This window comes from Mesoterricola sp. JemC181, from assembly GCF_055384585.1.
In genome coordinates this window covers 4,745,883-4,859,675 of the sequence record NZ_AP045076.1, presented here as the reverse complement: position 1 = coordinate 4,859,675, position 113,793 = coordinate 4,745,883, and the positions used below count along the sequence as shown (strand labels likewise).

The 113,793-nt window shown below is 69.7% G+C and carries 92 protein-coding genes and 1 tRNA gene (2 of these 93 running past the window's edge); 44 read left to right on the top strand and 49 right to left on the bottom strand.

Features of this window, described 5'->3' with window-relative positions; translation table 11 throughout:
- Positions 1-830, bottom strand: partial view of a threonine/serine exporter family protein gene (locus ACZ5MC_RS21110; protein ID WP_306597879.1) — the 5' portion only. The gene continues 421 nt to the left of window position 1, outside the view; 830 of the gene's 1,251 nt are visible here — the first part of the coding sequence; its start codon is at positions 828-830; its stop codon lies beyond the left edge, outside the window.
- Positions 831-895: 65 nt separating this feature from the next.
- On the opposite strand from ACZ5MC_RS21110, the gene ACZ5MC_RS21105 reads away from it, so the two are divergent.
- Together ACZ5MC_RS21105 and ACZ5MC_RS21100 are read left to right on the top strand one after the other, a co-directional pair.
- A complete protein-coding gene (locus ACZ5MC_RS21105) occupies positions 896-1,186 on the top strand; it encodes a hypothetical protein (RefSeq protein WP_464516719.1) in 291 nt (96 codons plus the stop codon).
- Positions 1,187-1,238: 52 nt separating this feature from the next.
- Positions 1,239-1,502 (top strand): hypothetical protein, encoded by a 264-nt coding sequence (locus tag ACZ5MC_RS21100; RefSeq protein WP_306597876.1) that lies wholly within the window; start codon positions 1,239-1,241, stop codon positions 1,500-1,502.
- A 68-nt stretch (positions 1,503-1,570) separates the two neighbouring features.
- On the opposite strand, the gene ACZ5MC_RS21095 is transcribed toward ACZ5MC_RS21100, so the two are convergent.
- The 9 genes from ACZ5MC_RS21095 to ACZ5MC_RS21055 form a co-directional block, all read right to left on the bottom strand.
- Positions 1,571-1,647: transfer RNA gene (locus ACZ5MC_RS21095), tRNA-Arg, on the bottom strand.
- A 55-nt stretch (positions 1,648-1,702) separates the two neighbouring features.
- Positions 1,703-3,037, bottom strand: a complete 1,335-nt coding sequence (locus ACZ5MC_RS21090) for an ATP-binding protein (RefSeq protein ID WP_464516718.1) — start codon at positions 3,035-3,037, stop codon at positions 1,703-1,705.
- 64 nt (positions 3,038-3,101) lie between these two features.
- Positions 3,102-4,283, bottom strand: a complete 1,182-nt coding sequence (locus ACZ5MC_RS21085; protein WP_306597874.1) for a SpoIIE family protein phosphatase — start codon at positions 4,281-4,283, stop codon at positions 3,102-3,104.
- Positions 4,280-5,989: a [Fe-Fe] hydrogenase large subunit C-terminal domain-containing protein gene (locus tag ACZ5MC_RS21080; RefSeq protein WP_306597873.1), complete on the bottom strand. Its 1,710-nt coding sequence runs from the start codon at positions 5,987-5,989 to the stop codon at positions 4,280-4,282. The genes ACZ5MC_RS21085 and ACZ5MC_RS21080 overlap by 4 nt, the downstream gene beginning before the upstream one ends.
- Positions 5,986-6,249: a (2Fe-2S) ferredoxin domain-containing protein gene (locus ACZ5MC_RS21075; protein ID WP_306597872.1), complete on the bottom strand. Its 264-nt coding sequence runs from the start codon at positions 6,247-6,249 to the stop codon at positions 5,986-5,988. Before ACZ5MC_RS21075 ends, ACZ5MC_RS21080 begins: the two co-directional genes overlap by 4 nt.
- Positions 6,236-8,260, bottom strand: a complete 2,025-nt coding sequence (locus ACZ5MC_RS21070) for a [FeFe] hydrogenase, group A (protein WP_306597871.1) — start codon at positions 8,258-8,260, stop codon at positions 6,236-6,238. Before ACZ5MC_RS21070 ends, ACZ5MC_RS21075 begins: the two co-directional genes overlap by 14 nt.
- 1 nt (position 8,261) lies before the next feature.
- Positions 8,262-10,148: an NADH-ubiquinone oxidoreductase-F iron-sulfur binding region domain-containing protein gene (locus ACZ5MC_RS21065; protein WP_464517796.1), complete on the bottom strand. Its 1,887-nt coding sequence runs from the start codon at positions 10,146-10,148 to the stop codon at positions 8,262-8,264.
- Between the two features lie 11 nt (positions 10,149-10,159).
- On the bottom strand, positions 10,160-10,666 hold the full coding sequence (gene nuoE / locus ACZ5MC_RS21060; protein WP_306597869.1) for an NADH-quinone oxidoreductase subunit NuoE: 507 nt from the start codon (positions 10,664-10,666) through the stop codon (positions 10,160-10,162).
- Positions 10,667-10,758: 92 nt separating this feature from the next.
- Positions 10,759-11,406: a redox-sensing transcriptional repressor Rex gene (locus ACZ5MC_RS21055; RefSeq protein ID WP_306597868.1), complete on the bottom strand. Its 648-nt coding sequence runs from the start codon at positions 11,404-11,406 to the stop codon at positions 10,759-10,761.
- Between the two features lie 926 nt (positions 11,407-12,332).
- Between ACZ5MC_RS21055 and ACZ5MC_RS21050 the strand changes: the two genes are divergently transcribed.
- From ACZ5MC_RS21050 to ACZ5MC_RS20960, 19 genes are all read left to right on the top strand, one after another.
- Positions 12,333-14,282, top strand: coding sequence for a polysaccharide biosynthesis protein (locus tag ACZ5MC_RS21050; RefSeq protein WP_464516717.1), 1,950 nt, complete (start codon positions 12,333-12,335; stop codon positions 14,280-14,282).
- Between the two features lie 2 nt (positions 14,283-14,284).
- A complete protein-coding gene (locus tag ACZ5MC_RS21045) occupies positions 14,285-15,226 on the top strand; it encodes a hypothetical protein (protein WP_464516716.1) in 942 nt (313 codons plus the stop codon).
- Positions 15,223-16,557: a nucleotide sugar dehydrogenase gene (locus ACZ5MC_RS21040; RefSeq protein ID WP_464516715.1), complete on the top strand. Its 1,335-nt coding sequence runs from the start codon at positions 15,223-15,225 to the stop codon at positions 16,555-16,557. Before ACZ5MC_RS21045 ends, ACZ5MC_RS21040 begins: the two co-directional genes overlap by 4 nt.
- Complete coding sequence (locus tag ACZ5MC_RS21035; RefSeq protein ID WP_464516714.1) at positions 16,554-17,552, top strand: Gfo/Idh/MocA family protein; 999 nt, start codon at positions 16,554-16,556, stop codon at positions 17,550-17,552. Before ACZ5MC_RS21040 ends, ACZ5MC_RS21035 begins: the two co-directional genes overlap by 4 nt.
- Positions 17,553-18,155 carry an acyltransferase gene (locus ACZ5MC_RS21030; protein ID WP_464516713.1) on the top strand — a complete coding sequence of 201 codons (603 nt, stop codon included), beginning with the start codon at positions 17,553-17,555 and terminating at the stop codon, positions 18,153-18,155.
- Entirely contained in the window at positions 18,152-19,276 is a 1,125-nt protein-coding gene (locus ACZ5MC_RS21025) for a DegT/DnrJ/EryC1/StrS family aminotransferase (RefSeq protein WP_464516712.1), read from the top strand. The genes ACZ5MC_RS21030 and ACZ5MC_RS21025 overlap by 4 nt, the downstream gene beginning before the upstream one ends.
- Before the next feature lie 3 nt (positions 19,277-19,279).
- Positions 19,280-20,551 (top strand): lipopolysaccharide biosynthesis protein, encoded by a 1,272-nt coding sequence (locus ACZ5MC_RS21020; RefSeq protein ID WP_306597861.1) that lies wholly within the window; start codon positions 19,280-19,282, stop codon positions 20,549-20,551.
- Positions 20,548-21,702 (top strand): O-antigen ligase family protein, encoded by a 1,155-nt coding sequence (locus ACZ5MC_RS21015; RefSeq protein WP_464516711.1) that lies wholly within the window; start codon positions 20,548-20,550, stop codon positions 21,700-21,702. The genes ACZ5MC_RS21020 and ACZ5MC_RS21015 overlap by 4 nt, the downstream gene beginning before the upstream one ends.
- On the top strand, positions 21,699-22,841 hold the full coding sequence (locus ACZ5MC_RS21010; RefSeq protein WP_306597859.1) for a glycosyltransferase: 1,143 nt from the start codon (positions 21,699-21,701) through the stop codon (positions 22,839-22,841). The genes ACZ5MC_RS21015 and ACZ5MC_RS21010 overlap by 4 nt, the downstream gene beginning before the upstream one ends.
- A complete protein-coding gene (locus ACZ5MC_RS21005) occupies positions 22,838-24,085 on the top strand; it encodes a glycosyltransferase family 4 protein (protein WP_464516710.1) in 1,248 nt (415 codons plus the stop codon). Before ACZ5MC_RS21010 ends, ACZ5MC_RS21005 begins: the two co-directional genes overlap by 4 nt.
- A complete protein-coding gene (locus ACZ5MC_RS21000) occupies positions 24,075-25,082 on the top strand; it encodes a GNAT family N-acetyltransferase (RefSeq protein ID WP_464516709.1) in 1,008 nt (335 codons plus the stop codon). Before ACZ5MC_RS21005 ends, ACZ5MC_RS21000 begins: the two co-directional genes overlap by 11 nt.
- Positions 25,083-25,089: 7 nt before the next feature.
- Positions 25,090-26,064, top strand: coding sequence for an ATP-grasp domain-containing protein (locus tag ACZ5MC_RS20995; RefSeq protein WP_464516708.1), 975 nt, complete (start codon positions 25,090-25,092; stop codon positions 26,062-26,064).
- A complete protein-coding gene (locus tag ACZ5MC_RS20990) occupies positions 26,061-26,741 on the top strand; it encodes an HAD family hydrolase (protein ID WP_464516707.1) in 681 nt (226 codons plus the stop codon). The genes ACZ5MC_RS20995 and ACZ5MC_RS20990 overlap by 4 nt, the downstream gene beginning before the upstream one ends.
- Entirely contained in the window at positions 26,738-27,349 is a 612-nt protein-coding gene (locus ACZ5MC_RS20985) for a sugar transferase (protein ID WP_306597854.1), read from the top strand. The genes ACZ5MC_RS20990 and ACZ5MC_RS20985 overlap by 4 nt, the downstream gene beginning before the upstream one ends.
- Complete coding sequence (locus ACZ5MC_RS20980; RefSeq protein WP_464516706.1) at positions 27,346-28,017, top strand: PIG-L deacetylase family protein; 672 nt, start codon at positions 27,346-27,348, stop codon at positions 28,015-28,017. Before ACZ5MC_RS20985 ends, ACZ5MC_RS20980 begins: the two co-directional genes overlap by 4 nt.
- A 14-nt stretch (positions 28,018-28,031) precedes the next feature.
- The gene (locus ACZ5MC_RS20975; RefSeq protein WP_464516705.1) at positions 28,032-29,153 is read left to right on the top strand and encodes a DegT/DnrJ/EryC1/StrS family aminotransferase; all 1,122 of its coding nucleotides are present in this window, start codon (positions 28,032-28,034) and stop codon (positions 29,151-29,153) included.
- 555 nt (positions 29,154-29,708) lie between these two features.
- Positions 29,709-31,157, top strand: coding sequence for a hypothetical protein (locus tag ACZ5MC_RS20970; RefSeq protein WP_464516704.1), 1,449 nt, complete (start codon positions 29,709-29,711; stop codon positions 31,155-31,157).
- A gap of 40 nt (positions 31,158-31,197) precedes the next feature.
- Positions 31,198-32,340: a hypothetical protein gene (locus ACZ5MC_RS20965; protein ID WP_464516703.1), complete on the top strand. Its 1,143-nt coding sequence runs from the start codon at positions 31,198-31,200 to the stop codon at positions 32,338-32,340.
- A gap of 117 nt (positions 32,341-32,457) precedes the next feature.
- Positions 32,458-33,720, top strand: coding sequence for a two-component system sensor histidine kinase NtrB (locus ACZ5MC_RS20960; RefSeq protein WP_464516702.1), 1,263 nt, complete (start codon positions 32,458-32,460; stop codon positions 33,718-33,720).
- Here the strand turns inward: ACZ5MC_RS20960 and ACZ5MC_RS20955 are convergent.
- The 9 genes from ACZ5MC_RS20955 to ACZ5MC_RS20915 form a co-directional block, all read right to left on the bottom strand.
- Positions 33,717-34,952 (bottom strand): thiolase C-terminal domain-containing protein, encoded by a 1,236-nt coding sequence (locus tag ACZ5MC_RS20955; protein ID WP_464516701.1) that lies wholly within the window; start codon positions 34,950-34,952, stop codon positions 33,717-33,719. The two genes, ACZ5MC_RS20960 and ACZ5MC_RS20955, sit on opposite strands and share 4 nt — an antisense overlap.
- Before the next feature lie 10 nt (positions 34,953-34,962).
- A complete protein-coding gene (locus ACZ5MC_RS20950; protein WP_464516700.1) occupies positions 34,963-36,294 on the bottom strand; it encodes a 3-hydroxyacyl-CoA dehydrogenase family protein in 1,332 nt (443 codons plus the stop codon).
- Positions 36,295-36,306: 12 nt separating this feature from the next.
- Positions 36,307-37,083 (bottom strand): enoyl-CoA hydratase/isomerase family protein, encoded by a 777-nt coding sequence (locus ACZ5MC_RS20945; protein ID WP_464516699.1) that lies wholly within the window; start codon positions 37,081-37,083, stop codon positions 36,307-36,309.
- Between the two features lie 15 nt (positions 37,084-37,098).
- On the bottom strand, positions 37,099-37,632 hold the full coding sequence (locus tag ACZ5MC_RS20940) for a biotin/lipoyl-containing protein (RefSeq protein WP_306597843.1): 534 nt from the start codon (positions 37,630-37,632) through the stop codon (positions 37,099-37,101).
- A 10-nt stretch (positions 37,633-37,642) separates the two neighbouring features.
- Entirely contained in the window at positions 37,643-39,163 is a 1,521-nt protein-coding gene (gene accC / locus ACZ5MC_RS20935) for an acetyl-CoA carboxylase biotin carboxylase subunit (protein WP_306597842.1), read from the bottom strand.
- A gap of 11 nt (positions 39,164-39,174) precedes the next feature.
- Positions 39,175-40,731 carry an acyl-CoA carboxylase subunit beta gene (locus tag ACZ5MC_RS20930; RefSeq protein ID WP_464516698.1) on the bottom strand — a complete coding sequence of 519 codons (1,557 nt, stop codon included), beginning with the start codon at positions 40,729-40,731 and terminating at the stop codon, positions 39,175-39,177.
- Positions 40,732-40,935: 204 nt separating this feature from the next.
- Positions 40,936-42,075: an acyl-CoA dehydrogenase family protein gene (locus ACZ5MC_RS20925; protein ID WP_306597840.1), complete on the bottom strand. Its 1,140-nt coding sequence runs from the start codon at positions 42,073-42,075 to the stop codon at positions 40,936-40,938.
- An 86-nt stretch (positions 42,076-42,161) separates the two neighbouring features.
- Positions 42,162-45,275: a fused isobutyryl-CoA mutase/GTPase IcmF gene (icmF, locus tag ACZ5MC_RS20920; protein WP_306597839.1), complete on the bottom strand. Its 3,114-nt coding sequence runs from the start codon at positions 45,273-45,275 to the stop codon at positions 42,162-42,164.
- Between the two features lie 104 nt (positions 45,276-45,379).
- Complete coding sequence (locus ACZ5MC_RS20915) at positions 45,380-48,274, bottom strand: immunoglobulin domain-containing protein (RefSeq protein WP_464516697.1); 2,895 nt, start codon at positions 48,272-48,274, stop codon at positions 45,380-45,382.
- Between the two features lie 205 nt (positions 48,275-48,479).
- On the opposite strand from ACZ5MC_RS20915, the gene ACZ5MC_RS20910 reads away from it, so the two are divergent.
- Positions 48,480-49,058: an HD domain-containing protein gene (locus tag ACZ5MC_RS20910; RefSeq protein ID WP_306597837.1), complete on the top strand. Its 579-nt coding sequence runs from the start codon at positions 48,480-48,482 to the stop codon at positions 49,056-49,058.
- On the opposite strand, the gene ACZ5MC_RS20905 is transcribed toward ACZ5MC_RS20910, so the two are convergent.
- The gene (locus ACZ5MC_RS20905) at positions 49,042-50,421 is read right to left on the bottom strand and encodes an MFS transporter (protein ID WP_464516696.1); all 1,380 of its coding nucleotides are present in this window, start codon (positions 50,419-50,421) and stop codon (positions 49,042-49,044) included. The genes ACZ5MC_RS20910 and ACZ5MC_RS20905 overlap by 17 nt on opposite strands.
- A 125-nt stretch (positions 50,422-50,546) precedes the next feature.
- Here ACZ5MC_RS20905 and ACZ5MC_RS20900 point away from each other — a divergent pair, with 125 nt between their 5' ends.
- Entirely contained in the window at positions 50,547-51,509 is a 963-nt protein-coding gene (locus ACZ5MC_RS20900; protein WP_306597835.1) for a 4Fe-4S binding protein, read from the top strand.
- Positions 51,510-51,756: 247 nt separating this feature from the next.
- On the opposite strand, the gene ACZ5MC_RS20895 is transcribed toward ACZ5MC_RS20900, so the two are convergent.
- The 9 genes from ACZ5MC_RS20895 to ACZ5MC_RS20855 form a co-directional block, all read right to left on the bottom strand.
- Positions 51,757-52,380, bottom strand: a complete 624-nt coding sequence (locus tag ACZ5MC_RS20895; protein WP_464516695.1) for an OmpW/AlkL family protein — start codon at positions 52,378-52,380, stop codon at positions 51,757-51,759.
- Positions 52,381-52,486: 106 nt separating this feature from the next.
- On the bottom strand, positions 52,487-52,960 hold the full coding sequence (locus ACZ5MC_RS20890; RefSeq protein WP_464516694.1) for an RrF2 family transcriptional regulator: 474 nt from the start codon (positions 52,958-52,960) through the stop codon (positions 52,487-52,489).
- A gap of 306 nt (positions 52,961-53,266) precedes the next feature.
- Positions 53,267-54,751 (bottom strand): malate dehydrogenase (quinone), encoded by a 1,485-nt coding sequence (gene mqo / locus ACZ5MC_RS20885; RefSeq protein ID WP_464516693.1) that lies wholly within the window; start codon positions 54,749-54,751, stop codon positions 53,267-53,269.
- Positions 54,752-54,847: 96 nt separating this feature from the next.
- Positions 54,848-56,905, bottom strand: coding sequence for a prolyl oligopeptidase family serine peptidase (locus ACZ5MC_RS20880; protein ID WP_464516692.1), 2,058 nt, complete (start codon positions 56,903-56,905; stop codon positions 54,848-54,850).
- A 70-nt stretch (positions 56,906-56,975) separates the two neighbouring features.
- Entirely contained in the window at positions 56,976-58,730 is a 1,755-nt protein-coding gene (locus ACZ5MC_RS20875) for a cytochrome c biogenesis protein (RefSeq protein ID WP_464516691.1), read from the bottom strand.
- Entirely contained in the window at positions 58,727-59,896 is a 1,170-nt protein-coding gene (locus tag ACZ5MC_RS20870) for a cytochrome c biogenesis ResB family protein (RefSeq protein WP_464516690.1), read from the bottom strand. The genes ACZ5MC_RS20875 and ACZ5MC_RS20870 overlap by 4 nt, the downstream gene beginning before the upstream one ends.
- Positions 59,889-60,506 carry a hypothetical protein gene (locus ACZ5MC_RS20865; RefSeq protein ID WP_464516689.1) on the bottom strand — a complete coding sequence of 206 codons (618 nt, stop codon included), beginning with the start codon at positions 60,504-60,506 and terminating at the stop codon, positions 59,889-59,891. Before ACZ5MC_RS20865 ends, ACZ5MC_RS20870 begins: the two co-directional genes overlap by 8 nt.
- A gap of 83 nt (positions 60,507-60,589) precedes the next feature.
- Entirely contained in the window at positions 60,590-61,000 is a 411-nt protein-coding gene (locus tag ACZ5MC_RS20860; RefSeq protein ID WP_464516688.1) for a hypothetical protein, read from the bottom strand.
- Between the two features lie 173 nt (positions 61,001-61,173).
- Complete coding sequence (locus tag ACZ5MC_RS20855) at positions 61,174-61,707, bottom strand: hypothetical protein (RefSeq protein WP_464516687.1); 534 nt, start codon at positions 61,705-61,707, stop codon at positions 61,174-61,176.
- Between the two features lie 176 nt (positions 61,708-61,883).
- Between ACZ5MC_RS20855 and ACZ5MC_RS20850 the strand changes: the two genes are divergently transcribed.
- From ACZ5MC_RS20850 to ACZ5MC_RS20790, 13 genes are all read left to right on the top strand, one after another.
- Entirely contained in the window at positions 61,884-62,351 is a 468-nt protein-coding gene (locus ACZ5MC_RS20850) for an RrF2 family transcriptional regulator (RefSeq protein ID WP_306597826.1), read from the top strand.
- Between the two features lie 470 nt (positions 62,352-62,821).
- Positions 62,822-63,019: a hypothetical protein gene (locus ACZ5MC_RS20845; RefSeq protein ID WP_306597825.1), complete on the top strand. Its 198-nt coding sequence runs from the start codon at positions 62,822-62,824 to the stop codon at positions 63,017-63,019.
- Between the two features lie 16 nt (positions 63,020-63,035).
- On the top strand, positions 63,036-63,482 hold the full coding sequence (locus ACZ5MC_RS20840; RefSeq protein ID WP_306597824.1) for a QcrA and Rieske domain-containing protein: 447 nt from the start codon (positions 63,036-63,038) through the stop codon (positions 63,480-63,482).
- Positions 63,479-64,768 (top strand): cytochrome b N-terminal domain-containing protein, encoded by a 1,290-nt coding sequence (locus ACZ5MC_RS20835; RefSeq protein ID WP_306597823.1) that lies wholly within the window; start codon positions 63,479-63,481, stop codon positions 64,766-64,768. The genes ACZ5MC_RS20840 and ACZ5MC_RS20835 overlap by 4 nt, the downstream gene beginning before the upstream one ends.
- 10 nt (positions 64,769-64,778) lie before the next feature.
- Entirely contained in the window at positions 64,779-66,593 is a 1,815-nt protein-coding gene (locus ACZ5MC_RS20830) for a c-type cytochrome (RefSeq protein ID WP_464516686.1), read from the top strand.
- Positions 66,577-67,971 (top strand): cbb3-type cytochrome c oxidase subunit I, encoded by a 1,395-nt coding sequence (locus ACZ5MC_RS20825; protein WP_306597821.1) that lies wholly within the window; start codon positions 66,577-66,579, stop codon positions 67,969-67,971. The genes ACZ5MC_RS20830 and ACZ5MC_RS20825 overlap by 17 nt, the downstream gene beginning before the upstream one ends.
- A 19-nt stretch (positions 67,972-67,990) precedes the next feature.
- Positions 67,991-68,560, top strand: coding sequence for a cbb3-type cytochrome c oxidase subunit II (locus tag ACZ5MC_RS20820; protein ID WP_306597820.1), 570 nt, complete (start codon positions 67,991-67,993; stop codon positions 68,558-68,560).
- A gap of 2 nt (positions 68,561-68,562) precedes the next feature.
- On the top strand, positions 68,563-68,736 hold the full coding sequence (locus ACZ5MC_RS20815) for a hypothetical protein (RefSeq protein WP_306597819.1): 174 nt from the start codon (positions 68,563-68,565) through the stop codon (positions 68,734-68,736).
- Complete coding sequence (locus tag ACZ5MC_RS20810) at positions 68,729-69,028, top strand: hypothetical protein (RefSeq protein ID WP_306597818.1); 300 nt, start codon at positions 68,729-68,731, stop codon at positions 69,026-69,028. The genes ACZ5MC_RS20815 and ACZ5MC_RS20810 overlap by 8 nt, the downstream gene beginning before the upstream one ends.
- Before the next feature lie 10 nt (positions 69,029-69,038).
- Positions 69,039-70,967 carry an FAD-dependent oxidoreductase gene (locus ACZ5MC_RS20805; protein WP_306602297.1) on the top strand — a complete coding sequence of 643 codons (1,929 nt, stop codon included), beginning with the start codon at positions 69,039-69,041 and terminating at the stop codon, positions 70,965-70,967.
- Positions 70,964-72,283, top strand: coding sequence for a 4Fe-4S dicluster domain-containing protein (locus tag ACZ5MC_RS20800; protein ID WP_464516685.1), 1,320 nt, complete (start codon positions 70,964-70,966; stop codon positions 72,281-72,283). The genes ACZ5MC_RS20805 and ACZ5MC_RS20800 overlap by 4 nt, the downstream gene beginning before the upstream one ends.
- 2 nt (positions 72,284-72,285) lie before the next feature.
- The gene (locus tag ACZ5MC_RS20795; RefSeq protein ID WP_306597816.1) at positions 72,286-72,441 is read left to right on the top strand and encodes a hypothetical protein; all 156 of its coding nucleotides are present in this window, start codon (positions 72,286-72,288) and stop codon (positions 72,439-72,441) included.
- A gap of 2 nt (positions 72,442-72,443) precedes the next feature.
- Entirely contained in the window at positions 72,444-74,825 is a 2,382-nt protein-coding gene (locus ACZ5MC_RS20790) for a heavy metal translocating P-type ATPase (RefSeq protein ID WP_464516684.1), read from the top strand.
- A gap of 21 nt (positions 74,826-74,846) precedes the next feature.
- Here ACZ5MC_RS20790 and ACZ5MC_RS20785 read toward each other — a convergent pair whose 3' ends face one another.
- The 4 genes from ACZ5MC_RS20785 to ACZ5MC_RS20770 all read right to left on the bottom strand — a co-directional run bounded on the left by ACZ5MC_RS20785 (position 74,847) and on the right by ACZ5MC_RS20770 (position 81,122).
- Positions 74,847-75,536 (bottom strand): SdpI family protein, encoded by a 690-nt coding sequence (locus tag ACZ5MC_RS20785; RefSeq protein WP_306597814.1) that lies wholly within the window; start codon positions 75,534-75,536, stop codon positions 74,847-74,849.
- The gene (locus tag ACZ5MC_RS20780; protein WP_306597813.1) at positions 75,512-75,775 is read right to left on the bottom strand and encodes an autorepressor SdpR family transcription factor; all 264 of its coding nucleotides are present in this window, start codon (positions 75,773-75,775) and stop codon (positions 75,512-75,514) included. Before ACZ5MC_RS20780 ends, ACZ5MC_RS20785 begins: the two co-directional genes overlap by 25 nt.
- Before the next feature lie 69 nt (positions 75,776-75,844).
- Positions 75,845-79,051 carry a S41 family peptidase gene (locus ACZ5MC_RS20775; RefSeq protein WP_464516683.1) on the bottom strand — a complete coding sequence of 1,069 codons (3,207 nt, stop codon included), beginning with the start codon at positions 79,049-79,051 and terminating at the stop codon, positions 75,845-75,847.
- A gap of 88 nt (positions 79,052-79,139) precedes the next feature.
- Positions 79,140-81,122, bottom strand: coding sequence for an NHL repeat-containing protein (locus ACZ5MC_RS20770; protein ID WP_464516682.1), 1,983 nt, complete (start codon positions 81,120-81,122; stop codon positions 79,140-79,142).
- A 152-nt stretch (positions 81,123-81,274) separates the two neighbouring features.
- Here ACZ5MC_RS20770 and ACZ5MC_RS20765 point away from each other — a divergent pair, with 152 nt between their 5' ends.
- The 4 genes from ACZ5MC_RS20765 (at position 81,275) to ACZ5MC_RS20750 (ending at position 87,284) form a co-directional block, all read left to right on the top strand.
- Positions 81,275-82,849, top strand: a complete 1,575-nt coding sequence (locus ACZ5MC_RS20765; RefSeq protein ID WP_464516681.1) for a M20/M25/M40 family metallo-hydrolase — start codon at positions 81,275-81,277, stop codon at positions 82,847-82,849.
- 84 nt (positions 82,850-82,933) lie between these two features.
- Positions 82,934-83,971, top strand: coding sequence for a hypothetical protein (locus ACZ5MC_RS20760; RefSeq protein WP_464516680.1), 1,038 nt, complete (start codon positions 82,934-82,936; stop codon positions 83,969-83,971).
- Positions 83,972-83,983: 12 nt separating this feature from the next.
- On the top strand, positions 83,984-85,825 hold the full coding sequence (locus ACZ5MC_RS20755; protein WP_464516679.1) for a DUF5666 domain-containing protein: 1,842 nt from the start codon (positions 83,984-83,986) through the stop codon (positions 85,823-85,825).
- A 28-nt stretch (positions 85,826-85,853) separates the two neighbouring features.
- Positions 85,854-87,284: an aminotransferase-like domain-containing protein gene (locus tag ACZ5MC_RS20750; RefSeq protein ID WP_306597807.1), complete on the top strand. Its 1,431-nt coding sequence runs from the start codon at positions 85,854-85,856 to the stop codon at positions 87,282-87,284.
- Here the strand turns inward: ACZ5MC_RS20750 and ACZ5MC_RS20745 are convergent.
- The 4 genes from ACZ5MC_RS20745 to ggt all read right to left on the bottom strand — a co-directional run bounded on the left by ACZ5MC_RS20745 (position 87,241) and on the right by ggt (position 94,093).
- Complete coding sequence (locus tag ACZ5MC_RS20745) at positions 87,241-88,791, bottom strand: serine/threonine-protein kinase (RefSeq protein ID WP_306597806.1); 1,551 nt, start codon at positions 88,789-88,791, stop codon at positions 87,241-87,243. The two genes, ACZ5MC_RS20750 and ACZ5MC_RS20745, sit on opposite strands and share 44 nt — an antisense overlap.
- Positions 88,788-90,194 carry an OmpP1/FadL family transporter gene (locus ACZ5MC_RS20740; RefSeq protein WP_464516678.1) on the bottom strand — a complete coding sequence of 469 codons (1,407 nt, stop codon included), beginning with the start codon at positions 90,192-90,194 and terminating at the stop codon, positions 88,788-88,790. Before ACZ5MC_RS20740 ends, ACZ5MC_RS20745 begins: the two co-directional genes overlap by 4 nt.
- A gap of 67 nt (positions 90,195-90,261) precedes the next feature.
- Entirely contained in the window at positions 90,262-92,292 is a 2,031-nt protein-coding gene (locus ACZ5MC_RS20735) for a M1 family metallopeptidase (RefSeq protein ID WP_306597804.1), read from the bottom strand.
- 100 nt (positions 92,293-92,392) lie between these two features.
- Positions 92,393-94,093, bottom strand: coding sequence for a gamma-glutamyltransferase (ggt, locus tag ACZ5MC_RS20730; RefSeq protein ID WP_373432528.1), 1,701 nt, complete (start codon positions 94,091-94,093; stop codon positions 92,393-92,395).
- 110 nt (positions 94,094-94,203) lie between these two features.
- On the opposite strand from ggt, the gene ACZ5MC_RS20725 reads away from it, so the two are divergent.
- Entirely contained in the window at positions 94,204-95,295 is a 1,092-nt protein-coding gene (locus ACZ5MC_RS20725) for a BMP family ABC transporter substrate-binding protein (RefSeq protein WP_306597802.1), read from the top strand.
- Between the two features lie 124 nt (positions 95,296-95,419).
- Positions 95,420-97,750, top strand: coding sequence for a PAS domain S-box protein (locus tag ACZ5MC_RS20720; protein WP_306597801.1), 2,331 nt, complete (start codon positions 95,420-95,422; stop codon positions 97,748-97,750).
- Here the strand turns inward: ACZ5MC_RS20720 and ACZ5MC_RS20715 are convergent.
- The 10 genes from ACZ5MC_RS20715 to ACZ5MC_RS20670 form a co-directional block, all read right to left on the bottom strand.
- A complete protein-coding gene (locus ACZ5MC_RS20715; protein ID WP_306597800.1) occupies positions 97,747-98,745 on the bottom strand; it encodes an adenosine deaminase in 999 nt (332 codons plus the stop codon). The genes ACZ5MC_RS20720 and ACZ5MC_RS20715 overlap by 4 nt on opposite strands.
- A gap of 51 nt (positions 98,746-98,796) precedes the next feature.
- Positions 98,797-99,687, bottom strand: coding sequence for a hypothetical protein (locus tag ACZ5MC_RS20710; RefSeq protein ID WP_306597799.1), 891 nt, complete (start codon positions 99,685-99,687; stop codon positions 98,797-98,799).
- A 3-nt stretch (positions 99,688-99,690) separates the two neighbouring features.
- Positions 99,691-100,473: a DUF5777 family beta-barrel protein gene (locus ACZ5MC_RS20705; RefSeq protein ID WP_306597798.1), complete on the bottom strand. Its 783-nt coding sequence runs from the start codon at positions 100,471-100,473 to the stop codon at positions 99,691-99,693.
- A gap of 10 nt (positions 100,474-100,483) precedes the next feature.
- Positions 100,484-100,837 (bottom strand): c-type cytochrome, encoded by a 354-nt coding sequence (locus tag ACZ5MC_RS20700; protein ID WP_306597797.1) that lies wholly within the window; start codon positions 100,835-100,837, stop codon positions 100,484-100,486.
- 21 nt (positions 100,838-100,858) lie between these two features.
- A complete protein-coding gene (locus tag ACZ5MC_RS20695) occupies positions 100,859-103,495 on the bottom strand; it encodes a hypothetical protein (RefSeq protein WP_306597796.1) in 2,637 nt (878 codons plus the stop codon).
- 210 nt (positions 103,496-103,705) lie between these two features.
- Positions 103,706-104,464 carry a methyltransferase domain-containing protein gene (locus ACZ5MC_RS20690; RefSeq protein ID WP_306597795.1) on the bottom strand — a complete coding sequence of 253 codons (759 nt, stop codon included), beginning with the start codon at positions 104,462-104,464 and terminating at the stop codon, positions 103,706-103,708.
- Positions 104,465-104,474: 10 nt separating this feature from the next.
- Positions 104,475-106,181 (bottom strand): FAD-binding oxidoreductase, encoded by a 1,707-nt coding sequence (locus ACZ5MC_RS20685; protein ID WP_306597794.1) that lies wholly within the window; start codon positions 106,179-106,181, stop codon positions 104,475-104,477.
- Positions 106,171-107,736 (bottom strand): FGGY-family carbohydrate kinase, encoded by a 1,566-nt coding sequence (locus ACZ5MC_RS20680; RefSeq protein ID WP_306597793.1) that lies wholly within the window; start codon positions 107,734-107,736, stop codon positions 106,171-106,173. The genes ACZ5MC_RS20685 and ACZ5MC_RS20680 overlap by 11 nt, the downstream gene beginning before the upstream one ends.
- Positions 107,729-109,429, bottom strand: a complete 1,701-nt coding sequence (locus ACZ5MC_RS20675; protein ID WP_306597792.1) for a glycerol-3-phosphate dehydrogenase/oxidase — start codon at positions 109,427-109,429, stop codon at positions 107,729-107,731. Before ACZ5MC_RS20675 ends, ACZ5MC_RS20680 begins: the two co-directional genes overlap by 8 nt.
- On the bottom strand, positions 109,426-110,160 hold the full coding sequence (locus ACZ5MC_RS20670; RefSeq protein WP_306597791.1) for a GntR family transcriptional regulator: 735 nt from the start codon (positions 110,158-110,160) through the stop codon (positions 109,426-109,428). Before ACZ5MC_RS20670 ends, ACZ5MC_RS20675 begins: the two co-directional genes overlap by 4 nt.
- Before the next feature lie 117 nt (positions 110,161-110,277).
- Between ACZ5MC_RS20670 and ACZ5MC_RS20665 the strand changes: the two genes are divergently transcribed.
- Positions 110,278-111,300, top strand: a complete 1,023-nt coding sequence (locus ACZ5MC_RS20665; protein WP_306597790.1) for a DUF2804 domain-containing protein — start codon at positions 110,278-110,280, stop codon at positions 111,298-111,300.
- A gap of 3 nt (positions 111,301-111,303) precedes the next feature.
- Here the strand turns inward: ACZ5MC_RS20665 and ACZ5MC_RS20660 are convergent, their stop codons facing one another.
- Together ACZ5MC_RS20660 and ACZ5MC_RS20655 are read right to left on the bottom strand one after the other, a co-directional pair.
- Positions 111,304-111,858, bottom strand: coding sequence for a YtfJ family protein (locus tag ACZ5MC_RS20660; RefSeq protein WP_306597789.1), 555 nt, complete (start codon positions 111,856-111,858; stop codon positions 111,304-111,306).
- Positions 111,855-112,619: an alpha/beta hydrolase gene (locus ACZ5MC_RS20655; protein WP_306597788.1), complete on the bottom strand. Its 765-nt coding sequence runs from the start codon at positions 112,617-112,619 to the stop codon at positions 111,855-111,857. Before ACZ5MC_RS20655 ends, ACZ5MC_RS20660 begins: the two co-directional genes overlap by 4 nt.
- 240 nt (positions 112,620-112,859) lie before the next feature.
- Here ACZ5MC_RS20655 and ACZ5MC_RS20650 point away from each other — a divergent pair, with 240 nt between their 5' ends.
- A protein-coding gene (locus ACZ5MC_RS20650; protein ID WP_306597787.1) for an OmpP1/FadL family transporter crosses the window boundary here: on the top strand, positions 112,860-113,793 show its 5' portion. 518 nt of this gene lie beyond the right edge of the window; the window shows 934 of its 1,452 coding nt (coding positions 1-934); it begins with the start codon at positions 112,860-112,862; its stop codon lies beyond the right edge, outside the window.

The window sequence follows — 113,793 nt, the reverse complement described above, 5'->3', positions numbered from 1 at the left end:
GGGACCGCGGTGGAGGGCACGCCCACCAGCCACGCGCCGCCCAGGTGCTGGCCCAGGCCCACCCCGAAGGCCAGGAGCAGGAACACCAGGAAGGTCCCCGCCAGCCGCGCGGTGCCGGCCACCAGGTTGCCGGTGCCCAGCTCCTGCATGGACACCAGGAGCCCCAGCCCAGGCACCAGCACGATGATGCCGCTGAGGACGAGGATGGGGTGGGAGGCCGAGGGCAGGAAGCGCCCCAGGAGCGCGCCGCCCAGGGAGCTGATGACGCCGCCCAGCAGCGGCGTGAGGCGGGCCAGCCCCGCCCGCCTTCCGGCGAGCTGCGCCGCGGCGCCCACCAGGAGCCCGATGAGGGTGCCCAGCAGGACTTCGCGCCAGCCCCCTCCGAAGATGACCGCCATGCCCATGGAGGCCATGCCGTAGGCCAGCACCTGCAGCCAGGGGGGGAAGCGCATGGGCCGCGCCGCCAGCCTCGCCAGGTGGTCGCGGGCCGTGGCCACGTCCAGGCGGTCCTGGAGCACCTGGTCCACCAGCCCCTCGGCGTCCGCGAGCTTCTCCAGGGAGGACTGCCCCGCGTCCACCCGGATGAGGTAGGTCTTCCCGTGGTGCCCCTCCTTGCGCAGGGAGGCCAGGAAGCCCGTGGGCGTGGCGTAGATGGCCCCCTCCAGGTCCAGATGCTGGGCGAGGCGGCCCAGGGCGTTCTCCAGGGTGGGGGCGCTGACGCCGCACTCCTGCAGGGTCCGCCCCAGCTCCAGGACGAGGGCCACCTCGGGGATCGAGCTGGGGCCCTGGTACGCCAGGGGCGGGAAGGGTGCTGCGCCTTGATCGCTCATGGACCTCCAGCATAGCGGCCGGACCCGCGCCCTGGGTCATAATGGGCCCGTCCCCCGGAGCCCGCATGGACCTTCTCTTCAAAGCCGGTGACCGCGTCCGCCTCGCCAGGGCCGCCTACGCCCTGTACGGCGGCGCGTGGCCGAACTTCTGCCCCCAGGGCCAGGGCGGAGGCCGGCCCGGCACGATCCTCTTCGCCGGGGACCGCCCCCACAAGCCGGGCGCCGCGCCCCGGCCCTACTATGTCCGGTGGGACAACGGCGTGGAGAACAGCTACCGGGTGGAGGATCTGGAGGCGGACGGGGAACGGCCGGAGGTGGAGGACAACATCATCCCGTTCTCGCCAAGGCGCACCTGACCCCATCCAGGGCATTGGATCTACAATGTTCCAACCCACCCCGGAGGCGCCCATGAAGACGGATCACGTCATTCTCGGCATCCATATCACCGATCGCCTGCGCAACGCCGGCGAGGTCCAGAAGGTCTTCACGGACTACGGCGGCAACATCAAGACCCGCCTGGGCCTGCACGAGGTCGCCGACAGCCTCTGCGCCTCGGAGGGCGTGGTCCTGCTGGAGGTCCTGGGCGGCGACGAAGTCCGCACGGGCATGGTCGCCAGGCTCGGGGCGATCCCGGGCATCGAGGTGAAGGAGATGGTCTTCTCGCACGCGTAGCGGGATCGGCGGCGCTCCGGGCGGATCGAGGAAACCCCCGAAACCGGGCGGTGACGGGGGTTCGTATCTGGTGCGCCCAGCGCGACTCGAACGCGCGACCTACGGCTTAGAAGGCCGTTGCTCTATCCGGCTGAGCTATGGGCACAGGCTGCCGGCGGGAGGCCGGCCGGATCCAGAATCCTAAGGATCCGGCTCCTGGGTCAAGGGGCATTTCGGGAGAGCATCCACTCATAGGCCGGCTGAACGGCGATTCCCGGGGGCACCGCGGAGGGGGCGCCGTCCCGGGTCAGTGTCAGAAGGCGCTGCCCTGCGCCGGGGAAGCGTCTTGCCGCTTCGGCCAGGGCCCTGAGTTCCCGGTCCGCCACGGCCGGGTCGGATGCGTCGGCGCAGACCTGGACCAGTTCCATCCCGCCCTCCGGGGTGCGGGCAAGGAAGTCGACCTCGTGGTCCTCCGGCGTGCGCACGTAGGTCACCTCGGCCCGCCGCCGCTGCAGTTCGATGAGCACAGCCGCTTCCAGGGCATGTCCAAGGTTGCTCCGGCCGCTGCGGTCGTAGATCGGGATCAGGCCGGGGTCCGCCGGGTAGGCCTTGCGCGGATTCACCATGCGCTGGCGCTCCGAGTTCGATTCCATCCAGACCGTGCGCACCAGGAAACAGTCCTCGAGGTGGGCCAGCAGGTCGTGGACGGTGTCACGCGCGATGGCCACGCCCTGGCTCTTCAGGGCTCCATGGAACTTCTCGACGCTGAAAAGGCCTCCCGCATTTCCCAGGAGATGGCGCACCAGCCACCTCAGGCCGGTCAGGTTGGTGACCCCGTGGCGCTCCATGACATCCCTCAGCATGGCCACGTCCACGTAGTCCTTCAGCAGCTGGCCCCGTGCGGCGGGGTCCAGCCCCTGGACTTCAGGGAAGCCGCCCACCGTGAGCCAGGCAAGGAAGGCCTTCTCCATTTCCACGCGCCCAGCGGCGGTGGCGAAGCCTGGCCTTTCCGGAACGGCCCGGCCCTGGTGACGGAGCGCCTCCGGGAAGCTGAACGGGTAGAGCGGGACCTCCCAGGCCCGCCCCCTGAGGGCCGTAGCGATCTCGTGCGACAGCAGGGCCGCCGAGGACCCCGTGAGGAGGACCTCTGCCTCCCCGCCATCCAGGAGGCGGCGCACGAACCGTTCCCAGCCGGGGACCACCTGGATCTCGTCGAAGCTCCAGGTGACCGGTTCCCCGGGCCGGGCCCCGGGAACCCGGCGGCCATATTCCTCCACGAGGAAGCCCAGCTGGGCACCCTCCAGCCCAGCCAGGCGCTCATCCTCGAAGTTCACGTAGGGAAGGCGGTCGCGTCCAACCCCCCTCGCCAGTCGTTCCAGCCTCATCTGGTGGATGAGGGTGGTCTTGCCGGACCGGCGCATGCCCACCACCACCGTAGCTTTTCCGGCAAACGCCTTCAGGCCGTGGACCTCGCGGGGCGTTCCCTCCGGGATCGGGGAAGCCAGGGAATCGGCCAGCTTCTCGAGCAGGACGTCCTTGAGGCGGGCATCAACCATGACCGAAATTCTCCTTTTCAGAAGGGGAATTTAGGCCAAGATTCTCCTTCTGACAAGGATAAATTCAGATGAACCGGATCCGCACTTCCTTGAGGAACTTCTCGGTCAGCACCTTCTTCAGCCCCCGGAGGATGTTCCTGCGGATGTCCAGGTCCTCGGGAAGGCTGGGATCCTGGAGGGCCTCGTTGATCTTGGTGCCGGCGACGATGTGGATGATGTCGCTGTCCAGGAGGATGCCGGCCAACTGGGTCGCGGCGTTGGGTTTGAGGAGGTCGGGGGACTCCTCGTCCTCCAGGAGGCGCACCATGCGGGCCAGGGTGATGGCGCCCTCGGTGACCAGGTCGAAGCCGTCCATGCGCGAGATGGGCGGCACGTCGGGGTCGAGGTTGCGCAGGTCCATGCTGAGGGTCCGGCCCAGCTCCCGGCCCAGGATGGCCGAGGTGGTGCCGCCGCAGATGACCTTGCGGCCGGTGAAGGCCTGGGCGATCTCGGCCATCTCCGGATCCCGGTCCCGGGAGACCGGGGCGCCGGTGAGGATGAGGACCTCCCGGGGCTCGCGGTAGTACATGACGGCGCAACTGATGTCGTCCTTGGCTTTGCCGCCGTCGATGGCCTTGGCCCGGAGGACGAGGGTGCGTGCAAGCTGACGAGCGGAAATGCGGGGGCGTTCCCGGATCACCTTTCCGAGGTAGGCCGTCACCGCCGTCTGGCCCCAGCCCAGGGGGGTGCCTTCGCTTCCCACCCCGGCCTGGGTGACGCCGTCGGAGAAGAAGATGATGCGGTCCCCGGGGCGCACCTCGAACCGGGCGTGGCGCAGTTCGGCCTGGCGCCCCTCGGTGTCGGGCAGGGGCAGGATCTCGGGGGTGATGGCCACGGGGTCCGCGCCGCGCATGAGGATGCTCGGGGGGTTGTCGTACTCCAGCACGCGGGTGGCGCCCCAGGGGTCCATCTCCACGATGGTGAAGGTGGAGTAGGCGATCTGGCGCTCCCGGCACACCGGGAGGGTGGCCATGATGGTGCGCGCGGCCTTGCGCACGTCCATGTCCGACTCCATGTACCGGATGGCCATGGTGGAGGTGAGGTTGGCCAGCACGTTGGCCTTGATGCCCGAGCCCAGGCCGTCGGCGAGGACCGAGATCACCCGGTGGTCCTCGGCGATCTTCTCGGAGAGGAACACGTCCCCGCAGGCGGCCTGGCCCTGCTTGCGCTCCTGGTAGTGGTCCACCTCCATGAAGTGGCGGGTCATTTTTCCGGCCTCTTCACGGGGGGCAGCTGGAAGGACTCGATGATCGAGCCCAGGATCAGCTCGGTCTCGGCCGCGTTCTCGCCCAGCAGGAAGGCGATCTGCTGCACGGTGGTGACGTTCTTGCGGATGACGTCCTGGGTCTTCTGGATGATCTGCTCCCGGACCACGGCGGGTTCGGTGATGTCCTGGAGGATGCCGCCCACCATGTGCCCGGACTCGATGGGGAAGACCATGAGCCGGATGACCCGGTCGCCCACGCGCAGGTCCTTGCGGATGGGCTCCCCGTGGGAGTCCAGGGCCTCGAGGAAGAGGCGGCTGAAGGGGGCCACCTTGGCCAGGGACGCGCCCTCCATGCCCGGGCGGGCCTCGTAGATCATGAGGCAGTCGGGGCCCATCATCTCCGCGAAGAGGCGGTTGCACTCCACGATGGTCAGGTTCTCGTCGGCGATGACCACGCCGCTGGGCATGGCGCGGATGAGCGCGTTGGCCTTGTTCATGGCCAGCTTGCGCATGTGCGAGACGCACATGCCGGGCTCGGCCCGGCCCTCCAGGAGGGCCAGGGCGAGGGATCTGCAGTCGTCGTAGCCGCAGCCGCCGCAGTTGAGCTGGTCCTCGGGCAGGGTCTTGCCCACCAGGCGCAGGGCCCGCTTGATGTCGGCGGAACTGTGGGCGGGGGGGAGGATGGGGGCCTCGTGCACGGGGGCCGCCAGGTCCACGGTGGGGGCCGGGGGCGGCCCCACCTCCCCGGGGAAGTGGTCCATGACGCGCAGCCACTTGAGGGCGGTGCCGCAGGCGCGCGAGGCCTGGGGCCCGTTGACGCAGCCCCCCTCGCAGGCCAGGAGCTCCAGGAAGAGGCCCCGCGCGTCCGCGTCCAGACCCTTGAGGGCCTCCTGGAGGCTGGGGATGCCTGAGAAGGCCATGAAGTTCGCGCCGGAGCCGCCGGCGCCCCGGATGCCCCGGATCATGCCGCCGTCCATGGGGTAGAGGGCGCCCTCCCGGGCCGGACCCGGGATGAATTCCTCCCCGGGGGCCTGGGCGGCCGGGTCGATGCCCCGGTCCTCGAACCAGCGCCGCAGGTCGGCGAAGGTCAGCGCCACGTCCAGGAGCAGGGGGTTGGCGTCGGCCTCCAGCTTCTTGGAGATGCAGGGGCCCAGGAAGACGATGCCCACCTCCTCCCCGTATTCGTGCTTGAGCAGCCTGCAGTGGGCCAGGAGCGGGGAGAGGTAGCGGGTGACGGCGCCCAGGTGCTCCGGGTGGTACTTCCGGATGAGCTCGACCGCCGTGGGGCAGGCCGAGGAGATGGAGAGCCCGGAGGGATCCCTCGCCAGGGCCGCGGCGCAGGCGCCCGACACCTGCTGGGCCCCCAGGGCCGTCTCGGAGACGCCCCAGAAGCCCAGGGCCTTGAGGGCCGCGACCATGGAGCCCGGGGCGACGCCGGGGAACTCGGAGACGAAGGACGGCGCCAGGGAGGCCACCACCTTCGGCCTGCGCTTGAGCAGGAGCCGGGCCCGGTACAGGTCGTCCCGCACCTTCTTGGCGCCCACGGGGCAGACGTTGACGCAGGTGCCGCAGTAGACGCATCTCTCGGGAATGACCTGGGCGCTGCCGTTCTGGACCTTGATGGCCTTGACCGGGCACTGCCGGACGCACTTGTAGCAGTCCTGGCACTGCGTCTTTTCCGTGAAGATGGGCATCTCGGTGTTCACCTGCTGCCTCCGGCGGCCTGCCCCAGGCGTTCTTCCAGGACCTGGAGGATGGCCTTGGGCTCCATCCCGCAGAAGCACTCGCCCTGGACCGTGACGTTGGGTCCCTGGCGGCAGCGGTCCTGGCAAAGGGTGCCGGTGACCTGGACGTCCTGCTCCAGGCCGTGCTCCCTCAGGTAGCCCTGGATGAGATCCAGGGCCTTGATGTTGCCCCGGGAGAAGCAGGCGCTGCCCATGCAGACTACCAGCTCAATGGCAGCCATGGCCCGCCTCGACGGGTTCCAGTTCGCCCTTGAGGGCCTTGCCGATCAGCGCCTTGACGTCCTCCAGGCCGGCCCGGTGCAGGACGTGCCCGGCCACGCGCACCGAGGGGCCCCGGTCGCAGGCCTCCATGCAGAAGGTGGCGCGGATCTCCACCGCCTCGCCCAGGTCCTGGTCCTCCACGTGGTGGAGCAGGGCCTGCAGCAGCTTCTGGGAGCCCCGGATGTGGCAGGAGGTGCCCACGCAGACGCTCACGGGGATCCGGGCCCCGCCCTCCTCGGTGAGGGCGATGCCCTCGCCCTGGATGCGGCGGCGGATCCGGTAGTGGGTGTGCAGGAGGCGGTGGGCCTCGGGCGAGTTGGGCTCGCCCAGGTGGTCCTTGTAGGCCTGGGTGACCAGGGAGTTGTCCCTGGAGACGCGCAGGTCCATGGACGCGTCCAGGCGGCGCAGGGAATCCGCCCGGCGCGCCCGGATGCGGGAATCCGTGGCCACGGGCTGGCCCGCGCCCCCCGAGCACCCTCCGGGGCAGGCCATGACTTCCACGAAGTCGTAGTGCTCGCGTCCGGCACGCACGTCCTCCATGAGCTCCCGGGCGTTGGCCAGGCCGTGGACCACCGCGATGCGCACCTCGCCCCCGGGGAGGTCCAGGACGGCCGTGCGCCGGCCCTTGGTGGAGCGCACCTGCTCGAGGATGGGGCCTTCGCCCAGGACGCCCACCACGTTGCGGAGGACCGCTTCGGTCACGCCGCCCGAGTTGCCGAAAATGATGCCGCCGCCGGTCTTGAAGCCGAAGGGCATGTCCATGCCCTCGGGCTCCAGCTCGCCCAGGGCCAGCCCGGCGTCCTGGATCATGCGGCCCAGCTCCTGGGTGGTGAGGACGAAGTCCACGTCGGGGTTGCCCTCCACGCCGAACTCGGGGCGCCTGGCTTCGGACTTCTTGGCGGTGCAGGGCATGATGGCCACCACCACGAGGTCCTTGCGGCCGATGCCCAGCTCCCCGGGCAGGGTGTCCTTGGCCAGGGAACCGAACATCTGCTGGGGGCTGCGGCAGCTGGAGAGGTGGGGCAGCTCGCCCGCGTACTCCTGCTCCATGAACTGCACCCAGGCCGGGCAGCAGGAGGTGAACAGGGGCAGCTTCTCCCCCTTGGCACGCCGGGCGAGGAACTCCGCGCCCTCCTCCATGATGGTGAGGTCGGCGGCGAAGGCGGTGTCGAAGACCTTGTGGAAGCCCAGGCGCCGCAGGGCGGCGACGGTGCGGCCCATGACGTGGCTGTCGTCGCCCAGGCCGAAGAGCTCGCCCAGGGCCACCCGCACCGCCGGGGCCACCTGCACCACCACGGTCTTCGAGGCGTCGTTGAGGGCCGCGTGGACCGCGTCCACGTCCTGCTTGACGGTGATGGCGCCCGTGGGGCAGACGGCGGCGCACTGGCCGCACTGCACGCATTCCACGTCGGCCATGGCCTTGTCGAAGGCCGGAGCCACGGTCACCTGGGAGCCGCGGCGGGTGAAGTCGAGCACCCCCAGGCCCTGGATCTCCTGGCACACCCGCACGCAGTCGCCGCAGAGGACGCACTTGTTGGGGTCGCGCACCAGGCCGTGGCTGGAGGTGTCCAGGGGCTTCGTCTCCCGGGGGGCGTTGAAGCGCACCTTGTCCACGCCCAGGCGCTGGGCCAGGGACTGGAGCTTGCAGGAGCCGCTCTTGCCGCAGGTGGGGCAGTCGTGGTCGCCGCTGGCCAGGAGGAGCTCGAGGTTGACCTTGCGCAGTTCCCGGACGGGGCCGGTCTGGGTGCGCACCCGCATGCCGGGCTCGGGCAGGGTGGAGCAGGCCGCGATCATCCCGCGGCCCTCCACCTCCACCACGCACAGGCGGCAGGCGCCGTAGATGCTCAGCTCGCTGTGGTAGCAGAAGGTGGGCAGCTCGATGTGGGCCTTGCGGATCACCTCCAGCAGGTTGCGCTCGCCCTGGATGGGGACCTTGAAGCCGTCGATGGTGAGGGTTTCGGAAGCGCTCATGTCAGGCTCCAGTGATCGCGTTGAATTTGCAGGCGTCCACGCAGGCTCCGCAGCGGATGCACTTGCCGGTGTCGATGGTGTGGGCCGTCTTGCGCTCGCCGATGATGGCGCCCACCGGGCACTTGCGGGCGCACAGCGTGCAGCCCTTGCAGAGCGCGGCCTCGATGGCCGGGGTCATGAGGGCCTTGCACACCCGGCTGGGGCAGACCTTGCGGTGCACGTGGGCCTCGTACTCGTGGCGGAAGTGCTTCAGGGTGCTCAGCACCGGGTTGGGCGCGGTCTTGCCCAGACCGCAGAGGGCCCCGACCTTGACGTTGCGGGCCAGCATCTCCAGGAGCGGGAGGGTCTCTTCGGTGGCCCGGCCCTCGGTGATGTCGTCGAGCAGGGCCAGCATCTGGCGCGTGCCCTCCCGGCAGGGGACGCACTTGCCGCAGCTCTCGTTCTGCGTGAACTGCATGAAGAACTTCGCCACCTGCACCATGCAGGTGTCCTGGTTCATCACCACCAGGCCGCCCGAGCCCACCATGGCGCCGATGCCCGTGAGGTTGTCGAAGTCCATGGGGAGGTCCAGGTGGTCCCGGGTGAGGCAGCCCCCGGAAGGCCCGCCGATCTGCACCGCCTTGAAGCCCTCCTCGGAGACCCGGCCGTCCTTGCCCGTGACGCCCCCGCCCACCGCGTAGACGATGTGGCGCAGGCTGGTGCCGAAGGGCACCTCGATCAGGCCGGTGTTGGCCACGTGGCCGGTGAGGGCGAAGGTCTTGGTGCCCGGGCTGGCCGGGGTGCCGGTGGCCTTGAAGGCCGCCGCGCCCTGGGCCAGGATGAGCGGCACCGAGGCGAGGGTCTCGACGTTGTTGATGATGGTTGGCTTGCCGAAGAGGCCGCACTGGGCGGGGAAGGGCGGCTTGGGCATGGGCATGCCCCGCTGGCCCTCGATGGAGGCCAGCAGCGCGGTCTCCTCGCCGCACACGAACGCGCCGGCGCCTTCCATGACGTGGACCCGGAAGCCCAGGCCCGTGCCGAACAGGTCGTCGCCCAGGAGCCCCAGCCTTTCGGCGTCGGCCACGGCCCGGCGCACCCGGGCCACGGCCAGGGGGTACTCGGCCCGCACGTAGACGTAGCCTTCGTCGGCGCCGATGGCGCGGGCCGCGATCATCATCCCCTCGAGGACGGCGTGGGGATTGCCCTCCATGACCGAGCGGTCCATGAAGGCTCCCGGATCGCCTTCGTCGCCGTTGCAAACGATGTACTTCTTGGGGCCGGGCTGCACCCGGGCCATCTCCCACTTCCGTCCCGTGGGGAAGCCCCCGCCGCCCCGGCCGCGGAGGCCCGAAGCCAGGATCTCGCCGCACACGCCTTCGGGCTGCATCCGGAGGTAGGCCTTGGCGGCCGATTCGTAGCCGCCCTGGGAGAGGTATTCGCGGATGTCCTCGGGGTCCAGGCTGCCGCAGCTCTTGAGCACGGTGCGCTGCTGGAGGGCGTAGAAGGGGATCTCGTTGCGGCCGCGGCAGGGCTTGCCCGTGACCGGGTGCGGATAGAGGAGGCGCTCCACGGGCTTGCCGTCCAGGAGCGTCTGGCCCACGATCTCGGCCACGTCGGAGGGGCGCACCTTGCAGTAGAGGATGCCGTCGGGCTCGATGCTGAGGAGGGGCCCCATCTGGCAGAAGCCCTGGCAGCCGCTCTTGGTGAGCAGGCCGTCCCGGTTCCGCGTCTCCTCGAAGTCCAGCTCGATGTCCAGGGAGAGGCCGTGGTCACCGGCCTCCTTGCGGAGGGCCTCGAGGACCTTCATCGCCCCGTTGGCCATGCAGCCCGTGCCGGCGCAGATGACGACCCGGCGCTTGAAGTGCTTGGATGCTTCGCTGTAGGCCTCGCCCATGGCCTGGAGTTCCATCACCGCTGTGCTCACATGCCCTCCTGCTGCCGGATGCCCTCGAGGATTTCGCAGGCCTGGTCAGGCCCGACCTGCCCGTGCACGTCCTCGTTGACCACCATCGCCGGGGCCAGCCCGCAGGCCCCCAGGCACGAGACGGTCTCGAGCGTGAACATCATGTCCGGCGTCGTCTTGCGCGCGCCGCCCAGGCCCAGCTTCGCCTGGAGCGCATCCACCAGGTCCTGGCTGCCCTTCACGTGGCAGGCGGTGCCGTCGCACACCCGGATGACGTACTTGCCCTTGGGCTGCAGGGCGAAGTGGCTGTAGAAGGTCGCCACGCCGTAGACCTTGGCGGGGGAGATGCCCAGGGAGGTGGCCACCAGGGTCATGACCTCCTCGGGGAGGAACCGGTACTCCTCCTGCACCGCCTGGAGGATGGGCACCAGCCGCGTGCGGTCGCGGTGGTGGCCGTCCAGGATCTGGATCACCTTCTCGAATCTGCGGCCTGCTTCCTGGGCCATGGGTGCCGTTGCTTCCATGCTGGGACTCCTTTCGTTCGGGACAGAGCTCCCCTGCCGGCGGTTCGCCGGACGCGGGTCATGTTCTTTGCCCGGCCCCGTGGGCCGGAACGCTAGCTCAGGGGCGCCGGGGAGCGGCTGTCCGAGAGCCTGCGGAGAAGGTAGGCGAGGCTGGTGAAGAGCTCGAGGTTCTCGACGATGACGTCATCCGGGAGGTCCAGGTTCACGGGCGCGAAGTTCCAGATGGCCCGGATGCCGCTGCCCACCATGAGGTCGGCCGTGGCCTGGGCGGCTTCGGGCGGCACGGTGAGGATGCCCACGGAGATGTGCATGCGTTCGGCCAGGCTGGAGAACTTCTCCATGGGCAGGACGGGGGTTTCACCCACGCGCTGGCCCGCCTTGGCGGGGTCCGCGTCGAAGGCCGCGACGATGCGCGCGCCGGCCCTGTCGAAACCGGGATATTTGATGAGTGCCGTGCCCAGGCTCCCGACGCCCACGAGGAACGCGTCGGAGTGGCTGTCCCAGTGCAGGAACCCCTCGATGGCGGACATGAGCTCGGACACCTTGTGCCCCGTCTTGGGCCGCCCCTGGCACCCCGTGATGGCCAGGTCCTTGCGGACCTGCGTGTGGTGCACGCCGAGCACCTCCGCCATGTGGGCCGCCGAGACCTGTTCCTGGCCGGAACCCTTGAGGCGCGCCAGGTACTGGTAGTACCGCGGCAGCCTTCTCAGGGTGGGGATCGGAACCGATGGGCCGGTCAAGGTGGCCTCCAGGATGATTCAAGATTTTTGAGTCGATACAAAAATCATGATTAAAGGTATCGCCCCGGTCGGCGCTCTGTCAACGGCTCGGGTGGGGAATTGATTAAAAATAGGATGTGCTGTTTTCTGAAATGGATCTGATATTAAGGTTTAGACTTGGTTAAAAAAAATTGAAGCGGTAGTATTGTAGTGTAAAAATAAACAACAAATCAAAGTTGTGAAATTTACTGTAAATTTCATATTGATAATTATCATGATCCCGCTGCATTAATTCTGACCTTTGTGACGGTCCATTTAGTTCGATAACTCAATTGAATTAAGCAATATATGACATCTTTGAGCCCTCGTAGCCTCTGGGTTTGATCCCTTCCATGGCTTACCAGCGCCATCGGGTAAGCCGAAGATATGCCACTGGGAAAGCACCAAATTCTGAAGTGTAGATACGTCCTATATGACCACAAATGGAATAAATTCTTCAACTATTTAATAAAATGTCATGTATATAACTTTTGTAATAATTATTAATCTCTTAAAATTCTAATACTATTTATACTCTTCACGATGGTGCATGTGCCAGCAGTACTTGGGACATAACGCCATATTCATCAGGTGTCCTACTTATTTTATTATGCAGAATCAATAATATTATAATCCAGGATTTGATTGACATTCCTACCTTTTGGAGTTTAATTGGATTCGTATCCGTCGTGAACCATCCGCCGATACCTTAATAAGTTGCAAGTCATAACAATCAATTTTATCCAAGAAATTTAAGTGTATCCACCATAACAAAAATTCTGTTTCGTCCTGCCCAAAGGCCAGGCCCTGGCTCTTCTGCGGGCGGGCTTAATTCCCCAACTGCCGCCGCGCTTCCGTTCCGGGTAGCGGCGGGAGGCTGCCCCTTCCTTGAAAGGACGGAAAACGCCATGTCGGGTCTCGCGTGCATCCAGAAACCCAAACAGGTCTTCGGGCTGGGCTGGGGGCGGCTCCACAAGGCGCCCTGGGCCCGGCGGTGCGGAAAAGTGCTGCTGGACGCGGGGCTGGCCTGCCTGGCTTGGGAGCTGGCCGAGGGCGGGGGCGGGAAGGCGGAACCCTTTCCGGGGAGCCGGCTTTTCTTCGTCAGCCTGGCGCTGGCCGTCAACCTGGCCATGCAGCTGACGGCCCAGCACTACCGGCTGTTGGACCTGCGGGAGGCCAAGGCCATCCTGTACGCCGATCTGGCGCTGATTGCGGCGTCCATGGCCTTCTGCGCACTGCGCGGCGACGGTCCGGTGGCCGGGAAGGACGTATTCATGGAGGCCAGCCTCCTGTGCGGGGTCCTGTGGTTCATGGCCCGGATCCTCATGGGCGCGCTCCTCGGGAACCAGCCGGGCGGAAACGGGTTCTCGGAGCGCGCCCTCATCGTGGGCGCGGGACGAGCGGGTCTCCGCCTCTGCCAGGAGGTGCTCGAGCACCCGAAGGTCCGGTTCCAGGTGGTGGGATTCGTGGACGACGCGCCGGAAAAGCTGGGCGTCCGCATCGAGGGCGTGCCCGTACTGGGCGCGACGTGCCAGCTCAGGGAGCTCGTGCGGGACCGGGAGATCTCCCTCGTGATCCTGGGCCTGGCCAGCGCCCCGGGCGCGCGGGTGCGGGAGATGTGCCGGGAGGTGCAGGCCCTGGGCGTGAAGGTGAAGATCGTGCCGGGGATCCTGGACCTGGTCGGGGACCTGCCCTGGAAGCCGCAGTGGCGGGACGTGGCCATTGAGGACCTCCTGCGGCGGGAGCCCGTGGTCCTCGACACCACGGCGATCCGGAAGGCCCTGGAGGGCTCCGTGGCCCTCATCACCGGGGCGGGGGGCTCCATCGGGAGCGAGCTGGCCCGCAGGGTGGCCGCCTTCGGGCCCAGCCGCATCGTCCTGCTGGGCCGGGGCGAGAACAGCCTCTGGGAGATCGAGGGGGATCTGGCGCGCAGGTTCCCCGGCCTGGCCACGGAGGTGGCCCTCTGCGACGTTCGGGATCCGGCCCGGCTCCGGCAGGTGTTCGAGGCCTGGCGGCCCAGGGCCGTCTTCCACGCCGCGGCCCACAAGCATGTCCCCTACCTGGAGAAGCATCCGGAGGAGGCGGTCGTGAACAACATCCTCGGAACCCGCAACGTGCTGGACGCGGCGCTGGCCGCGGGCACGGAGGTGTTCGTGAACGTGTCCACGGACAAGGCCGTCAACCCCGTGAACGCCCTGGGGGTGAGCAAGCGCATCGGGGAGCACCTCGTGACGCTCGCCGCCGCCCACGCTCCGGCCGGGGCGCGGTACGTGAGCGTGCGCTTCGGCAATGTCCTGGGGAGCCGCGGAAGCGTCATCCCCCTCTTCCGCGAGCAGATCGCCCGGGGCGGGCCCATCACCGTCACCCACCCGGACATGGTGCGCTATTTCATGACGATCCCCGAGGCGGTGCAGCTGGTCCTCCAGGCGGGGATCCTGGGGGAGACCGCCAAGGTCTTCGCCCTGGACATGGGGGCCCCGGTGCGGATCATGGACCTGGCCGAGGACATGGCGCGGCTCTCGGGGTTCAGCGCCGGGGTGGACATCGACATCAAGATCACCGGGACCCGTCCCGGGGAGAAGCTCTTCGAGGAGCTCTTCTCCGATCGGGAGTCGCGCAAGGCCGACATCCACCCCAAGGTGTTCGAGGCCGGACAGGACCGGCAGGATCCGGACCTGCTGGAGCGGGGCCTGCAGGCCCTGGAGGAGGCCTCGGCGCTGCCGGACGGGGAGCGCCAGCGGCGGATCATCCTCTGGTTCCGCCGGCTCGTGCCGGCCTACGTCCCGTCCCCGGAGGGCCTGGGACGGTGGCTGGCCGCCCCCCGAGCGATCCCGGCCTCCGAAACGGTCCACACCTAGCCATGCGCCTTCCGCCCCTCCCCCCCGGCCTCCGCAGGCCCCTCGCCCACGCCGCCCTGGCGGGCCTTCTCGCGGGGTGCCTCTCGCTGCTCCTGCCCGACCAGTTCCGGGCGGAGGCCCGCATCCTGCCGGACGCCGGGCACGCGGGCTCCCCGGGCCACACGGGCATTTGGGCCCCGACGGCCCCGCCGGTGGTCCCGGGGACGCGGGAGGACGGACCCACCGTGATCTACGACGACATCCTCCGGAGCCGGAGGGTGGCCGACGGCGTCCTGTCGGCGGTGTACGAATACGGGGCCCGGTCCTGGCGCTTCGGCCGGCTCCGCAGCCGCCGGGGGACCCTGCTCCAGTACCTGGGCGCCGCGGACGTGGACCGGGCCCTGGGGGACTTCCGGCGCCTCCTGCGGGTGGAGCGCAACCCCAAGTCCGGCCTGCTCACCGTCACGGCCGAGACCCGCTCGCCCGAGCTGAGCCTCCAGGTGGTGCGCCTGGCCACGGAGGAGCTGCGCCGCGCCCTGGTGGACCTGGCCCAGGCCGAGGGCAGGAACCGGGCCCGGGCCACCCAGGCGCGGCTGGAGGAGGTGGGCGCCATCTGCTCGGCGAGGGACGAGGCCTTCCAGCGGTTCCAGGACGCCAACCGCAACTGGGAGACCAGCGCCTCGCCCAACCTGCGCTACCAGGGGCTTCGCCTGCGCGAGCAGCTGGTCCTGTGGAGGCGGGTCCAGGAGAACCTCACCCTCAACCAGGAGCAGGCCCTCCTGGAGGCGCGCAACGACGCCCAGACCCTGCTGGTCCTGGACGCCGGCGACCTGCCCCGGGCCAAGAGCCGGCCCCACCGGTCCTTCATCGTGTTCGGCGCCATGGTCGTCACCGGCACGGCCACCTGGGCCGCCCTCAACCGCACCAAGGTCCACGACCTTTTCATCGCCAAGGAGAAGCCATGAGCACTCGCACCGCCCCGGCGCACGCCGGGGACCTGATCCGCAAGTTCGGAAACCGCACCGCCCTGGTCGGGGTGGTGGGCCTGGGGTACGTGGGCCTGCCCCTCGCGGTCGAGAAGGCCAAGGTGGGCTTCCAGGTGGTCGGCTTCGACCGGAACGCCTCCCGGGTGGCCAGCGTGAACCTCGGCGTCAACTACATCGAGGACGTGCTGGACGCGGAGCTGCGGGACCTGGTGCTGGACCACAAGCGCCTGGAGGCCGCCACGGAATGGAGCCGGCTGGGGGAGATGGACGCGATCGTGATCTGCGTGCCCACCCCGCTGACCCGCAACCTGACCCCCGACCTCCAGTTCGTGGAGGCCGTCACCCGCGAGGTGGCCAGGCGCCTGCGGCCGGGGCAGTTCGTGAGCCTGGAGAGCACCACCTACCCCGGCACGACGGAGGAGGTCATCAAGCCCATCCTGGAATCCACGGGCCTGCGCGAGGGCGAGGACTTCCACCTGGCCTTCAGCCCGGAGCGGGTGGACCCGGGCAACAAGCGCTTCACCACGCGCAACACGAGCAAGGTGGTGGGCGCGGCCAGCCCCTCCAGCCTGGAGGTGGCCCTGGCCTTCTACCGGCAGACCATCCAGGAGGTGGTCCCCGTCAGCTCCTCGCGGGTGGCGGAGATGGTCAAGGTCTTCGAGAACACCTTCCGGGCGGTGAACATCGCCCTGGTGAACGAGCTGGCCATGCTCTGCGACCGCATGGAACTGGACGTGTGGGAGGTGCTGGACGCCGCGGGCACCAAGCCCTTCGGGATCATGCCGTTCTACCCCGGCCCCGGGGTGGGGGGCCACTGCATCCCCCTGGATCCCCACTACCTGGAATGGAAGGCCCGGGAGTTCAACTTCAACACCCGCTTCATCGCCCTGGCCGGCGAGATCAACAGGCGCATGCCGGAATTCGTGGTGGGCAAGGCCATGCGCATCCTCAGCGACCACGGCCTGGGCCTGCGGTCGGCGCGGGTGCTGGTGCTGGGCCTGGCCTACAAGAAGGACGTGGACGACGCCCGGGAAAGCCCCGGCGCCGAGGTGCTGGAGCTGCTCGCGGCCCGGGGCGCGCGGGTGGAGTACCACGACCCCCACGTGCCGCGGTACATCGACCATCGCGTCGACCTGCGCAGCGTGGCCCTGACCGCCGACGCCCTGGACCTGGCCGACCTCGTGGTGATCCTCACGGACCACTCGGACGTGGACTACGCCTTCGTGCTCCGCCACGCCCGCCTCGTCCTGGACACCCGGAACGCCACCCGCGGGCTCCAGGCGGACCGGGACCGGCTGGTGCTCCTGTGAGCGCCCCGGCGAGGGTGGCCGTGGCAGGGGCGGGCGCCTGGGGGCGCAACCACCTGCGCGTCCTCCACGGCCTGGGGGCCCTGGCCGGGGCGGTCGAGGTGTGCGAGGCGTCCCGGGACCAGGTGCGCCGGGACTACCCGGGGCTGCCCGTGTGGGGATCCCTCGGGGAGGCCTTCCGGCACGGCGGGCCCGTGGACGGGGTGGTCATCGCCACCCCCGCGCCCACCCACGCGGGCCTGGCCGCCCAGGTCCTCCGGGAAGGCAGGGGGGTCCTGGTGGAGAAGCCCATGACGCTGGAGGCCCGGGAGGCCCAGGGGCTCGTGGACCAGGCCGAGGCCGCCGGCCGGGTGCTGATGGTCGGACACCTCCTCCTCTACCAGCCCGCCGTAAGGGAACTCAAGCGGCTCCTCAACTCCGGGCTCCTGGGGCCGGTGTACCGGATCCACCAGGAGCGCGCCAACCTGGGGCGCGTGCGGTCCACGGAGAGCGCGCTTTGGAGCCTCGCTCCGCACGACGTGGCCGTGCTCATCCACCTGATGGGCGAGGCCCCCCTCCGGGTCGCGGCTTCGGGCGCGGCCTTCCTGCAGCCCGGCCTCCACGACGACGTCCACCTGGAGCTGGCCTTCTCCGGGGGGCGCAGCGCCCACGTGCACGTCTCCTGGTACTGGCCGGGGCGGCGCCGCGCGCTCCGGGTCCTGGGCGAGCGCGGCATGCTCGTCTACGACGAGGCCGACCAGAGCCTCACCCTGCACCGGAAGCGGCTGCTGGGCGGGGACACCCTCCGGCGGCTGGATGCCGTGGACGACGGGACCGTGCGCGTCTTCGAGGGGCCGGGAGAGCCCCTGCGGCTGGAGGACGAGCATTTCCTCCACTGCCTGGCCAGCGGCAGCAGGCCCATGAGCGACGGCCGCAGCGGCCTCGACGTGATCCGGGTCCTGGAGCGGGCCGATGCCCAGCTCCTCGGGGCCCTTCCACCCACCCTGAAGGAGGTTTGAATGAACAGCCTTACCGAAACCCCGCCCTGCCTGGTGCATCCCCTGGCCGTGGTCGACGAGGGCGCCGCCCTGGGCGACGGCACCCGCGTCTGGCACTTCAGCCACGTGTACGGAGGCGCCGTCATCGGCGCCCACTGCGTCCTGGGCCAGAACGTCATGGTGGCCTCGGGCGTGACCATCGGCGACCACTGCAAGATCCAGAACAACGTCTCCCTGTACGGGGGCGTCGTGCTGGAGGACTATGTCTTCTGCGGGCCCAGCATGGTCTTCACCAACGTGCGCACCCCGCGGTGCCTGTACCCCCGCAACACCCCGGAGGACTACGCGCCCACCCGCGTCAAGCGCGGGGCCAGCATCGGGGCCAACGCCACCATCGTCTGCGGCGTGACCCTCCACGAGTGCGCCTTCGTGGCCGCCGGGTCCGTGGTCACCCGCGACGTGCCGCCCTACGCCATGGTGGCCGGGGTCCCGGCCCGCGTGGTGGGCCACATGTGCGAACGGGGGGAGCGCCTGCGCTTCGACGCCGAGGGATTCGCGCGCACCAGCTACGGGCAGGCCTACCGCCGCATGGCCGACGGCATCGTCCGCAAGGAGGCGCCATGAGCACGCAGGCCCGCATTCCCAGCCTGGACCTCTCCGGACCGGTGGAGGCCCTCTGGCCGGAACTCTTGGGGGCGGTGGAGAAGGTTCTCCGCTCCGCCCACTACATCCTGGGCCCCGAGGTGGCCGCCTTCGAGGAGGAAGTGGCCCGGTTCCTGGGCACGCGGCACGCGGTGTCCTGCAACTCCGGCACGGACGCCCTGGTGCTGGCCCTGCGCGCCGTGGGCGTCGGCCCCGGGGACGAGGTGATCACCACCCCCTTCACCTTCTTCGCCACCCCCGAGGCGGTCAGCAACGTCGGGGCGCGGCCGGTCTTCGTGGACATCGACCCCGACACCTTCAACCTGGATCCCCGCCTCGTGGACGCCGCGGTCACCTCCCGCACCCGGGCCATCATCCCCGTGCACCTCTTCGGGCGGCCCTGCGACATGGCCGGCGTGCTGGGCGCCGCGGCCCGCCACGGGCTCAGGGTGGTGGAGGACTGTGCCCAGGCCTTCGGGGCCCGCTACCACGGCAAGCCCGTGGGCACCCTCGGGCATGCGGGGTGCTTCAGCTTCTTCCCGACCAAGAACCTGTCGGGGTTCGGTGACGGCGGCCTCCTGGCCACCGACGACGAGGGCCTGGCCCAGACGGCCCGGATGCTGAGGGTGCACGGGAGCCGGCGGAAGTACCACAACGAGGCCGTGGGCTGCAACTCCCGCCTGGACGAGCTGCAGGCCGCGCTGCTGCGGGTGAAGCTGCCCCGGGTGGCGGCTTGGAACGAGGCGCGGGTGCGGGCGGCGCAGAACTACCAGGGCCTCCTGGGAGGGGATGGGCTCCTGGTGCCGCCGGAGATCAGCGACGGCCATGTGTTCAACCAGTACACGGTCCGCATGCGCAGCCGCTCCCTGGACCGGGACCGGGTGCGCGCAAGGCTGGGAGATGAGGGCATCGACACGATGGTGTACTATCCCGTGCCCTGCCACCGCCTGAAGGTCTACGGGCAGAGCCACGCCGAGGTCATCTGCCCCGAGGCCGAGCTGGCCGCCTCCGAAGTGCTGAGCCTGCCCCTGTGGCCGGGCATGGATGCGGAGGTCCAGGCCCAGGTTGCCTCGACCCTCCACCGCATCCTGCGGGAAGGGTGAACCGTGCCGACCTCCTTCACGGGGTTCCGCCTGAAGGTCCTGCAGGTCGCGGGGGGCACCGCCGTGGCCCAGGGCCTCCTGGTGGCGGCCTCGCCCCTCCTGACGCGGCTCTACACGCCTGCCGACTTCGGCGTTCTGGTGGTCTACGTGTCCCTGGTCTCCCTGCTGGTGACCGTGGCCTCCCTGCGTTTCGAGCTGGCCCTGCCCCTGCCGGTGGGCGAGGCCGAGGCGGCGGGGCTGCTCCTGCTCTGCGTGGGCCTCGTGGCCCTCACCACGATCGCGGGCGCCCTGGCCATCCACCTGTTCCGGGACCGGATCCTGGGCTGGATGGAGGCGCCTGGCCTGGGGCCCTTCCTCTGGCTGGTGCCCGTGAGCACGCTGGGCGCCGGGCTCTACCAGGTGTTCACCTGCTGGGCCATCCGGAAGGAACGCTACGACCGCATCGCCAGAACCCGCATCACGCAGGGCCTGACCCAGCTGACGGTGCAGGTGGCCGCGGGGCTGCTGGGGCAGGGGCCCGCCGGGCTCCTGGCGGGGGACGCCCTGGGCCGCACCAACGGCACCCGGACCCTGGCCCTCCTGGACTGGCGCCGGGACTGGGCCCAGGTGCGCCGGGCGGGGCCCGCGGACCTGCTGGGCGCGGCGCGGCGCTACCGGCACTTCCCCCTCTATTCCAGCGGCACGGCCCTGCTGAACACCATCAACCTGCGCATGCCCGGGCTCCTCCTGGCCATCTGCTACGGGCCCGCGACCGCGGGCTGCTTCGCCCTGGCCCAGCGGGTCTTCGCGCTGCCCAGCTCCATCATCGGGGAGTCGGTGGCCCAGGTGTTCTTCGGGGAATCGGCGCAGCTGAAGGGGGCGAGCCTCATGCCGCTGTTCCGGGGCACCGTCAGGCGCATGTTCCTCCTGGGCCTGCCGCTCATGGCCCTGTCCTCGGCGGCGGGGTGGTTCCTCTTCCCGGCCATCTTCGGGGCGGCCTGGAAGAGCGCGGGGGTGTTTCTCGTGGCCATCGCACCCATGGCCCTGGCCCAGTTCACCGGGGCCTGCGTCTCCAGCGCCCTGGTGGTCCTGGAGCGCCAGGACCTCGCCCTCCTGCGGGAGGTGATCCGCTCCCTGCTCTTTTTCGGCGGCATCGGGGCGGCCTGGCTCCTGAAGTGGGACGCCCCGCGCGCGGTGGGCCTGTTCGGCCTGACGGGGACGCTTTCCTACGCCCTCTACGGGTGGATCACCTGGTACGCCATCCGGCGCCACGACCTGACCCGGGCGCTGCCATGACGGCCTGGGCCGCGTCCCGGCGCGTCCCGGCGCGCTTCCTGGTGCTGGGGGCCTTCCTGTTCGCCGGGGTCCTGAAGGCCGGGCCCACGCTGTCGCGCCTGCCGGTGGACCTGACCCTCCTGGCCGGGGGCGGGCTCGCATGGGTCCTCCTCCGGGCCTGGATCGGGGGGGCCCGCGCCGCCTCCTGCCGGGGCCTCGGGCTCACCGGCCTCTGGTACGCCACCTTCCTGCCGGGGGCCGCGCTGGCCGCGCCCACGTCGTACGCCTTCCAGAAGGTGGCCACGCTCTTCAGCTTCAGCCTCCTGGCCTCCCTGGCCCCCTTCGTCCTCCTGCGGGAGCGGGAGGACCTGCGCCCCTTCCTGGACGCGGTGGCCTTCTTCTGCCTGGTGCTCACGGTGGACGGCCTCCTGGGCGCGGGCCAAGGCGCGCAGCGCCTGGAGACAGCCGGAGGCGGGACCATCGCCCTGGGGCGGTCGGCGGGGTTCCTCTTCCTCTTCGGCGCGCTCCTCCTCGCGCGGCCCGGGCCGGTGTCCCTGCCCATCCTGGGCCTCACCGGCGCCGCGGCCGTCGCGGCGGTCTTCTCCGGCTCCCGGGGGCCCATGGCGGGGGCCGTCGTGGCCCTGGCGCTGACCTTCGCGCTGGGCAGGCGCGGGGCGGGGATGGCGGTACGCAAGCTCCTGCTGTGCGGGGGGGCCCTGGCCCTGGCGGTGGGCCTCTCCCTGGCCCTGGCGCCCCCGGGCTCCCTCCGCCGCACCGCCAGCTTCCTGCGGGGCGAGTTCGGGTCCTCCGAGCAGTACCGCGCCCTGGCGGCCCGGGCCTCCTGGGAGCGCCTGGGGTCGGAACCCTGGGGCACAGGCTGGGGCGGATTCGCCGCCCTGGTGGATCTGGACGGGGGCACCGTCCGCCAATACCCCCACAACCTCCTCCTGGAGGTCACCCTCGAGTCCGGGTGGGCCTGCGGCGCCTGCACCGCGCTGGTGCTGGGGGCGGCCCTGGGCGCCGCCCGGGCGCGCACGGACCGGCCGGAGGGCCGGATCCTTTTCGCGGGGCTGGTCTTCTGGATCATCAACGCCCTGGTGAGCGGGGACGTGAACGACAACCGGCCCCTCTTCGCGTTCGTCTCCGCCGCCCTTTGCCTGGGGGCCCCATGAGCCGCATGGCCGTGGTGACCACCGCCCATCCCTGGGGGGATCCCCGGGTCTTCGGACGCGAGCTGGCCGCGTGCCTGGAGTGGGGCCTGGAGGTGCACCTCTTCGCGGTGCCGCCGGCCCGGGAGGGCTGGCGCCCGGAGCCGGGGTTCCGGCTCCATCCCCTGCCGTTGCGCGCCAGCCGCCTGGGGCGGATCTGTTCGGCCCTGGGCGTCTGGCGCGCCGTGGTCCGGGAGGGCCCGTTCGAGGTGGTGCACTTCCACGACCCCGAGCTGCTGCCGGCCATGGCGCTCCTGGGTCTCCTGGCGCCGCGGACCTTCCTCCTCTACGACATCCACGAGGACCTGCCGCTGCAGTTCCGGTCCAAGGCGTACCTGCCCGCCTGGGCGCGGGAGCCCATGGCGCACCTGGGGGCCTGGGCCATGGGCCTGGCGGGGAGGGTCTTCGACGGCTTCGCCCCGGCCACCGAGGCCATCGCCCGCCAGTGGCCCCGGGCGTCCACCCGGGTGGTGCACAACTACCCCCGGGCGGTGTTCTGCGTCGCGCCCCGGGCGCCGGATCCGATGCGGGTGCTATACATGGGCGGGCTCTCCCGGGGCAGGGGCATCCCCCTGGCCCTGGAGGCCATGCGCCTGGCCCGCGTGCGTCTTCCGGGCCTGCGCCTGGAACTGGCGGGCTGGATCCTGGAACCGGAGGTGGGACGCCTCGTGGCCGGGGCGGTCCGGGAAGGCTGGTGCCGCCACCTGCCCACCCTGGAGGCCGGGGCCCTGGCCGAGCACGCCGCGGGGGCCGGCATCGGCCTGGTGACCCTGCTCCCCCTGCCCAACTACCTGGAGTCCCTCCCCACCAAGCTCTTCGAGTACATGGCCCTGGGCGTCCCGGTGCTGGCCTCGGACTTCCCGCTGTGGCGCCGGCTGGTGGAGGAAAGCGGCGCCGGGCGCGTGGTGCGGCCGGAGCCCGGCCCCCTGGCCCGGGCGCTGGTGGAGATGGCCCGGGATCCCGAAGCCCTCCAGGCCTTCGCCCGGCGGGGGCGGGCCGCCTACCTGGAGCGGTACCGGTGGGAGGCCGAAGCCCCCAACCTCCGGTGGCACCTGGAGCGGGCCGGCGCCCTGGAACGGATCCCCTCGGAGGAAACCTCATGAACATCCTCATCGTCAATCCGTACGCGCTCGCCCCGGACCAGCCCGGGGGCACCCGCCACTTCTCCCTGGCCCGGGCCCTCATGGGCCTGGGGCACTCCGTGGTGATCGCCGCCTCCGGTTTCGACCACCTCACCCGCACCGCGTCCGTGCCCGCCGGGGAACCGGCTCGGCGCGAGACGCGGGAAGGCGTGACCTTCATCCGCCTGCGCACCCCCCCCTACCGGGACAACCGGGCCGGGCGGCTCTGGAACATGCTGGCCTTCGCGCGGAGCGTGGGGACGGTCCTCCCGCGCTTCCTGGGCACCTGGCCGGACGTGGTGGTGGGCAGCAGCCCCCACCCCTTCGGCGCCCGGGCCGCGCTGCGCCTGGCCCGGGGGCTGGGGGTGCCCTTCGTCCTGGAGATCCGGGACGTGTGGCCCCAGTCCCTCACCGCGGTGATGGGCGTGTCCCCCCTGCACCCCATCGTCTGGGTCCTGGAGCGCATCGAGCGGGAGCTGTACCGGGGGGCGGACCACATCGTCACCCTCCTCCCCAAGGTGGCGCGGCGCGTGGCCGAGCGGGGCGGGGATCCCGGAACCATCACCTGGGTGCCCAACGGCATCGACCTGGCCATGGTTCCGCCCCTGGCCGAGCCCCGGGACGGGGACCCCTTCACGGTGATGTACGCGGGGGCCCACGGGGTCACCAACGCCCTGGACGTGCTGGTGGACGCCGCCGCCATCCTCCAGGGGCGCGCGCGGCTCCTGCCCCGGCGCCTGGCCCTGGTGCTGGTGGGCACCGGCCCCGAGAAGCCCCGCCTGGAGGCTCGGGCCCGGAGCCTGGGCCTGGCCAACCTCGCCTTCCGGCCCCCGGTGCCCAAGCGGGAGATCTACGCAACCCTGGGGCAGGCCGACGCGTTCTGGGTCAGTTCGGCGGACTCCGAGCTCTGGGAGCACGGCATCAGCTTCAACAAGCTCTACGACTACATGGCCATGGGGCGCCCCACCCTCATCGGCGTGCGCTGCTCCACCAACCCGATCCTCCTCTCCGGAGGCGGCCTCACGGTGCTCCCCGGCAGCGCCCCGGCCATGGCCGAAGGGGTGGAGCGGCTCCTGGCGGAGGGTCACGCGCGCCGCCTGGCGATGGGTGCGAAGGCGAGGAGCTTCGTGGAGGCCCACTTCGACGTGCGCAGGCTGGCGGAGGCCTTCGAGTCGGCCCTTCTGGAGGCCCTGGGGGCGGGTTGCGGAGGCACCCATGCGTCGTGAGTTCATCGGTCCCGGCGATCATGCCTGGACCTCGTTCCTGGAGTCGGCGCCCCACGACTTCTACCACCTCCCCGGCTACGTTGAACTCTGCGCCCGGCGGGACGGCGGCGAAGCCGCGGCCTTCCTGGCCGAGGAGGGCGGCTGCGCCATGCTCATGCCGCTGGTGCTGCGCCCCGTGCCGGGCACGGGGTGGCGCGACGCGTGCGCACCGTACGGCTACCCCTGTCCGCTGTTTGGCGGCGGGCCCTCTCCGGACACGGTCGGGGCCTTCCTCGGGGCCTTCGCCGAAACCGGCGCCGGCGAGGGCCTGGTGAGCGCCTTCTTCCGGTTGCATCCGCTGTTGCCGGGCCCGGCAGGTCCCTTCGAGCGGTTCGGCGCCCTCGTGGACCACGGCCAGACCGTCTTCCTGGACCTGGAACTCCCCGCCGAGGAGCTGGAGCGCCAGACCCGCGTGAACCACCGCGCCGATGCCCGCAAGCTCCTAGCCGGGGGGTTCCGGGTCGAGGTGGACGGCTGGGACCGGCTGGAGGGCTTCGTGGCCATCTACGAGGCGACCATGGCCTACCGGGGCTCGGGCGACGCCTACCGCTTCGACGCCGACTACTTCCGCGACCTGCGCAGGTGCCTGGGGGACCGCCTCCACCTGTGCATGGTGCTAGGCCCGGGGGGGGAGCCCGCGTCGGGAGGGCTGTTCACCAACGTGGACGGCCTGATGCAGTTCCACCTGGCCGGCACCGCCTCGGCCTACCGCAGGGCCGGCCCGGCCAAGCTCATGCTCCTGCACATGCGGGACCAGGCCCGGGACTGGGGCGCCCGGCGGCTCCACCTCGGCGGCGGGGTGGGCTGCGCCGAGGACTCCCTGGCCTTCTTCAAGCAGGGCTTCTCGCGCCTCCGGGCCCGCTTCTCCACCTACCGCATGGTCCTCCTCCCCGGGGTCTACCGGGAGCTTGCCGGGGGCCCCGACGACGACTTCTTTCCAGCCTACCGCCACCCCTGAGGAGCCCATGGATCCCCTGAACCGTCGCCCCCTGACCCTGCTGCGCACCGCCGCGGGCTCCCCGCCCACGGTGACCCAGTACCGCGCCTTCCACGACCTGGGCTGCCGCATCGTGGCCGCCGACTGCGACGGGCGGAGCGTGGGCTTCCCCTTCGCGGACGCTTCCCATGTCGTCCCGCGCGTGGGCGATCCCGGCTACCTCGACCGCATGGTGGAGATCTGCCGGCTCGAGGCGGTCGACCTCTTCCTGCCCGCGCTGGACGAGGAGCTGGCGCTGTGCTCCATGCACCGCGCGCGGTTCGCCTCCATCGGCACCCGGGTCCTGGTGTCCGGGCCCGAGGCGCTGGCGGTGTGCACCGACAAGCTGCGGACCTTCGAGCTGTTCAGGGAGCTGGGAATCCCCACGCCCCGCACCCTGCCCGCGGCCGATTACCGGGAGGGCGCCTTCCCGTCCTATCCCGTGGTGGTCAAGCCCCGGGCCGGCCGGGGCGGCGCCGGGGTGCACCTGGCGCGCACCCATGCGGAGGCGGCCTTTTTCGCGTCCTACGTGGCCGGGGCGGTGGTGCAGGAGCACTGCCCGGGCGAGGAGCTGACCCTGGACGTGCTGGCGGACCTGGACAGCGAGGTGGTGATCCTCTCCCCGCGGAGGCGCCTGGCCGTGGACTCGGGCATCTCCTCCAAGGGCGCGACCTGCTGGAGGGACGATCTCCTGCCGCCGGTGCGGCGCATGGTCAAGGCCCTGGGTCTGGTGGGACCTGTGAACGTGCAGTGCTTCGTCGACGGCGGTGCGCGCTTCACCGAGATCAACGCCCGGATCGCCGGCACCGCCATCCTCACCCAGGCCGCGGGGGTGCCCTACTTCCAGGGAATCCTGGACCTCTGCGAGGGGCGGGCCCCGGAACCCTGGCTCAAGCCGGCCGTGCCGCTGGTCATGTACCGGTACTGGGAGGAGTTCTTCCTGGCGCCCGGGGGCGGGGCATGAGCGGCACCCTGCTGGCGGTGGGCTTCGACCTGGACTACACCCTCTGGGACCACGGCGACTTCGCGGAGTCCTTCTTCGGCTCCATCGCCTGGGAGCTGGGGGGGCGCCTGGGCTGCAGCGGGCGCCGCGTCGAGCGCGTGCTGTCGGACACCCTGGCCAGGCTCACCCTGGGCCACCCGCGGGTCTTCGACGAGGCCCTGCGGCGCATGGGCATCGAGGACCCGGGCCTGGTGGCGGAGCTGGTGGACCGCTACCACCGGCACCGGCCCCCGCTGAGGCCCTACCCCGGTGCGCTCGACGCGCTGAGCCGGCTCCGGGACCGGGGCTACCGGACCTTCCTGGTCACCGACGGCATGAGCGACACCCAGCGGTACAAGGTCGAGGCCCTGGGCCTGCGGCCCTGGTTCGACGAGCTGGTCTTCACGGGGGACTTTCCCCGGATCCTCCAGAAACCCAGCCCGTTCCCGTTCCTCCTGGCCTGCCGGAGGCTGGGCGTGAGGCCCCGGCAGTGCGCCTACGTGGGGGACAACCCCCTGTGCGACTTCGAGGGGCCCATGCGCCTGGGGATGCTCACCATCGGCGTGCCGACGGGACCCTTCGCGGGGCGGCCGGTGCCGCCGGGGCAGTCCCCCGAGCGGCTCGTGACCGACCTCCGGGACCTCGGGGGCCTCCTGTGAGCGGGCTCAAGCGCGTTTTCGACGTGGCCGGGAGCCTCGCGCTGCTGGCGGTCCTGGGGCCCGTCCTGGCCGGGGCGGCCCTGGCCGTGGCACGGGACGGACCGGGGCCCGTCCTCTTCAGGCAGCGGCGCCTGGGCCTGCGGGGCCGCCCCTTCACCATCCTCAAGTTCCGGACCATGGCCGCCGGGGACCCGGAGGCTGAGACCCGCCGCGACGATCCTCGCATCACCCGGGCGGGGGCGGTGCTGCGGGCCTGGCGCATCGACGAGCTGCCCCAGCTGGTGAACGTGCTGCGGGGGGAGATGAGCCTCGTGGGGCCGCGGCCCCTCCTGGAGCGCTTCCTGCCCTACTACTCCGCCCTGGACCTCCGCCGCCTGGAGGTGCCTCCGGGGATGACCGGGTGGCAGCAGGTCAACGGCGCCTCCCGCCACGGCTGGCGGGAGCGGGTGGAGCTGGACGTCTGGTACGTGGACCACCGGAGCTTCCTGCTGGACCTGTGGATCCTGCTGCGCACCGTGGGCGTGGTGCTGCGCGCCGACACCGCCTACGCCCCGGACGGGTCCCAGCGCAGCGGAATCCCCGACGGGGCCCCCCGGGAGCGGCCATGAGGCCCGTCATCAAGCTCGTGCTGGCCCCCCATGCGGACGACGAGGTCCTGGTGCTGGGGGGCTCCATCGCGCGGTGGGCCCGGGAGGGCCACGCCGTGCACGTGGTGGTGGCCACCCGGGGCTACCCCCCCGTTTGGTCCCCCGAGGAGGAGAACGCCTGCCGCGCGGAGGCCCTGCGGGCCCATGCCCGGCTGGGGGTGGCCTCGGCCCGGTTCCTCGACCTGCCGGCCGCGGAGCTGGACACGCTCATGCACCGGGAGCTGAACCACCACCTCCTGGAGGCGGTGCGGAGCCTTTCTCCCGAGGAGCTGTACCTGCCCTTCCCGGGCGACCTGCACCGGGACCACCAGCTGGTGTTCCATTCGGCGCTGGTGGCCGCGCGCCCCGGCAGCCCCGGCTTCCCGCGCAGGCTCTACGCCTACGAGACGCTTTCCGAAACCAACTGGAACGCGCCGCAGCTGACTCCGGGTTTCATCCCCAACCACTTCGTGGACATCAGCGGCACCCTGGAGGACAAGCTGGACGCCTTCGCCCTGTTCCGGTCCCAGGTCCGGCCGCCGCCCCACGAGCGCTCCCTCGGAACGCTTCGCGCCCTGGCCGTCCTGAGGGGCGCAACCGTGGGCCTGGCGGCGGCCGAGGCCTTCGTCACCATTCGCACCGTCGCCTGACGGGGAGGGATCCCATGCTCCGAACTTCCGAAATCTCCATGTCCAGCGCCGACCTGGACGAGAGCGACATCCGCTCCGTCGTGGAGGTCCTGCGCGGCGGGCGCCTCGCCCTGGGCCCCGTGGCCTCCGGCTTCGAGGCGGCCGTGGCCGCCTACGCCGGGGTGGCGCACGCCGTCGCGGTGAGCTCGGGCACCGCCGCCCTGCACCTCGTCATCAAGGCCCTGGGGCTGGGCCCTGGGGACGAGGTGCTGGTGCCCAGCTTCACCTTCGCCGCCTCGGTCAACGCCATCCTCTACGAAGGCGCCACGCCCGTGTTCGCCGAGGCGGAGCCCGTCACCTTCAACCTGGACGTGGACGACCTGGAGCGCCGGGTCACCCCCCGCACCCGGGCCATCCTGGCCGTGGACGTCTTCGGCCACCCCGCCGAGTGGGACGGCCTGGCCCGGGTGGCGCGCCGGCACGGGCTGATCCTGGTGGACGACTGCTGCGAGGCCCTGGGCGCCGAGTACCGGGGCCGCAGGCTGGGCTCCTTCGGCGCCGCCGGCGCCTTCGCGTTCTACCCCAACAAGCAGATCACCACCGGGGAGGGGGGAATGGTCGTCACCTCCGACCCGCGCCTGGCCTCCCTCTGCCGCAGCCTGGCCAACCAGGGGCGGGAGGAGGGCGCCGGCTGGCTCCACCACGGCCTCCTTGGCCACAACTACCGCATGGACGAGATGAGCGCCAGCCTGGGCCTGAGCCAGATGGCGCGCCTGGAGAACATCCTGGCCCGCCGCGAGCGGGTGGCGACGATGTACGGCGAGCGCCTGCACCGCGTGCCCGGCGTCCAGCCCCCCAGGATCCTGCCCCACGTCCGCGTGAGCCGGTTCGTGTACGTGGTGACCCTGGACGAGGGCCTCGACCGGGACCGCACCATCGAGGCCATGGCGGCCGAGGGCGTCCCCGCCCGGGGCTACTTCGCCCCCATCCACACCCAGCCCTACATCCGCGAGCGCCTGGGGAACCTGGCGGGGACCCTCCCGGTCACCGAGCGCCTGGCGCGACGCACCCTGGCCCTTCCGTTTCACAACCGCCTCGGGGAGGCCGACGTGGACCACGTGCTGGCGGTGCTTGGGAGGAGCCTGCGGAAGGGCTGATCAGCCCAGGGTCCGGGTGATTTCCGCCGCCAGTTCCCCGGGCCCCTGCTGAAGGTCCTGGCGGGCCTCCAGGTCGGCAAGGCTTTGCAGGGTCGGAAGGGCGCGGCGCCCCGGCGAAATCCTCGAGGCGGCCCAGGGCGAACGCCACCTTCAGGACCAGGTCCAGGGAGGCGGATCCGGTGGTTTCGAACCGCTTCAAGGAGGCGCTGGTCAGGCCTGCCCGTGCCGCGAGGGTCTCCCGGGTCCAGGATTCCCGGAGCCGGAGCGATTTCGCCCGCCCGGCAAGCATCCTGCTGATTTCCCCTTCACTCCGCCCATCCGGATGGCGTTCGCCTGTCCCGATTCTGGATTCCGGATCCAGGATCGGGAATCGTCGATGGGAGACGAATATTTAAACACTGCAATTAAAGGACAAACTCTTCTCTGCCAGGCTGGCACCGCCCTTGCTCCTTCCCGATAGCCCAACCCTGGCGGGTGCGGCGACCGAGGGAACCACGGACTGGTTTGCGATTCGGCCCGCCGCCGTTCCGGCGGGGCCCTGGAGGAGGTGCGCCCATGAAAACGCTCAACACCGTTCTGTTCACCACGAGCCTTGTGGCCCTTGGCTGTTCGGGGCAGTCCGCCCAGGGCACAAGCACCCCCAAGGCCGCCAACCCCCAGGTGACCGCGCCCGCCCCGGTGACCCTAGGCCCGACGGTGGCCGACACCGGCACCATCCGCACCCCGGCCCTGGTATCCGCGGGCATGACCCAGATCCAGGCCTTCGTCCCGACCCAGCCCGGCGCCACCTACCTGTGGTCGGTGGGAAACGGGACCCTCCCCGGCGTGGCGACGAACGCCGCGGTCTACTACAACGCCCCGGCCTCCGGCGTGGTCGCCCTCGCCTGCACCGTCACCCTGGCGGGGGTGGCGACCACCACCACCCAGATCGTGCCGGTGGTGCCCGTCATGCCCGTCACGCCGTTCTTCTACGGTTCGGGCTTCAGCGCCGATTCCCTGGCCAACACGGTCGTGGGCGGGCCCAGCGCCAACGTGGTGAGCTACCGCTTCCAGGCCAAGCACACCACGCCCCTGGAGGGCTTCCGCATCTTCTTCATCTGGTCGTCCACGAAATCCGGCTACAACGCGGGGCTGGGCGGCACGGTGCGGGTGGACCTCCTGGCCGACGACGGGACCGGCGCCCACCTGCCCACCGGGCCTGCGCTGGCCTCCACCTCGTACGGAAATATCATCCCCCAGAACAACTTCTACCCGAAGCTCACCTTCCCCAACCCGGTGGCCCTCACCGGCGGGGGCCTCTACCATCTGGTGTTCACGAACATCGACCAGGATCCCGTCGCCAACTACATCTCCCTGGACACCCTCTACACCAACGCCCAGACCGCGCCCATGCAGCCCGTCACCAGCGACGCCACCTTCGCGGTGCTCTTCAAGCCCGCCGGGGGCGCCTGGAGGGTCCGGCAGGGCTACACCCCCACGCTGGAGCTGGACTACGCCACCGGCAGCCAGGGCAACGGCTACATGGAAGTGTGGTCCACCAACCCCAAGTCCATTTCCGGGGCAGCCTCCGTGCGGGAGACCTTCAAGGTCACCGGGCCCAGCCGGGACTTCAGCAAGGTCAACGTGCGCCTCAGCCGAACCAGCGGCTCCGGCCCCTTGACGGTGCGGGTGGAGGAGGCGGACGGCACCCTCGTGGACCAGGCCGCCCTCCCCGCCGCCCTGTTCCCCCAGGGCGTCCCCACCTGGGTCACCGCCACCTTCCCCCTCAGCCACGTGCTCAATACGGGCGTCGCCTACAACCTGGTCCTGGCCTGTGCCGCGGACACGTCCTTCTCCGCCTTCCCCATGCGCAAGGGCCGGGACAAGGGGTTCGCCAACACGACCTTCTTCCCCGACGGCTACGCCCAGTTCACCACCACCGGCGCCACCGGCTGGCAGGGCTGGGACATGTGGGGCACGCCGAACCTCACCTTCAGCGATCTGCAGTTCGCCTTCGTACCCTGAGCATCCCGGGCGGCATCCAAGCTCCGACGATCGTGATGCCATGCGTGTGCCGGCCCTCCTGCTGCTTCCCCTGCTTCTCCAGGCCCAGGCCGGGTTCTACGGGCCATGTATCCAGGGGGATTCCCTGGCGAACACCCCCATCGGCCCCTCGGGCAACCAGGTAAGCTATCGTTTCCGCGCCGGGCCGGGCGGCCCCCTCCTGGGCGTCCGGCCGTTCCTCATCTGGAGTTTCCGCAAGGCCGGCTACCACGGCGGCACGGGCGGGACCCTTCGCATCGAGATCCAGCCGGACGACGGCAGCGCCTCCCATGCCCCCTCGGGCCGGGTGCTGGCCACCAGCCGGCAGACGCTCAACCTGGTTCCCGCCAGCGACCGGTTCTACCCCCTCATCGCCTTCGACCGGGAGCCGGTGCTGAAGGCCGGAAGCCTCTACCATGCCGTTTTCTCCAACGTGGACCCCCGCGGGGCCGTGAACTTCGTCTCGGTCAACGCCATCTTCTCCCGCACCCGGGAGACCCCCGCCCAGCCCGCCCTGCCGGACGAGGACTGGGCCATGCTCTTCCGGAATTCGGCGCACCCCCGCTGGGAGCCCCGGCGCACCCCGGGCACGTCCGAAGCGTTCACGCCGATCCTCGAGGTCTACTACGAGGGCGGCGGGTCCCAGGGGGTGGGGTACCTGGAGTTCTGGATGGGGGCGCCCCGGCCCATCGGAGGGACCGCCACGGTGGGCGAGGTCTTCACGGCCACGGGAACCACCCGGAAGGTGGAGGCCGTTCACCTGCGGGTCCGGCGGCTGGCCGGAAAGGGGCCCTTGGCGGCGCGGCTGGAATCCCGCGAGGGCCAACCCCTGGCGGAGGCCTCCTGCCCGGAAGCCCTCCCGGCGGCCAGCGCCTCCTGCGCCCTGGGCGGGTGCGGCTGGGTGGAGGCCGTCTTCCCGCGGCCGCCGCCCAGTCTCCAGGTGGGCCACACCTACCGGCTGGTGCTGGCGGCCCGGGGGGATGGGCGCTTTGAGGCCTTCCCCATGCGGAAAGGGTCGGACAAGGGGTTCACCACAGCCACCGTATTCGGGGATGGTCATGCTGAGTTCAATGACGGGGAGGGATGGAAGGGCTGGACCCAGTGGGGGCAGCCGAACAGGCTGGATTCGGATCTGCAGTTTTATTTCAAGGTATCTAAAAAATGAGATCCAGGGGGGCGGTATGGGTTGCGGCATGTTATTAATTAATAATACTGAAGGGTGCGCCGATCTCCGGCCCCATCCGAGCGTCGTCACCCAATGCGCATACCGTGGTTGCAATCCGTGTTCTCCCGATCAGGCCCGGGACTGGGCTGGGGACTCCTGGCTGCCTGTGCCCTCATCGCAGCCTTCGGGCTGGTGGCTGCAAACCGGCTGAACGAGGGAATCGAGCGCACGCTGCTCCTGGCGGCGGCCCTGATGACGGCCGCCTTCATGCCCGTTTTGGCCTTCGAAGTGCGCCATGCCCACCGCGCGAAACGGGACGACCGGGCCCTGGTGAAGGCCTTCCAGGGCTCGCCCCTGCCCATCTTCGCCCTGGACCGGGAGGGCCGGATCCAGCGGTATTGGAACCCGGCGGCCGAAAGCCGCTTCCGGCTCGCCGCCGCTGAGGTGATGGGCCGGCCCATGCCCGTGGCCCTGCCCGGCCTGGGGCAGGAGCTCGGCCACCTCCTGGGGCGGGCCTTCCTCGGGGAGCCCATCGGCGGCATCCAGGGCCAGGGAAGGCCCGGCGCCGGCCCCGCCTTCCCCCTGACCCTCCACATGACCCCCCTCCGCGGGGCAGGCAACCGCGTGGAAGCCGTGCTGGTGATCCTCCTCGACGCCACCGAGGCCCGGAACCTCGAGCAGCAGCTCCTGCACAGCCAGAAGCTGGAGACCGCGGGGGAGTTCCTGAGCAGCGTCACCCACGACGTCAACACCATCCTCACGAGCATCCTGGGCTGCAACGAGCTCCTGCTCCGGGATCCCCACCTGAGTCCCGAGCAGAAGCGCCGGCTGGAGGTCATGAGGAGAGGCGCAAGCCGGGGCCATGCCCTGGCGGCCCGCCTCCTGCGCTACGTGCGCAAGGCCCCGACCGAGCGCCAGTGCACGGACCTGAACGAACTGGTGCTGGAGGTCGCCGCGCTTCTCAAGGAATCGGCCGGTTCCTCGGTGAGCTTCCGGTGCCAGCTGGATCCGGACTTGCCGGCCCCCCTGGTGGAGCCCACCGAGATCCACCAGGTGATCATGAATCTGGGCACCAACGCACGGGACGCCATGCCCGGGGGCGGGGACCTCACCTTCCGCACCCGCCTGGCAGGTCCGGGGGAGGCCCCCGGCCTGCCGCGCCCCGTGGTCCTCCTGGAGGTCCAGGACACGGGCACGGGGATCCCGGCGGAGGTGCTGGGGCGCATGTTCGAGCCCTTCTTCACCACCAAGGGGGCAGGCAAGGGCACAGGCCTCGGTCTGGCGGTGGTGGACCGCATCGTCAAGGCCCACGGGGGCCAGGTGCGCTGCTCCAGCCGGGAGGGGGAGGGCGCGCTGTTCCAGGTCTTCCTGCCCTGCTAGCGTTTGAGGATCATCGACACCACGGTCTTGTCGTTGCCGCCCATGGACACCAGGATGCCGTGGTCCTTCTTCACGTCCACCTGGTAACCGGCCGCCCGGCCCGTGAGCTGGCGCCACAGATCCACGGCCATGCGCACGCCGGTGGCGCCGGTGGGGTGGCCGTAGCCCACGAGGCCGCCGCCCGTGTTGGTGGGCCAGCGCCCGTCGCGGCGGGTGAGGCCCTCCAGCACGGCGTCGGCGCCGCCCCCGGGCCCGGCCATGCCCAGGGCCTCGGTGAGCAGCACGCCCGATACGGTGAAGCAGTCGTGGACCTCGGCTACGCCCATGTCGGCGATGCCGGTGCCGGCCATGGCCATGGCCTGCTCGGCGGCCCTGCGGCAGGTGGTCATCTCCGTGAGGTCGGGCGGGGGCGCCGTGAGGTTGGCGGCCATCTGGCCGTACCCGGCCAGCTCCACCACGTCCTGCCGGGCCAGCCCGAGGCGGCGCCAGCCCTCCTCGGAGGCCACGATGATCGAGGCCGCGCCGTCGGAGACCTTGGAGCAGTCGAAGAGGTTCAGGTGGTCGGTGAAGCCCTTGGGATTGGGCGGGGTGAGGCCCTGGGCCACGAGGTCCGCCGTCCTGTTGAAGTGCTCCTGGGCGTCGGGGTTGAGCCGGGCGGACTCCACGGCGTTGCGGTACCAGTGGGCGAAGGCCTGCCGGGCCTTCTCCGGGCCCACCTTGGCGGCATACGCCCCGGCGCGGTCGGAGAACTTCCCGGGGAAGAAATAGGTGTGGCCGTCCTTGCGCTCCCCGTCGTACCACCCGGCCCCGGCGAGGAAGTCGGCGCAGTAGATGGCCTTGACGGTGTTCTGCACCTCCACGCCCATGACCAGCACGGCGTCGGCCATGCCGCTGAGGACGCTCTTGACCGCCGAGGCCAGGGCGAGGCCGCCGGAGGCGCAGGCCCCCTCCACCCGCAGGCTGGGCTTGTACTCCAGGGCGGGGTGGACGATGGTCATGAGCGAACCCAGGTGGCCCTGGCGGTTGAACCGCGCGGCCATGAAGTTGCCGATGACGCTCTCGTCGATGGCTTCGGGGTCCCCGACCTGGGCCAGGGTGGCCGCGCCGGCCTGGCGGATGTAGTGGTCCAGGCCCGGCCTCGGGGTCCGGGGATTGAACTCGGGGCGGCCGGTGCCCAGGCTCATGGTGTAGGCGCCTGCGGCGAGGTAGACGGGCTTGTGCATGGTCTTCATGGCTCTTCTCTCAGTCCAGGTAGTCGTTGACGGGGCCGTACAGGTGGAAGAAGCCCAGGGTCAGGACGGCGTTCACGTCCTCGGCCCGGGCCGCCACGCCCTGGCGCACCAGGTCCAGGGCGACCTCCCGGCTGTCCTCCACGTGGTTCCGGGCCATGCCGGCGCCCAGGGAATCCAGGCCCTTGAGGGCCTTGAAGTAGGCGCGCAGCTTCTCCTCCCTGCCGGCATCCCGGGAGAGGCCCTTCCAGGTGAGGGACGGGTCGGGGTGGGGCCCCAGGCGCCCGTCCAGGTCCGCCGTGAAGGCGGCGTCCATGGGCACGTAGTCCCGGATGGCCGGATCGAAGATGCCCACGGGGCGGCCCTTCTCGTAGCGCAGGAAGCCGTCCTTCTGGGCCCCGGAGGAGGTCTGGCCGCCCTTGACGCCCATCTCCAGGAACGCGTCCACCAGGTCGGAATGGAGGCCCTCCTTAAGGTACTTGTCCATGACCCGCAGGATCAGCTGGAACACGTCGATGCCCACGTAGTCGATGAGCTGGAACATGCCCATGGGCCGCAGGAGCCAGTCCCGGCTCACCTTCTCGACCATGTACACGGCCTGGACGAAGCCGTAGTCCTCGGCGAGGTGCTCCATCTCGCGGATGCAGTGGAGGCCGTCCCGCATGAAGTGGCCGTTGCCGATGAAGCCGGCGATGTCCCGGGCCGGCACGGTCTTCTTGCGCAGCACCAGGGCCAGTTCCTCCGAAGCGGCCACCAGGTCGGGGTCGCAGCCCTCGGGGGGGATCAGCTCGACCAGCTTCTGGACCGCGGGCGGGTTGTAGAAGTGGAAGCCGATCATGCGGCCCTGGATGCCGCAGTGGTCGGTGAGCACATGGAGGGGGATGCTGGAGGTGTTGGTGAGGAACCAGGCCGAAGGCGGACACAGCACGGCCAGCTCGTTGTAGATCTGGAACTTGATCTCCTCCTTCTCGAAGGCGGCCTCGAAGACCAGGAGGGCGTCCTTGGCCAGGGCCAGGGTCTTGCCCGTGCGCACGTGGAGCAAGACCTCGGCCACGAACTCGTCGACCATCTCGGCGTTCTCCACCAGGTCGCGCCGGTCCTTGTACAGGGCGCGCAGGCGGTTCATCTGCCGCTCCCCGTCCTTGCGGGCCTGGTCGTGCACGTAGCGCAGCAGGCCCTGGAGGCCGGCGTCGTTCATGTCGATGAGGCTGAGCACGAAGGTGGCCTGCCGGTCCTCCAGGGCGCGGTAGGCCAGTTCCAGGGCGAGCAGCAGGGCGATGCCGCTGCCCATCTTGCCCGCGGCGCCGACCACGGCGACGTTCTGCATTCGGGTGTTCAGGTCCATTTGGAATTACCTCTACTTGCCCAGGAACCGGGCGGGTCGTTTGTCGATGAAGGCCTGCATGCCTTCCTTCTGGTCGAGCGTGGAAAAGGTCCGGGAGAAGAGCTCGGCCTCCAGGGCGAGGCCGTGGGCCAGGGGGCCGTCGGTGCCCTCGTTCACGGCCCGCTTGACGCTGGAGACCGCCACCGGGGCCTTGGCGGCGATGGCGGCGGCGATCTCCATGCAGCGGGGCATGAGGTTCTCCGGCGCCACCACCTCGTTGAAGAGGCCCAGTTCCAGGCCCCGGGCGGCGCTGATCACCTCGCCCGTGAAGAGGAGGTACTTCGCGGCGGACCGCCCCAGGATGCGGGCCAGCCGCTGGGTGCCCCCGAAGCCGGGAAGGACGCCCAGGTTCGCCTCGGGCTGGCCGGCCTTGGCCTTCTCGCTGGCGATGCGGATGTCGCAGGTCATGGCCAGCTCGCAGCCGCCGCCCAGGGCGTAGCCGTTGATCGCGGCGATGACGGGGTGCGGGTAGTCCTCGATGAGCGTGAAGATCCGCTGGCCGCGCTGGGCGAAGCTCCGGGCCTCCACCGGCGTGAACGCCGCCATGGCCTTGATGTCGGCCCCGGCCACGAAGGCCTTGCCCGCTCCGGTGAGGATCACGGCGCGGATCGAGGGGTCGCGCCCCAGCGCGAGGAAGGCCTCCTCGAGACCCGCGAGGATCCCGTCGTCCAGGGCGTTGAGTACCTCCTGGCGATCGATCGTCACGATGCCGATGCCGTTCTCGATGACAAGTCTCACATGGTCGCTCATGTCGTCTCCGTGCCTTCAACCGGTGGGGAACTGCGGTTCCCAGGGCTCCACCACCAGCAGGGGGTCGCCGGCGGCCACGGCCACGCCCTCGCGGGCGGTGACGGAGGCCACGATCCCGTCGATGGCGGACTTGAGCTCGTTCTGCATCTTCATGGCCTCGAGGATCAGCACCACCTGGCCCGCGACGACGCGGTCCCCGGGCTGGACCAGGACGGCCCTCACATTGCCGGCCATGGGGGACTTCATGTCCTGCCGGCCCGTGGCGCCCTTGCTCATCTTCATGGCCAGCTTCTTCTTCTTCTCCTCCACCATCTCGACCTCGTAGTGGTCGCCCTTGATGAAGACGTCGAACACGTCGCCGTCGGGCCTGGCGTCCACGTCCACCTCGAAGGAGCGGCCGTCGATGATCAGGGAGTAGATGTTGGGCTGGGGCTCCAGGAAGTCGACGTGGTACTCCGCCTCGCCCAGGGTCACCGTGAAGATGCCCGGGCGGGGTTCCACGACTTTCGCCTTGGTGGTGCGGCCTTGGTGGGTGCCGATGTAGACCATGGCTATCTCCTCAGAATCCCGGATCCCGCTTGACCCTGCCGCTGGCCTTCCAGGCCGAGACGTCCCCCGCCGGGCCGCCCTCGCCGCCGACCCGGCCCAGCGCCTTCTCCTTGTCCCTGCGGTAGGCCCCGATGGCCGCGGCCACCAGCGCGATGTCCTCGTTGGGCTTTTCCCGGGCCTCGTCGAGGGGCTGGAACTCGTTGTCGATGAAGTTGGTGTCGATGTCCCCGGAGAGGAAGCGTTCGTTCTTCAGCATGCGGGCGTGGAAGGGGATGGTGGTCTTGATGCCCTTCACGGCGTATTCCGACAGGGCCCGCTGCATGCGGGTGATCATGCGCTCCCGGGTGCTGCCCCAGACCACCAGCTTGCTGAGCATGGGGTCGTAGTGGATGGGCACGTCCAGGCCCTCGTACATGCCGGACTCGTCCCGCACCCAGGGGCCGCCCGGGACCCGCAGCCCGATGATCCTGCCCGGCGTGGGCAGGAAACGGTTGTCGGGGTCCTCGGCGTAGATGCGGCATTCGAGCGCGTGGCCGTGGCACGGGATGTCCTCCTGCCGGAAGGGCAGGACGTAGCCCGCGGCGCTGCGGATCATCTCCTTGCACAGGTCGATGCCCGTGATCATCTCGGTGATGGGGTGCTCCACCTGGAGGCGCGTGTTCATCTCGAGGAAGAAGAACTCCCTGGACTTGCCCGAGACGATGAATTCCACCGTGCCCGCCGAGTCGTAGTCCACGGCCCGGGCCGCCTTGATGGCGGCCTCGCCCATGGCCTTTCGCATCACGGGGTCCACGATGGTCGAAGGGGCCTCCTCGATGACCTTCTGGTGCCGGCGCTGGATGGAGCACTCGCGCTCCGGGCAGTAGATGAGGTTGCCGTGCTTGTCGCCCAGCACCTGGATCTCGATGTGCCGGGGGTTCTCGATGTACCGCTCCATGTAGACCGCGTCGTCGCCGAAGGACGCCAGGCTCTCGGACTTGGCGGCGCGGTAGGCGGCCACCACGTCCTCGCGGCGCAGGATCTGGCGCAGGCCCTTGCCGCCGCCGCCGGCGGCGGCCTTCATCATGATGGGAAACCCGATCCGGTCGGCCCATTCCAGGGCCTGGTCCTCGGACTGGAGGTTCTCCCGCATGCCGGGCACCAGGGGCACCCCCATCTCGAAGACCGCCACCCGGGAGGTGGTCTTGTTGCCCATGACGCGGATGGCCCTGGGATTGGGCCCGATGAAGGTGACGCCCTGGGCGGCGCAGGCCTCCGCGAAGGCCACGTTCTCCGACAGGAACCCGTAGCCCGGGTGGATGGCGTCGGCGCCGCACTTCGCGGCCACCTCGAGAATCCGGTCGTAGCGCAGGTAGGAATCCCGGCTGGGGGCGGGCCCGATGCAGTAGGCCTCGTCCGCCGCCCTCACGTGCAGGGCGGCCCGGTCCGCCTCGGAGTAGACGGCCACGGTGGGCACCCCCAGCTCCTTGCAGGCGCGGATGACCCGGATGGTGATCTCGCCCCGGTTGGCGATGAGAATCTTCTTGAACATGGTCGGAGTCCTCAAAGCGGCAGGTTGCCGTGCTTCCGGGGCGGGTTGCTGACGCGCTTGTTCCTGCACATCTCCAGGGCGCGGATGAGGACGGGCCGGGTGTTCATGGGATCGATGACCTCGTCCACGTAGCCCATCTCGGCCGCGTTGTAGGGGTTGGCGAACTTGTCGCGGTAGTCGTCCAGCAGGGCCGTGCGGGTGCGCTCGGGGTCCCGGGACGTGTCCAGCTCCTTGCGGTGGATGATGTTGACGGCGCCCTCGGGGCCCATGACGGCGATCTCGGCGGTGGGCCAGGCGATGGCGTAGTCGCAGCGGATGTTCTTGGCGTTCATCACGCAGTAGGCGCCGCCGTAGGCCTTGCGGGTGATCACGGTGAGCCGGGGCACCGTGGCCTCGGTGATGGCGTAGAGGAGCTTGGCGCCGTGCTTGATGATGCCGCCCAGCTCCTGGTCCACCCCGGGCAGGAAGCCCGGCACGTCCTCGAAGAAGATCAGCGGGATGTTGAAGCAGTCGCAGAACCGCACGAAGCGCGCCCCCTTGAGGGAGGAGTCCACGTCCAGGGCCCCGGCCAGGTGATTGGGCTGGTTTGCCACGATGCCCACGGGCCTGCCGTTGAGCCGGGCGAAGCCGATGACCAGGTTCTTCGCGAAGTGCTCCTGCACCTCGAAGAAGTAGCCGTCGTCCACCACCGCATGGAAGATGTCCTTCATGTCGTAGGGCAGGTTGGCGGAGTCGGGCACCAGGGTGCGCAGGGTGACCTCGGTGCGGTTGGGATCGTCGGTGCAGGCCCGCGCGGGCGGGTCGTCCTGGTTGTTGAGGGGCACGAAGCTCATGAGCTCGCGGATCATGAGCAGGCATTCCTCGTCGTCCGCGCACGCGAAGTGGGCGCAGCCGGAGCGGGCGTTGTGGGTCATGGCCCCGCCCAGGGCCTCCTTGGTGACCTCCTCGTGGGTGACCGCCTTGATGACGTCGGGCCCCGTGATGAACATGTAGGACGTGTCCTTGACCATGAAGACGAAGTCCGTGATGGCCGGGGAGTAGACCGCGCCGCCGGCGCAGGGTCCCATGATGGCCGAGATCTGGGGCACCACCCCGGAGCTCAGCACGTTGCGGGTGAAGATGTCCGAATAGCCCGCCAGGGACTGGACCCCCTCCTGGATGCGCGCGCCCCCCGAGTCGTTGAGCCCGATGACCGGGGCCCCGTTGCGGGTGGCCATGTCCATGATCTTGCAGATCTTCTCCGCGTAGGCCTTGGAGAGCGAGCCGCCGAAGACCGTGAAGTCCTGGGCGAAGACGTACACCAGGCGCCCGTCGATCTGCCCGAAGCCCGTGACCACGCCGTCGCCGGGGATCTTCATCTTCTCCATGCCGAAGTTGTCGCAGCGGTGCAGGACGAACTTGTCGATCTCGGTGAAGGAGCCTTCGTCGAGGAGGATGGCGATGCGCTCCCGGGCCGTGAGCCGGCCGGAGGCGTGGTGCCTGGCGATCTTGTCCGCGCCGCCGCCCTTTTCGGCCTCCTCGTGCTTGGACTTCAGCAGTCTCAGCTTCGCGTCCTGTCCGGTGGTCATTGGCCCTCCCGTGATGATTTCATTTCTTTTCCCTTCTCGGCGATCCTCGGCAACCCCGGCGCCTCGGCGATAGGCTTTTCATATGATGCTGCGGGGCAACGGGTCGCTGCGCCGAAGCAACCGGCGAAAAGCCTATCGCCGAGGCGCCGGGGTTGCCGAGGATCGCCGAGAAAAGAAGCCTTCATCCAAATAGATCCCCATGTTTTACAGCAATTTGGCAATCGTCTGCAGCTGCATGAACGTCGTGCCTTCGTAGATCTTTCCGATCTTGCTGTCCCGGAAATACTTCTCGGCAGGGTAGTCCTTGGTGAAGCCGTAGCCGCCGAACAGTTCCAGGCACTCGCTGGACACCCATTCCGCCACCTGGCTCGTGAAGTACTTGGCCATGGCGGCCTCCCGGATGAAGGGGAGGCCCGCGTCCTTCATGCGGGCGGCGTTGTAGGTCATGAGGCGCGCGGCCTCCACGCGGCTGGCGCACTCGGCCAGGCGCATCTGCACGGCCTGGAAGCTGAAGATGGGCTTGCCGAACTGCCGGCGTTCCTTCGTGTAGGCCAGGGCGTGGGCCAGGGCGCCTTCGGCCAGGCCCAGCATCTGGGCGGCGATGCCGATGCGGCCCTCGTTGAGGGTCTCGATGGCCACCTTGTAGCCCTTGCCGACTTCGCCCAGCACCTGGTCCGGCCCCACCTGGACGTCGGCCAGGCTCAGCTCGCAGGTGGAGCTGGCGCGGATGCCGAGCTTGTTCTCCTTTTTGGAGACCGAGAAGCCCGGCATGCCACGCTCCACGATGAAGGCGGTGATGCCCTTGTAGCCCGCCGCGGGGTCCACCGTGGCGAAGACCACGAAGATCCCCGCCTCCTGGGCGCTGGTGATGAAGAGCTTGCTGCCGTTGAGCAGGAACCCGCCGGCGTTGGGCGTGGCCCGGGTGGCCAGGGCGAAGGCGTCCGAGCCCGAGCCCGCCTCGGACAGGGCGTAGGCGCCCACGGTGTCCTTGCAGAGCCGGGGCAGGTACTTCTTCTTCTGGGCCTCGCTGCCCCAGCGCATGAAGCAGTTGTCCACGAGGGTGTTCTGCACGTCCACCAGCACGCCCACGGAGGCGTCGACCTTGCTGAGCTCCTCGATGACGAGGATGGCGTTGAAGAAGGTGGAACCGGCGCCGCCGTATTCCTCGGGCACCTCGATGCCCATGATGTCCAGGCCGAAGAACTTCTTCACCAGGTCCGGGCGCATCTCCTGCTGCTCGTCCATGGCGTCGCGCAGGGGTTCGATCTCGTTCTTCGCGAAGTCGGCTACCAGTTCCTGGAAGGCGAGTTCCTCCTCGCCAAGCTGGGTCAGGGGCATGCTCATTCTTAGCTCCGGTGGGTATCGGGTATGGGGATGGTGATGAAGTTGAACATGATTCGGGACGGTGGGGGTAATGATGAATTGGAAGGTCACATGGAGCGCCGGTATTTTCCTCCCATCTCGTAGAGCACGGAAGTGATCTGGCCCAGGCTCGCCACCCGGACCGTGTCCATGAGGACGTCGAAGAGGTTGCCCCCCCGGCGCACCTGGTCCCGGAGGCGCTCCAGGGCCGGGCCCGCCTCGGCGGCGTGGAGCTCCTGGAAGGCGCGCAGCGCCCGGAGGCGGTCGTCCTTCTCCTCCGGCGTGGCCCGGCTCACGGGGCGGGGCTCGGCCCCGGGCTCCTCCTCGCGCACGAAGGTGTTGACCCCCACCACCGGGAGCTCCCCGGAGTGCTTGCGGGTCTCGTACAGGAGGGACTGCTCCTGGATGCGGAAGCGCTGGTACTGGGTCTCCATGGCCCGCAGGACCCCGCCCCGGCCGTTGAGGCGGCTGAACTCCTCCAGCACGGCCTCCTCCACCTCGTCCGTAAGGTGGCTGAAGAAGTAGGAGCCCTGCAGGGCGTTCTCGTTCCAGTAGACGCCCCACTCCTTGGTCAGGATGAGCTGGATGGCCATGGCAAGGCGCACCGACTCCTCGGTGGGGGTCGTGAGGGCTTCGTCGTAAGCATTGGTATGTAGAGAGTTGCAGTTGTCCAGCAGGGCCGTGAGGGCCTGGAGGGTGGTGCGGATGTCGTTGAACTTCATCTCCTTCAGGTGCAGGGAGCGCCCGGAGGTCTGGATGTGGTACTTGAGCTTCTGGTTCTTGTCGCTTGCGCCGTAGACGTCCCGCAGGGCGATGGCCCAGATGCGCCGGGCCACCCGGCCCAGGACGGAGTATTCCGGGTCCAGCCCCGAGCTGAAGAAGAAGGAGAGGCTCGGCGCGATGTCGTCGATGGCCATGCCGCGGCTCAGGTAGTACTCCACCAGGGTGAAGCCGTTGGCCAGGGTGAAGGCCAGCTGGGCGACGGGATTGGCCCCGGCCTCGGCGATGTGGTAGCCCGAGACGCTCACCGAGTAGTAGTTCCGCATGCCGTGCGCGATGAGGAAGGCCTGCATGTCGCCCATCATGCGAAGGGCGAACTCGATGGAGAAGATGCAGGTGTTCTGGGCCTGGTCCTCCTTGAGGATGTCGGCCTGGACGGTGCCCCTCAGGTTGCGCAGGGTGGTCTCCCGGTCGATGCCCTTCTCGAGCTGCTGGTCGATGGCCGCGTTGAAGAACATGGCCAGGATGACCGGCGCCGGACCGTTGATGGTCATGGAGACCGAGGTGTTCGGGTCGCACAGGTCGAAGCCCCGGAAGAGGGTCTTCATGTCGTCGAGGGTGGCGATGCTGACGCCGGATTCCCCCACCTTCCCGTAGATGTCGGGGCGCTCGTGGGGGTCCTCGCCATAGAGCGTCACGGAGTCGAAGGCGGTGGACAGGCGCCTGGAGGCATCCCCCTGGCAGAGGAAATGGAACCTCCGGTTGGTGCGCTCCGGGCCCCCCTCGCCCGCGAACTGGCGCTTGGGATCCTCGTCGGTGCGGCGGAAGGGGAAGGCTCCGGCCGTGTAGGGGAAGCTCCCGGGCACGTTCTCCTGCCGGAGGAACCGGATGATGTCCCCGGCCCGGTCCGTGCGCGGCAGCTCCACCTTGCGCACCTGGGTGCCCGACAGGGACGTGACGGTCAGGGGCACGTGGACGTCCCGGTCCCGCACCCGGTAGGTGAAGGTCTCCCCGGCGTAGGCCGCCTTGAGGCGGCTCCACCGCTCCAGCAGCGCGACGCCCTCCCCCAGGTCCTTCCTGGCCCTGGCCGCCTCGGCCTTCAGGGCCTCGGGGGCCTCGGCCATGGCCGCGCAGGCGCCTTCGAGCGCCTGGAGACGGTCCGCGCGGGCTGCGAGGCCCTCGGTGTGGTGCCGGTAGTCCCTCACCGCCTTCACAATCTCCTGGAGGTACTTGCCCCTTTCGAAGGGCACGATGGGCGCCGCCCTTTCGCAGGAGAACGCCGCGGGCCCCGGGTCCGGCAAGGCCGATTGCAGGTCGAGCCCGAAGGCCTCCCGCAGGTGGGCCAGAAGGTCCAGGTAGAACCGGTCCACCCCGGCGTCGTTGAAGTGGCCGGCGGCGGTGCCGTACACCGGGAGCCGGTCGTCGGGAACCGAGGCGGGGATGTTCCGGTTGCGCCGCACCTGCCGGCGCACCGCCTGCAGGGCGTCCTCGGCCCGCTTGTCCTCGTACTTGTTGATCACCACCAGCCGGGCGTAGTCCAGCATGTTGATCTTCTCGAGCTGCGTGCCCGCGCCGAACTCGCTGGTCATGACGTAGACCGGCACGTCGGCCATCTCCAGGATCTCGGTGTCGCCCTGGCCGATGCCGCTGGTCTCCACCAGGATCAGGTCCGCCCAGCCCTTCAGGAGGCCGGCCCCGGCGCGCACCATGGCCGAGCTGTCCCCGGAGGCCGCCACGCTGCGGAAGAAGACCCGGTCGCTGGCGGTGGACCCCATGCGCAGGCGGTCTCCCAGCAGGGCGCCGCCCGAGGCCTTGCGGGTGGGGTCGATGGCCAGCACCGCCACCTTCAGGGCGGGGAAGTCCAGGAGGAGCCGGCGCACCAGCTCGTCGGCGAGGGAACTCTTGCCGGCCCCGCCGGTGCCGGTCAGGCCCACCACCGGGACCCGGGGCGCTTCGCCCTCCGGGGCGGCACCGGCCAGGGCCGCGGTGAGGCGCCATGAGAGCGCGAGCCGCTCCCCGGGGGCGGCCGACGGGCCGCGGCCCTTCCGGGCGCGCGCCAGGAGATCGGCGATCATGCCCTCCACCCCCAGCAGCATCCCGTCGTCGGGGGTGTAGATCTTCTCCACGCCGGAGGCCTCCAGGGTCTGGGCCTCTTCGGGCATGATCACGCCGCCGCCCCCGCCGAAGACCTTGATGTGGCCGGCGCCCATGGCCCGCAGGCTCGCTGCCAGGTAGGTGAAGAACTCCATGTGGCCGCCCTGGTAGGAGGACACGCACACGGCGTCGGCGTCCTCCTCCACCGCGGCCTTGGCGATCTCCGCCACGCTCCGGTTGTGCCCCAGGTGGACGACCTGGGCGCCCTGGGCCACCAGGAGGCGCCGCACGAGGTTGATGGCGGCGTCGTGGCCATCGAACAGGGCGGCGGCGGTGACGATCCTCAAGGGCTGGCTGGATCCACTCATGTACTCTCCGGAAGGGCGGGTTTTGAGCGAGATGGGTTCTCATTCTCGCTCAAAACCCGACACGGCCTTCCGGAATATTTATGGGTCCATAACCTGGACGGAGGTCAAGGGGTGTAGGTCCGGGCCACCTGCGCCGAGTTTCCGGACGCGTCCACCAGGGCCAGGGTCCAGGTGCACGGGACCCGCGCCGTCAGGCCTCCGGTGACGGTGTTGGCGGAGTCGCCGGGATCCACGGACCAGTCGAGGGTGGTGGTGGTGGAAGGGAGTCCGGTGACGGTCCAGGAAACCCCACTGCCTTTCAGGGTGAAGTCGTAGTGGTAGGACGGGGGGGGCGCCAGCGGCGCCGCCCAGGCGAAGGCCGGTTCCAGGTCGCCGGGGGAGCCGGCGCCCTGGAGATCGGGCGCCTGCAGCTCCGGGAAGGCATCGAGGACGCCGGTGACCTGGACCGTGAGGGTCTCGGTGGTGCCATCGTAGAAATTCACGACGATCGTGTAGGCGTCCCCTGCCGTGGGCCGGGCCGTGGGGGTGGCCTCGAAGGTCAGCACGGAGCCGCCGTTGCCGGCGCCGAGGCTCGCGGGCATGGGCAGATTGGGGCCCGAGGAGAGCTGGGCTGAAGCCACATGGTTGGCGCCGTCGCGCACGGTGAAGAGGAGAGTGCAGGTCTCCGTGTCCCCGTACCTGGCGTGGCGCGTGGTGACCGCCGCGGTGCAGGAGGTCGAGGGCAGGACCAGGGCCTGGTCCCGCAGGTCCGAGGCGACGACGGCGGGGAGGGTCCGGGCGGGATCCCCGAGGGAGAGGAGGCCGTTCAGGTCCTGGTCCAGGAAGGCCACCAGCTCGAAGGCGCCCGGGGTGGAGGCGGGGACGCCGCTGACCGCGAAGGCCTGGGGGCTCGCGGGGGCCTGGATCCGGGTCATCCAGGCCCGGCCCGTCGCGGGGTCCCGCATGCCCACCAGGAGCGGGCCTTCGGGGGGCGTGGCGAAGCTCACCGTGCCCGAGGCGGAGAAGGCGCCCGTGCCGGCCCCCACCGTCACGGCCCTGGAAGCGGACCAGGCCGTGGCGGAGGCGACTCCCAGGCCCCTCATGCGGACGTGATAGGTCGTGCCGTTGACGAGCGAGTCGCCCGAGAGCACCACGAGGTGCGCGGGGGAGGGCGTCACCCGCCGCGTCCCCGAAAGGGAGGCGAAGGCGGGGTCGGTGCTCCAGTCCAGCTGGTAGGACCTGGGCTGTTCGACGCCCCCGGAGGTGACGGGCCGGTAGTCGATGACGGCTCCGGAATCCATGGCGCTCACCGAGAAGGCGGGGGCGGCCAGGGCGGACAGGTCCGGGACGGCGGGCGCCAGGGGCAGGGTGAGGCCTGTCACGTTCGCCGCGGCCACGGTGACGGGTGCGGCCAGGGTTCCGGACGGGTCGTGGGCGTTCACCGTGCCCTTGTCGAAGAGGTCGGCGCGGCCCGAAAGGGTGTAGGTGCCCGGCGGCACCCCCCTGAAGGCGAAGGCGTGCCCACCGGCCAGGTCCAGGTGGGCCTCGCCCAGGGCGAAGCCCTCCCCGGCGGGCCGGAGGGTCAGGTAGATGGTGCCGGAATCGGGGTCGGAATTCGTGATGACGCCGGAGACGGTGTAGCCCAGGGTGGCCGTGAAGCTGGCCTCCACATCGCCGGCGACGACCGTGACGGGCCGGGAGGTGGGCGCGAAGACCGAGGAGAAGGCGGGGATGGAGGGCGTGAGGGTGTAGGAGCCGGGGGGCACGTGGGAGAGGGTGTAGGCTCCGTTGGAGTCCGTGGTGGCGGTCCTGGCCGGGTTCGTGTCGAGGGTGAGGACGGCCCCCGTGACCCCGGCGCCCCCGGCCGTCACGGTGCCGGACACCGTGTAGCCCGCGGCGACCTGGACGATGGCCTTCTGGCTTTCGGTGGACCCCGCTCCGTTGGTCACGGTCACCGTGTAGCTGCCGCTGTCCTCCGCGGTGGCCCTGTCGACGGTGTAGCTGGCGGCGGTGGCCCCGGGCAGAGCCTCGCCATTCCTGTTCCACTGGTAGGCGAGGAGGTTGGGCAGCCCCACGGCCTCGACCGAGAGGGTGAACGCCGTCCCCGCCGGAAGGCTCCGGCCCAGGGGCTGGGTGGTGATCACCGGGACGCTCGTGACGTTCAGGGCGGCCGGGGCGCTGGTGACGGACGTTCCCGCGCAGGAGACGGTGACGGTGAAGAGGTCCCCGTTCATGGCGATGGTGCTGGCGGGGATGGTCCAGGAGGCCGAGGTGGCGCCGACGATGGGCGTGCCGTTGCGGTTCCACTGGTAGGCGAGCGGATTGCCCTCCGCCTCCACCCGGAAGGTGGCCGGGGCGGGGGAGAGGACGTTCTCGGTCGCGGGCTGGACCTTGATGGTGGGGCCGTAGGCCACGGTGAGGACAGCCGGAGAGCTGGTGACCGAACCGGAGGGGCTGGTCACCTCCACGGTGTATCTGGCATCGGTCATCTCCCGGGTCGCGGCGGACGTGGTGTACGTGGCTGCCGTGGCATCGTCGAGGGCCGAGCCGTCCCTGGACCACCTGTAGGTGAGCCCGCCGGCTCCCGCCGCCGCGACGGTGAAGGTGGCCCTTTCGCCCACCCGCACGGTGATGGCCGCGGGCTGGGCGGTGATGACCGGGGGGCCGGTCACCGTGAGGACGGCCGGAGCGCTGGTGACCGACCCGAGGCTGTTGGTGGCGACCAGGGCATAGGCCCTGCCGGTCATGCTCGAGTCGGTGCCGGGCGTCGTGTAGGTGTTCGAGGTGGCCCCCGGGATGGGGACTCCGTCCAGGGTCCACTGGTAGGTCGGGGCGGGGTTGCCCGAAACCGTGGCGGCGAAGGTGGCGGAGGCGGGGGCCTTGACGGCCTGGTCCTGGGGCTGGGAGGTGACCAGGGGTTCCAGGGGCGTGAGCGGCACGTCCGTGCGGCCCCCGCCGCAGTGGATCAGGAGTCCCAGGAGCAGCGCCGTCAGGAAACGCGCCTCAAATGTATTAAACATAAATCTCCGATGGTGCTGACCCGCCGGGATCCCTGGTTTCAGGGTTCGACATGCTGGTAAATGCATTATTATTAAGCATGCACGGCCTGGGTGGGTACGGTGCTGTCCTGAAATCTGGGTCATCAAGGGATCAAATCAATATAAAAATTTTGTACACTTCTTCAAGCGAACCCCCCAGCATACTGGAAGCATCCCCGGAGTCCCCATGGCGTTCCCCCTTGGCCCGCGGTTCCAGGAGGCCCTGGCCTTCGCCGCCCAGGTGCACACCGGCCAGTACCGGAAGGGGACCGCGATCCCCTACGTCTCCCACGTGCTGGCGGCGACCGCGACGGTCCTGGAGCACGGCGCGGACGAGGAGGTGGCCATCGCGTGCCTTCTCCACGATGCGGTGGAGGACGGCGGGGGGCTGCCGGTACTGGAGGAGATCCGGACCCGGTTCGGCCCCCGGGTGGCCGACCTGGTGCTGGAGTGCACCGACGCCACGGTCACCCCCAAGCCCCCCTGGCGGGCGCGCAAGGAGGCCTACCTGGCGCACCTGGCGGTGGCCAGCGCCGGGGCCCGGCTCATCGTCCTGGGGGACAAGCTGCACAACGCCTCGTCCCTGGTGCGGGACCTGCGCGCGGCCGGGTCCGCGCTCTGGGACCGCTTCAACGCGGGCCCCGGGGAGACGGCGTGGTACTACCGGAGCGTGGTGGAGATCCTGGGGGAGAAGGGCCGGACGCCGCTCCTGGACCAGCTGGATGCCGTGGTGGGGGAGCTGGAGAAGGCTATCCTTGGCGCTTGAGCCAGGCGTTGTAGGCGTACATGCTCGCCGCGCTGCACAGGCCGATGCCCGTGAGGATCACCCACCCGGTGGCCGCGGCCCTGGGGTCCAGCTTGAGCAGGCCGCTGGGGAGCTTCGTGGCACCCTTGCACATGACCGCATTGAAGAGCCAGGCCCCCGCGGGCCCGCCGACGAGGGCGCCCACCGCCATGGGGATGTTGGCGTAGCCCAGGAAGAGCCCCTCCTGGCCCTTGGGGGCGAGGGAGCCGATGTACTCGTAGAGGCGGGAGGACGCGAACAGCTCGCCGAAGGCGATCAGCGCCACCGTCAGGACGATGAAGAGGGAGCCCAGCGGGAGCAGGTCCATCATCCGCAGTCCCACGCCGCCGGCCATGTAGAGCGGCGCGATGTTGATGAGCATGGAGAACCCGATGATCACCGTGCCCACGATGATGGACTTGATGGGGGGCAGCTTGCCGAAGGCCATGGTGATCAGCAGCTGGCAGGTGACGATGACGAAGGGGTTGGCCATGGTGTAGATGTCCATGGCCGGGGTCAGTTCGACGGTGCGCTTCACGTAGAGCGGCAGGAGGTTGTACACCTGGTTGTAGATGAAGTAGAAGCCGCTCGATACCAGCAGGAACATGGCGAAGCGGCCGCTGCCCAGCACCTTGACCATGCCCAGGAGGATCTCGGCCATGGACCGGGCGGGCTTCCTTTCCGTGTTGCCCATCTCCACGTCGGGGTCCTTGTACACCAGGAGCACCACGAAGAAGGCCACAGCGGCCGCGGCCATGGACACCGCGAAGATCGCGCTCAGGTCGAAGCGGCGGCGGAAGAAGAACGCCACGCCCCGGCCCACCAGGCTGCCCACGTTGATGATCATGTAGAAGATGGCGAAGCCCAGGGTCTTGCGGGCGCCGGCGGTCTTCTGGACCGTGCCGGCGATGCAGGGCTTCACGATGCTTCCGCCCAGGCCGATCATGACCACGCCGCCGACGATGGGCACGGCGGTGCGCCAGCCCACGGTCACCTCGGAGGAGAACACGGGAGCCAGCTTCGCCCCCCCGAACCACACCGGATAGCCCATGAGGAAGTAGGCGATGGCCAGCAGCACGAAGGCCACCAGCAGGGACCTCCTGAAGCCGTACTGGTCCGCCAGGGAGCCCGAGAGGATGGGCAGGAAGTACACCAGGAACCACAGCACGGAGCTGTTCAGGAAGCTGGGCCAGTAGGCCCCGAAGCCCAGCTGGCCCAGATAGAGGACCACGAAGCTGGCCATGGCGTAGTAGGCGGCGCGCTCGCAGAGCTCGGTGCCGTTGGCGGTCCAGAAGCTGCTCGGGAATCCAGGCTGCGCGCCGCCCCGGGGGCTGTCGTTGGTCATCGGTCTCTCCATGTCTGCATCGGAAAGCTTGGCATGGAGCGGCTCCGGGGAGAAGCGGCGTGGCGAAGATCACAAATCGGATCAACTAGTCCGAAATCGGCCCGGGGCGATGCTAGCCTCGAAGCATGAAGAAGCGTCCCTTCCCCCTGCGCGCCGCGGTGCAGGCCGCGTTCCTGGCCCTGTGCGCCTGGATCGGGGTCGAGTTCGCGCTCTTCATGCACGGCCGCGGGGCCCATCCGCCCGGGGCGGAGGGGTTCCTGCCCATCAGCGCGCTGCTGAGCCTCAAGTTCTGGGCCGCCACCGGCCGCATCTGCGAGCTCCATCCGGCGGGCCTGTTCATCTTCCTGGCCATCCTGGCCCTGGGCCTGTTCCTGAAGAAGGCCTTCTGCAGCTGGCTGTGCCCCGTGGGGACCCTCAGCGAGGTCCTGTGGCGCCTGGGGGCAAGGCTCTTCGGGCGGAACTTCGAGCCGCCCCGGTGGCTGGACTACCCCCTGCGCTCCCTGAAGTACCTGGTCCTGCTCTTTTTCCTCTGGGCCGCCTGGAAGATGGACGGGCCCGCCCTGCAGGGCTTCCTCTACAGCCCCTTCAACGCGGCGGCGGACCTGCGCATGTACCTCTTCTTCGCCCGCATCTCCGGCACGGCCCTGGCGGTCGTGCTCGTCCTGGCCGCCCTATCCCTGGCGGTGAAGAACGTCTGGTGCCGCTACCTCTGCCCCTACGGAGCCCTGCTGGGCCTGCTGAGCCTGGCGAGCCCGCTGCGCATCACCCGGTCCAAAGCCACCTGCATCGACTGCAAGCTCTGCACGAAGGCCTGCCCCTCGCGGATCCAGGTGCACGAGGCCACCCGGGTGGGGAGCGACGAGTGCACCGGCTGCTACCGGTGCGTGGAGGCCTGCCCCGTGAAGGACACGCTGGAGATGCGCGCCCCGGGCGGCAAGGCCGTGCCCAGGGCGGTGTTCGCGGCGCTGGTGGCGGGGCTCTTCCTGGCCGTGACGGGCCTGGCCATGCTCACGGGCCACTGGCGGAACGTCCTCACGGCCGAGGACTACCAGGAACTGATCCGCATGCAGGACAGGCCCGCCGAGTAGGCTGGGCCCTGCAGGCAAACCCGCCAGGCCTTATCCTGCCCTTTCCCTTCAATCCGATTCATCCCTGTTCCAGCAGGGCCAGCCAGGGATGAGAAGGCGCGCAAGCTACCTGCTATTGCCGACCCAATCCTGCACTCGCCCTGCTGAAACAGGGATGAACCGGATCCAGGGGATGGAAGGGGATCTTTCTGTTTTGGACTGCCCCCTTCATCCTGTATCGAGGAAGCCCCTGGCTAGCCGGCAGCCCCTAGAACCGGTAGCCCACGCCCACGCCGATGAGCATGGGATCGAGCTGCACGGCCGAGACCTTGGCGCCGTTCGCGGCGAGCTTCACGTCCGAGCCGAGCTTGGCGTACTTGACGTCGAGGTTCAGGAACCAGCGGTCGGCGACCTTGATGTCCACGCCGGCCTGGACGGCGATGCCGAGGCTGCTCTTTTCCAGGTCCAGCGCGCCCACGCCGGGGACCTTGATGTCCACGTCGGAGATGAGGGTGAAGTTGAGCCCGGCTCCCAGGTAGGGGTTGATCATGCCGTCCGGGAGGAAGTGGTACTGGGCGGTGAGGGTCGGGGGGAGATGCTTGAAGGTGCCGATCTTCGTGCCGGAGAGGGTGACGTCGTGTTCCTGGGGGATGGTGAGGATCAGCTCGGCCGAGAAGTGCTTCGTGAAGAAGTAGCTGAAGTCCACTTCGGGGATGGTCTTGTTGCTGACGTGGATGGCGTCGGCGGGGACGCCCAGGGCGGGGATCGCGTCGGATTTGTTGGAGGGCTGGATGCCGACGGCGCGCACGCGCACGAGCCAGGGCGTTTCGGCCTGGAGGGCGGGGGCGGCGAGGGCGGCGGCGAGGAGGGTGAGAGAGGCGAGCCGTTTCATGATTGACATCCTTGAATGCCCCCGGGATCGCCCGGGGGTGGGGGAGAAAGCACGGCGAGTAGGCCGGCCGAGGGCCGGGGACCGGGGTGGCGGCTGGATTCCGGAATCAGGTGCGGGCGGACCGGCGGGCCCTGGCCTCGCCGGCAAGGTTGGAATGGACGGCGCGGTGGTCCAGGGACCCGGACGCCAGCTGATCGAAGGTCACCGACGCCAGGTGGTCCCGCAGCACGGTGGTGGCGTGGCCCCAGGCGCGCTGAACGGTGCACCCCGGACCGAAGACGCAGGGTTCGCCCCCGTTCAGGCAGTCGTTGAGCGCGACGCCCCCCTCCAGGGCCTCCAGGAGGTCCAGGAGGGAGATCTCCGAGGCGGGGCGGGCGAGGCTGACGCCGCCGAGGGTGCCCCGGGTGGTCTGAAGGATGCCCGCCTGGATGAGGAGGGCGATGAGCCTCCGGGTGAAGGGGGCGGGCAGCAGGCGGGTCCTGGCGATCTCCGGAATGGAGACCCGGGTTCCGGGCTCGAGGCAGGCCAGGTGTAGAACGAGCCGCGCCGCGTAGTCCGTCTGGCGGGAAATGCCGATCATGGGGTCTTTCGGTTGCTTGATGACCAATGTTACCTATTGGGTCACATATGTCAAGACCAATCGGTCATCTATTAAATAGCCATCCACCCTTCATGCAGGGCCTGGGGCAGGACGGCACCACGTGCTTTCTCCGCCGAGGAGCCGAGGGTCGTCACCACCAGCGGCATTCAGAGGCTTCCGCGCCTTTTCCTCCAGGTGCTCGGCCTGTTCTTCCGTCAGATCAACGCGCCCAGCACTTGCAAGGTTGCCCCCACGGATTCAGAAGCAATGGGGCACATTATTGATGCAGCTATCTGGCGGCGAACACTAGCGGAGTCCCAGCACTGCGTTCGTGCGGTCCCGGACGGACTTGAGGACATCGGCCTCCTTGGTGAGGTCATGGCCATGCGAAGGCACCATCTTCTTGATGATGGCCTGTCCCTCAGCCGTGCGGGATTCGCTGAAGCACTTCAGGATGAGGTCCACCATGGTGGCCGCGCAGGTGGAGGCGCCGGGGGAGGCGCCCAGGAGCGCGGCGAGCGTGCCGTCCCCCGCGGCCACCATCTCGGTGCCGAATTCCAGCTTGCCGCCCTGCAACGGGTCCTTCTTGATGATCTGGACCCGCTGGCCGGCGATCTCCAGGTCCCAGTCCTCCAGGCGGGCGTTCGGGATGAAGTCCCGCAGGGTCTTCACCCGGTCCTCCTGGGACTGGAGCACCTGCCCGATGAGGTAGCGGGTCAGGTCGAGGTTGTGCAGGCCTGCGAAGAGCATGGGCTTGAGGTTGCTGGATTTGACCGAGCAGGGGAGGTCCAGGAAGGAGCCCTCCTTGAGGTACTTCGTCGTGAACCCGGCGTAGGGACCGAAGAGCAGGGCCCGGGACTCGCCGATGATGCGCGTGTCCAGGTGGGGCACGGACATGGGCGGGGCACCGAGGGTGGCCTTGCCGTACACCTTGGAGGCGTGACGGGCCACGATGGACGGGTTCTTGCAGACCAGCCACTGGCCGCTCACGGGGAAGCCGCCGTAGCCGTCCGCTTCGGGGATGCCGGACTTCAGGAGGAGGGGCAGGGCACCGCCGCCGGCCCCCAGGAACACGAACTTGGCGGTGAATTCCTTGAAGCCGCCCTCCTTCCGGTCGGCCGCCTTGAGGCGCCAGAGGCCGTAGGGTTCCCGGGTGAGGTCCTTCACGTCGTGGTTCACTTCCAGGCGGAAGCCCGGCCGCTTCTGCAGGGCGGCGAACATGGTGTGGGCCAGGCTGCCGAAGTCCAGGTCGGTGCCCCGGTCCACCCGGGTGGCGGCCAGGGGCGTGCCGGGCTCGCGGCCCTCCATGACCAGGGGCATCCATTCCTTCAGCTCAGCCGGGTCTTCGGTGATGCGCATGTCCGCGAACATGGGGTGGGCGCTGAGGCGGGCCTGGCGGGTGCGCAGGAACCGGGTGTTGGCCTCGCCCCACACGAAGCTCAGGTGGGGGCAGGGATTGAGGAAGGTGGAGGGGGAGGGGATGATGCCGCGCTCGACCAGGTGGGACCAGAACTGCAGGGACACCTCGAAGGAGGCGTTGATGTTCAGGGCCTTGGCGATGTCCACGGAACCGTCGGGCTTCTCGGGGGTGTAGTTCAGTTCGCAGTTGGCGGCGTGGCCCGTGCCCGCGTTGTTCATGGCCTTGCTGCTCTCCTCGGCCACGTCGCCGAGGCGTTCCAGCACGAGGATCCGCATGTCGCCCCGGAGCTCGGCCAGCATGGTGGCCAAGGTGGCGCTGACGATCCCGCCCCCCACGATGGCGACATCGACCTGATTCTCCTTGGGAACCACGAGCCCTCCTGGGAAATTTCCCCATTATGCCTATGCCGGGACGTTCCGGGCCGGGTAATTTCGGATCGGTCCTTCGATAATCCGGGCGAGCGAGTCTCAGTCGCCGAAGACCTGATTGCGGACGAGGGCCTCGGTGGACCAGGGGGCCGGGGCGCCGCCCAGGTACTTCGCGAACCACTCCAGGTGGGCGTTGTAATAGACGGGCATGGACTTGAGCCGGTCCGGCCAGTGGCCGTCGTTCTTGAAGACGAGCAGACGGGAGGGCACGCCCGCCAGCTGGAGGTCCGTGAAGAACTCCAGGCTCTGGGTGTAGGGGACCCGGTAGTCCCGCTCGCCGGTGATGACCAGGCAGGGGGTCTTGAAGGCCTTGGCGTGGCTGGCGGGGTTCATGCGCTCGTAGGCGGCCTTGTGGCTGGTGGGGGTGCCACCCAGTTCCCACTGCGGGAACCACAGTTCCTCGGTCGCGCCGTGCATCGCCGGGAGGTCGTAGACGCCCATCATGGCCGCCAGGGCCTTGAAGCGCGTGGTGTGCCCCTCCAGCCACATCATGGCGTAGCCGCCCCAGGACCAGCCCATGGCGCCCATGCGCGAGGCGTCCACGTAGGGCAGGGCGGCCAGCGCGTCGGTGACCTTGGCGATGTCCGTCATCACCTTGCCGTCCCAGTCCTTGGAGATGGCGTCCGTGAAGGCCTGGCCGTACCCGGTGGAGCCGTGGGGGTTGGGGAAGGCCACCACGTAGCCGGCGCCGGGGTAGACCTGCCAGTCGCCCCGGAACGTGTCGGACCACATCATCTGGGGGCCGCCGTGCACGTTGAGGATGAGGGGATACTTCTTCGCGGGATCGAAGCCGTGGGGCTTGACGATGAACACCTGCACGTCCGCGCCGCCGGCGCCCTTCACCCACAGCTCCTCGGCCGGGCGCAGATCCACTTCCGCCGCCACGGCGTCGTTGAAGGAGGTGAGCTTCGCCAGCTCCTTGCCGGGGAAGCGGCAGCGCCAGATCTCCGAGGCCTCGCCCACGCGGTTGCGCACGAACAGGACCGAGGCCTGGTCCGGGGCCACCACGAACTCCCGGATGCTCTGGCCGTCAAGCACCCGCACGGGCTGGCCGGAGGGAAGGTCCACGCGGTAGAGGGGGTAGCGGCCCTTCTCCTGGACGGTGAACCACAGGGACCTGCCGTCCGCCGACCACTGGAAGGCCTCGATGGGGTTGTCCAGGGCCTCGGTGAGGTTCCGGAAGGCCTTGGCGGAGCGGTCGTAGACGCCGAGTCGGAAGCGGTCGGATTCGAACCCGGGGACCTTCTGGAACTTGTAGGCGATCCAGCGCCCGTCCGGCGAATAGCGCGGGGCGCCGTCGGCCGCGGGGTTGGCGCCAGTGATGCAGAGGGGCGTGCGGTCACCGTCCAGGCGGATGAGGAAGAGGTCGACGTTGGTGGACCGGGCCGGTTCCGGGCCGTTGGGGGTGGCCACGCAGACCTCCCGGCCGTCGGGAGCGACGTCGTAGCTCTGGTCGTAGCCCGGGAAATCCCGCGGGCCTGAGGTGAGCGCCGTCACGGCCCCGCCGTCGGCGGGGGCCTTGAACAGGTGGGTGTACTGGAAGTCCCGGTACGAGGTCCAGTGGCGGTAGAGCAGTCCGTCGGCCAGGTGGGCCTGCACGGGCCCCTTCTCCAGCTTTTCGGCCATGGCCTTGTTCCGGGCCTCGTCCGCCAGGGCCTCCGGGAAGACGGTGGACTGGAAGAAGACGGTCTTCCCCACCACCTGGGGGTCCGCGATGCCCGGACCGAACGCGGTGACCTGCTTCGCCTCCCCGCCGGCCATGTCCAGGCGCCACAGCTGGGAGCCCTCCTCCCGGTTGGAGAGGAAGGTGAAGGACCGGCCATCCGCCGACCAGCGGGGCCAGGTGTCCGACGTGCCCGCGAAGGTCAGCTGCCGAACGGCGCCGCTGCGCAGGTCGGCCATCCATACGTGGGTGGCCCGGGTGGACTTGCGCAGGTCCTGCGAGGCGACCTCGAAGAGGAGCCGGGAGCCGTCAGGCGAAAGGGAGAGGTGGGCCACGTCCTTGAGGCGGTAGAGATCCTCGATGGAGAAGGCCCGGGGCGCGGCGGCCAGCGCGGGGCAGAGGAGGAGGGGCAGGACGCGGCGGAGGATGTTCACGGGACTCCCAGGAAGGCTCTAGGTTCAAGCTTCCTGAAAGTCCCGTTCCGGCACAAGCGAAAGGATGGGGTCAGGCCTTGGCGCCCACGTGGAAGGTATCCGGCAGCAGGCACATCCCGATCAGCACCAGCTGGCTTCCGATGAACAGGAACAGCCACAGGAAGGCCGCGTCGGTGAACCCGTAGGAGTGGAGCCCCACGCCCAGCATGTTCACCCCGAACCAGGAGAGGCTGGTGATGATGTTGCCGAAGATGGCGCAGGCCATGAGGCCCTTCTCCTTGATGTAGCCGGCCCAGCGCGCGTGGAGGATGACGGCGTTCCACAGCACGATCAGAAGCGCGCCGTTCTCCTTGGGATCCCAGCCCCAGAACCGGCCCCAGGACTGGTCGGCCCAGATCCCGCCCAGCACCGTGCCCACGAAGCTGAAGAGCAGGGCGAAGCAGATGATGCCGTAGGTCATGTCCACCAGGACCTTGGTGGTGGCCTCGTCGCGGTTCCTGCCGAAGAGCTTGCGCAGGGTGAAGGCGATGGCGATGGCGCCGGCCAGGAAGGTGGCGCTGTAGCCGATGGTGATGGTCACCACGTGCGTGGCCAGCCAGAAGTTGGAGTCCAGCACGGCGCGCATCATCTCCATGGTGTCGCCTTCCATGGCGAGGTGGTGGGCGATGATCAGCGAGACGAAGCCGGAGGCCGCGCCCACCGCGGTGGCGAAGCCCCGGCGGTACATCCGCTCCAGGACGATGGCCAGGATCACCGCGCCCCAGCCCACGAACACGGCCGAGGAGTAGAGGTTGGTGACCGGGGGACGGCCCTGCAGGATGATGCGGGAGGCCAGGCCCAGGGTGTGGATGATGGCGGCGCCCCACAGGAAGGAGAAGGCCCCCTCCTGGAAGAACTCCCGCCGGCCCAGCCAGGAGAAGAAGATCCCGCCCAGCGCCAGGAGGTAGAAGACCATGCCGATGTAGAAGGGCTCCACCCGGTTGAAGAGCAGCTCGGAGCCCGCGCGGCTGAGGGCCTCGGGGCGGGCGGCGCTCACCTGGCGCTTGAGGTCGTCGGTGGCGGCGTTGAACGAGGCCGCGTCGCCCACCGTGTAGGCGGCGCCGGCCCGGGCCAGGGGCACCAGGGCGGGGTGCATGGAGCCGGCGGCGGCGTTGTCCAGGGCCGTGCCCACGGAAATCCACGCGTCGGGATCCTGCCCGGCCAGGGGGGCCAGGGGCTTGAACTGCGCCAGCTCCGCAAGGGCCCTGTGGCGCGCCGGGGCGTCGGGGGTCTGGAGCGTCTGGAGCTCCATGAAGAGCCCCGGGGTGTCCATGAGCTGCATGGAGTTGCGCAGGCCGTGGTACTTCTCGAGCCGGCCGTAGAGCTTGACCACCGCGGCCTGGAAGCGGGAGCGCTTGATGGCCTCGATGCCCATGGCGGTCTGGGCCTGCTTGACGATCTCGTCGAGGTGGGGGCCGAGGGTGGCGAAGCTGAAGCGCCGCTGGTTGCTCTGGGCCATGCCCATGAGACCCAGCACGTCGGGATCGTCGATGCTGAAGATGGGCTGCTGGTCGGCCACGGCGGGGCGGAACATGACGTCCAGGATCCACTCGTCGGGGCTGAGCGTGCGGTTCTCGAAGCGGATGGTCTGCCGCTCCTGGATGACCAGGATGGCGTTGCGCGCCACCGAGTCCAGGGGCTTGACGCGACCGCCCTCGAGCACCGGCATGCGGCAGAACTTCTCGATCTCCATGCCGCGCACGGGGCGCGGCGGCATCATGACGAAAAGGGCGGCCGCGAGGGTGAGGACCGCGGGCAGCCACTTGGCGAGGCGGTTGAGGTTCATGCCGTCACCTCCTGGGTTTCATTGCGCTTTTTCGTGGAGCGCCGGAGGGTGATCCCGAAGTGGATGAGCAGGCCCAGGGTGATGAGCGTGCAGGAGATGTAGGGGAGCAGCCACCCGGGGTTCCTGACGACCTGGAGGATGCTCAGCTGGTCCCCCTTGCCGAAGCTGGCCTGGTAGAAGGCCCGGCCGTCGTAGCGCAGGGGCTGGTTCATGGAGATGAGCACGTCCCGCTCCTCGCCCCGGGCGGGATCGGAAATGTGGACCAGGCTGGAGAAGTTCTTCGGGATCTGGGTTCCGGGGTAGAGGTCGTGGCTGAACTTCTTGAGCGTGATGGAGTAGGGCAGGTAGTAGCGCCGGTTGTGGATGCCCAGGGTGTAGGTGCGCCCTTCGTGGATGAAGCTCTGGGGCGCGCCGATGCCGTTGGAGGCCAGCCAGGTGCCGTAGCTGTGCCCACCGGCCATGGGCTCGACGACGGCGGTGACCATGTTGACCTCGGTCTCCGTGGCGGCCAGGGGCGCCTCGGTGACCTTGACGCCCGTGCCGACGCCCTGGGTGGCCAGGGGCGGGGGATCGCCCGGGCCCAGGCGGGTCAGGTTCGCGTTGGGGAAGAACTTCTTCACCCGGATGGTCAGGGGCGTGCCGGGCAGGGCCACGTCCCGGCCCTTGGCCAGGAGGCTCTCCGGCACCCCGTAGGCCTGGGGCTGCCCGGGATCGGTGACGTCGGTGACGGTCAGCTCGAAGTCCCGGGGGCTCTCCAGCCAGTTCACGGTCTGACCGGTCTCGATGGACATGTTCGTCTCCACCTGGAAGGCGCCGGTGGAGAACTCCCCGGCCACCAGGAGGATCAGGCCGCCGTGGGCCAGCCAGAGCCCGCACTTCGACCAGTTGGGCTCCAGGCGCTTGAAGCCCGCCACGGAGAGGTTGAACAGGAGCACCAGGCCCACCAGGGCTCCGCCCGGGAAGATGGGCAGGGGGAAGGGCAGTCCCGGGAAGTAGCGCCAGACCAGGAAGGAACGCATGTACACCTTGACGGCGCCGAAGGTTCCCAGGTCGGTCTGGGCCAGGGTGCAGAGCACGACCAGGGCCATCAGGAGCACCAGGGAGACGATGGTGACCTGCATGGACGCCAGGCCGTTCCAGAAGCGGAGGGCGTATGTCTTAATCAAGGTGGAGGGTCTCCAGGTAGCGCATGAAGTCGGGCTTGGCCTTGGCCACGGGTGCCGCGTCGCCCACGAGCTTGAGGAACCAGGTGCTGCCGTCCTTGGTGGTGAGGGAGCCCGTGATCATACGGGTCTGGGCCTGCCCCTGGCTGGCGAAGTCGAAGACCGCCACCGCGCCGGCCTTGCTCTTGACGGTCTGGCGGGAGGCCGCCAGGGCCTTCTCGTCCAGGGGTTCCAGGCCGATCTGCCCGCGCCAGCGGTTCACGTTGGCCAGTTCACCCCCCGCCTGGCCCGGAAGGCACACGACGGACAGCTCGATCTTGCCCGGGCCGGGCGGGTTGAGGGTCGCGAAGCGCATGCCGCTGCCCGGGGTCTCGGTCCAGCCCTTGGGAAGGGTCCAGTGGAGGGGGCTGGCGGGCGCCGGCGGTGGGGCCACGTCCCCGGACATCCCCGGGGGCATGCCGCTCGGTGTCGCGGCGGGCATTGGCGAAGCGGGCGCGGCGGGAACCGGGGCCGAGCGGCTCACCTGGTCCCGGTCGCAGCCGGTGAGAAGGATCGCGCAGGCAGCCAGCGCAGCGCAGGCGCCGGATGGCAGCCTCAGGGAAGGGGTTGGCATGGTGACATCTCCAAGGAAACGACCTCGGGTCCAAGCATAACCGGACCGGTCCTATATCCGACGCATATGCTCTGGATTGTGACTCAGATCTTCTCGGCGATCTTCAGGACGGCATCGCTCAGCTGGACCTTGGCCGCCTTCAGATTGGCGGTGTTCAGGATGAGCTTGGGCCGGCCGCCGTCCTCCACGATGAGGACGGAGGCGCTGGTGGCCAGGTCCCGCCGGTTCGTGATGACCAGGCGTCCGAACTGCTTCATGGTCTTGGCGATGTTGGGATTGGTCACCCAGCAGATTTGAGCCGAGGAATCCACCACGATCCCCTGGGCCTCCAGGGCGGTCTTCAGGGCGGCGTCCTCGCAGGCGATCTTGTTGGTGCCGCTGGAGGCGATGATGGCTTTCAGGAACTTGGCTTCCACTTCAGGCGTCAGGTCCGCGCGCACCGCGAGGGTGGCCACGGATGCGGCGGCGAGGAGGAACGTCTTGGAGTAGCTCATGGATTCCTTTCGTGGGGACGCGCGGTACGGACCCTTCACGCCAGTTCGGCAGACTTGCCCTGACCCCGGTCGCGGGAACCTTCCCTCCTCGAGAGCTAGGGTTGGTCAGAACTATTTTAATTAATCGGAGAAATGGGAACAATCTTTTTGTTCTGCCTGCTTTTTCACAGGCTCTAAGCTTGGGTTTTTCCCAGGTTCCTCCACAGCGCCACCAGGAGGATCCCCAGGGCCAGGCCCATCAGGCCATGGGCGAGGCCGTAGGCGCCGGCCCGCAGGGCGTGGCTTGAAGACATGAATCGATCATTCAGCAAGGCGAAATCATGTGCTCCGTGCCGGACGCCCAGCACGAAGTGGTAGCCCTTGACCAGCATGAGCCCGACGGTGAGCACGGCGCCGGGGAGGTACAGGGCGGACGTCCAATCGAGGGAGCGCTTGGAGACCGTTCCCGCCCCCAAAGCGAGCGACAGGTGAAGCATCCAGGCGAAGGCGAGGGGCAGGAGGACCCCCACCAGGAAGGCATGCCCATGGACCAGCGCCAGGGTGAGGAGGAACTCCAGGTGGGCCCCGGCGGGAACTTCTGGGGAGATGAGGACCTTCCGGCCGGACTCCTGGAAGGAGATCCCGGCCAGGAGGGCCACCACGATCATGATCAGGGCGAAGCGCAGCTGGGTGCGGTAGAACCGCTGGTAGTGGCCGGGGATGTTCACGGGATCTCCTGGGTTGGTCCGCGTCTCCAGACGGGCCCTACCCGGATTCTGGGGGAGCAAGTGACGAAGATCAAGGTTCCCGGCAGGGTTCCGTTGGATACTGATGCCGTGTTCTTTCCGCCCCCGGCCGGGGGCGGATGTCTGGTTTTCCCGCACTATCTTCCTCCTGGTGGCCCATGCTCGGGATTTCGCGACAGACCGATTACGCCGTGCGGGTGGTGCTGCACCTGGCTTGCCTCGAGAAGGGGGCGCAGGTGTCCATCGCGGAGATCTCGGAATCCAGGGCCCTGCCCATGCCCTTCGTGCGGCGCCTCATCAAGCCCCTGGTGACCCGGGGCATCCTCGTTTCGGCCCGGGGCTCCTCGGGCGGCATCCGCCTGGCCAGGCCCGCCGGCGAGATCTCGCTGCTGGACGTGGTGCAGGCCATGGAGGGCGGCATGGCCCTCAACCACTGCGCCGACGCCGACAAGGGCTGCCCCCTCTCCCACAGCTGCCCGGTGCAGTCCGTGTGGGTGGGCGCCACCAGCGTCCTCGAACGCCACCTGGACCAGGTCCACTTCGACTCGCTGGCCCTCGGGCCGCAGGGGCACGTGGTGGCCCACCAGCGCATGCACAGCGCCTCCGCGGCGGTCGGCCTCGTCTAGCGCAGGCCTCGTCGAATCCCTTCGAATCGCACCGCAAGCCGGCCGGCTTGGCCGATGCGATTCCGCCAATCCGGCCGGCCCGAACCAGGTCTGCCGCGGCGAAGGACCCGGCCCGCCGGAGGCCTGCGCGCGCGCATCCCAGGCATGGAATCCAAGTCAAGTAATCAGGCAATCTGGTCGGATATCGGATCGCCCGGAAACGGAACTGAAAATGAGTCTCAAAGATAAAAACAGCCTCAAAATCGGACGATTCTGAGGTAGATTTTGAATTTTTATTTATTCTAATAACACGACTTATATAAAACGTTACCAAAAACATCACAAATATGACAAAAGGGTCTTGTGAACTAGCAGACGTTTCACGCAGGATAGGACATCGCAATCGTGAGGTTACTGATGGAGTGCTGGTCCCTGACCGGATACGCCGCAACCTTCACCGCGGGGTCACCTTTCCCGCGGGGAGGCACGCCATGGAAATGACGTGGATCTCCATCGCCGCGAGCCTCGCGATGGGACTCGCCGCGGCCTTCCTCTTCGTCTTCGCGGTCAAGCGCGGCTGGTTCAAGGACATCGAGGACGCGAAATACCAGGTCTTCTGGTCGGACAGGAAAGATTCCACGGATTCAACTAGGGAGGCTGTTGATGGCAGTCAATCTGAAAAGAAGTAGCGGGGGAGGCACCCAGGTGGCGGTTTCGCGCCGGAGGATGCTGGCCTGGATCACCGGCACGGGCCTGGTCGGCTCGGGCGTCCTGAGCGCCGTCTCCAACTTCGTGTTCATCAAGCCCAGGGCCACCTACGGCCAGCCGCAGCGGTTCAGCATCGGCAAGCCCGACGACTTTCCGGCGGGCACCCGCATCGCCCTGGAGGCCCGTCGCATCTGCGTCGTGCGCGAAGGCAACAAGCTCGCGGCCCTGAGCACCACCTGCACCCACCTGGGCTGCATCGTGGGCCTGGCCGACACGGGCTTCGCCTGCCCCTGCCACGGATCGCGGTTCGATTCCGACGGCACGGTCACCGGCGGCCCCGCCCCGCGCGCGCTTCCCTGGTACAAGATCACGCTGGCCCCCAACGGCGAGATCGAAGTGGACAAGGACACCGAGATCACCCCCGGGAGCTACCTGACCCTATGAGCAAAGAGACGGCAAGCCCCTCCCTCCTGACCGCGGTGAAGGAACTGCCGGGGAACGTGTGGAAGTCGATCTTCCGCAATCCCCTGCCCACCAACGACCTGGAACGTTCCAGCACCAGCTTCACCAACTTCTTCCTGCACATCCACCCGGTGAAGGTGCACAAGAACACCCTTCGGCCCCTCTATACCCTGGGCCTCGGCCTGGTCTCGTTCTTCCTCTTCGTGATCCTGGTCATCACCGGGATCCTCCTGATGTTCTACTACGTCCCCAGCACGACCCAGGCCTACGACCGGATGCTTGACCTGCGCGGATCCGTCGCCTTCGGGACCATCCTTCGCAACATGCACCGCTGGTCCGCCCACGGCATGGTCGCGGTGGTGGTCATGCACCTGTGCCGGGTGTTCCTCACGGGCTCCTACAAGAAGCCCCGGGAGTTCAACTGGGTGCTGGGCGTCGTCCTGCTGCTGCTGACCCTGCTCATGAGCTTCACGGGGTACCTGCTCCCCTGGGACCAGCTGGCCTTCTGGGCCATCACCGTGGGCACCGCCATCGCCGGCTACGCTCCCGTCATCGGCAAGGACATCCAGTTCCTGCTCATGGGGGGATCCACCGTGGGCCAGGAGGCGCTGCTGCGCTTCTATGTCCTCCACGTGGCCGTGCTCCCCGCCGTGCTGACCATGGCCATCGCGATCCACTTCTGGCGCATCCGCAAGGATGGCGGCCTCTCCCGGCCCGCCGACGCCGACCCCACCCCGCCCATGGAGATGATGGCCGCCATGACGGACCCCAAGCCCTCCCTCCTGGAGGGCAAGAAGACCTACGGCCTCCAGGGCCTGGTGCGCGGGCCCCTGACCAAGGTGAACAACATCCCGGACAACACGGTCTTCTCCTGGCCGAACCTCTTCATGTCCGAGCTTTTCGTGTTCGTCATGACCCTCGCGGTGATCCTGGTGCTCGCGCTGCTCTTCAACGCGCCGCTGGAGGAGCCTGTCAACGTCATGCATCCGCCCAACCCCGCCAAGGCGCCCTGGTACTTCCTGGGCCTCCAGGAGATGGTGTCCTACTCGGCGTTCTGGGGCGGCATCGGGGTTCCGGGCATCTTCGTGGGGCTGCTGCTGCTCACGCCCTACCTGGACCGCTCCCCCAAGGGCGTGGGCGTGTGGTTCTCCAAGGACCGCCTCCTGGCCAACACCATCTTCCTGACCTTCCTCCTGGCGAACGTCATCTTCGTCATCATCGGAACGTTCTTCCGCGGTCCCAACTGGGCCTTCGTTACCCCTTGGTGAGGTCCAACCCATGAGATTCGCACTCGCCGTCGGAACCTTCCTGATCCTCGTGATCCACGGGGTCATCCTCTACAACCAGTTCTCCCACAAGTGGGAGGCGCACCAGATCGCCTATTTCAACCAGGCCAAGGCCATGGCGAAGGGCGAGGCGGAGAGGGCCTCCCTCGAGGCGCGGGGTCCGCGCATCGAGCAGACCGTGGTGGCCGACTTCGGGGAGACCCGGGTGGACCGCTGCATCACCTGCCACATCGCCTCCGACGACCCCCGGTTCTCGACCTACCAGCAGCCCCTCAAGACCCACCCCTATTCGCTGGCCATGGGCGACGTCCAGAAGAACGGCAGGTGGGAGCGCCGGCACAAGTTCAGCGAGTTCGGCTGCACCGTGTGCCACGACGGCCAGGGCCGGGGCCTCAGCCCCAAGGACGCCCACGGGGAGGACGAGTACTGGCCCGACCCCATCCTCGGAGCCGCGGTCCAGGAGAACTGGCGCAAGGAGTTCGTGCCCATGCTCCGGGGCAAGGAGTACCTGGAGGCCAACTGCGCCCAGTGCCACACCGGCGCCCATTTCACCGGCACGCCCACCGTGCGCAAGGGCATGGACCTCTTCTACGCCAGCAACTGCTACGGCTGCCACCGCATCGAAGGGCTCTCGGACGGCACCATCGGCCCCGATCTCACGGAGGTGGGCCGCAAGTTCAAGATCGACTACCTGTACACCCGCATCAAGGATCCCAAGTCCGTGCTGGCCACTTCCATCATGCCCAAGTTCAACATGCTCTCCGACCAGGACATCAAGGCCCTGGTCATCTTCCTCAAGAGCCGCAAGGGCAAGAACTTCTCCGAGACGGAGATGGACCGCTACCGCCTGCGCGCCACCGGCGGCGCGGAACTGGTCCAGGCCCACATCAAGCCCGTCCAGATCAACCCCGCCCAGATGGCGAAGCAGGGCGAGCAGCTGGTCCTCGACCGCGCCTGCACCGCCTGCCACAAGCTCGGCGCCAAGGACGGGGCCATCGCTCCCGACCTCAGCTTCGAGGGACTCGTGAAGGATCCCGCGTGGCTGGATTCCCACTTCAGGAATCCGCGCATCACCATGCCGGACTCCATCATGCCGGCCTTCCGGTTCACCGACGACGAGTTCAAGGCCATGACCTCCTACCTGTCCGGCCTGAAGGCGGTGCCGGCCATGCCCACCCCCGAAGCCACCTACAAGGCGCTCTGCCTGCGCTGCCACGGGGAAAAGGGTGACGGCCGCGGGCTCATCGCCGAGCACCTGGACCCGTCCCCCCGGGACTTCACCAAGGCCGCCTTCATGAACTCCAAGCCCATGGGCCGCCTGGTGGCCTCCATCAGCAAGGGCGTTGACGGGACGTCCATGCCCGCCTGGGGAAAGCTGCTGGACGAGAAGCAGGCCACGGCCCTCCTGGGCTACATCCAGACGGCCTTCGTCAAGGAGCCCCGCCAGGAGCCCAAGGCCCGGAACCTGCCCGCCGCCAACCCGGTGGCCTCCGGCCCCGAGTCCATCGCCCGAGGCGAAGCCACCTTCGTCAACCGGTGCGCGGGCTGCCACGGCCGCAAGGGCGACGGCAAGGGGCCCAACTCCCTGGACATCCTCCCCAAGCCGAGGAACCTGCGCAACGGCCTCTTCATGGCCAGCGTGAACGACACCCGGCTCTTCGACTCCATCCTCTACGGCGTCCAGGGCACGGCGATGCCGTCCTGGATCGACTACGGCATGAGCAACAACGATGTGGGCGATCTCGTGAACTTCCTCAGGAATCTCAATCCCAAACCCAAGGGGGGCCAGAATGCAGGAACAATTTAGCCGTGCGGAATCCGGAGGCGCAGCTCCGGGGGCCATCATCCACGAGGACACCACGGTCAAGTGGTTCGTAGTGAGTTCCATCAGCTACTTCTTCATCGTGGGGATCATCGCCCTCGTCATCGCGGCCAAGTTCGTGTGGCCCGACCTCATGGGCACCACGTCCTGGCTCACCTACGGGCGCCTCCGTCCCCTGCACGTCAACGGCATGCTCTTCGGCTGGCTCCTGGCCGCCGACATGGGCCTGACCTTCTACATCGTGCCCCGCCTCTGCGCCGTGAAGATCTGGAGCGAGAAGCTGGGCGTGGCCACGGGCATCCTCTGGAACATCATCATCCTCAGCGCCGTGGTCAGCCTGCTCCTGGGCCGCAACAAGGGCTTCGAATACGGCGAGCTGGAGATGTTCATCAGCGTCCTGGTGGTGGTGGCCTGGCTCATGTTCACGGCCAACATCCTCATGACCATCTTCCAGCGGAAGTACCAGGCCATGTACGTGTCCATCTGGTACTTCATGGGCTGCCTGCTCTGGACGGCCTTCGTCTACCTCACGGGGAACTTCGCCACGCTGCTCGCCACGGGCGTGAACCAGGCCAACCTGAACTGGATGTACGTGCACAACGCCGTGGGCCTCATCTTCACCCCGGTGGGCCTGGGCATCGCCTACTACTTCATCCCCCGCTCCTCCAACACCCCGCTGTTCAGCCACAAGCTCTCCATGGTCGGCTTCTGGTCCCTGGCCTTCGTCTACGTCTGGACCGGCGCCCACCACATGCTCCACGGACCCATCTCCCAGTGGCTGCAGACCATCGCCATCGCCTTCAGCCTCATGCTCCTGGTCCCCGTGTGGGCCGTGGTCTACAACCTCATCATCACGATGAAGGGCCAGTGGCACCAGCTGCGCGACAAGGTCGAGCTGAAGTTCCTCATGTCCGGCGTCGTCTTCTACCTGCTCACGTGCTTCCAGGGCCCCATGCACAGCCTGCGCACCGTGAACGCCATCGTCTCCAAGACCGACTGGATCCCCGGCCACGCCCACATGGCGGTGCTCGGCGCCTTCAGCTTCTTCGCCATCGCGGGCACCTACTACGCGGCGCCCCGGGTGTTCGGCAAGCTCCTGCACTCGGTGCCCCTGGCCAACTGGAGCTACTGGATGATCATGATCGGCGGCCTGGGCTTCTTCACCACCCTCTGGCTCGGCGGCTTCTGGCAGGGCTGGCAGTGGAACAACGTCTCCATCCCCTTCATCGACACGGTCGTGGCCCTCAAGCCCATCTGGACCGTCCGGTTCATCTCCGGCGTGATGATCTTCGTCGGCATCGTGATGTTCGCCTACAACATCATGGCCACCGTCCTCGGACCCGAAACCGAGGCGGCCGCGTAGCGGCCAGAAAGGAGCGAACATGCTGAGAAAAGCCGACACTTCCGCAGTCTGGGCCATCGTCGCGTCCCTCGTCCTCTTCTTCATCGGAGGCCTGCTCACCACCGTGGTGCCGCCCATGGTCGACAAGAGCTGGGGCAAGCCCTTCGCCAACTCCGATCCCGCCAAGGGTCCCACGGGGCACCTGGCGAAGCTCAACGAGCAGCAGCTGCAGGGCCGCGCCATCTACGTGCGGGAAGGCTGCTGGTACTGCCACACGCAGCAGATCCGCACCCTGCTGGCCGACACCAAGCGCTACGGCTGGAAGGGCGTCGACGCCCCCATCTCCACGCCCGACGAGTTCGTCTACGACACCCCGCACATGTTCGGCACCAAGCGCACCGGTCCCGACCTCGCGCGCATCGGCGGGCGCTACGACACCCAGTGGCACCGCACCCACTTCCGCAATCCCCGCGACCTCGTCAAGGGCTCGATCATGCCGGCCTTCCCATGGATCGTCAACGATCCCAAGGAATTCACCGCCCTGGTGGCCTACATGCAGACCCTCGGGCGCGCCAAGGACTGGCGCCCGGCCAACGACTACGAGAAGTAGCCATGGACTACACCTGGCCCAGCGTCTATTTCGCCTATCTGTTCTTCTTCCTGATGTTCGCCCTGGCGGTGTTCTTCTTCGTCAAGACCGCCAAGGACGGCTACTGGGGCAAGGACGGGGAGGACATCAAGTTCCGCATGCTGGAAGACGACGATCAGAGGAGAACCCATGAGTGAGCAGAAGGAAGAACTGAAGGACTATGCGGGCGGCTGGATCATGGAGAGGAAGGGCACCGACTTCCCCTTCTTCCTCAAGCTGGTCTTCCCCATCATCGGCCTGGGCTGCGTGGCCTACATCGTCCTCCAGATGATGGGCGACGTGGACCACGCCACCCGCGGCGCCTTCGTGCAGCAGTTCAACAAGGTCACCCAGACCAGCCCGGCCCTGCAGTACGCCGTGGCGATCCTGGCCCTGATCTACGTGGTCATCATGGCCGTGTTCACCTTCCGGTCCGTCAAGGAGCATTAGAGCCGTGGATATGGGGAATTGGCAGCTCAGGGTTCCGGACGACTCCCAGTACTGGCTGGAGATGGTCAAGTGCCAATACGCGTGCCCGGTCAACACCGACGCATGCGCCTACGTGACCGCCATCGCCGAAGGCCGGTACGAGGACGCCTACCGGGCCGCGCGGGCCACCAATCCCTTCGCGTCCATCTGCGGCCGCGTCTGCGGGGCCCCCTGCGAAGCCAACTGCCGCAGGGGGTCCCTGGACGAGCCCGTGGCGATCCGCGCCCTCAAGCGGTTCGTCACGGACAAGTTCGGGCCCGAGACGGGCGACTACGCCCGCTACAGGGAAGGCTGCGACCAGCGCATGCTGCCCCCCAACCGGGGCGACTACGAGCGGGTCGCGGTCATCGGGGCCGGCGTGTCCGGGCTCACCGTGGCCCACGACCTGGTCCAGGTGGGCTACAAGGTCACCGTGTTCGAGGCCGATTCCAAGCCCGGCGGCATGCTCATGACGGGCGTCCCGGTCTTCCGGCTCCCCCGGGAGCTGGTCAACCACGAGATCGAGGCCATCGTCTCCATGGGCGTGGACCTCAAGTGCAACATGAAGCTGGGCCGCGACTTCACCATCCAGCAGCTGCGCGACCAGGGCTACAAGGCGATCTTCCTGGGCGTGGGGCTCCCCAACGGGCGCAAGCTCAGCCTGCCCGGAGGCGACGCCCAGGGCGTCTACGACGGCATGGAGTTCCTGCGCGCCTTCAACGACGGCAGGACGCTGGAACTGGGCCGGCGCGTGATGGTGGTGGGCGGCGGCAACGTGGCCTACGACGTGGCGCGCAGCGCCCTGCGGCCCATGGAGGCCACCGAGGAGGAGCTGGTCCGCGAATCCATGGGCCACGACGAGAAGGTGGCCTACGACGTGGCGCGGTCCGCGCTGCGCCTGTCCGGGGACAAGGAGATCCACCTCATGTGCCTGGAGTCCCTCGAGGAGATGCCCGCCGACAAGGTGGAGATCCATGAGGGCGAGGAGGAGGGCATCCGCCTCCACAACCGCCGCGGCCCCAAGGAGATCGTCGTCGAGAACGGCAAGGTCAAGGCCATGCGCACGGTGAAGTGCCTCTCGGTCTTCAACGAGGAGCGGCGGTTCGCGCCGACCTTCGACGAGACGGCCCTGGAGGACATCCCGGTGGACACGGTGATCTTCGCCATCGGCCAGACCTCGGACCTGACGTTCCTCTCCGAGGCCGACGGGGTCGAGACCGAGCGCGGCCTCATCAAGGTCAACAAGGAGACCTACCAGACCACCGCCCCCGACATCTTCGCCTGCGGCGACATCGCCCACGGCGCCCGGCTCTTCATCGACGCCATCGCCTCGGCCCACACCGCCGCGCGCAGCATGCACGACTTCCTGCGCGGCACCCGCACCGACGTGGTGGTGCGCAAGCACTGGGAACCCGCCGTCTACACCATGGCCGAAGGCTGGCACCGCGAGGAGCGCTGCAACGCCCCGGTGCTGGAGAGCGGGATCCGCGCCGCCTCCACCGAGATCGTGGAGCTGAGCTACCCCGAGGAGATGGCCCGGCGCCAGGGGGCCCGCTGCCTGCGCTGCAACATCAACACCGTGTTCGACACCTCCACCTGCATCGCCTGCAACGGCTGCGTGGACGTGTGCCCCGAGGACCTCATCAAGCTGGTGGGCCTCAGCCGCCTCAAGGACGAGGACGCCTGGCTCAAGCTCGAACAGGCCGGTGCCGATATCCCGTTCGAGGCCTACCGGGCCATGTCCATGGAGGAGAAGGACGAACTGGGCGGGATCATGCTGAAGGACGAGAGCACCTGCATCCGCTGCGCCATGTGCGCCTCCCGGTGCCCCACCCAGGCCATTCTCATGAAACGTTTTGTGCATTACAAGGAATGCGTCGCCGTGCCCACCCCGAATCCACGAATTCTTTATAGCCGATGAGCGAGGCCGTCCCTCCCGCGCGGCACTGGCTCCTGGCTGAGAAACGCAAGCCCCTGCCCCCACCGGGGCGGGGCCACCGTCCCCTCCGGAAGCTGTTCCACCTGATCTGCTTCCTGGTCTTCCTGGTCCTGCCCTTCTCCAACCTGATGCGCTTCGACATCCCCCGGCAGCGGTTCTACTTCGCCGGCTTCGAGGTGCTCATCAGCGAGTTCAGCATCCTGTTCTTCGCCCTGATGTTCCTGATGTTCGTCATCGCGGTGGTGGCCATCATGTACGGGCGCGTGTACTGCGGCTACGCCTGCCCCCAGATGATCTTCAGCGAGGCGAGCACCGCCGTGGAGGCCTGGGCCATGAAGCTGGCCCAGAGGTGGACGGCGAAACCCCTGGGCCGGAAGATGCTGGGCAAGGGCCTCTTCCTGGCCGTCCTGGCGGTGGCCTCGGTGTTCCTGGCCTTCGTCTTCATGGCCTACTTCATCGAACCACGGGACCTGCTGCACCGCCTGCTCCGCTTCGACCTGGCCTCGGTGGGCGGCATCATGGGCGCCTCGGTCACCCTCGTGACCTTCCTGGACTTCACCCTGGTCAAGCAGACCTTCTGCACCACCGTGTGCCCCTACGGCTACATGCAGGGCATGCTCCAGGACCGCCACTCCCTCCTGGTGGCCTACCAGGACCCCACCTCCGCCTGCATCGACTGCAAGAAGTGCGTCCGGGTCTGCGAGATGGGCATCGACATCCGCAAGGGCCCCTACCAGATCGAGTGCGTGCACTGCGGCGACTGCATCGACGCCTGCGACGAGGTGCTGGCCAAGGTGGGCCACCCCGGCCTCATCCACTACTCCTGGGGCGGCTCCGCGGCCTCCGCCCGGAAGGAGCCCTGGTTCCGCCGCTGGGGCTTCAGGGACCCCAAGCGCTTCGTGATCCTCTTCGTGATGGCGGCCTACCTGACGGCGCTGGGGCTGACGCTGTACCTGCGCAAGCCGGTGCTCATGCGGGTCACCCCGGACCGCGCGACCCTCTTCACCCTGCTGCCCGACGGCAGCGTGGCCAACCGGGTCCGCATGAACCTCGCCAACCGCTCCCCCAGGCCGGTGGAGATCCGGGTCTGGGTCGAGGGATTGCCGGGCGCCCGGGTGATGCTGGACCGCAATCCCCTCACCCTGGCCCCCGGCGCCGCCCTGGAGCGGACCTTCGACATCGCCGCCCCCGCCGGCGGCCAGGAGCTCAACCCCATCCGCGTGGTGATCCAGTCCTCGGACCGGGGCGCCCCGGACGCTGCCGAAATGAACTTCATCATGCCCACCAAGAGGAACTGACCATGGATGACAAGAAGCGGACCGGGCGGTTCTACCTGACGTTCTTCGGGCTGGTGTGCGTGCTGTTCATCGGCCTCCTGGGCTACGTCTACAACCGGGTTTCCCACGTGCGCATCGAGATGCTGGACGAGCACGGCAAGACCGTTCCCGTCCGCTGACCATGGCGGTCTGCGACCTCTGCGGCACCCCCGCGGGCACGGGGTCCTGCTCGAGGACCTTCCTGGAGGTCCCCCGGACCTTCTGCTGCAGCGGGTGCATGAACGTGTACGCCATCCTGGTGGAGAGCGGGGCCGTGGCCGCGGGGCAGGACCTGCGCACCACCGAGGTCTACCTCCAGAGCCTCAAGCTGGGCCTGATCGCCGCCCCCGACGAGGGCCGTCCTCCCATCCCGGAGGACGCCGAGATCCGGGAGGAGCTGTACCAGATCAACGGCATGTGGTGCACCTCCTGCGGGTGGCTGGTGGAGCACGCCCTGGCCCGGGAGTACGGCGTGGTGAGCGCCGACGTCCTGTTCACCTCCGATCTCCTGAAGATCCGCTACTGCCCCCAGTACCTTCCGCCGGGGGTCATCCCGGACCGGGTGGCTTCCCTGGGCTACCGGGCCCTGCCCTTCGGGGCCGAGGGGGACCGGAAGGGATGGCAGGACATGCTCCTGCGCCTGGGCATCGCCTTCGGCATGTGGATGAACGTGATGCTGTTCAGCCTGGTTGTGTACGCCTCGTTCTTCGAAGGCATCGCCGAGGGGGCCCGGAGGGCCGTGCCCTTCATCCTCATGGGCCTGGCCCTGCCGGCGGTGACCTATTCGGCCTGGCCCATCCACCGTCTGGCCTTCTACGGGCTCCGGCAGGGGCGCCTGCGGCTGGAGGCGCTCATCTCCACGGGCGTCCTGGCCGCCTTCGCCTACAGCGCGGCCCAGGCATTCCTGGGGGGGCGCCACTACTACTTCGACACCGCCTGCGCCATCGTCACCCTCATGCTCACGGGCAAGGCCCTGGAGCGCTCCGCCAAGGAACGCAGCGCCAGGGCCATCGCCATGCTGCACCGCCTCCTGCCCCGCAAGGCCCGCATCCGGGTGGAGGGCGAGGAGCGCTTCGTGGCCATCGAGGCCCTCGAGCCCGGCATGGTCTTCCTGGTGAAGGCCGGGGAGCGCATCCCCGCGGACGGGGTGGTGGTGGCGGGGGCCTCCTCGGTGGACGAGTCGGTGATCACCGGGGAGTCCGAGCTGCGGGCCCGCGGAAGCGGGGACCCGGTGGTGTGCGGCAGCCTCAACGCCTCGGGCGTCCTGGAGGTGCGCGTCACCCACGCCTCCGCGGATTCCTCCCTGGCCCGGATCGTCGAGTCGGTGGAAGGGGCCCTGGCCAACCGCAGCCCCCTGGAGCGCGCCGTGGACCGGGTCTCCCGGCTCTTCATCCCCGTGGTGCTGCTCATCTCCCTGGGCACCCTGGCGGGCTGCCTCGCCCTGCACCTGGGGCCCACCGTGGCCATGCTGCGGGCCATCGCCGTGCTGGTGATCGCCTGCCCCTGCGCGCTGGGCATCGCCACTCCGCTGGCCACCACCGCCGCCGTGGGGGCGGCCTCGCGCAAGGGCATCCTCATCCGGGACGTGGGCGTCCTGGAGACCTTCCGCAAGGTGGACGCCGTGGTGCTGGACAAGACCGGCACCATGACCGAAGGCGTCTTCAAGGTGAGGGGCGCGGCCATGGAGCGCCTGGACCTGGCCGCTGCCCTGGAATCCTACTCCGAGCACCCCCTGGGGCACGCCCTGGTGGCCTACGCCCGCGAGCAGGGCCTCGCGCCCCAGGACGCCGCCGGCCTGGAGATCCGGCCCGGCCTCGGCCTGGCGGGCCGGGTGGGCCCCCACCGTGTGGTGGTGGGCAACCGCAGGCTCATGGAGCTGGAGGGGACCGAACCCACGCCGGAGATGACCGCCCAGGCCTCGGTGTGGCAGGCCGAGGGCTACACCGTGGTCTTCGGCGCCGTGGACGGCCTGCCCACCGGGGCCCTGGCCTTCGGCGACGCCCCGCGCCGGGAGGCCGCCGCCCTCGTGGCGGCCCTCAAGGCCCGGGGCGTGCGCACCATCCTCCTATCGGGCGACGCCCGGAGCACCACCCTGCACATGGGCCAGCGCCTGGGCGTGGACGAGTGCCTGGGCGAGGTGCCCCCCGCCGACAAGGCCGAGGCCGTGCGGCGCCTGCAGGCCAAGGGCGCCGTCGTGGCCATGGTGGGCGACGGCGTCAACGACGCCCCGGCCCTGGCCGCCGCCGACCTGGGCATCGCCCTGGGTTCGGGCGCCGACCTGGCGATGCACGCCGCCCCCATCGTCCTGTTGGGGGGCGGCCTCCTGCGCATCAACGAAACCTTCCGCCTGGCCGAGCGGACGGTGGCCATCATCCGGCAGAACCTCTTCTGGGCCTTCGTCTACAACGCCGCGGGCATCACGCTGGCCATCACGGGGATCCTGAACCCCATCCTGGCGGCGGGGGCCATGGTCCTGTCGAGCCTGTCGGTGATCGGCAACTCGCTGAGGCTGGGGCGGGGGTGACCCCGGCGGAGGGGTCTCCGCCTACCTGGCTTCGGGCGGCTGGGCCGGGCGGATGCGGTAGGCATACACCACGGGCACCACGACCATGGCTCCGATGAGCGCCATGACCACCGGACCCGCCACTGGGCCAGGCAGCAGGCACGCCGCCAGCTGCAGCAGCCCGCCGGCCATGAACACCCGCCCGCCCAGGCGGTGGGTGCGCTTCCACACCGCGCGGTCCTCCAGGGTCGGCGGGATGCGGATGCCCACCAGGGCGTTGGGCTCCAGGCGGGGCATGAGGTTGCCCAGCAGGATGAAGAACAGGGCCAGGAGGGCGAGGATCCCCGTGGCCCCGGGAGCGCCGCCCCGCAGGGCGCCGCCCAGGGTCAGCGCCTGGAGGCCGCCCAGGAACAGGACCAGCAGCAGGCGGACGCGCCGCGCCAGGGCCGGGTCCATGGACCGGGCCGCCCGGAAATCGAAGGGCCCGTTCAGGAAGAGCAGGCTCAGGCCGTAGACCACGGTGAGGAGGCCGGGCAGCAGCAGCGCGGCCTGCAGCGGGGAGGCCCACCCGTTGGGCCGGCCATCGAGGCCCCAGTGGACAGCCACCTGGGCCGGCAGCCGCGGCGCGGCCCAGAGGCTGAAGCCCCACACCGCAGCCAGCAGGACCCAGCTGGGCCATTCCCTCCTCAGCTGGAGCCCCTCCTCGCTCACGGGAAGAAGTTCATCATCCATTGCATCGCCTCCTGGAAGACCGTCGTATGCAGGGTGTAGATCTGGTGCTGCCCCTGGCGCCGCACGCGCACCAGACCCGCCTGCTTGAGCAGGTTCAGGTGGTGGGAGATGCTCGCCTTGGTGATGTCGAAACCGGCCGCGAGGTCCCCGGCGCTGAGGTCGCCCTCCCGGAGCAGATCGAGGATCCGCCTCCGGGTGGGGTCGGCAAGCGCCTTGAATACCAGGGAACCGGGTTCCATCGTCGGCCTCTGGGATCAGTATAGGGTTATTTAGATGTTTGGCTAAATATCTTCATTCAGCCGGAAGCGCTACTTCCGCTTCGCGTCCAGCTGGCCCAGCAGGGCGCCCACGGCGGCCTCCAGCTGCTGGTCCCGGCCGCCGTTCATGGCGGCAGGCTCGTTGGCCACCTCGATGTCGGGTTCCAGCTGGTTGTTCTCGCAGAACCTGCCGTCGGGGGTGCGCCAGCCGCCCTGGGGGATGCCGAAGACCAGGGTGGGGTCGATCTGGGGCTCCCACCACACGAAGGTGCCGGTGCCGGGCACGGGCTTGCCGACGGTGCTGCCCAGGCCCTTGAGCTTGTAGGCCACGGGGAAGAGGTGGGCGTCGGAGTAGTTGCCTTCGCTCATGAGGACGATGGAGGGCTTGACCCACTTGAGCAGGGGCTCGTGGCCGTAGGGGAGGCCGCGGGGGATGATGTCGAAGTACTTCTTTCCGCTCAGGAAGTCCGAGAGCTGCTCGTGGATGTTGCCGCCGCCGTTGAAGCGGGTGTCCACCACCAGGGCCTCCTTGGCGCCGTGGCGCCCCAGGGCTTCGTCCACCACGGTGCGCATGCTGGAGTCGTCCATGCTCCGCACGTGCACGTAGCCCAGGCGGCCCCTGGAGAGGCGTTCGGTCTCGGCGCGGTTCCGCTCCACCCAGCGGAGGTAGAGCAGTTCGTTCTCGCGGGCGGGGGCCAGGGGCTTCACGGGTTCGTCGAAGGCAACGCCCGCGTCGTCGAAGCCGAGCAGGGTCGGCAGGCCCGCGCGGCGGTTCAGGAGGCGCGCGACGTCCTCCGGGCTGTCCACGGGGGTGCCGTCGATGGCCTTGAGCACGTGGCCGGGCCGCACCCTGCTGGCGTCCAGGTCCAGGGGGCCGCCCTTCAGGACCTCGGCCACCTTCAGCCCCTTGCCGGCGGGCTCCAGGAACAGGCCCAGGGAGGCCGTGACGGGGGTGTTCACCTGGGGCGGGTTGTAGCGGGCCCCGGTGTGGGAGGCGTTGAGTTCGCCCAGCATCTCGCTGAGCAGTTCCTGGAAGTCGTAGTTGTTGCGAACGGAAGGCAGGAAGCGGCGGTAGGCCTCGCGGTACATCGCCCAGTCCACGCCGTGGAGGTCGGTGACGTAGAACTTCTTCTCCACCTGGCGCCACACGTGGTTGAAGATGTAGGCGCGCTCGGCGGCGGGGTCCTGCATGAGCTCGGAGGCCACGGGCAGGTCCTCGCGCTTGGCGGTCTCAGGGTCGATCTTCACCAGCTTCCCGTCGGCCAGGAGGTACAGCGCCTTGCCGTCGGCCGTGGCCTCCAGGGCCGCGCGCTCAGCTCCCACCTTGAGGACGAGCCGGCTCTCATGGGTGCGGAGGTCGACGGACCAGAGGTCGTAGCCCTTCTCGAACCGCGCCAGGTAGTACATCCTGTCCAGGGCCCGCGAGACCTCGGCGTCGGCCATGGCCGCGCTGTGGCTGGAGAGCCGGGCCTTCCGGTCGTCCAGGCCGTCCCACTCGATGGCCACGGGTTCGGGCTTCGCGTCCTTGGCCGCATCCTTGGCCTTGGCCTTCTCTTCGGCGTCCTCCTTCTCCTTCACCAGGGCGAAGTCCTCCTTGGAGAGGTTGAACCGGTCCCAGGCCTTGCGGGTGAGGAAGAGCCCGAAGACGTCCCGGGTGACGCCCTGCTGGGCGGCGTTCAGGCTGCCTTCCCGGGAGGAGGTCCAGTAGATCATCGCGCCCCCGGGGGCGAAGCGCGGGTCGCCGCTGCCGAAGCCGCTGTGGGAGAGGTTGCGGGCGGGCCCGGAGCCGTCGGCGGGCACCAGGGCGATGTCGCGCAGCCAGCCCATGCCCCGGTCGCAGGCATAGACGATCCACTTGCCGTCGGGCGACCACTGGAAGTCCTGGTCCCCGTCGGCGTAGGAGTAGTTGCGGCCCTCGGGCAGGAGGGTGCGGGTCCTGCCGCCGGCCAGTTCCGTGACCTTGATGGAGGTGCGCTCCTCCAGGTAGGCCACCTCCTTGCCGTCCGGCGAGAACAGGGGCTGGAACTCGTCGGCCTTGGTGGCGGCCACGGCCTTCTCCTCCAGCTGGGTGGAGGCGAAGAAGGTGGGCTCCTCCTTGCGGACGATGCGCTTGGTGAAGACGTCCCAGCTCCCGCCGCGCTCGGCGGCGTAGACCAGGGAGCGCCCGTCGGGACTGAAGCTGACGCTGCGCTCCTGGCCGGGAAGGCTGGTGATCCGGCGCGTGACCTTGCCGTTGGCGCTGGTGACGAAGATCTCCCCGCGCACCACGAAGGCGATCTCCTTGCCGGTGGGCGAGACCTTCATCTCGGTGATGGCCCCGTTCACGGGCAGCACCTTCTCCAGGGAGCCCCTGCCGTCCACCTGGACCGTCACCGCCAGCTTGCGGGGCGTCCCCCCCGGGCCCTGGAGCCAGACCTCCCCGTCGTAGGCGAAGCAGAGCGTGTTGTCCCGGGCCGCGGTGAGGAAGCGCACCGGGTGCGTCCTGAAGCGGGTCACGGCCTCGGCCCGGTCCGGGTGGGCCACGGAGCCGCGGAAGACGTTGAAGGAACCGCTGCGCTCGCTGAGGTAGTAGAAGGTGTCCCCATCGGAGCCGAAGACCGGGTTGCGGTCCTCGCCCTTGAAGGACGTGAGGCGGGTGAACGCGCCGGAGGCGGGCTGGAAGCTCCAGATGTCCCGGGTGACGGCGGAGGTGTGGTGCTTGCGGAAGGGGTCCTCGTAGCCCTTCACGTCCTGGAACAGGATGCGGGCGCCTGCGGGATCGTAGGCGGCGTGCTCGAGGGTGGTGTCGGTGAGGCGACGGGTGCGGCCGTCCTCCCGGGACACCAGCCAGGTCTCCGGGAAGGACCGGCCCGGGAACTGCCGGCTCTGGGCGGAGTGGCCCCGCTGGCTGGTGAAGAGGATCTCCCGGTCGTCCGGGGTGAAGGCGAAGGGCAGGTCCGGCGCGGAATGGTGCGTGAGGCGCCGGGCCTCGCCGCCCTGGCTGGGCATGACGTACACGTCCAGGTTGCCGCTGCGGTCCGAGGCGAAGGCGATCCACCTGCCGTCGTGGCTCCACACCGGGCGGGAGCTGTACGAGCCGCCCACGGTGAGCGGGGTGGCCGCGCCGCCGGTGGAGGGCACGCGGTAGAGGTCCCCCTGGTAGGAGAAGGCCACCGACGCGCCGTCGGGGGAGATGGCCGGGTAGCGCAGCCAGAGGGGCGGGGCCTGGGCCAGGGCGGCCGCGGCGGTGGTCAGGAGGAGCAGGCGGAGGGGGCGCATGGGGTTACCTCGGAAATGGGCGGGGATGACCTCCAGGGTAGCGGGGTTCCCCGGGGAGATCGCAGCTTGCGCGAGCGCCGGGCCGGATTCACTCCACCGTGACCACGGCGGCGTCCTGGGCCGGAACGCCGTCCTCGGTGATGCAGGTGAGCCGCAGTTCCACCCGCCCCGGCTTCCGGAAGGTCAGCTCGGCGCGGCCGGCCCTCCCGCCGGACAGCGCGCCCCGGATCCGGGGCAGCACGGGCCGGCCCTCGGGATCCAGGGCGTCCAGGGTCCAGAAGCAGGGCGCCTGGCCTTCCGGGTTCAGGCCCGGGCCGGCGAAATCCACGGTCAGGGGGAGGTCCCTCCGGACGGTCCCCCCGGACAGGAGCATGAGCGCCGGGGCCGTGCGATGGCGGGTGGCGGCGGGGGCGGAGAGCTGGACGAGGCAGGTGCCGTCGGCCAGGAAGAGATCGCCGGCGCCGCCGGCCACGAGCCCCCGGGGCTCGGCCAGGGCGGCGAACGCCTCCCCCAGGGGGCCCTTGATGCCCATGCGGAGCAGGCCGAAGCGGGTGCCCGCCAGGGACCGGTCCCCGGCCAGGAGGCTCAGGTCGACCCGGCCGCCGGGGCAGGGGTGGATGGCCTGGACGGTGCGGTTGCCCGTGTCGGTCACCACGAGGTCCCGCCCCAGGAGGGCGATGCTGTGGGGATGATCCAGGCAGGGCGTCCGGCCGTCGACGGGCACCCCGGCGCGGGTCTGCCGGGAGGGGCCGGGCCGGGCCGGGTCCCCGTAGAGGGTCGTCACGGCGCCGTCCACGACGCTCCGCACGCTGTGGCCGTCCACGGCGTAGAGGGTCGCGGGGGCGCTCCAGGCCAGGCCCCCCAGGGCGCTGAAGGTGCCCTGGGGGCCGTCCTGGCGGCCCGGGGCGCCGGGGATGCCGGCCACGGTGGTCACGGCCCCCTGGGGCGTGACCTTCCGGATGACGTGGTTGCCGCGGTCGGCCACGAAGAGGTTGCCGTCGCGGTCCAGGGCCAGGCCCTGGGGGCTGTCGAAGAGGGCTTCGCCCGGCTCCGGGGAATCCCGGTGGCCGCGCAGGCCCGGGACGCCCGCGAGGGTCGTGACGGTCCCGCCGCCGTCCACGTGCAGGATGGCGTGGCCGCCCGCGTCCGCGACCAGGATGTCCCGGCCCCGGACCGCCACGAACGCGGGGGAGACGAAGGGGGCCCCCCGCAGCGTCGAGACGGCGCCTCCGGGGCTCACCAGGCGGAGGGCCCGGGCCTCGGAATCGGCCGCCACGAGGGTGCCGTCGGCCATCCTGGCCAGGCCCTCCGGACGCCGGAACCGCGCCGACAGGCCGGTCCCGTCCGCGTCCCCCGGGCCCAGGGGATTGCCGGCGAAGGGAAGGGCGCCGCGCACGGTGATGGCCAGGGGCTGGACGAGGCTCGTCCAGTCCCGGGCCGTGCCCCGGTTGAGGAACTCCACCTGGGCCCCGGTGATGGGGCCGCGGGCCTGCAGGACGGCGCCGTGGCACCCCGTCACGTCCCTGCGGAAGGTTTCGCCGCCCTCGCTCCAGCTTAGGAGCTGGGCGTCCGGGACCAGGCCCGGCGCGGGCCAGGCCACGGTCACGGGCAGGCCGTAGCCGATGATGTCGCGCTGGGGGAAGGCGGCTCCCTGCAGCTGCAGAACCCGGTCCCCGGGATCCCCCAGGCGCCTGCCGGTGGTGATGTCCACGAAGGGCAGGGCCTCCGACCACCCGGGGGCGAAGGCCCCGGGGCATACCTGGCCCACGGTGCGCAGGCCCGGGATGTCCTCCAGCACCAGGACCCCGGTCTCGTCGAAGAGCGAAGGGTCCTTGAGGCTGGCGGCGCGCACCCGGTGCAGGCCCGGCCCGCCCCGGAAGACCCCGTCGGCCCCGATGGCGCCTCCGGGACCCGTGACCGTCCACGCGCAGGCCACGGGGAACCCCTCGGGGGAACGGGCCGTGAAGGCCTGGGTGCTGCCCGCCTGCAGGACGCCGTGGCGGGGTTCGACGAGGACCTGGGCGTCCAGGGGCAGCAGGGCGGCGGCGAGCAGGAGCGGACGGTAGGCCATGGGAGCACCGGATACGGGGGTTGGAGGAAGCCTTCGGCTTCCGGATTCTGACCCGTGCTCCCAGGAGCCCCGCGGGTTCCGGCGCGCTCCGCAGATTTCCGTCGCCCTGGAGCCTCTCCCGGGCCTACCATCGTATAACGATGGAGAGCTTGATGAATGGTCTGGGCCTACTTCCCCTCATCGCCCTGCTGACGCCGGGCCTGGCCCAGGAGCCTATCGACGCCAGCCTGAACGCCCGCATTCGCGCGGAGGCGCTGGACCGGTCCCAGGTCATGGCCACGCTCCATCCCATCACCGACGTGTTCAGCCCGCGCCTCACCGGGTCCCCCACCTACAAGGCCGCCGCGGACTGGGCCGTGGGCCGGTTCCAGGAATGGGGCCTGGACGCCAAGCTCGAATCCTGGCAGTTCGGCCACCCGGGCTGGGCCAACGAGCGCTGCTCGGCCCACGTGGAAGCGCCCTACAAGGCCCACCTGGGCGTGGAGGTGGTGAGCTGGACCCCCTCCACCCGCGGCGCCGTGAGGGGCGACGCCTACCTGCTCAGGGTTCCCGAGGAGCCCACCCAGGCCGAGCTCACGGCCCTCTTCGACGCGAGCCGCAAGGCGGTGCGCGGACGCGTGGTGCTGGCGGGGGCGCCGAAGGAGCTGCCGGCCCTGAATCCGTCCCCGCGCCCCCCGCGCCTGGCCGACGATGCCCTGGCCCGGCGTTTCGATCCCGCGGCTCCGGAGCAGGGACCGCGGACCCCGGCGCCCCGGCGCGCCGGCGCGCTGCCGCCCCGGGAGGCCGAGGCCCAGCTGGACGCCTTCCTGGTGGCGTCCGGCGCCCTGGCGCGCGTGAACGACGCGGGCCTGCGCAACGGACAGGTGCGCGCCTTCCAGAACCGGGCCTACGACACCGCCAAGGCCGTGCCGACCCTCGTCATGCGCCACGAGGACTACGGACGCATGTGCCGGGTGCTGGCGGACGGGCCCCGGGTGGAGCTGGCCCTGGACATCGCGAACCGGGCGTACAAGGGCGGCCTGGGCTACAACGTCATCGCCGACCTTCCCGGATCCTCCAGGCCCGGCGAGGTGATCCTGCTGGGGGCGCACCTGGACGCCTGGCACACCGCCACCGGCGCCACGGACAACGGCGCCAGCGCCGCCGTGATGATGGAGGTGGCCCGCATCGTCAAGGCCCTGGGAGTCCGTCCCGCCCGCACCCTCCGCTTTGCCCTGTGGGACGGGGAGGAGCACGGCCTCCTGGGTTCCATGGCCTACGTGGCGGCCCACTACGGCAGCGCCGAGGCCCCCAAGCCGGAGTTCGGCCAGCTCGTGGCCTACGTCAACATGGACGGCGGCGCGGGGCAGGTCCGGGGGCTCACGATGTTCGGCCCCGCCCAGGGGTCCCAGGTGCTGCGCGAGCTTCTGGCGCCCTTCCAGGACCTGGGCGTGCGGGGCGCCTCGGCCACCCGGAACCGTCCCCCCAAGTCCCTCACGGGCCCCTCCACCGACATGAGCTCGTTCACCGCCTCGGGCCTGCCCGCCATCGGCGTGGTGCAGGACGGGCTGGAGTACTTCGAGTACACCTGGCACACCGCCATCGACACCCTCGACCGGGTGCCCCCCGAGGACGTCAAGCGCACCGCCGCCGTGCTGGCCTCCGTGGCCATCCACCTGGCGCAGCGCCCGGAGCGGCTGCCCTTCTTCACCAAGGAGACGCTGCCCCCGGCGCCCGTGCAAAGGTAGGGCTGTACCCTCCGGGATCCTGGAGTTGTACCTGTCCGGGCAGGGGAGCGGGGATCAGACTGGTCCATACCCACGGAGCTCCCCATGAAACGCGCTCAAGCCGTCCGGACGCTGCTGCCCTTTCTTGCCCTCCTGGCCCTGGGCTGTGCCGGCGGAGGCGGAAGCCAGGAGAACACGGTCCTCCCCCAGGCGCCGGTTTCCGTCCTGGTCGGAGGCAGCGTCACGCGGGACGACCGGACGGAAGCCCTCTACTGGCGGGACGGGACGCCGGTCTCCCTGGAAAACGAGGCCGGGGTGCATGCCGGAGTCTCGGCCCTGGCCGTGTCGGGAACGGATGTCTACGCGGTGGGCGGGCACTCCGGCTTCCCGGGATCAGGGGCCATGTGGAAGAACGGGGCGCTGACGGAGGTCCGCGCGCCCTTGGCGGATCTCCCGAGCAGCGTCGGCCTCACGGGCATCGCGGTGTCGGGGGCGGACGTCCACATCGCCGGGACGGTGAACGGCAACTCCCCCTACAGTCTCGCCGTAAGGTGGAAGAACGGAGAGGGCACCGTCCTGGGCGGCGGCGCGGTCCTTTCCTGGGCCAGCGGGATCGCTCTCAAGGGCGCGGACACCTTCGTCGCCGGGTGGGACGGGGGCGCGAAGTATTGGAAGAACACGGTGGCCTTCGGACTCGGATCGGCCACGGGGACCGGGGATGTCGCGGCGGTTGCCGTCACGGACGCGGGAGAGGTCCTGACGGCGGGCTACGTTCTGAACCTGGCCGGTGTCCAGGTGGCCACCCTGTGGCGGAACGGCGAACCGGTCGCGCTTTCCGACGGCGTCCTCCCGGCCTCCGCCCTGGCCCTGGCCGTGGCCGGCGGGGATGTCTACGCCGCGGGCTACGTGGTGGTGGGCACGACCCGCGTGGCTGCCACCTGGAAGAACGGCGTGCAGACCACCCTGCGCGCAACCTCGGGGCGGGATTCCGAGGCCACCGGGATCGCCCCCTACGGCAGGGACGTCTACGTCTCCGGCTCCGACAGCGGCAACGCGGTGCTCTGGAAGAACGGCGCCGAGACGCTGCTTTCGGACGGCAGGAGCCATGCCTGGGCCTCCTCGATCTGCCTCGTCCATCGCTGAACAGGAGCTGCCATGACCTTCCCTTCCCGTCTCCTGATCGCCCTCCTTCCCCTCGTCCTGGGCTGCGCATCGTCCTCCCGGGGAACCCACACGCTTCCTCCCTCCACGGGCCTGGTCTCGGTCTGCATGACCAGCACCGGCACGCAGGACTGGGTGGAGATCGACGTGAAGATCGTCAGCGTGACCCTGACCCCCCAGGGGGGCGGCACCCCCGTGGCCCTGCTCGCGCCCCAGACCGGGCCGCTTCCGGTCAATCTCGCGCTGCTGGGCCGGGCCACCCAGCTGATCGGGAGCCTGGCGGCGCCGGTGGGCACCTACACGGGCGCCACCGTCACCCTGGCCTCGGCCAGCGGCGATGTCGTCCTGAACGTGTCCTCCACGCCCTCCCCGCAGTTCCCGCAGGCCGCCCAGACCGCTGTCCCGCAGCTCTGGATCGCCGGCGCGAACGGCGCGAAGACCCTCGCCCTGGCGGTTCCTTTTGCGGCTCCCCTCGTGGTCACCACCGACCGGAATGTCGTGCTGGACCTGGAGTGGGACACCGCCCGGCCGGGTTTCCTGACCGGCGCGGCGGTGCCGAGGCTGGCCTCCGTCTACTGGACGGTGAATTTCGAGAACAGCCTGCGCCAGCGCGTGGTCGCGGACCCGGCCGGGCTGGACCTCCTTCCCCTGCGGGGCTCGGTCTACAAGGTCGACGCCTCCAGGAAGTCCTTCCAGATGTCGCCCACCTTCAGGGCGGGCGTGTTCAATGCCGGCTTCCTGCCCCAGCTCGTGGGGGTCACCGTGGATGCGGCGGGCGGGGCCTACTTCTTCGACGTGGATGACGGGACCCGCAAGGTGATCAAGGACCTCTCCGCGGTCGGGGACGCGCTGCCCGGAAGGCCGGTTTCGGTGCGCGGGACGCTGCAGCAGGACGGGACGCTCCTGGCCACCCGCATCTGGGCCGGCACGGGCACCTTCCTCGGCACCCAGATCCAGGGGCGCGTGGTCCGCGTCGATCCCGGCCGGGCCCTGGCGGCCTTCGACGGGGACGCCCTCAACGGCTGGACTGCCGGATCCGGCGGCGTCGTCACCGAGGAGACCCTCTTCATGGCCCCGGCCCCCGAGGCGGGACCGGGCTTCCTGTCCGCAGGCAACCTCGCGCTGGGCTTCACCGCGATCCCGGTATTCCGCTTCCCCCTCCACGGCGCGGTCACGCTCCTGTCCGTGGACATCGTCTCCCCGGACTTCAAGGGCACGGTCACGGCCGTGGACGGGAACCAGGTGACCCTGTCCTGTCCCACGGGCACGGACGCCGCGGCCCTGGTCCCGGTCCTGCCCTTCGCCGGGCCCGCGGGAGGGAGCGGTGGGGCTGGCACCATCCAGCAGGGCTTCTCCTGGTGGGAGGCCGGCGCCCCGGACAGGATCCAGGCCGGGGCGGCGTCCTTCGCCGGGGCCGCGGCCGCGGTGGTGGACTTCGGTGGAACCGTGGGGGCCATGCGGGCCCTGGCCACGGTCCACGCCGTGTGGGGGAACGCCGCCAATCCCGCGGGATGGAGCGCCCAGTGGGCGGTCCTGGAGACCCTGCCCCTTCCGGCCGGCACCGTGGCCGAAGCGTATGCGTCCTCGGGCTTCGGGCTGATGCTTCCCGGAGGTGCCAACACCGTCACCGTGGACATGGACGCCTCGACGGTCTGCTACCGGGCCGACCTGCCCGCGACGGACTGGTACGGGGGAAACCCCTATCCGGTGCTGACCGAGGTGAGCCCCGCCACGGCCCTCCTGAAGGGCGCGGCGGTGAAGGTCTTCGGGATTCCCGCGGCCGATGGGCACCTCAAGGCCCGTGCGGTGTTCCAGTGCGTCTATCATTCCTTCTGAATGGAACCGGGGAAGGACAGGGGGGGGCGTGGCGAAGGGAACCGAGCTTGAACTCAGGCTGGACCCGCAGTCGCGCGGCCCGCTCTACCTCCAGGTCGCGGGCGCCGTGGTGCAGGCCATCGCCCGGGAGCGGCTGCGGCCCGGCATGTCCCTGCCGGGGGTGAGGGAGCTTTCCGCCCGGCTCGGGGTGACCGTCAACACCATCCTGGCCGGTCTGCGGGAACTCCAGGCCCAGGGCTGGCTCACCTCCCAGGAGCGGGCGGGTTTCTTCGTGGCCGCCTCGCTTCCCGTGGATGGCCGCGCGGGCGCCCCGGGCGCCAGGGTCCCGCCCGGGTTCGATCTGCCGGACAACCTGGACCCTGTCACCAGTGCCGCGGGCGTGGTCATGGACCTCTCGGAGGCCTGCGCCGACGCCCGCCTCGCCCCCTTCCGGGAACTGGGGCGCGCCTACCAGCGGGGACTGCGCCTCAAGGGGCCGCAGCTGATGGGGTCGAGGGACCCCATGGGCCTCCTGCGTCTCCGGGAGGCCCTCGCCACCCACCTGGGCAGCCGGAGGTCGCTCCAGGCGGACCCGGGGCGGATCCTGATCCTGCGAAGCTCATCCATGGCCGTGACGCTCGCGGCCCAGGCCCTGGTGGGAGGCCGGGGCGGCACCGTCGCGGTCGAGGACCCGGGGGATCCGGCCGTTTGGGAGAGCCTGCGCCAGGCCTGCACGGCCCAGCTGCGGGGCCTTCCGGTGGATGCAAGCGGCCTGCGGGTGGAGGCCCTGGAGGACCTCCTCCGGGAAGGTCCCCTGAAGCTCCTGGTGCTGACCCCCGGATGCCATTTCCCCACCGGGGCGCGGCTGGAGGACGCCCGCCGCGTCGCGATCCTCGAGCTGTCCCGGCGGGGGCGCTTTCCCATCCTCGAACTGGATCCCGAGGGCGACCACCTCGACGCCCGGGAACCGCTGGCGGCCCTGGACCCCGGACAGGTTCTCCACTTCGGCAGCCTCTCCCGGATTTTCGCACCGGGCCTGGGCGTGGGCTATCTGGTGGTGCCGGACTCCATGGCGGCCCTCCTGGCCCGGGCCCGGCAGCGCATCGACTGGCAGGGGGATCCGGCCACGGAATGGGCGCTGTCCGAGCTCTTCCTGGACGGCGAGATGGAGCGCCAGATCCTCCGGGTGCGCAGGGCGGGAGTCGAGCGCGCCGAAGCCGCCCAGGACGCCCTGGGCCATGCCCTCGGGGACCGGCTCCGGTGGGTTCGCGGCGCCATGGCCCTGTGGCTGGAGGGCCGGGGCCCGCTGGAAGAGCCGGCCGCGTTCAGCGCCTGGGTCAAGGGCTGCCAGTCTCAGGGGCTCAAGCTCCGGCAGGGCCGGTACTACGACTTCGCGGGAAAGGACCTCGCCGCCACGCGCCTGGGCTTCACGGCCTTCACCCCTGAAGAACTCCAGCGGGCGGTGGCCATGATGCGATAGGCGCCTGGTCCCGCAGGACGGCCAGGATCGCGGCATCCCCGGGCCTCTCTCCGGGCGCCTTCCGGCAGAGGGCGGCCACCAGGGCGCACAGGGCCTCCGGAGCCTCGGGCCGCAGGCTGCGCATCTCGGGCAGCGGCCGGGTGCGGTGGGCCTCCAGGATCTGGAAGGCCGAGGTGCCGCCGAAGGCCTGCTGCCCCGTGAGCATCTCGAAGAGGATGAGGCCCAGGGCATAACCGTCGGCCTCCGGCCCCACCTGGGGATTCGCCAGGCATTCCGGGGCCGCGTACGAAGGGGTCCCGATGAACATGGTGGAGGAGGTGGCGGTGCCGTCGAGGACGCGGGCCACGCCGAAGTCCATGACCCAGGCCCCGGCCTCGTTGAGCATGATGTTGGCGGGCTTGAGATCCCGGTGCACGACGTTCCTGTCGTGGGCATGGGCGATGGCCTCAGCGACGTGGGTGGCGATGGCGGTGGCCCAGGGCACGGGGAGGGCGCCCCGGGCCCGGAGGAACGCCTCCAGCGTGGTGCCTTCGATGAAGGTCATGGCGATCCAGAGGTCCTCCTCCGCGGGATCGGGGGTGAGGATGGGGACGATGCGCGGATGGTGGAGCCGGGCTCCCAGGGCGGCCTCCCGGCGGAACCGGGCGCGGAACTGGGGATCCTGCGCCAGGTGCCGGTGGGGAACCTTGAGGGCCACGGGATCCCCCGTCCCGCGGTGGACCCCCAGGTAGGCGGAGGCGCAGCCCCCGTCGCCCAGGAGGCGCAGGGGACGGTAGGGCCCGAAGGTGCGCATCAGGTTGGGATCGGTCGCGAGGGTGGGCGGGTCCCCGGAGGGGCGCGATCGCCTCCGGAAGAGGAGGCCCAGGCCCATCGCGCCCAGGCCCAGGCCGCCCAGGCCCCAGGGCCAGCGCGGCCTTGCCGGCGGGGATGGAACCGGCAGCGCCGCCCGGGGGGGCGCCTCGGCAGGGGTGGCCGCGGGCCCGGGCCTTGGGGCGGGGCGGGGCGGCAGGGTTTCCTGAGCGCGCGCCTTCGGGGCTGCGGGCGGTTCCTGGACCGGCGTCTCTGGGATCCGCACCGGTCCGGGCACCGGGGGGGTGGCGGCAACCTGGCTCTGGACCGCCGCCGGAGCGGGGGAGGCCGACTGCTGGGGGGCCGGGCGTAGCCGTTTCCTCAGGGCCTCCCTTTCGGCGGCGGGCTCGACGCCCAGGCGCTCGGAAAGGGCCAGGGCCCGCTCCGCCCCGGCCAGGTCGCCCAGGGCGAGGAGGGATTCCGCCTGGCGGAGGTACGGGAAGTAGGCGGGGAGGAAGTTCAGGCCATAGGTCTTCACCTGGCGGCCCGGCCTGGGCTCCAGGTCGATGGCCCTGGCGAAGGCCTGGGCGGCCAGGGCGTGGTCGCCCCGCTTCTGGGCATCGAGGCCGTCCTGGTAGGCGGTGTGGAAGTTGAACCAGGCCGGGGCCGAGACCGAGAGCAGGGCCGCCAGCGCCGCGTGGGGCAGGCTCCAGGTCATCCGAAGACCCAGGCGATGGCCCGGTGCACGGGCTCGGTCTGGAACTGGTAGATGCAGGAAAGGTAGAGGCGGTACTCCGCCAGGCGCTCCATGCCGTAGGCCGTGGAGGCCACCCCGCCGATGGGGGCGTCCGTGTTGAACCTGGAGATGAAGCGGTGGTCGTGGGAGGCCTTCAGGGCCATGTCGACGGTGAGGTTCCTCATCTTGACGCCCACGCCCACGGTCCAGCCCTCCAGTACCCGCTGGGCGCCGGTGAGGGGGTCCACCAGGGGCTGGGGTTGCCGGAAGGCGCCGGCCCGGAGGGGTACGACCAGTCCGGGCCGGACGAGGGCCAGCCATTCCACCCCCACCTTCGTGTCGGTGGCCTTGGGCGTCAGGGACAGGGACTGGAGGTCGAACCAGTTGAGGCCGTCCAGGGAGCCCCCCTTGAACCGGGCCCTGGACCAGGGCGTGAGGCTCCAGTCCGCCGTTATCAGGACCCGCGACCCCAGGTGGACCCCCAGGCCCCAGGTGAGCGTCTCGGGCCAGTTGATGGCCGTGGTGGTGGCGCCGCTGGTTTCGGTGGCGGGGATGCCGATGGCGTTGTCCAGGTAGGTGTAGGTGTTCGTGAAGACGTAGGTGGCCCGGAAGGGCGTCCGGTAGGTGAAGCCCAGGTTCAGCCATTCCGAGCGCCAGATCAGGCCCAGGGTGGCGTTGAGTCCCTGGAAGGTGCTCTCCTGGGACAGATTGGAATCGAAGATGTGGTCGACGCCCGTGGTGGTCCGCTGGGAGAACGACGTGAACCCGGAACGCCCCGTCCAGCGGTTGACGGCCACGCCCAGGAGGATGCGGCTGGACACCTCCGCGCCCAGGGCCAGGGAGTACTGGGCCACGCCCCCGTTCTGGGCCACGCTCTGGCCGATGGCCTGCGACGTGGTCCCCCCGTTGGTGGAGGCAAGGTAGGACACGTCGCTGCGGTAGGTGAAGTCGAAGACCTTCTGGTAGCTGAGGAGCAGGACCAGGTTCCGGCCCCCCCACTTCCACGGCACCGCCGCCGACGCGAAGCTGAGAGCCAGGTCCCGGTCCTTGTTGTGGGTGTCCTCGAAGGCCGTCCTCACTCCGGCCACGCTGCCCGCGAACCCCTTGAAATCCAGGTTGCGCGTGAAGCCCTGCGCCACGGCGGAAACCTCGGGCCGGACCAGCTGGGCCAGGCCCGCGGGGTTGTAGGACACGGCGGTGGCGTCATCGGCAATGGCCGTGAAGGCGCCCCCCATGCCCATGGCCCTGGCACCGGCGCCTTCCACCGTGAAGGCCGTGCGTGCCTGCTGGGTGAGCAGGAAGAAGGGGGCTGCGGAGGTTCCCGGCGTCTGGGCGTGGAGCACCGCCGGCCCCAGGGCCAGACCTGCCAGAAACCACGGTCTCATGGGCATGGACCCCCATCCAAGGCGCTTCGCGCGAATGAATCATGATGCTCCGGATCGGCGCGGTACGCTAGCGCCCGCCCTTGGGCGGCAGGGCCAGGCCCCAGTAGTACTGGTCGAAGAAGGCCTTGAAATCCTGCCGGGTGACCGCCTCCAGCAGCTTCTGGACATCGGCCGTGGTGAGGAACTTCCCCTGGAACTGGCCCTGGAGGAGGCGCAGGAACCGGTAGAAGTCCGCGTCGCCCACGCGCTCGCGGATGCGCTGGAGCAGCAGGGGGCCCTTGCCGTAGAGCAGGCCGTAGCGGCGCCTGGACTCCAGGTTCGAGGGGTCCTTGATGATGCAGATGCGGTTGGCCAGGGCGATGGGGGCAACGGAGGCCGCGGACTCGGCGTTGGTCTTCCACCGCGCCACGGCGCCCTCGAAGGCAGACTCGCCCTTGCTCCGGATGGAGCGGAGGGCCTCGCCGGCGCAGTACTCCGCGAAGGCCTCCTGGAGCCACTCCTCCTCCCAGCTGGTGGCCTTGAGGGCGTGGCCCCAGTACTGGTGGGCGATCTCGTGGGCGAAGCGCTGGTTGACGTTGGTGGTGAACAGCTTGGCGAGGTCATCCATCTGGCCGCTGAAGGCCTCGTCGGTGATGATCATGATCCCCGGCGGCGCCTGGCCGTAGCCGAAGGAGCGGTCCTGGATGATGTTGAATTCCCGGAAGGGGAAGGGGCCCAGGAGGGCGGAGTAGACCTCGATGAGTCCGAAGGCGAGGTTGCTGAGCTTCTGCATGCCGGAGCCCTGGGTGTGGTACGCGGCCACCCGCACCAGCTGGCCGCCCTGGGTCTCCTCCTGGACCTGGTAGGATCCGGCGAAGACCGTGAAGGCCTCCACGGGCTTGGTGAAGGCCACCTCCAGGCAGTTCAGGTTCCCCTCGGCCTCGCGGCGGATCGTGGTGCCGCCGGCGAGGGGGACGTAGGGCCTGGGCACCCGGATCAGGGCCCGGATGGTGTAGAACTGGCCTCCGATGTCCGGCTGCGGGAACCAGGGCTCGACGCCCAGCTTCCAGCAGTCGAAGTTGTCCACGTTGAACATCAGCATGCCCTCGATGGCGAAGGAGAGCTTGACGGGCTGGTCCGCGGGCACGGTGCGTCCCAGGTCCACCAGCAGTTCGTCGCCCATGTGGCTGAAAGCCAGTTCCTTGCCGGCCGCGTCCTTCACCGAGGCGACCCGGACCGACGTCTTGCTGCCGCCCCGGCGTACGAAGTTGAGCATCTGCAGCGGGAGGATGCGCATGGGCTGGAAGGGCATCAGCGTCTCGTCCACGGCCAGGTCCGACATCTGCTCTGGGCGCGCGTCCAGCTTGAGCACCACGTCCTGGAGGATGTAGGTGGGCAGGGGCTGGTCGGCCATGACCCAGCCCAGGGGCTGGAAGGACAGGGGCAGGAACCAGCGGTACTCGCGCTGGTCGGTGAAGGTCGATGCCACCGCATCCAGGGCCTCCACCTGGCTCCAGGCGTCGTCGAAACGGTGGATGACGGCGTAGTCGCCGCCCATGACCTCGGCCAGGGCCAGGCGCTTGCCGGGCGCGTTGGCCGCGGCGTAGGCCAGGAGGTGCTCCTTCCCGTGGTAGTAGGTGGCGGCCATGCCGGGCTGGGCCTCCAGGGAGAACTTCCTCTGGTGCGCGTCGAAGGCGGATTTGAGAGGGCCGGGCGCCGCGGGCAGGGCCGCCAGGATCTCCGAGGGCATCCCCAGCACGAGGCCCTCCTCGATCTTCATGGTGAAGCCCAGGGTGCCGGGCCCCTCCTCCCACCTGGCGCCGTAGGGGCGCACGGGGAGCGAATTGCTCTCCATGTTGTGGCGGAACACGGGGAACTCCGGGGCGTAGGCGGAGGCGTAACGGAAGGTGCCCTGGCCGGTGAAGAACACGCCCACGGGCTTGCCGCCGGCGAGCACTCGGTCCGCGGTGCCGCTGGGCACCTGGAGCTGCCCGTGGCCCACGGACCAGCGCAGATCCTGCACCTGGCGGGGGGCTCCTTCCAGGGTCAGGGCGAGATCGAGGCGGGGGACGGTCCCGCCCAGAGACAGGACGAAGGCCAGGGCGAGGAACAGGCGCATACGGATCCTTACATGGGGCTGGTGGAGGTTCCTTGTATCCTACGCCGAAAATCCACATAAAACACCAGCCCAATCGGGCTCTGCCGGCCTGGGATCCGGGCTAGTAACCCGCCGCCTGGCCATCCTTCCGGCTTTCGCTGGCCCCGAAGTACACCTTGCTCCGCGGCTCCCGGCGGATCCCCTGGTAGCCGCCGTAGCCGCCCAGCATCCAGGCCACGCCGTGGCCCATGTCCATGAGCTGGCGCACGGTTTCCAGGGGGAATCCGCTCTCCAGCTGCACGGTGCCGGGCAGGTGGCCCTTTTCGCCGGTGGGTTCGGGCGAGCCCTCGTGGGCCCAGCGCGGGGCGTCGCCCGCCTCCTGGACCCCCATGCCGAAATCCACGATGTTCATGACGATCTGCACGTGGCCCTGGGGCTGGAACTCGCCGCCCATGACGCCGAAGCTCAGGAACGGCTCGCCGCCCTTGGTGATGAAGGCCGGGATGATGGTGTGGAAGGGGCGCTTGCCGGGGGCGTAGGTGTTGGCCTGGCCGGGTTCGAGGCTGAAGAGCTCCCCGCGGTCCTGGAGGCAGAAGCCCAGGTCCCCGGGGGTCATGCCGCTGCCCATTCCCCGGTAGTTGCTCTGGATGAGGCTCACCATGTTGCCTTCGGCGTCTGCCACGGTGAGGTAGACGGTGTCGCCTTCCTTCAGGGCGGGGTTGCCGGCCTCCAGGCGCCTGGCGGCCCGGTCCTCCCGGATGAGGGCCCGGCGCTGGGCGGCGTAGGCCTTGGAGAGCAGGCCCTGCACCGGCACCTTCACGAAGTCGGGGTCCGCGTAGAACTTCGCCCGGTCCTCGAAGACCAGCTTCTTGGCCTCGGCGGCCAGGTGCAGGTGGCGGGGGCTGCCGAAGGGGATCCTGGAGAAGTCATAGCCTTCCAGGATGTTCAGCATCTGGAGCGCGGCGATGCCCTGGCCGTTGCCGGGGAGCTCCCACACGTCGTAGCCGCGGTAGTTCACGCTCACGGGGTCCAGCCAGTCGCCGTGGTGGGAGGCCAGGTCTTCGTAGCCAAGGAAGCCGCCCTGGGCCTTCATGTAGGCGTCGATCTTCCGGGCGATGCCGCCCTTGTAGAAGGCGTCCCGGCCGCCCTCGGCCACCAGGGCCAGGGTCCTGGCCAGCCGGGGATTGCGGAAGACCTCGCCGGAGGCGGGGGCCCGCTGGCCGTCCACGGAGAAGGTCTCCCGGAAGCCGGGATACCGGCCCAGCGAATTCATGCTGCGCCCCATGTAGTACGCGATGAGTTCGGACACCGGGAAGCCCTCCTCCGCGTAGCGGATCGTGGGGGCCAGCAGGGCCTTCATGGGCAGCTTGCCGAAGCGGCCGTGGAGCATGAACCAGCCGTCCACCGCGCCGGGCACCGACACCGGCAGGGGGCCGGTGGGGGGGATGTGCTTGAGGCCCAGCTTCTGGAAGTGCTCCAGGGTGAGCGAGCGGGGCGACCGGCCGCTGGCGTTGAGCCCATGGAGCTTTTTCGCCTTGGCGTCCCACACCAGGGCGTAGAGGTCCCCGCCCATGCCGGCGCCGGTGGGCTCCATGAGCCCCAGGGCCGCGTCGGCGGCGATGGCCGCGTCCACCGCGGAGCCCCCCGCCTTGAGGATGTCCAGGGCGATCTGGGTCACGAGGGGCTGGCTGGTGCACGCCATGCCGTGCTGGGCCGCCACCTCGGACCGGGTGGCGAAGGCGCGCCCGGTGACCCGGTCGGCGGCGGAGACGGCGCCCGCGAGGCAGAGGCAGAGGAGGGGCAGGGTCCATCGCATGGGCATACCTCGTGACAAGATAGCTAAACGTACAGGATCGACAGGGGGCCCGTCCAGGGGCAAGGTAGTGGGATACCCATCCCCATCCCTGCCCGCCCCATCCAGGAGGTGCTCCCATGAATCGACATCCGCTTGTCAAGAAGGCCCTCGGCGCGGCGGCCCTGGTCGCCTCCGCCAGTCTCCTGGGAGCCCCGCCCGCAGCGGCCCCCGCCAAGATCGGCTTCGTGTACGTCGGCCCCGTCGGCAACGCGGGCTGGACCTTCCAGCACGACGTGGCCCGCCGGCAGATGGAGAAGGACCTGGGCGGGAAGGTCACCACGTCCTTCGTGGAGAACGTGCCCGAGGGCGCCGACTCCGAGCGCGTCATCCGCGAGATGGCCAGGTCCGGCTGCAAGGTGGTGTTCTGCACCTCCTTCGGCTACATGAACCCCACGCTCGCCGTGGCCAAGGCCTACCCCGGCACCGTGTTCATGCACGCCACCGGCTACAAGACGGCCCCCAACGTCGGCGTCTACAACGCCCGGTTCTACGAGGCCCGGTACCTCTGCGGCGTCATGGCCGGCAGGCTCACGAAGACCCACACCGCGGGCATCGTCGCCGCCTTCCCCATCCCCGAGGTGGTGATGGGCATCAACGCCTTCACCCGCGGCATGCGCAGCGTCGACCCCAAGGCCAAGGTCAAGGTCATCTGGACCAACTCCTGGTTCGATCCCGGCAAGGAGCGCGAGGCCGCCCTCACCCTCATCACCCAGGGCGCGGACATGATGACCCACGACACCGACTCCACCGCCGTCATCCAGGCCGCGGAGGAGAAGGGCATCGGCGTGTTCGGCTACAACTCCGACGAGGCCCAGTTCGGCCCCAAGGCCACCCTCACCAGCCTCGTGCACCTCTGGGGCGACTACTACACGAAGACCGTCAAGGCCGCGCTGGCCGGCACCTGGAAGTCCGAGAACGTCTGGGGCGGCTTCAACAAGGGCATGATCGCCCTGGCCCCCTTCGGCCCCAAGGTCCCCAAGGAACTGGGCGCCTCCATCCTCAAGCTGCGCGACCGGATCAGCGCCGGCACCTTCCATCCCTTCGCCGGGCCCGTGGTGGACCAGGCCGGGACGGTGCGCGTGCCCGCCGGGAAGAACATCTCCGACGAGGACCTGGACAAGATGAACTACTACGTCGAGGGCGTGGACGGGGTCATGCCCAAGGCCTAGGGCGAGCGACAGCACGGACAAGCATAAAACGAGATTGGGACGCATCCTCGAATCAGGGTAGAATCCCTGCCCTGGAAGTCCCTTCCTTTCCATGCGCCGTTGGGGGCGGGATAGGAAAAATACGATGGTCTCCCTGCTGTCGCCACGCTCGAAATGGATGCCCTACGGCCTCGGCGCCGGCCTGGTCCTCCTCGCCGGACTGGCCCGGGTCTGGCCCCTGCACGCCCTGGGCGGGCACCTCATCTGGCTGACCTTCTACCCTGCGGTCATCCTCGCGGCGCTCTACGGGGGGATGCGCGCGGGCCTGGCCGCCACCGCCCTGTCCTGCGCCGTGGTCCTCTGGGGCCTGCCCTGGTTCGCCGGACTCGAGCCGGTGCGGGACGGCATGGGCCTCCTGGGCATGGGGCTCTTCATCGCCATCACGACCATCCTGGCCTGGCTGTCGGAGACCTCGGGGCGCAGCCGGGTCCGCCAGCGGCGGGCGGAAGCTGAGCGGGAGCGCTTCTTCACCCTGTCCCTGGACATGCTCTGCATCTCCAATGCCGACGGCTACTTCAAGCGGCTGAGCCCGGCGTTCACCGAGACCCTGGGCTGGAGCATGGAGGAACTCCTCACCCGGCCGTTCCTGGACCTCGTGCACCCCGATGACCGGGAGGCGACGCTGCGGGAGGTGGAGCGGCAGGTGCGCCTGGGCGAGAAGGTGCTCCAGTTCGAGAACCGGTACCTTCACAAGGACGGCTCGTGGCGGTGGCTCTCCTGGCGCTCGGTGCCCGTGGCCGACGGCTCCATGTACGCCACGGCCCGGGACGTCACCCTGCTCAAGGACGCCGAAACGGCCCTGCGGCTTTCCCAGGGGGCCCTGGTGGAGAGCGAGCACCTCCTGCGCTCCCTCAATTCCGACCTGGAGCGCCGGGTCGAGGCGCGCACCGCCGAGGTCCGCCAGGCGCTGGCGACCCTCGACGCCACGGAGGACGGCGCCTTCGTCTTCGAGCCCGGCACCCTCCGGTTCACCTACGTCAACGAAGGCGCCGTGCGCCAGACGGGCTACACGAGGGCCGAACTGCTCGCCAGGACCGCGCCCGAGCTCCTGCCCGGGGAGGAGGCCGAGGGTTTCAACGCGTACCTGGCCCAGCTGGCGGCGGGGGAATCGCCCTCCCTGCAGCTGACGACCACGCACCGGCACAAGGACGGACACGAGATCCCGGTGGAGATCAAGATCCAGTACGTGACCCCCGCCCGGGAGTCGCCCCGGTTCATCTACCTCGCCCGGGACATCACGGAGCGCCGGCTCCAGGACCTCGCCGTGCACCGGTCCCAGCGCATCGAGGCGCTGGGGACCCTGGCCGGCGGCGTGGCCCACGACCTGAACAACGCGCTCACGCCCATCCTGATGGGCGTGGAGGCGCTGAGGGAGCAGTTCCCGGATGCCCCTTCGGCCGTCCTGGACCTGCTGGAGGCCAGCGCCAAGCGCGGGGCCGCCCTGGTGAGACAGCTGCTGGCCTTCGCCAGGGGCACCGAGGGTGTCAAGGAACCCATCCAGAGCGGTCTCATCCTCGCCGAACTGGCCGGCCTCCTGAAAAGCACCTTCCCCAAGAACATCCAGGTCGAGCTGATCGGCCGGGACGACCTGCCGCCGCTGTGGGGGGACGCCACCCAGGTCAACCAGGTCCTCCTGAACCTCTGCGTCAACGCGCGGGACGCCATGCCCGACGGCGGGAGGCTGACCCTCGAGGCCCGGGTCCAGGAGGTGGCGGGCCCCGTCCCCGACGCCCTCCCTGCCTCCAGGCCGGGACCCTACCTCGTCCTGGACGTGCGGGATACCGGAACGGGCATTCCTCCGGAGATCCTCTCCAAGATCTTCGACCCCTTCTTCTCCACCAAGCCCATCGACAAGGGCACGGGCCTGGGGCTCGCCACGGTGGTGGCCATTCTGAAGGGCCACGAGGGCTTCCTCCAGGTGCTGACCGAACCCGGCCACGGCACGACCTTCCGGGTGCACTTCCCCCTGGCCCGCCCCGGCTACCACGAATGGCAGGTCCAGGCGCCCGGGGCAGCGCAGTCCGGGGAGGGGAGGACCCTCCTGGTGGTGGACGACGAGGCCGGGGTGCTCACCATGGCGGCCATCGTCCTCAGGCGCCTGGGTTTCGAGGTGGTGACCGCCGTGGACGGCGTGGACGGCCTGATGCGCGCCGAGGACCACCGGAAGGTCCTCCACGGCGTGATCACCGACCTGCACATGCCGGCCCTCGACGGCCTGGATTTCGTCCGCGCCCTGAGGCGGCTCCTGCCGGCCATCCCCATCATCGTCTCCAGCGGCCGCATGGAGGACGAGGCCCTGGAGACCTTCCGCTCCCTGGGGGTCGGGGGCTTCCTGGAAAAGCCGTTCTCGGAGGGGCAGATCCGCGCCGTGCTGCAGGCGCAGGGCCTGCTGGGCAGGGGCCACCTGAAAGTCTAGAGCGCCTCCAGCGCCGCGAGCCAGGGCGCCCGTTCCGCGTCCGTCACGAAGCTGGCCAGAAGGCTGTTGCGCGCCACGGCGGCCAGGTCGGCGCGGGTGAGGCCCAGGCCTTCGGCCGTCTCCAGGTAGTTCTGCGCCACGTAGCCGCCGAAGTAGGCGGGGTCGTCGGAGTTGATGGTGACGCGGAGGCCCGCGTCGAGCATGCGCTTGAGGCTGTGCGACGGCATTCCGGGGAACACCTTCAGCTTCAGGTTGGACAGGGGGCACACCGTCAGGGGGGTGTTGGCGAGGGCCAGGCGCTCCACCAGGGCCGGGTCCTCCAGGCAGCGCACCCCGTGGTCCACGCGCTCGGCGCCCAGCAGGTCCAGGGCCTCGGTGATGTAGGCGGCGGGGCCCTCCTCCCCCGCATGGGCCACGGCGCGAAGTCCCAGCTCCCGGCCGCGCGCGAAGACCCGGGCGAACTTCGACGGGGGGTGGCCCGCTTCCGAGGAGTCCAGACCCACCCCGTGGATGCGGTGGAGGTGCGGACGGGCCTCCTCCAGGGTCGCGAAGGCCTCCTCCTCGGGCAGGTGGCGCAGGAAGCAGAGGATGAGCCGGGAGCTGACGCCCAGCTCACGCCGGGCCAGGGCCGCGGCCCGTTCCAGGCCGTCCAGCACCGTGGCGAAGGGGATGCCCCGGGCGGTGTGGGTCTGGGGGTCGAAGAAGAACTCGGCGTGCACCACCCCGTCCGCCGCGGCCCGGCGGAAGTAGGCCGTGCCCAGGTCGAAGAAGTCCTCCTCGCGCACCAGGGCCGCGGCCCCGGCGTAGTAGACGTCCAGGAAGGACTGCAGGTCGTGGAAGGCGTAGGCCGCCCGGGTTGCCTCGACGCTGGCGTAGGGCAGGGCGACGCCGTTGCGCCGGGCCAGCTCGAACATCATCTCCGGCTCCAGGGTTCCTTCGATGTGCAGGTGGAGCTCCGCCTTGGGCAGGGCGCGGATGTAGGCCATCAGATCCATGGGGGGTTCCTTCGCGGGGGGATGGGACCATGATCCCAGATGCCCCGGCGATTACCTAGCGTGGCACCCGGCACAGGTCTCCAGCCCCCGGGCCGGGCTGCGCCAGTAGACGAAGTCCTCCCCGCCGTAGTCCTTGCGGTCCGCCTCCGGGATCCGGGGCCAGTAGAGGGCGAAGGCCTGGGTTCCGTCGGCCTTGGCCTCCCGCATGAAAAGGGGCCCCGGGCCGCCTTTGGCCTCGGTGCTCATGACCGCATAGGCGCCCACGGGCAGGGCCTTGCCGGCCGCAAGGGCGTCGCTTCCCGAGGCGGTGACCCAGGTGCGGGCCAGGCGGTCCCCGTGGGCCCTGCTGCGGAAGGGGGCGGCCTGCAGCGGCTCCAGGCTGGCATAGTCCAGGGCCCGGACGGGGAGCTCCGCCTCGGCGTCGTTCTTCTTGGCGTTGATGGCGTCGGCCGCGGCCTTGTTGGTCTCGGCGCTGCCGAAGACCATGACCCCGCCCAGCCGGCCCACGTAGCCCCAGGTGCCCGCCCACAGGATGGTCCCGGCCAGGCACGCGGTGGTCCACCGCATGCGGTCGGGCTCGTGGTAGGACTTGCGCAGCAGCAGGAGGTTCAGGAGCCCCACGCCGAAGCCGGCCAGGGCCGTGAGCTCGTGCGTGCGCAGGATGCGCTGGAGCGCCTGGCCCTGGGAGGCCACGACCGGGAGGAAGGCGCCCGTGGGGATGAGGTTGAGGAGCCGGGCCCAGTAGAAGCCGCTCAGCAGGGTGAGCAGGCTCCCCCCCAGGGCCAGCAGGGCGACCCGGAAGGCCATGCGCCGCCAGGTCTGCGGGTAGCGGGAGCGGTGGGCGGCCACCATCATGACCGGCAGCACCACGACCATGCCCAGGGGCACGTGCACCAGGGCGGGGTGTTCGCGGGAGAAGATCTCGAAGAGCGCGCTTCCCATCACTCAGAAGGTCCGGGCGACGTTGAACCCCAGGGCCCACTGGCCCGTGGAGCGCGCGCCCCCGCCGTAGTCCCCGGACAGGACCTGGTTGGCCGTGGTGCCCGAGGTGTTGGTGCCCACCAGGGTGAACCGGTGCTTGAAGGTCTTGTAGGTGAAGCCCGCGGCGTAGCCCGGCTTGAAGGCCTTGTCGATCTTCGGGGGGCGCGGGTAGTACTCGGCCACGAAGCCCAGCTTGTCGGTGAAATCGATGCGCAGTCCCGCTCCCGCCGTGAAGACGGCCTTCTTCTGGGTGGTGGTGCGGCTCAGCCAGGTGGGAACCACCGTCAGGATCCCGAAGTCCCCGAGGAAGAATTCCGTGGGCAGCTGGCAGGCGGCGCCGGTGAGGCCCACGGTGCCGAGGGGGGTCTCGGTGCGCCTGACCACCTCGTCGAACCGCTCGGCCCGGAGGGCCATGCGCACGACGTCGGCGTTGAGGAGCCGCTGCTGGAGGGCGAACGTGAAGGTCTTGTTGTCCGCCGTGCGGTAGAGGATCACGTTGAGGCCCTTGACGGGCTTGAACCCGAAGTCCACGCCGAAGCCCGGATAGGCGTAGCCGTCCAGGCCGTAGGCGTCCTTGCCGTGGCCGGAGGCGGGCGTGGAGAAGCGGTGGGTGAAGGCGATCCCCAGGTCCCAGAACTGCATCATGTCGCCCGTGGGCAGGTTGACCCCCAGGGGGTATTCGGATGACTCGCCGAAGAGGAGGCTCGAGGCCAGGCACAGGGCGGCGGTTCGCAGGCATGGGGTCATGGACAGCCTCCTAGTGCTTGGCGCCGAAGGGACGGATGATGTCGGTGATCATCTTCTGGGCCTGCTCGGGGGTCATCTTGCCCTTGAAGGCCGGCATCTTCTCCTTGCCTTCCAGGGTGATGCGGACCCAGTCGGAATCCTTCTTCCGCCCGGCCTTGCGGCTGTCGGTGAAATCGAAGCCGTTGTCGGGCAGCTGCTGGCCGGCGTTGTCGCGGCCGTTGCCGTTCACGCCGTGGCAGCGGGCGCACACGTCCAGCCAGTACTTGGGGTAGTCGCCGCCGAAGGGCGGGGCCTCCTTCCTGCTCTGGGCGGCCAGGGACGCTCCGCAGAGGAGGACGAGGAGAGCGAGGCGTGGGAAGGGCATGGAATCTCCTTGGAATGCGGCCTACCAGGACCGGTTGGCGTGGTTCTCGCCGTGGCAGGTGAGGGTGCAGGTGCGGTTGGACGCGTTGTAGACCGAGCGGCTGCCCAGGTACTGGATCGTGTCGCCGGCCGGGCCTTCCATGGCGGCGGTGTTCAGGCGGGTGAAGTGGGCCAGGGCCCCGGGCGTGCCGTTGGCCATGGCGTGGCAGTCGGTGCACTTGGCGGCCACCTCCGAACCCAGGTGCGTGCCGTGGTGGCCGGAATAGTAGCTGTTGTTCTCCGGCACGCCCAGGGACGTGCCCCGGGAGTGGCAGGCGCGGCAGCCGGCGTCGCCCGTGGCCCCGGCGGAGTCCAGGGTCCCGGTTCGCCAGTTGGGTGCCGACAGGGCCCCGTGGCAGCTCACGTTGGAACAGGTGAGGGTGGCGGGAGCGAAGGCTGCGGCGCCGGCCTTCGCGTTGTAGGTGGGCGAGAAGCCCGTGGGCGCGGGCGGCACCCGGAGCGTGTCGGCGCCGGGGCGGGCGTTGGCGTAGGTGTAGTGGTTCGGGGTCCCGGCGTCGTAGTTCGTGTGGCAGACCCCGCACTGGGCGGCGACGCCCGCGAGGGCATTGTGCCTGGCGTGGGCCCCGGCGACGTCGGGGAAGGCGGCGGCCGCCGGGGGCCTGCCGTGGCAGGAGGCGCAGTTGGCCACCGTGAGCGGGGAGCCCGCCTGGTGGCAGACGCTGCACAGGGGCGCCGTGGACACCGGGGACGTGCCCGTCACCGCGTGGCAGCTGGAGCAGTTGGCGTTGAAGGCGGTCTGGCTGCCGGCGCCGGTGTGGCCCGTGCCCAGGTAGGGCACCGGGTGGCTGGGGCCGCCCTTCCAGGAGGAGGCGGCGTGCACGTGGCTGTGGCAGGTCACGGTGCAGTTCTGGTTGACCGGGTCGTAGGTGTTGGCCGTGCTCCCCAGCAGGAGGATGGTGTCGCTGGCGGGGCCCTCCATCTGGGGCGTGTCCAGGTGGGCGAAGTGGTTGGCGGCCCCGGGCGTGCCGTTGGCCATGCCGTGGCAGTCGGTGCACAGGGCGCCCACGCCGGAGGCCAGGTGGAAGCTGTGGAGGCCGGACCAGGCGGCGTTGTTCTCGGGCGTGGCCTGGGCCGTGCCCACCTGGTGGCACTGGCGGCAGCCGGGATCGGAGTTGACGTCGATGGTGGCCCTGCCCCAGGCCGGGGTGGGGATGCCGCCGTGGCAGCTCACGCTGGAGCAGGTGAGCGCCGTGGGATTGAGGGCGGCGGTGCCGGCCTTGGCGTTGAAGCTCGCCAGCAGGGACACGGGTGCGGGCTGGGTGGCGGTGCCCAGGCCCGGCCTGGCGTTGGCGCGGTTGTAGTGCTCCAGGGAGCCGGAGTCGTAGGTGTTGTGGCAGGTGGAGCACAGGCCCGTCACCCCCGCCAGGGCCTCGTGAATGGCGTGGGAGCCCGCCACGTCGGGGAAGGAGGTCCCCGTGGGGGGCCTGCCGTGGCAGGAGGTGCAGGAGGTCCGGGCCAGGGGCGAACCGGCCACGTGGCAGGTGGCGCAGCTGGGCGCGCCCGTCAGCGGGGAAGCGCCCGTCACGGCGTGGCAGGTGGCGCAGTCGGCGCTGAAGGAGGTCTGGGTGGCCGCGGTGTGGAGCGAACCCTGGAAGGGCACCGGGTGGTTGGCCTGGCCGGGGCCGTTGGCGTGGCAGGCCACGGCGTTGGAGGAAGCGGCGAAGCAGCTGGGAGCGGCCGGCAGCGGCGCGGTGCGGCCCCGGGTGTAGTCGTGGCAGAGGGGGCAGGCCAGGTCCCGGTTCTGGGCGTTGCGGTGGGAGGGCACGTAGCCCGGGAAGGTGTCCACGGGCGCCGCGCTCCAGACGGTGGAGTGGGCCCCCGCCGCGGTGTGGCAGGCCGAGCAGGCCGTGGAGACGGAGCCGCCGCCGAAGGACGTGGTGCCGGGAATGCCGTGGCAGGACTGGCAGTACACCAGGTTCTGCTTGGCCTGGAAGCCGTGGAAGGCGCTGCTGGCGGCGTCGCGCCACGCGGCTCCCAGCGGGTGGGGCGCGGCGGCCGCGCCGTGGCACAGGGTGTTGTTGAAGCAGGAGGGCACGGCGCCGGCGGCCGCGGACTGGGCGGGATGCCCGGCGGGATTGCTGGCCGAACCCGCCAGGTGGCACTGGGCGCACACCGCGGCGTTGGCGGGATCGGTGGTGCTGTGGGTGAGGCCGGCCGCATCATTCCAGGGCCTGGCGGGGTGCGGCGCGGGGACGCCGTGGCAGCTCTTGCAGGACACCGCGGAACCGCCGCCGGCGAAGTCCGCCCCGTGGCAGGTCTGGCAGGACGCGAGGCCCCCGCCCGTGGCGTCCTGGGCGGACTTGGCCCGCAGGCCGTGGGAGGCGGCCAGGCTGAAGCCGGGAACGGTGCCGTGGTGGCAGTCCGCCGTCATGCAGTTGGGGATGCTGCTGCCCACCTTGAGGACGGTCATCTCGTGGCAGGTCCTGCAGCGGGCGAGGTCGGCCAGGGCCTGCCCCTGATGGACGCCCAGCCAGCCCTTGGGGTGGTAGTTCCCCTTGGCGGCGGCGGAGCCGCTTCCGCAGCCCACGGCCAGGAGGATCGGCAGGAGGGGCAGCAGGACGAGCCCGGCGGGGAGCTTCTGAATTAATGATCTAATCATTAACCTGAAACGCACACGTTTGACCATGGCCCGGGGTACTCCTGGAAGGGTGCTATGAAGTGCTGATCGGGATTCCGGGATCCATCGATTAGCAAAATCTTGAAGATCTTGGTTCTTCAAGCTACCCGCAGGTTATTGCATGTGCAAACATCAATTTTGAAAAAAACTAACATCCCTCATTTCATATTCTATTTTGACGATGAATAGGTCTTATTTCTGGACCACGAAGAACAGCCGCAAAAAGGGCATGAGCAGGTTCCCGTCCCGGCTCAGGGGGAAGGCCTCCCGGACGCCCTCGAGGACCAGCTCCTTGAAGAAGGCCTGGTCCCCGGGCTCCAGGCGCTCCAGGTAGGGGCGCATGCCGGTGGTCTCGAACCACTTCACCACGGCCTCGTGGCCGGGCAGGACGTGGTGGTAGGTGGTCTCCCAGAGGTCCACCTGCGTGGCCAGGGGGGCCAGGAGGTCGTAGTAGAAGCCGGGGTCCTTGAAGGTGAGCGTCGGCTCGGCCCCGGGCAGGCGCCCCGCGAACCGCGGGTGCGCGGCGGCCTTCTCCATGGCCAGGCGCGCGGGGGAATCCTTGCCGGTGGGCATCTGCACCGCCAGGTGGCCGCCCCTGGCCACCAGGTCCATGAGGCGGGGCAGGAGCAGGTGGTGGTCCGGAAGCCACTGCAGGACGGCGTTGGAGAAGACCACGTCGTAGGGTCCTCCCCCGAAGTCCGCCAGGTCCGCGAGGACCCAGTCGCCTTCCGGATCGTTCCTCCGGGCGGCGGCGATCATCTCGGGGGAGTTGTCCATGCCCGTGACCCGGGCGCCGGGCCAGCGCTCCCGCAGGACCTGGGTGCTGTTCCCGGGGCCGCAGCCCGTGTCCAGGACGGAAGCGGGGGCCGCGGCGGGAATGCGCGCGCAGAGGTCCCGGGAGGGGCGGGTGCGTTCCTGCTCGAAGCGGAGGTAGCCGGCGGGGTTCCACATGGGAAGCAGTCTACCGCCGCTGGTCCTCCGGGAGGTCCAGGCCCAGGGTGCCTCCGGGGTTCAGGATGCCCCCGGGGTCGCAGTGGCGCTTGATGGCGCGCAGGAGGTCCATGTGCGCGGGTCCCAGCTGGCCCTCCAGCCAGGGCGCCGTCATGCGCCCGATGCCGTGGTGGTGGCTGAGGGCCGCGCCCTGGGCGCGGATGGCGTCCAGGATCCCGGCCTGGTAGGCCAGGTAGTCGGGGATGGCGTCCATGCGGGTGATGAAGATGAAGTAGAGGTTCGCCCCCTGGGGATAGCAGTGGGACATGTGGGTCATGCAGAGGGTGCCGGGCCGCGCCTTGCAGAAGGCGCGCACCTCCCGGTGCACCCGCTCCAGGCTGTCCCAGGTGACCGAGCACTCCAGGGTGTCGGTCATGATGCCGAAGTCCTGGAGGTCCTCCCGCAGGTAGGGGTCCCGGAACCGCCCGTGCTCCCAGGCCCGGGTCACCAGGCCGGTGGTGGGCAGGGCGCCGAAGCGCCTGGCGATGCGCCCCACGGCCCTGCGGACGTTGCGAGCGTAGCCCCGCTCCCCGTCGGTGGAGCCCAGCAGGAGGCAGCGCTTCCCGGGGCGCAGGCCCCACAGGCCCAGCAGGGCGTTGGCCGCCGGGCTCTCCACCCCGTAGAGCTTGAGGGCGACGTCGGTCTCCTCCGGGTCCGACAGGCGGAAGACGGAGGGGAACCCGGCCTCGCACTGGAGGATCTCCCGCACGGCCCGGCAGGCGCCGGGCCAGTCCGGGAACATGTAGCCGAAGCGGAGGCGGTTCTCCGGCAGGAGCCGGAAGACGCGCAGGGTGACCTCCGTGACGATCCCGAAGGCGCCCTCGCTGCCCAGGAGCAGCTGGTCCAGGTCGGGGCCGGTGGCCGCGGCGGGGTGGCAGGCGGTGCGCAGGACGCCGGCGGGAGTGACGCACTCCTGGGCCAGCACCAGATCCTCGATCTTGCCGTAGTAGGTGGAGTTCTGCCCGGCGCCCCGGGTCACGGCCCAGCCGCCCACGGTGGAGAACTCGAAGGACTGGGGGAAGTGGCCGCAGGTGTAACGCCGGGTGGCGCCGAAGAGCCCGGGCGCGCCGTTGAGGAGCTTCTCCAGCTCGGGGCCGTACATGCCGGCCTCGACGGTGACGGTCTGGTCGGTCTCGCTGAAGGCGACGACCTTGTGCATGTGCCGGGTGAGGTCCAGGGAGACCCCGCCGCGGGGGCACTCCAGCCCCCGGGTCACCGAGGACCCGCCGCCCCGGGCCGTCACGGCGATGCCGCGGCCCGCGCAGAGCTCCACGATGCGGGCCACGTCGTGGCGGTTGCGGGGGAAGAGCACGGCGTCCGGGAGGTTCTCGGCGATGCCCTCCCGAAGGCGCAGGAGGTCGAGCATGGTCTTGCCGTAGGCGGCCCGGAGCCGGGCGAGGCCGTCCGTGGCGACGCCGCCTGCCCCCAGGAGGGCCCGGAAGGCCTCGAGGTCGCCGGCGGCGAGCCCGCAGGGGGGGTCCAGGTCCACCCGGCCCTCCCCGGTGCGGCCCGGGGCCCGGAAGTCCGCGTCGCACATGCCGAAGGTCGTCTTCATGAGGCCGAAGAGCCGGGGGTTGGGGTGCTTGAATTCCCCCGGGGCGCCCCACTTGAGCAGGGAGCGCCAGGAGCCCGGGGGGGGCGCCTCGTGGATCCAGGGGGGCTGGGGATCAGTCTTCATCGGAGGCCCTCGCCGGATAGTTCACGATGGACCGGATCTCCTGGTACAGGGGCTTGAGCCGGGCGTAGAGCTTCCGGTAGACCCTCCGGTACAGCCTGTCGTAGAGCGCGGCCTCGGCGGGCCGGGGGCGGTAGACGTGGCCGTGGCGGACCATGGCGGCCACCGCGTCGGGCAGGGTCGGGTAGAGGCCCACGCCCACGGCGGTGATGGCCGCGGCGCCCAGGCCCGCGGTCTCGAAGGTCTCGCCCGAGGTGAGCTCCCGGCCGAGGATGTCGGCGGTGAGCTGGCAGATCTCCCCGGACTGGGTGGCGCCGCCGGAGATGCCGATGCGGGTGATCCGCCTGCCCCCGGCCCTCTCGATCCGCTCCAGGCCCTCCCGCAGGCCGAAGGCCAGGCCCTCCAGGAAGGACCGGTAGATGTAGCCGCGGGTGTGGACGTCCCCGAAGCCCACCATGGCGCCCTTGGTCCAGGGCAGCTTGAGGCTGGGGCCCCAGTGGGGCAGCGTGATCAGGCCCATGGACCCCGCGGGCACCTCCCGCAGGAACCGGTCGAGGATCACTTCCGGGGGGACCCCGGCCTCGGCGGCCTCGCTCACTTCCACCGGCGCCAGCTCCCGCTTGAACCAGGAGATCATCCAGTAGCCCCGGAAGATCTCCACCTCGGGGTTGTAGTGCCCGGCCATGGCGGCGGGGTAGGGGGGCATGAAGGCCACCGGCTCGAAGTAGCGCGGGCTGCTGGTCTGGACCGTGGCGGTCGTGCCCAGCGAGAGGCTGGCCATGGTTTCCCCGACGCAGCCGATGCCGACGGTCTCGGCGCCCTTGTCGGAGGCGCAGGCGACGACGGGGAGGCCCTCGGGAAGGCCCGTGGCCCGGGCGGCGCCGGCCGTCACCGTGCCCAGCAGGGAACCCGCGGGCAGGAGCTCCGGGAGCAGGGCGCGCTCGATGGGGAAGAGGAGGTAGGGCAGCTCGCCCTTGCGGGCCCAGCGCATCTTCTTGTAGTTGAAAGGGATATGGCCGATCTGGTTGGCCACGGAGTCCCGGTAGGCGCCGGTGAGCCGGTGGTTCAGGAAACCCGAGACCTGGAGGACCTTGGTGGTTCGGGCCCAGATGTCCGGCTGCTCCTGGCGCACCCAGCTTGCCCGGCACTCCTTCTGGGTCTTCTGGACCGCCTCCAGCATGCCCACGGCCCAGAAGGCCAGGCGCTTGAACCAGATGGGCCGGTAGACCGAGCGGGCCTTGCGGGTGTCCAGCCAGGTGATGGCCGGGCGCAGGGGGAGGCCCTGCCGGTCCAGGAAGACCATGGTGTCCCGCTGGGTGGTGACCCCCACGCCGCGCACGGCGTCGAAGGCCTCCCGGGCCTCCAGCTTCAGGGTGCCCACGGCCTCGCAGAGGCTCTTCCAGTAGAGCTCGGCGTCCTGCTCGGCCCAGCCGGGGCGGGGGCTCGTGTAGGGCTCGTACTCGATCTTCACCTTGTGCAGGAGGGTGCCGTCCTTGGCGAAGAGCATGGCCCTGAGGCTCTGCGTTCCGCAATCCAGGGCCAGAAGCGTTTCATCCATGGGCTGCCTGCTGGAAGAAGATGGTTTTCCGGATGTAGTCCAGGTAGGTCGCGATCTCTCGTTGCGTGCGGGGTTCGTCCCAACCGTAGAAGCTTCCCGCCACCGCCGCAACCCTGGAGGCGAGGGCCTCCTGGAGGCGGTGGGAGACGGTGAGCTGCATCTCGGTGCGGCGCAGCATCAGGTCCATGAGGGTGGGGGCGTTCTCGAAGGCCAGGATGTGGCGCAGCTCGGCTTCGCAGAAGGGGTGGCCCTCCAGCAGGGGCAGCCCGGAGGGCGGGTCCGCCTTGACCTCGGCGAGGATAGCCACGGCGCCGTGGCCGTACTGCTGGTGGAGGTGGCGCAGGGTGGCCTCGGGCAGGAGGCCCTCCAGCCCCAGGCCGGCCAGGACCTTCCCGAAGGCCTCCCAGGTGACGCCCGCCTTCAGGGGGCGGCGCGAGAAGTTCCGGTGCCTCTCCCGGCCCTTGAGGGGGCGGAGGTAGCCCTGGCGGGAGCAGTGGCTCAGCACGTCCCAGCCCATGACCCGGAAGGTGGTGAGCTTGCCCCCGGCGATGGCCACCAGGCCCGTGCCGGGATCCCGTATGACGTGCCGGCGGCTCACGGCGGAGGCGGTGGCGCCCCCGTCCTTCACCAGGGGCCGGATGCCGGCGTAGGTGGAGAGGATGTCGTCGTACGTGATGTTCGCCCCGGGGAAGCGGATGTTGACGGTGCGCAGGAGGTAGTCCGCGTCCTCCTTCGTGCAGAAGGGCGCGTCCAGGGGTCCCTGGTAGTCGGTGTCGGTGGTGCCGATGAGGCTGATGTCGCCCCGGCGCAGCACGAAGAAGTTCCGCCCGTCGTCCAGGGAACGGAGGATGAAGGCCTCCCGGTTGCCCAGGCGCGCGTTGGGGATGGCCAGGTGCACGCCCTTGGTGGGCCGGATCTCGGGGCCCGCGAGCTCTCCCGTCCAGACCCCGGTGGCGTTCACCACGCAGCCGGCCTTCACGGTGAAGGCGCGGTCCGAGAGGCGGTCACGGATCTCGACGCCCCGGACCCTCCCGTCCTCCACGAGGATGCCCGCGGCCTCGGCGTAGTTCAGGGCCACCGAGCGCCCCCCGCTGAAGTCCCGGGCTTCCTTGAGCACTTCCACCACGAGCCGGGCGTCGTCCACGTTGGCGTCGTAGTAGAGGCCGGCGAGGACCATGCCCTCGGAACGCACGCCGGGCTCGCGCTCGTTCAGCTGGGCCGGCGTGAGGATCCGGTGGCGGGGGATGCGGTAGCGGGAGAAGGCGTTGGAGAGGAGGTCGTAGAGGCGGAGCGCGGCCTTCACGCGGCCCGGGCTGTCCTTGCTGCCGAGGTAGGCGCAGTAGTGGAAGCCCAGGGGCCGCACCAGGTTGGGCAGGGCCGCCAGGAGCCAGTTCCGCTCCGTCGTGGACTCGCGCACCAGCTTCCACTCCTTCTGGGCCAGGTAGCGCATGCCCCCGTGCACCAGCTTGGAGGAGCGCGAGGAGGTGCCGAAGGCGAAGTCCTCCTTGTCCACCAGGAGGAAGGTGATCCCCCGGAGCGCGGCCTCCCGGGCGATGCCGGCCCCGGTGATGCCGCCGCCGATGATGACCAGGTCGAAGTCCAGGCTGGCGGCCCGGTCCAGGGCGCCGGGGCGCTCGAGGGCGGACCAGGCCAGGCCCGTGCCCGCGGTGTGGAAATCGTCGCCGCGGCTCACAGCACCCCCTCCCCGGTCCTGCCGGGCAGCTGGATGAACTCCAGCGGATGGAGGTCCGTGCGCAGGGTGAAGCTCACCGCGTAGTAGACCTCCCGTTTCAGCACCAGGGCCCGTTCCACCCGGATGGCCTGGCGGCTGCCCAGGGCCCGGGCGGCCTCCCGCTCCTCCTTGATGCGGAAGTCCAGGGCATGGAACCGGTTGCGCACCCTGTCAGGGGCCAGGCCGAAGCGTCCGCTCATGAGCCCGTGGAGGGAACCGGAGAAATCCGCCGTCTCGATGCCGGGGAAGTCCCCCTCCCGGAAGTACGAAGTCTCCACGGCCAGCACGTCGCTGCGCACCAGGCGGAGGCGCTTGACCTGGAAGACCCGCGGGGCCCCCTCGAAGAAGCTCCGGAGAAAGGGGGAGGAGATGCGGTCCGGGGCGATCCAGCCCGACTCCAGGACGGTGTTGCGCACCGGGTGGCGGGTGCGGGCCAGCTCCTCCGTGATGGAGAGGGTGCCCGAGAGCGGGTTGAAGCTCATGGGCGCCTCCACGAAGGTGCCCTTGCCGTGCATGCGGTAGATGAGGCCCTCGGCCTCCAGCATCCCCAGGGCCTTGCGCACGGTCTCCCGGCTGGCCTCGAAGAGCTTGACCAGCTCGGGCTCGGAGGGGAGGCGGTCCTCCCAGACGCCGTCGGCGATCCGGGCCCGGAGGGCGTCCCGGATGCTGGCGGCGAGGGTCTTCCTGATCATGGCGGCGGCTCCCTGCAACTTGTACGGACAACACTTGTATAGACAAGTTAATCCCTTCCCTGAAACAGTCAATGGAATTCCACGGGCGCGGCGTAGACTGGGGGAAAAGGGTCCGTCATGCACACGCTCATCGGGGAGAACGGGAAGGTCGGCTACGGCTGCCTGGACGGGCCGGTCGACTTCAACCACGAGGCCTTCCCCCTGCGGACCTTCTTCGGGCGCAGGGCGGGCCGGCTGCGAAGGCGCATGGCCCTGGGGGCCTTCAGCTACCTGGGCATCCTGGGGGACGGCTGCCTGGCGGGCCTGGCAGCCGTGCGCCTGGGCTACGTGGCCAACGTCTTCGGCTTCTTCTTCGATTTCCGCACCGGGGACTTCTGGGAGCACACCGTGAAGGACCTCCCGGGCCGCCTGGACTTCCCCCTGGACCCCGACGAGGGCGCCATCCGCTACCGGAGCCGCAGCTGCAGCCTCGATCTGGCCAAGTCCCACAGCCGGGAGCGGCTGGAGGTGGAGGCCCGCTTCGGGAAGCGCCTGGCCGTGAGCGGCCGGTTCCCCTACGGCTTCGCGAACAAGCCCCTTCGGGTGGTGAACCCCAGCTGCGGGGACCCCAACCGCTTCACCTTCACCGAGAAGTGCGCCCCCCTCCTGCCGGAGGCCCTGTCGGTGACCTTCGACGGCGTCGAGCGGGCGGGCCCCCTCGCCCAGGCGGCCGCCGTGTACGACTGGTCAGCCGGCTTCTTCAACCGCCACAGCAACTGGCTCTGGTCGGCCCTGGCCGGGATCCTGCCGGACGGCACCCCGGTGGGCGCCAATTTCGCCGCCCTGGTGAACGAGTCCTTCTACCCCGAGAACGCCTTCTGGGTGGGCGCCAAGCGGATCCGCCTGGCCCAGGTGGTCTTCGACTACGACCCCGCGGACCCGCGGGGGGAGGACTGGCGCGTCTTCACCGAGGACGGCCAGGTGGACCTGCGGTTCCGGCCGCTGGGGGAGCGGGGGGAGCGGACCCGGGTGCCCTTCCTGAAGGTGAATTTCCGGCAGTTCTTCGGGGAGTACACCGGGTGGCTGCGGGACCCCGGCGGGCGCTCGGTGCGGCTGGACCGCATGCGGGGGGTGGCGGAGATCCACCTCTCCGTATGGTGAGCCCTATTTCAGCCTGTCCTGGATGAGTCCCACGGCCTTCCGGATCTCCTCGGGCGAAAGCTTCCCTTCCTTGAAGAAGAGCACCGTCCCGTCCCGGTCCAGCACGATGACCGCCGACTGCCCCGGCAGCAGGCCCCAGGCGGCCCTGGCGGCGCCCTTCTCGTCGGCCACGAAGATGGCGTAGGGCGTGTCCCTCTGGTTCTTCTCGAGGCGGCCGACCCCGACGCCGTGGGTGACCCAGTTGGCCTCGGAGAGGTTCAGGACCGTGATGGTCTTGTAGGGGCTGTCCGGAAGCGTCTCGGGGAGCCTGGCGGCGATGAGGGCGTCGATGTACGGCTTGTTGATGTCGTCGATGCCCATGCGGGCGGCGAGGTGGTAGAGGGTGCGGATCCGGCCGTTGGTTTCCGAGGCCTTCCAGGGGCGATAGGCGATGGACCTGCCGTCCAGGACCATGACGCCCTTGTCGGCCACTTCGGCTTCGGGGAGCTTCTGGCCGACGGTGATCCCAGCCAGGGCGGGACCGAGTGCGAGGAGGGCGATGGCGGCCTTGCGGATCATGGTTCCTCCCGGGAAAGGCGGGTGAAGAAGGCGATGCACTTGTCTGCGATGAGTTCCTTGTCGTGGTCCATGGTGGCCACGTGGTAGGAATGCTCCAGCCACACCAGTTCCTTGTCGGCGGAACCGGCCTCCAGGAGGGTGATGGGGGCGTTCCGGGCCGGCAGGACGTGGTCCTCCCGGGACTTGAAGACCAGCAGGGGCTGGCGGAGCGCGGGCAGGTCCGCCCGCACCTCCCGGGCCAGGCGGTACACCTGCTCCACGCCTGCGGTGGGGGTGCGGTCGCAGCCGGGCTCGCTGATGCCCGAATCCAGGATGTCCGAGGCGATGGCGGGGGTGGAGCGCACGAGGTGCTTGAGGAGGAAGGCCACGGGGACCAGGGGATTGCCGAAGACCAGCGCGTGGTTGACCACCGCCACGCCCCGGATGGCGGGGTCCGTCTGGGCCAGGCGCAGGGCCAGGGTCCCCCCCATGGAAAGGCCCGTCACGAAGACCATGCGGCTCCGGGCCTTGAGGCGCTCCATCGCGTCGCGCAGGTCCCGCAGCCAGTCCTCCCGGGTGGCGGTGGCCAGGTCCTGCCAGTGGAGGCCGTGTCCCGTGAGGCGGGGGCACTCCACGTTGAAGCCGGCCTCGGCCAGGCGCCGGGCCAGGTGGATCACGCTGGCGGGGCTGCCGGTGAACCCGTGGGACACCAGGACGCCGGCGTCCGTTCCGGGGTAGGCGGAATAGGGTTGCCAGGCCGATTCGGGATCGCGCATCGCCATGGTGCCTCGCAAGCTTTGGACTCACCGGATTCTGGAAGCTGCGGACGGACGCCGTCAAGCTGAAATGCCTAAGCTTAGGAATGGCATCCCAAACAAAGGTTTGACGGGCGGTACGGGCAGGTCTAGCATCCACCCAACCACTCGTTTTTCCATGTCCCTCCAACGGCAGGCCCTGGGCTGCCCTTGACCTGAAACAGCATCAATCCCCCTTAGTCCGGATCCCACACAGGAGGTACGTTAATGAAGAGAGGTCTGCTCTATTCCTCGCTGATCCTCGGCCTGATGCCCCCGGCGGCGGCCGGCGGGATCTTCTACAACAGCAACCAGAGCGCGGAATACATCCGAATGTTCGACCGGAACAGCGCGATCGACAACGCGGACATCGTCTACTACAACATGGCCGGCACCACCCGGCTCAAGGACGGCTGGACCTTCAACTTCAGCGACCAGATGATCTTCCAGAAGGCCACGGTGCGCACCATCGGGAACCCGGCGGTGGGGGACAGGACCTACACCTCCGACAACCCGGTCCTGATCGTCCCCAACTTCTACCTGGCGTACAAGAAGGACACCTGGGCGGCCTTCCTGGGCGTGGAGACCCTCGGGGCCACGGCCATCCGGGAATGGAAGGGCGGGCTGCCCACCCTCGACCTCATGGGCAAGCAGCTGGCGGGCTATGGCCAGACAGAGTACTCCCAGGTCATCGGCGCCGACGCCATCGCCGCGGCTCTGGCCGGCGGCGCCACCCCCACCCAGGCCCAGGCCGCGGGTCTTGCGGCGGGCCTGGGCACCGCCTACTTCCCCTCCAACTCCTACCTGAAGGGCTCCTCCGCCTACATCGCCGTGCGGATCGGCGGCGCCATCCAGGTCAACCCGAAGTTCTCGGTGGCCGCGGCGGGGCGGTTCGTGACGTCCCAGCAGGCCACGGTGGGCAGTGTGGACGGCTATTGCACCTACAACCAGTTCAACCATGACCTGAGGACCCACAACCGCCTGGTCATCGACAAGGTCGACAAGGCCACGGGGTTCTCGGCCGAATTCGGCTTCAACTACTACCCGAACGACAAGGCCGTGCTGAATCTGACCTATGAGATGGGCACCTCGCTCAACTTCAAGACCACCGTGCACGACGGCAAGGACGGCGGCGGCCTCTTCAAGGACGGCGCCAAGGCCC

Coding starts and splice junctions, on each gene's coding strand:
- ACZ5MC_RS20895 (WP_464516695.1), bottom strand. CDS start 52,380: ATGAAACGGCTCGCCTCTCTCACCCTCCTCGCCGCCGCCCTCGCCGCC.
- ACZ5MC_RS20915 (WP_464516697.1), bottom strand. CDS start 48,274: ATGTTTAATACATTTGAGGCGCGTTTCCTGACGGCGCTGCTCCTGGGA.
- ACZ5MC_RS20705 (WP_306597798.1), bottom strand. CDS start 100,473: ATGACCCCATGCCTGCGAACCGCCGCCCTGTGCCTGGCCTCGAGCCTC.
- ACZ5MC_RS21070 (WP_306597871.1), bottom strand. CDS start 8,260: ATGAGCGCTTCCGAAACCCTCACCATCGACGGCTTCAAGGTCCCCATC.
- ACZ5MC_RS20930 (WP_464516698.1), bottom strand. CDS start 40,731: ATGACCACCGGACAGGACGCGAAGCTGAGACTGCTGAAGTCCAAGCAC.
- ACZ5MC_RS20755 (WP_464516679.1), top strand. CDS start 83,984: ATGACCTTCCCTTCCCGTCTCCTGATCGCCCTCCTTCCCCTCGTCCTG.
- ACZ5MC_RS20970 (WP_464516704.1), top strand. CDS start 29,709: ATGAAAACGCTCAACACCGTTCTGTTCACCACGAGCCTTGTGGCCCTT.
- ACZ5MC_RS20950 (WP_464516700.1), bottom strand. CDS start 36,294: ATGGACCTGAACACCCGAATGCAGAACGTCGCCGTGGTCGGCGCCGCG.
- ACZ5MC_RS20825 (WP_306597821.1), top strand. CDS start 66,577: ATGCAGGAACAATTTAGCCGTGCGGAATCCGGAGGCGCAGCTCCGGGG.
- ACZ5MC_RS20775 (WP_464516683.1), bottom strand. CDS start 79,051: ATGCGCCCCCTCCGCCTGCTCCTCCTGACCACCGCCGCGGCCGCCCTG.
- ACZ5MC_RS20655 (WP_306597788.1), bottom strand. CDS start 112,619: ATGGCGATGCGCGATCCCGAATCGGCCTGGCAACCCTATTCCGCCTAC.
- ACZ5MC_RS20865 (WP_464516689.1), bottom strand. CDS start 60,506: ATGCCAACCCCTTCCCTGAGGCTGCCATCCGGCGCCTGCGCTGCGCTG.
- ACZ5MC_RS20695 (WP_306597796.1), bottom strand. CDS start 103,495: ATGATTAGATCATTAATTCAGAAGCTCCCCGCCGGGCTCGTCCTGCTG.
- ACZ5MC_RS21065 (WP_464517796.1), bottom strand. CDS start 10,148: ATGGAACTCCAGGCCATGGGCGAGGCCTACAGCGAAGCATCCAAGCAC.
- ACZ5MC_RS21085 (WP_306597874.1), bottom strand. CDS start 4,283: ATGACCCGCCACTTCATGGAGGTGGACCACTACCAGGAGCGCAAGCAG.
- ACZ5MC_RS20800 (WP_464516685.1), top strand. CDS start 70,964: ATGAGCGAGGCCGTCCCTCCCGCGCGGCACTGGCTCCTGGCTGAGAAA.
- ACZ5MC_RS20940 (WP_306597843.1), bottom strand. CDS start 37,632: ATGGTCTACATCGGCACCCACCAAGGCCGCACCACCAAGGCGAAAGTC.
- ACZ5MC_RS21050 (WP_464516717.1), top strand. CDS start 12,333: ATGTCGGGTCTCGCGTGCATCCAGAAACCCAAACAGGTCTTCGGGCTG.
- ACZ5MC_RS21075 (WP_306597872.1), bottom strand. CDS start 6,249: ATGGCTGCCATTGAGCTGGTAGTCTGCATGGGCAGCGCCTGCTTCTCC.
- ACZ5MC_RS20660 (WP_306597789.1), bottom strand. CDS start 111,858: ATGATCCGCAAGGCCGCCATCGCCCTCCTCGCACTCGGTCCCGCCCTG.
- ACZ5MC_RS21005 (WP_464516710.1), top strand. CDS start 22,838: ATGAACATCCTCATCGTCAATCCGTACGCGCTCGCCCCGGACCAGCCC.
- ACZ5MC_RS21100 (WP_306597876.1), top strand. CDS start 1,239: ATGAAGACGGATCACGTCATTCTCGGCATCCATATCACCGATCGCCTG.
- ACZ5MC_RS20945 (WP_464516699.1), bottom strand. CDS start 37,083: ATGAGCGACCATGTGAGACTTGTCATCGAGAACGGCATCGGCATCGTG.
- ACZ5MC_RS20820 (WP_306597820.1), top strand. CDS start 67,991: ATGCTGAGAAAAGCCGACACTTCCGCAGTCTGGGCCATCGTCGCGTCC.
- ACZ5MC_RS20815 (WP_306597819.1), top strand. CDS start 68,563: ATGGACTACACCTGGCCCAGCGTCTATTTCGCCTATCTGTTCTTCTTC.
- ACZ5MC_RS20735 (WP_306597804.1), bottom strand. CDS start 92,292: ATGCGCCTGTTCCTCGCCCTGGCCTTCGTCCTGTCTCTGGGCGGGACC.
- icmF (WP_306597839.1), bottom strand. CDS start 45,275: ATGAGTGGATCCAGCCAGCCCTTGAGGATCGTCACCGCCGCCGCCCTG.
- ACZ5MC_RS21010 (WP_306597859.1), top strand. CDS start 21,699: ATGAGCCGCATGGCCGTGGTGACCACCGCCCATCCCTGGGGGGATCCC.
- ACZ5MC_RS20690 (WP_306597795.1), bottom strand. CDS start 104,464: ATGTGGAACCCCGCCGGCTACCTCCGCTTCGAGCAGGAACGCACCCGC.
- ACZ5MC_RS20670 (WP_306597791.1), bottom strand. CDS start 110,160: ATGATCAGGAAGACCCTCGCCGCCAGCATCCGGGACGCCCTCCGGGCC.
- ACZ5MC_RS20925 (WP_306597840.1), bottom strand. CDS start 42,075: ATGAGCATGCCCCTGACCCAGCTTGGCGAGGAGGAACTCGCCTTCCAG.
- ACZ5MC_RS20990 (WP_464516707.1), top strand. CDS start 26,061: ATGAGCGGCACCCTGCTGGCGGTGGGCTTCGACCTGGACTACACCCTC.
- ACZ5MC_RS20810 (WP_306597818.1), top strand. CDS start 68,729: ATGAGTGAGCAGAAGGAAGAACTGAAGGACTATGCGGGCGGCTGGATC.
- ACZ5MC_RS20980 (WP_464516706.1), top strand. CDS start 27,346: ATGAGGCCCGTCATCAAGCTCGTGCTGGCCCCCCATGCGGACGACGAG.
- ACZ5MC_RS20955 (WP_464516701.1), bottom strand. CDS start 34,952: ATGAAGACCATGCACAAGCCCGTCTACCTCGCCGCAGGCGCCTACACC.
- ACZ5MC_RS20890 (WP_464516694.1), bottom strand. CDS start 52,960: ATGATCGGCATTTCCCGCCAGACGGACTACGCGGCGCGGCTCGTTCTA.
- ACZ5MC_RS21090 (WP_464516718.1), bottom strand. CDS start 3,037: ATGGTTGATGCCCGCCTCAAGGACGTCCTGCTCGAGAAGCTGGCCGAT.
- ACZ5MC_RS21105 (WP_464516719.1), top strand. CDS start 896: ATGGACCTTCTCTTCAAAGCCGGTGACCGCGTCCGCCTCGCCAGGGCC.
- ACZ5MC_RS21015 (WP_464516711.1), top strand. CDS start 20,548: ATGACGGCCTGGGCCGCGTCCCGGCGCGTCCCGGCGCGCTTCCTGGTG.
- ACZ5MC_RS20785 (WP_306597814.1), bottom strand. CDS start 75,536: ATGGATGATGAACTTCTTCCCGTGAGCGAGGAGGGGCTCCAGCTGAGG.
- ACZ5MC_RS20845 (WP_306597825.1), top strand. CDS start 62,822: ATGGAAATGACGTGGATCTCCATCGCCGCGAGCCTCGCGATGGGACTC.
- ACZ5MC_RS20790 (WP_464516684.1), top strand. CDS start 72,444: ATGGCGGTCTGCGACCTCTGCGGCACCCCCGCGGGCACGGGGTCCTGC.
- ACZ5MC_RS21045 (WP_464516716.1), top strand. CDS start 14,285: ATGCGCCTTCCGCCCCTCCCCCCCGGCCTCCGCAGGCCCCTCGCCCAC.
- ACZ5MC_RS20910 (WP_306597837.1), top strand. CDS start 48,480: ATGGCGTTCCCCCTTGGCCCGCGGTTCCAGGAGGCCCTGGCCTTCGCC.
- nuoE (WP_306597869.1), bottom strand. CDS start 10,666: ATGGAAGCAACGGCACCCATGGCCCAGGAAGCAGGCCGCAGATTCGAG.
- ACZ5MC_RS20795 (WP_306597816.1), top strand. CDS start 72,286: ATGGATGACAAGAAGCGGACCGGGCGGTTCTACCTGACGTTCTTCGGG.
- ACZ5MC_RS20765 (WP_464516681.1), top strand. CDS start 81,275: ATGAATGGTCTGGGCCTACTTCCCCTCATCGCCCTGCTGACGCCGGGC.
- ACZ5MC_RS20720 (WP_306597801.1), top strand. CDS start 95,420: ATGGTCTCCCTGCTGTCGCCACGCTCGAAATGGATGCCCTACGGCCTC.
- ACZ5MC_RS20975 (WP_464516705.1), top strand. CDS start 28,032: ATGCTCCGAACTTCCGAAATCTCCATGTCCAGCGCCGACCTGGACGAG.
- ACZ5MC_RS20830 (WP_464516686.1), top strand. CDS start 64,779: ATGAGATTCGCACTCGCCGTCGGAACCTTCCTGATCCTCGTGATCCAC.
- ACZ5MC_RS20900 (WP_306597835.1), top strand. CDS start 50,547: ATGAAGAAGCGTCCCTTCCCCCTGCGCGCCGCGGTGCAGGCCGCGTTC.
- ACZ5MC_RS20770 (WP_464516682.1), bottom strand. CDS start 81,122: ATGGCCTACCGTCCGCTCCTGCTCGCCGCCGCCCTGCTGCCCCTGGAC.
- ACZ5MC_RS20875 (WP_464516691.1), bottom strand. CDS start 58,730: ATGAACCTCAACCGCCTCGCCAAGTGGCTGCCCGCGGTCCTCACCCTC.
- ACZ5MC_RS20680 (WP_306597793.1), bottom strand. CDS start 107,736: ATGGATGAAACGCTTCTGGCCCTGGATTGCGGAACGCAGAGCCTCAGG.
- ACZ5MC_RS20710 (WP_306597799.1), bottom strand. CDS start 99,687: ATGGGAAGCGCGCTCTTCGAGATCTTCTCCCGCGAACACCCCGCCCTG.
- ACZ5MC_RS20715 (WP_306597800.1), bottom strand. CDS start 98,745: ATGGATCTGATGGCCTACATCCGCGCCCTGCCCAAGGCGGAGCTCCAC.
- ACZ5MC_RS21030 (WP_464516713.1), top strand. CDS start 17,553: ATGAACAGCCTTACCGAAACCCCGCCCTGCCTGGTGCATCCCCTGGCC.
- ACZ5MC_RS21040 (WP_464516715.1), top strand. CDS start 15,223: ATGAGCACTCGCACCGCCCCGGCGCACGCCGGGGACCTGATCCGCAAG.
- ACZ5MC_RS20965 (WP_464516703.1), top strand. CDS start 31,198: ATGCGTGTGCCGGCCCTCCTGCTGCTTCCCCTGCTTCTCCAGGCCCAG.
- ACZ5MC_RS20850 (WP_306597826.1), top strand. CDS start 61,884: ATGCTCGGGATTTCGCGACAGACCGATTACGCCGTGCGGGTGGTGCTG.
- ACZ5MC_RS20685 (WP_306597794.1), bottom strand. CDS start 106,181: ATGAAGACTGATCCCCAGCCCCCCTGGATCCACGAGGCGCCCCCCCCG.
- ACZ5MC_RS20835 (WP_306597823.1), top strand. CDS start 63,479: ATGAGCAAAGAGACGGCAAGCCCCTCCCTCCTGACCGCGGTGAAGGAA.
- ACZ5MC_RS20780 (WP_306597813.1), bottom strand. CDS start 75,775: ATGGAACCCGGTTCCCTGGTATTCAAGGCGCTTGCCGACCCCACCCGG.
- ACZ5MC_RS20665 (WP_306597790.1), top strand. CDS start 110,278: ATGCACACGCTCATCGGGGAGAACGGGAAGGTCGGCTACGGCTGCCTG.
- ACZ5MC_RS20905 (WP_464516696.1), bottom strand. CDS start 50,421: ATGACCAACGACAGCCCCCGGGGCGGCGCGCAGCCTGGATTCCCGAGC.
- ACZ5MC_RS20740 (WP_464516678.1), bottom strand. CDS start 90,194: ATGAGACCGTGGTTTCTGGCAGGTCTGGCCCTGGGGCCGGCGGTGCTC.
- ACZ5MC_RS20745 (WP_306597806.1), bottom strand. CDS start 88,791: ATGACCTGGAGCCTGCCCCACGCGGCGCTGGCGGCCCTGCTCTCGGTC.
- ACZ5MC_RS20725 (WP_306597802.1), top strand. CDS start 94,204: ATGAATCGACATCCGCTTGTCAAGAAGGCCCTCGGCGCGGCGGCCCTG.
- ACZ5MC_RS20805 (WP_306602297.1), top strand. CDS start 69,039: ATGGGGAATTGGCAGCTCAGGGTTCCGGACGACTCCCAGTACTGGCTG.
- ACZ5MC_RS20860 (WP_464516688.1), bottom strand. CDS start 61,000: ATGAGCTACTCCAAGACGTTCCTCCTCGCCGCCGCATCCGTGGCCACC.
- ACZ5MC_RS20700 (WP_306597797.1), bottom strand. CDS start 100,837: ATGCCCTTCCCACGCCTCGCTCTCCTCGTCCTCCTCTGCGGAGCGTCC.
- ACZ5MC_RS21000 (WP_464516709.1), top strand. CDS start 24,075: ATGCGTCGTGAGTTCATCGGTCCCGGCGATCATGCCTGGACCTCGTTC.
- ACZ5MC_RS20760 (WP_464516680.1), top strand. CDS start 82,934: ATGAAACGCGCTCAAGCCGTCCGGACGCTGCTGCCCTTTCTTGCCCTC.
- accC (WP_306597842.1), bottom strand. CDS start 39,163: ATGTTCAAGAAGATTCTCATCGCCAACCGGGGCGAGATCACCATCCGG.
- ACZ5MC_RS20995 (WP_464516708.1), top strand. CDS start 25,090: ATGGATCCCCTGAACCGTCGCCCCCTGACCCTGCTGCGCACCGCCGCG.
- ggt (WP_373432528.1), bottom strand. CDS start 94,093: ATGCCCATGCGATGGACCCTGCCCCTCCTCTGCCTCTGCCTCGCGGGC.
- ACZ5MC_RS21025 (WP_464516712.1), top strand. CDS start 18,152: ATGAGCACGCAGGCCCGCATTCCCAGCCTGGACCTCTCCGGACCGGTG.